This is a genomic window from Streptomyces sp. NPDC002845, assembly GCF_053591955.1.
In genome coordinates this window covers 1-111,922 of record NZ_JBSFUU010000031.1, presented here as the reverse complement: position 1 = coordinate 111,922, position 111,922 = coordinate 1, and the positions used below count along the sequence as shown (strand labels likewise).

Here is a 111,922-nt window from a genome sequence, read left to right as displayed (position 1 = left end):
GGGGGGGGGGGTTGTGGGGGGGGGTTTGGTTTGGTGCGGGCCGGTGGGTGGTGGGTCGGCCTGAACGGCCTCGTCCTCAAGCGCCGGACAGGCTGGAGGGGGCCTGGCCTGGGCTGAGAAGGCTGAGCGTGGAGCTGGAGGGGACTTGCCTGGGCTGAGAAGGCTGAGCGCGGAGCTGGAGGGGCTTGGCGCGGGCTCATCGGTGCTGCTCCGGGTTGGAGCCGCGCCCCTTCAGGGGTGCGGGGCTGTATCGATATGCGGCTCCGCCGCGTGGGCGCGACCAGCCACACGCAACCCGCAGCCCGCCGACAACCCACACCACCCACCACCCACTCCCCCACCGGCACCCACCGGCCCCCGGAGCGAGAGCGATCGCGTGATGCAGGACACGTACGAAACGGTTTCGTTTCGTTGACTCCTGGGGTATGTTCGTAGTCGTACGAAACCGTTTCGTTCGGGTTCCCGGCGTGGAGCAAACAGGCCAGTAGTCTGGACCCGAACGTGGAGCCGGAGAGGGTGACGTGTGGGATGGCTGAGACCGCGACGGTGCGCCGCAGTCGGATCACGCCCGAGCGTGAGGCCGAGTTGTACGGGGCCGTGCTCGACCTGCTCCGGGAGGTGGGGTACGACGCCCTGACGATGGACGCGGTAGCGTCCCGTACCCACTCCAGCAAGGCCACGCTCTACCGCCAGTGGGGCGGCAAGCCCGAGCTGGTGGCGAAGGCGATGCGGTTCAGCAAGCCGGGCGGCATCGCCGACGTCGACACGGGCTCCCTGCGGGGCGACATGCACGCCCTCGTGCTGCGCGAGGACGACTGCGCCATGGAACAGAACTCCGCGCTGATGCGGGGCCTGTCCATGGCGGTGCACGAGAACCCGGACCTCCTGCAGGCGTTCCGGGAACTCCTCATCGAACCGGAGATGGAGGAGTTCCGCCGCGTGATGGACCGCGCCATCGCCCGAGGGGAAGTCCGTGCGGACAACCCGGCGGTCGGTTACGTGCTGCACATGATGATCGGCGCCTTCGTCGCCCGGACGCTGCTCGACGAACTGCCGCCGACGCAGGCCTTCCTCACCTCGTACCTCGACGCCGTGGTCCTCCCCGCCCTCGGCGTGCCAACCACCCCGTAAATCCTCCGGAGAATCCGCAAGTTCTCCGGAGAGTCCTCCGGAAAATCCGCCGGTAATCCTCCGGCACATCCCCGCAGTCGGCAGTACCCAGCATCTGACGCGACCTCCCCCAGCGCTCGACTCCGCTCGCGCCGGGGGCGCCCCCATCGTCGTCGGGCCGGTCACCCCTGCGTCCCCTGTGCCCGCACGGGCTGATCCTTCCTGCCCGCATGTTCATCCACGACCTGAACGGGAGTACGCCCCCGTGGCCACATTCCTCTACAAACTCGGCCGACTCGCCTTCCGGCGACGGCACTTCGTCGCCCTGATCTGGGTGGCGCTGCTGACGCTCGCGGGCGTCGGCGCCGCCTCCGCGCCCCCCGCGGGCACCACCTCGTTCTCCATCCCCGGCACCGAGGCGCAGAAGGCCTTCGACCTGCTGGAGGAGCGCTTCCCCGGTTCGAGCGCCGACGGCGGCACCGCCCGGGTCGTCTTCAAGGCCCCCGACGGGCAGAAGATGACGGACGCGAGCAACAAGGCGGTCGTCGCGGACACCGTCGAAGAGCTCGGCAATGGCTCCGAAGTCACCTCCGTCACCGACCCGTACCAGACGAACGCCGTCTCCCAGGACGGGACGGTCGCCTACGCGCAGGTACGGTACGAGGTCGCCGGCCCGGAGCTGGAGGAGTCCTCGCGCGACGCCCTGGACGAGGCCGCGCAGGACGCGCGGGACGCCGGGCTGACGGTCGAGGTCGGCGGCGACGCGCTCCAGACGACCGCGGAGGCCGGCATCGGCGAGGTCATCGGCATCGCCATCGCCGCGATCGTCCTCGTCATCACCCTGGGCTCGCTGGTAGCGGCCGGGCTGCCGTTGCTGACGGCGATCATCGGCGTGGGCATCGGCGTCTCCGTCATCACCGCCCTCGCCAGCGCTCTGGAGCTGGGCTCGACCACGTCCACCCTGGCGGTGATGCTCGGCCTCGCGGTCGGCATCGACTACGCGCTGTTCATCGTCTCCCGGTACCGGTCCGAGCTGGCCGAGGGCCGTGAGCGCGAGGAGGCGGCCGGACGGGCCACCGGCACGGCGGGCTCCGCGGTGGTCTTCGCGGGCCTGACGGTCGTGATCGCCCTCGCAGGCCTCTCGGTCGTCGGCGTCCCGATGCTGACCAAGATGGGCGTCGCGGCGGCGGGCACGGTCGTCGTCGCCGTCCTGATCGCACTGACCATGATCCCGGCGCTGCTCGGCTACGCGGGCAGGAAGGTCCAGCCGGCGGGCGAGAAGAGTAAGCTGTTCGGCCGCCGCAAGGCACAGACACAGAAGGCACAGACACAGGAGCAGGGCGACGCCAAGCCCAACATGGGCACCCGCTGGGCGAGCTTCGTCGTCCGCCGTCCCGTCGCCGTCCTGCTCCTCGGCGTCCTCGGCCTGGGCGCCGTCGCGCTCCCGGCCACCTCGCTGGAACTGGGCCTGCCCGACGACGGCACGCAGCCCACGTCCACCACGCAGCGCCGCGCCTACGACATCCTGTCGGAAGGCTTCGGCCCCGGCTTCAACGGCCCGCTGATGCTCGCGGTCGACGCCGCGGCCAGCGACGACCCGCAGGCGGCCGCCACCGCGGTGGCCGACAAGATCAAGGGCCTGAAGGACGTCGCGACGATCACCCCGGCTGCACCCAACGAGGCCGGCGACACCTTCATCATCACCGTCATCCCGGACTCCAAGCCCTCCTCCACGCAGACCGAGGACCTGGTCCACGCCATCCGTGACACCGGAGCGGACATCAAGGCCGACACGGACGCGGAGGTGCTGGTCACCGGCACCACGGCCATGAACATCGACTTCTCCCAGAAGATGAACGACGCGCTGATCCCGTACCTGGGTCTCGTCGTCGGCCTGGCCTTCCTCCTCCTGATCCTGGTCTTCCGCTCGATCCTGGTCCCCCTGAAGGCGGCCCTCGGCTTCCTGCTGAGCGTCCTCGCCGCGCTGGGCACCGTCGTCGCGGTCTTCCAGTGGGGCTGGCTGTCCGGCCTGCTGGGTGTCGAGGAGACCGGCCCGATCATGTCGATGATGCCGATCTTCATGGTGGGTGTCGTCTTCGGCCTGGCGATGGACTACGAGGTCTTCCTCGTGACCCGCATGCGCGAGGCGTACGTCCACGGGGAGAGCCCGAGCCAGGCCGTCGTGACCGGCTTCAAGTACGGCGCCCGGGTGGTCACGGCCGCGGCGCTCATCATGATGGCGGTCTTCGCCGGCTTCATCACATCGAGCGAGTCGATGGTGAAGATGATCGGCTTCGGTCTCGCGATCGCCGTCTTCCTCGACGCCTTCGTCGTCCGCATGGCCATCGTCCCGGCGGTACTCGCCCTGCTGGGAAAGAAGGCCTGGTGGCTGCCGAAGTGGCTGGACCGCGCCCTGCCCAACGTGGACGTGGAGGGCGAGGGCCTGCGCACGGAGGAGGCTCCCGCGCCGAAGAACACGGCCGACGACTCCGACGAGGACAAGGAGCTGGTACGCACCTGACGCACCCGCTCTGACACAGGCCGGCCGGTGAGGGCTCCGCGGGGACGGGGCGCCCTCACCGGCCTTCTTCTTTGCGCTCCAGTGTCTCCCTCATGACGTCCTCGATCGGGACGCCCCCTGCCGGATTCGCCGTGCGCTCGTCGATGATCCGGTTGATCTCGCGCTCTTCCCAGCGCTCGGAGATGTCGGTACGACCCCTGTCGCCCGCGCCCGCGCCCGCGCCCGCGCCCGCGGACCGGAAGGCCCGGCGCACGGGCTCATCCGTCCACACCTTCAGCTCCGCCCAGGCCGTCTTGCGCGGATACGGCCCCTGCTCCACACCCCATCGGTCGGCCAGCGCCTCCACGAGGAGCAGGCCACGACCGGAGTCGGCGTCCGGGGCCGTAGGTGTGCGGTGGGGAAGGCGTTCGGCGCGGGTGTCCGTGACCTCGATGCGGAGGGTGTCGGCGACGACGTAGAAGGTCAGGCGGAAGCTCCGGCCCGGGACGCGGCCATGGGTCGCGGCGTTGGTGGCGAACTCGGCGACGATCAGCTGCGCCGGGTCCAACGGGAGCCCCCAGCTGCGGAGTTGTTCCGTGGCGAGGAGGCGGGCCAGACGTGCGCCGAGGGGAGTGGCGGACAGCAGCACGCTGAAGTTGCGGATGGGGGAGGTGTGTTCGTTTTCAGGGGCAGTCATCTCGCGGTTCATGTCACCCAGAGTGGCGGAGCGTGTTTGCCTTGAGCTGCGGTAATGCCGGGGCGTAGAGGAACTGTCTCGCCGTTGTCTCGTGCTGTCCCGGCTGTCTCGGGGGTTGTTACGGGTACGAGTGCGCGTTGGAGGTGGGTGACCGTGAACGACGGTGTGGACGAAGCGGGTTGGGACGTCGAGCCGGGGGACGAGATCGAGCCGCTGGTGCAGGCGGTGGGGCGGCTGCTGAAAGTGTGCCGGGAGGCGGCGGGGATGCGGGCGGCCGACTTCGGGGAGGTCATGGGCTACGGGGAGGACATGATCCGCAAGTTGGAGCGGGGGCAGCGGATTCCCCGACCGGAGTTCCTGGACAGGGCGGACGACGTCCTGAGGGCGCAGGGGCATCTCAAGGCGTTCAAGAAGGACATGGAGCAGGCTCGGTACCCCAAGAAGGTGCGGAAGCTGACGGACTTGGAGGGGCGGGCGGTGGAGCTGCTGTTCTACAGCAGTCACAACATCCATGGGTTGTTGCAGACGCCGGAGTACATGCACGCGCTGTTCGGGATGAGGCAGCCCCCGCACAGCCCGGAAACGGTGGAGCGGGGAGCAGCCGGGCGAATGGCCCGGAAGTCAATCTTCGAGCGGGAGCCCGCTCCAACCCTCAGTTTCGTCCAGGAACAGGTGACGCTCGAACGCCCCATCGGAGGCAAGATGGTGTTGCGCCGACAACTGGAAAACATGTTGGAGGTAGCGCAGTTGAGAAACGTCACACTCCAGGTCATGCCTACCGACCTGGAGGAGCACGCCGGATCGTCAGGCCGGATCCAGGTGCTGAAATTCGCTGACGGCACGGCGATCGGACGTTGTGCCGGTGAGTTCAACGGCCGCCCGGTCGAGAACCCCAAGGATCTCCAGATCCTTGAGCTGCGCTATGGCATGATCCGGGCTCAGGCTCTCCCGCCGAGGGAGTCGCTGGCCTTCATCGAGCAAGCGCTGGGGAAACTATGAGCACCGCACAACTCCACTGGTTCAAGAGCAGCTACAGCGACACCGACGACATCAACGACTGCGTCGAGGTCGCGCTGGACTGGTTCAAGAGCAGTTACAGCAGCAATCCGGAACCCGGCGACTGCGTCGAAGTCGCCCCCACCCCCACCACCATCCACATCCGCGACTCCAAGAACACCAAGGGCCCCTGCCTCACGCTCACCCCCACCGCGTGGAACGCCTTCGTGCCGTACGCCTCCGGAGCCTGACCGGTTCCTTACACGTCAGGTGAAGCCCTTCTCCGCCGTGTGGCGTCGCCGGAAGCCGTCCTCATCCCACTCCTGGGCCGCTTCCAGGTAGCGCAGCCGTGCCTCGGCGCCCTGCCTGCGCGCCTCGGCGGGAACTTCGTCGTCGTTGTCGATCTGGTTGTCGGACACGGACCGCTCCAGTTCCTCAAGAACCTCGAAGTCGAGGAACGTGTCGGCGTTTTCCTGGAGCCAGCGCAGTGCCCGAGCCCGGTCGTCCGCGCTGATCGCCGCAGCCATCGTCAGGGCGCGGTTGATGGTGTCCCGCTTCGTCGTGGTGCCGAGCTGCCGCTGGGCGAAGGCCAGCATGTCGTCGTCGATGTCGACCAGGGTCCTGGACATGCGGCCTCCCGAGCGGGGTTCGATATACGGATGCCTGCCAGTATTTCAAGCTGTACAGCGTGGCGTCCCGACCCGGCGACCTCCGCGCTGGGGAAGCTCATGACTTGCCCATGGGAATCGCACAGGTACCGCCCATAGCATCTCGCGCACTGACGGGAACCCACGGAAAGTACCCACACCATGAGCGAAAAACGCCACGACGAGGTCCACGAGCACGACAGAGGACTCTCGTACGACCTCCCCACCCTCGCCCGGCGCCGCATGATCCGGCTGATGGCCGGGGCGAGCCTCGTGCCGCTGGTGGGGTGCTCGGCGGACGACTCGGAGTCCGCCGGGGCGTCGGAGACCACGTCCGCGTCGTCCTCCTCCGCGGCCTCGGACTCCGCGGCCTCCGACGCGACGTGCGAGACCATACCCGGGGAGACGGCCGGGCCGTACCCCGGTGACGGGTCGAACGGGCCGAACGTGCTCACCGAGAGCGGGGTCGTCCGCAGCGACATCCGTTCCAGCTTCGGTTCGGCGAGCGGGACCGCCGAGGGGGTCGCGCTGACGGTGACCCTGACCGTCGTCGACACGGCCTCGGGGTGCGAGACGCCGAAGCAGGGTGCCGCGGTGTACCTGTGGCACTGCGACCGGGACGGCAACTACTCGATGTACTCCGAGGGCGTCACCGACGAGAACTTCCTGCGCGGAGTCCAGGAGACGGACGACAAGGGCCAGGTCACCTTCACGTCGATCTTCCCCGGCTGCTACGTGGGCCGCTGGCCGCACATCCACTTCGAGGTGTACGGCAGCCTGGACGACGCCACGTCCGGCCAGGCGATCGTGGCCACCTCGCAGCTCGCGTTCCCCAAGGACGCCTGCGACGCCGTGTACGCGACCGACGGCTACGACAGCAGTGTGCGGAACCTGAGCGAGCTGTCCCTGGAGACGGACAACATCTTCAGCGACGGCTACGACCAGCAGCTCGCCGCCATGGAGGGCGACGCCGACCAGGGCTACACGGCCACCCTCACCGTCCCGGTGTAGCCACCGGCGCTCCGCTCCGCTCCGTTCAGAGCGCTACTGCCCCCCGACTGCCGCGTCACCGCCCCCGGTGGCGCGGCAGTCGCCGTGCACCAGGCACCGGCCGCGCCCGCCCAACGGTCCTACGGTGAGTCGGGAAGAACCGTCAGCAGATCACGGCTTGCCCTCTCTTTTTTCTTTGTACTGCCGAACTCGCTGTGCAACGAGGATCAACACAAGTGTGAACGATATAGCGTTCACACTAGCGAAGACCACATCACCTTTCCGGAGGGCGCTTACCGCAAACCACGGAGTCACGACAAGTGCTCCCACGTACATGGCACCCCGGAGAACGTCAGAGGCCTTCTCAAAGAACCTCAGCATCGGCGTACCCGGCTGGGAACCCAGATGGCGGTCGTAGAGCCGGCCGAGAGAAGGAATCCAGCCGAATCTCGCGGGTCCGGGTTGGCGATCTCCATCACATGAAGAAACCACACAAATCCCATTATCCGGATCCCGCTGAACATGTTTGAGCGACTGTAGTAGGTTCGTGGTTCCTTCATGCGCTGCCTCCAGCCTCTCCTTCTCCGCCGCATACGACTTCCGACGCATGCGCCCGTCGCGCCCATGAACACCCACGAACAGGGCGAGAACGGCTTGGCTCGGCAACCCTCCGCCGAGCAACAGAGCGAGGCCACCGCCGACGGGCACCAGTATCAGGCCGATCAATACATCAGAGGTTTTCATACGCTGCCTCCGGACTTCTCGTGCGAGAGACGCGCTCTACTAGTGCCGAATCCGACACTGATCCGAAGGTCTCGTCGACTGTACCTTGCGCGATTCCCGAAACGTCGCTCGGCTCAGTAGCCACCGGCTCCCCAAGCTGCTGGATCATCGGATCACGGGTCCTGCGACCGCTGCTCAGCTGCTCGGCGCCTTCTCCGCCCGTCCCTGATCTCCTTAGCTGCGTATATCGAATTCCCGATGCCCAGAGTGATCTCGCACGCACCCCGGATGGCTGGCCAGCCTTCCTCCCGAAGTCCATCCACCCCGCTCGTGAACATAAACGGGACGAAGAAGAGAAGAGGCGTCACCTTGTAGTTGCGCATCGCAGTCCTGACTGTACTTGTTCACGAGGCCGCCGTGGACGTACTCATACGCGTTGGCGTTTGAACATCCCTACTGCGACTGGATGGCGGGCAGACCAGCGCTTTGCCGCTTCACGGCGGGTAGAAATACTCATGATCACCACCGAACGGCGACCGCACTGCCCGCATTACGGCCCGACAACCAGCAGTCCTGCGACAATCAAGACGGCGCAGAGCACGTACCCCGCCGCAAATCTGCGTGCGGTCCTCGGGTGACCGTATTCCTTCGATACTCTGGTGTCAAAGAAACCCAATGCTACCCCAAGGGTGATACCGAACGCGACGAGTGAGATTCCGAAAGATTTCATGCCGCCCCTGTTCTTGCGGTGGGCTCCGGGGGGCTCAATTTCGAGCCCCCCGGAGCCATTTGCGCTATCGACGCCAGCGCGAGATGCGACGGCTCACAGCAGCCCTGGTATCCCGCTTCTGTTCAGCGCAGGAGTGCGGCCCAGCCCACCCAGCTCACCAGTGTGAGAAGGGCGGCCATGGCATCCCCGTACCAGAACGCCAGGCATCGGAGGAGGCCCCCGCTCGCTGTTCCGTTACGTAGAGCGCGACGCACGATGGCGTGGCAGATCTGCCGGGAAACGAACAGCGCGCTGGGCACGGCTGGCAGCAGGGCTGCCGATACCCGGACCCATGGTGACGAGGTAACCGGTACGAGCAGCACGATCGAGACTCCGAGTGCGGCGGTCAGCAGGAACCAGCCGAACGAGAACATCCCAATCAGGTGCAGAGCGGGGGACCAGTTCTTGTTTTCCTGTTTCCTGCGGATGCCTCCAGGACGGTCGGTCAGTACGGCATCGATGGAACGAACACCCGCAGCCGTCTCGGTCTCGGCCTCACTCCGGTCGCCACGAGCCACGGCGAGAGACACGAGGAACAGCAGCCGCCGGTCCAGAGATCCTGCGAAACCTCGTCGCCCGCTCGTCACCACAGCTACCTCCCCCAGTCACCAGCACCGTGGAGGTGAGGAGCAGGCGTGGAGGACGCGACTTGAACCGGCTCGCAGCCGCATCTCCTCAAGCTGGGCTGCCACCTTGTCGACGATGCTCCTGCTTCCAGTGAATCGGGCAATGTTTGCTCTCTGCACTGCCCAGCAACGAATTTCTCTCCCGCCGGAGAGTACGAGGATCACTCGGTCTGCTGCGCGTATTTCCTGAACCTCTCTCCACGTTACTCTATGAGTGCGTACTGGATTGCGCACAATCAAGCCGTTCGAGTCGACGATGATCTGCGACCAAAAATATGCCCGAAATCCCGCAACGGTTCCCAAAGCGCACAGGCCCAAACCGAAGGCGTCATTTCCCTTGAATCCATACTCGGTTGCGCCGCCCAAGATAATAAAGGCGGAGAATGCACAGATAGCGATGGCGAGGATTCCGGCGATCGGATATGTCGGGTTTCGGAATTTCTGCTGACTTTTCATCTCGGTCTCCAGTCGAGGCGGGCTCATGATCACCACGGAACGGCGACCGCACTGCCCGCATTAAGGCCCGACAGCTCATGGCCCCAGGCGGTCAGGGTGATTGGTGACGACTGCTTCTTGTACGGGCTCATGAAGGTGTGCGGCGTCTTGGAGACTCGGTCGGCCAGGGCCTTGATGCCAGCCTGGCTGGCCGTGTCGTTGTAGGTGCCCCATACCGCGCCGTGCTCCAGCGAGTGGACCGCGTTCTCGTTCTGTATCTCCTCGCTGTATACCTCTCCGTTGCAGTCGGCCCAGGACGGAGCGTGGTCGCCCCCGGCGGGAGGGGCCATCGCATAGTCGACGGAAGTGGAGACAGGGTTCCGGCTCAGCGTCAGCTCGGCGATGAACAATTGCATGTCGCGGTGGCCTGCTGCTTCGTCGTAGTGCATGTGTGGTCCTCCTTCTCGGCTTCGATGAAGCGCCGGTCCCCTTCCCGAACTCCTCGGCCGGGAAGGGGTCGGGCGTCTACAGCCTGTCGATCACGCCTCGCAGCGCCGTGCGGGGTAGCAGGGATTGCGGTATCGGTAGACCTCGCTGGGAACCCAGATAGGCGGTCCCCTCCCTACCTGCCGATTTCGCGCAGGAATCGGCTGCCGGAGGACCTCAGCTCTGCTTGCCTCTCTCCTTCCTGATGTCTCTAATTCCTTTAGCCGTGTAGAACGTTACGGCAACGCCCAATGCGATCTCGCATGCGCCCCACAGCGTAGACCAGCCACCCTCTTGAACATTCCTGACTCCGCTCGCCAGCAAGAAAGGAAGAAAGAAGAGAAGAGGGGAAATCTTATACTTGCCCACATAAACTCCCGTATAGAGACATTCACCTAGAGCCGGTAGGGGATCGAGCTTGCTCCCCTACCGGCCGGAGGGCTATCGGCAACTATTTCTGCCCGTGTATCTCCTGCAGACAGAACGCCGACCTGAATTGGTCAGCGAGTCATTCCATGCGTTTCGGAATTTTCGATTGTTGTTCCAGTTCCTGCAGTCGTTGACTACGGTGCCTCGCCCCAACTCACCCCAGGAGTTCGAAGCGGATTGCAAATCATGAGTCCTGTTCAGTACTTGGCCCGGCCGCATCACATCCGTCAGTAGGGTGCGATGTGGCTGACTGGTGCCAGGTGGTGTTGATGTCAATCGCCCCTGGAGGAGCGTCTCCGTCGCTTGATTAGATCCCTGATCAGCAGTGCGGACCAGAAGACCCCGAACAGGATGGCTGGAACTCGAACGTACATCGGACTACCACTGCTTGCGGCAGCCCAGCCCCACACAGCAGCCGCCAGCAGTAGGTACGCTGACCGCTCGGTAACCTTCCGCTCTTTGCTCACCGCTCCACCTCACTTGCGTCTCGCTTGCATTCACTAGGTTTCATGCGGCCTGACCGCCTCAAGGTCGGCTACCGCTGTGCCGATGATGCCGGTGGGGCTCACCCGAAAGGTCGAGCCCCACCGCACCTCGCCCAGCTACCAGCAACTGCTGTAACCCGTGTATCTCCTACACGCGCTTCGCCTGCCGGAGTTCGTCAGCGAGTTTCGCCAGTCATTTCGGAAGGCAAGGTTGCTCCTCCAGTTGCGGTAGTCGCTCATCACCGTCTGCACGCCCCAAGGTGCACCCGCGCAATAGGCGGCACCGGCCCAGCCCGAGAAGCATTTTCGCCCAGTGGACCTTATTCCACGCCAGGCCATTCTTGGATTGAAGGCAGCCCGACCTGCATATCGGAGGTATTTTACCTTCGCGATGGGCACGACAACGCCGGCTGCACTGACAACCATCTTGGTCGACCAATAGACCGATCGCCAGTTCGGGTTTCTGCCGATTCGCGTTGCCTTGTTCTGGATTCGGTTCCACGTCCTGGAGACCCAGTGTCTGCCGTCGAGGTCGTACTTGTTGATGGGGTCGCCGTGCACGTACTCATAGGCGTTGGCGTTGCCGCCGTGGATGGGGTCCATCGACAGGAAGCGGCCGGTTCTGGGGTCGTAGAGCCGGACGCCCATGAGGACGAGTGACGTGGTGGGCGAGGTGGGGCGTTGTTTGCCGCCGAGCCAGCCGTAGCGGGCGGGGGTGGTGCCCTGGCGGGGGTTGCCGTACTCGTCGTAGTCGAGGACGGTCGTGGGCTTGGTGGTGTCCAGGGGGTGTTGGACGGCCACGTCGCCGTGGATGTTGGTCAGTTGCAGGACGGTGTCGCCGGTTTCGCTGGTGATGGCGGCGAGGTCGCCGGCGAGGGACTGGACGTTGCGGGTGATGGTGCGGGTGGTGCTGTTTTCCAGGGTCCAGTCGGGGCTGTCGCCGTCGGCGCCGTAGTGGCTGGTCCTGGCGGCGGTCAGGGTCCAGGTGCCGTCGGTCTGCTGGGTCTCGGTGGTCCAGGAGGCCAGGCGGCCCGCCGGGTCGAGGTCCCAGGTGGTGCGCTTGCCGTCGGCGGTCTGGCGCCGCACCAGGTCGTTGGCGTGGTAGCCGATGGCCGTTCCGTCGGCCTGTGCGGTGGTGCGGCCGAAGGCGTCGTAGACGGTGCCGGTGGCGATCAGCCGGTCGGCGCTGTCGTAGGCGTATGACGTGGTCGTGGCGCCGGTGGACGTGCAGGCCTGGCCGGGCGCTGCGGTGGAGGTGGCCAGGGCTGTGCGGTTGGTGTTCTTGTCGAAGGTGTAGGCGCGGCGGGTGCAGATGTCGTCGGCGGTTTCGTCGACGCGGGTGAGCCGGCCGGTGGTGTCGTAAATGTACTCCTGGGCGATGGTGGCGCCGGTGGTTCCGGCGTGGGTGACGACCTGGCCGTGCACGGATTCGGCGACGGTGTCGGCGAGCAGGACGGTGCCGTCGCTGTCGCGGGTGTAGGTCCGCTGGAGCGGGGCGCCGGTTTCGTCCTCGTCGACGGTGAGGGTGAGGTCGCCGGGCAGGGTCTCCTTGGTGACCGAGCCGTCGGCGTCGTAGGTGGCGGTGAAGGTTCCGGCGACCGAGTCCGTCATGGACGTGGCCAGGCCGCGGGGTTCGGTGGTGGTGTCGTAGGTGTAGGTGGTCGTGGATGGCGCCGAGTCGGTGACCTTGATCGGCCGGTTGAGGGCGTCGTACTCCGTGGTCGTGGTGTTGCCGGCGCCGTCGCTGTAGGAGATCTGGCGGCCGAGCTTGTCGTAGCCGTAGGCGATCGTGTTGGTGCCCGCGGTGACGGTGGCGACCTTGCCGGTGGTCTCGTCGTAGACGGTGGTGGTGTCCGCCACGGCGGTGCCCACGCCGCCGGTGATGGCCGTCGTGGTCGGACGTCCGGCCGCGTCGGTGGTGATGGTGGTGGTGCGGGTGACTCCGTTCGCGGTTTCGATGGTCTTGGCGGCGCCGCCGAAGCGGTCGTACTCGGTGACCGCGGTGGGCAGCTCGGTCGGGTTGGAGCCGCCGCCGGTGATGGCGCCGGCCGGTCCGACGGAGCAGACCAGGTCGGCCCACTCCGGGCGTCCCGCGCAGGTGCCGGTGCCGGTGGCCGACCAGTAGGTCGTCACGCGTGCTCCGGCGTCCGTGCCGGTGGACTTGGGCTGGGTGGTCTTGATCACCCGGCCCTGGGCGTCGTAGTCCGTGGTGGACGTGATGGCCAGTCCTGCCGGGTCCTGGATGGTCTTGGTCGGCAGGCCCTTGGTCCAGTCGTACTCGGTCTTCGTGGTACGCACGTCCGCGTCGGCCGGGTATCCCTCCAGGTAGGCGCTGGACTTGACCGTTGTGACCTTGTCGTGGACCGGGGCGTCGACCGGGCGGCCCTCGTCGTAGGAGTTGACCGTGTGCGAGCGCACCGGGACCTCACTGCCCGCGGGCAGTGCCTGGGCCTCTCCGGCAGCGGCCACGTCCTGGGTGAGGGTGGCCAGGTGCAGCGGCCCGAACTCCTCCAGCAGGCGGTGCCCGTCGGTGTTGTACACCGAGAGGGTGGACAGCTGCCGGGCTCGGTCGGCGGTGGACTGGGCGTCGAGGCCCAGCCGGGTCAGCCGCTCCAGGCCGGTGCCGGAGGTGGCCAGGGCCAGCTTCCGGTTGCCCGCGCTCAGCTCACGGACGGTGTTGCCGAACCGGTCGTACTCCGTCATGGAGATGTGCCCGCCCGGTGTGGCGGAGTTGACCTCGCGTCCGGAGGCGTTGGTGTAGGTGACCGAGGCCCGGGCGTAGTCTCCGGCAGCCAGGTCGGCCCCGTCGTGGGAGGCCGGAACGGCGTCCGAGGGGAACACCGCGGTGGCGTCCGTGGGGACGTCGGTCTGCGCCCACGTGGCCACGTCCGACTGCCCCATGGGGTAGGGGGCCTTGGTGCCGGTCAGCGGTACGTCGTAGACGACCGAGGTGGACGCGGTGCCGTTGGTCTGGGTGGCCGAGCCCGGAGTCAGCGTCGGGCGGGACGCCTTGAGCAGCATGCCCGCACCCGCGGTGGCCGCGTTTCCGGCCGTGCCGTAGGTGAAGGCCCACGCCAGCTCGCCCGGCGGGGTCAGTTCGGTGACGCGGCCTGCCGAGTCGTAGGTGTAGGTGGTCTTCAGCGCCGGGGAGATACGCGGGTCCCAGACCTCGCGCAGACGGCCGGAGTCGTCGTAGGCGTAGGCGGCGATGGGCACCGCGGTGGAACTGCTCGCCCCCGGAGCCGTGGACCACAGGCGGATCTCCTTGACCCGGCCGACGTGGTCACTGAACGACGTCGAGGTCGCCGTGGTGGAGGCCGCGTAGACGTACTCCAGCACCCGGCAGCCCTTGGTCGACGGAGTCGTCTCACAGGCCGAGGCGGACACCACCGAGGTCGGGGCGATGACCCACTTCGGACGCGCCACGGTTTTGCCGTCCACGGTGGTGGTCTGGGAGATCACCTTGGTGGTGGAGTTGCTGGTCAGCAGGTAGGTCGACGACACGCTCACGTGGTCACGGCCGGGTCGGCCTTGGCGAACGTGGTCTTGATGCCCTCGTGGACATCGGTGACCGTGAACGATCCAGTCAGCGACCCGGTCAGTTCGAAGTCGTCCGCGCCGGGCTCGGCCTTCCAGCCGCCGCCGCTGGTCGCGGTGAAGCCGATCTCCTCGCCGTCCACGTCGACCAGGACCACGGAGGTGTCCGAGGTCTTCTTGACGTACGACCAGGCGGACTCGGTGATCTCCGCGATCGTGCCGGCAGTCCACTGCGGGCCGAAGATCGGCGCCTGGCCCTCCTGCTTGGCTCCCGCGTCCGGGCGGCGGGACGAGGCCGTGCGCGTCACGCTCATGTCGAACGCGGAGGCGTCGCCGGCGGAGAGGGTGTAGTCACCGGTCAGGGTGTTCACGCTGCCCGGACCGACCCCCCTCGGACGGTGCGGTGCCCGCGTCACGGTCGACGGTGACGGTCACCGGCTGGGAGTAGCCGGTGGTCGTGCCGTCGGTGAACGCGGCCCGGATGTCGATGGGGCCGTCCTCGGCGAAGCTGTTGGTGATGTTCCACACCAGCGTCGGCGGAGCACCGTTGGGAGCGGCCAGCGGCCAGGAAGCCACAGCGGAACCGTCGGAGTTCTTGGTGACGTCGGCCAGGGGTACGTTCTGCCAGGTGTCGGTCTCGCCGCGCCGGTACTGGTAGGTCACGCCGGTGTAGCTGGTCTGGCCGGTGGCCGCCAGGGCCACCCTGCGTGCTGGGCGGTCGCCGTCCTGCGGGGTGAGGATCGCGGCTCCGTCGGCGCCGACACCGAACTTGTACTCGGTCGTGGTGGCGGACAGGTTGCCGCCGGAGTCGATGGTCTTGGCGTACAGGGTGTGCCAGCCGTCGGCGGGGTTGATGCTGATGGTCTGTGGGTCACCGCCGGAGCCGTTGGTGGTGTCCAGGGCGCGCTTGGGCACGCCCGGGTCGTCCAGCCCCCAGTGGTGGCCCGCACCGTCCAGGGAGTTGGTGTCCAGCGTGCAGGACACCGCGCTCGCCGCCTTGGCCGTCCAGCCGTTCTCGGCGTACGTGTCGCAGGAGACGGCCGGGGCGTTCGGCTTGCCGGTGTTCATCACGAACGTGGTGTAGCCGGTCCATGCCCCGTAGTCGGTGCCGTCGTGCGCCCGCGCCCGGTAGCGCAGGTGCTTGGTGCTGCCGCTCGGCAGCGCACTGGCCTCGCCGATGGTGAGCTTCGCCGTCGAGCCCGACGCCACCGCCGAGGTGGTACCGGTGTGCGTGTAGGTGGTGTCCGCGTACGCCGGGTCCGGGGTGATCTCGAACTGGGCCTTGGTGTTCGATCCGTCCGGGTCGGTCACCTTCGCCGACAGTACCGGCGTCGGCGAGGTCACGAACCGCCTGCCGTTGTACGCGTTCACCTGCGACGGCGAGATCGCCACCGAACCCGGCGTGCTCGGGTACGAGTTGTACGTGACGGTCAGCTTGGGCGCGTACCCGGCCGTGGCGTAGTTCGCCGACCGGAAGCGCCGCCAGGTGAGACTGTCGGTCTCGTCCAGCCCGCGGATCAGCAGCCCGTGGTTGGCGGTGCCGTCCGCCCAGGCCTGGACGATGGCGTCGATGTCGAAGTTCATCGTGCCCGCCGGGCAGGCGGAGGAGAATCCCTTGGCCGCGGTGCTGACCACCTGGCCCGTGTTGGTGGCCACCGGCTTGGTGCCCCACGTGATCGTCGACGACGACCAGTCCTCGGTCACCCGCCGCACCACCGTGCCCGATCCGGACGTCGAGCACGACGACGACCAGTACGAGTACAGCGCAAAGTTCGTGTCGGTGATGTGCTTGCCCTTGAGCGCCGAGATGTTGAACTTCAGATACGAACGCGCCTTCGTCGACCCCCCGTCGTACGTGCCCGACTTCAGCTCCGTCGAGGAGATCTGCGAGTCGAGGTAGTCCGGCGTCTGCACCCACGTGTCCGTGGTCACCGCCAGCGTGGTGGTCGGGTCCACCGTCACCGGATAGGTCAGGTCCTGCTCGAAGTACTCCGCGTCCGGGGCCAGGACGAGCGTCTGACTGCCGTCGGCAGCGGTCTCCACCACCGTGTCGACCCGCGCCTGATGCTCCGACTCACCCGACGCGTCGCCCTTGGAGGAGTCCCACATCATCGGCGCCGGAGCCTCCGCCACCAGCGTCCCACCGGAGTCCTTCAGCAGCAGACGCCCGGAGTCCGCCACCGACAGCGTCAGCCCGTCCAGCTTCACCGGGATCCGGTACTCCACCGGCCCGTCCGGAGCCTGATCCAGCACCACATTCTGGGAGAAGCCCTGCGCCAGGGCCGTCACTGTCAGGGTCTGGCCGTCGCCCAGGCTGTAGGACGCGGTGTTGTCCTTCACCTTCGGTGTCGGCAGCTTGTCCTGCCATCCCAAGGAGAAGGACTTGCCGCCCTTGGCCACCGACGCCAGCGCGGTACCGCCGCCGTCCGAGACCCGGACATCGGCGATCGCGGCACGCGGTTGCAGGGCAGGGCCCGTGTCGGACAACGACGTGTCGATGTCCTTCCACGCCCCGTTCTGGCGTACCCGGACCGGCCCGGCGAACGCCTCCGTGGTCACCGTCCCGTCCGGATTCGCCCAGCTGGTCGAATCCTCCGTGCGCGCGCTCAGGATCTCGATCCGCCGGTCCTGCAGCCGGGCCATCAACATCGCCGACGCCTCATCCTCAGCCTCAGCAGGACCGAGCGCAGGTGGCGACTCGGCAGTCGTCGTCCGCGACGGCAACGCCACCGCCTGCCCCGACGTCGCCACGGTTATCGCGGCCTCGCCGGCCAGCAGCAGGGCCACAGCACCGGCTGTCAACTTCAAGCGGCGTTTGAGGAAGAAGGCTGTGCGATCGCGACGTCTCGCACTCGGGACGTCCCCGATCCCGCCCCCTGAGGGGAGCAATGATCTGCTCATTCTGGACTCCATATCTCCCGATCGCCAAGATCAGGTGAGCCGGAAGATATCCAGAGAGAAAAGATCAAATAGAGGTAGAGAAGTGTGCATGATGGGCAATTCATCGACCTGTTTGCAATGTGATTTCAGTCACAAAAAATTGATTACCTGGGCGTCTTCTTTCGATGAGTGTTATTCAGTTCGGTTTGCAGTAAAGGGATTTACCCAAGCAATGTGCCATCCCAAGTGCTGAGCGCTGCGTACCACGGGAAAGACCCTCTGGGGGACTGGCCGCCCGGCTCCCCCCGCCCACGAGCCGCCTCACCCTGCTCACGGATCCGGGCCCGTGCAGGGGCGGCTCCTTCCCGCTGCGGGCGCAGTGGGAAGGAGCCGTCGGCCGGCCGCCGGGACCGCTCGCGTCAGCGGGTGCCGAGCAGGGTGCGCCAGGTCTGCGGGCCGATGACGCCGTCGACCTGCAAGTGGTGCTTCTTCTGGAAGGCGACTGCCGCCGACTTCGTCTTCGGGCCGAACTTGCCGTCGACCGCGAGGCCGTAGCCGTAGACGTTCAGCTGTGTCTGCGCTGCCTTCACCGCCTGGCCGGACGAGCCGTTCTGCACCGTCTTGATCAGCTTGGACCAAGTGTTCGGGCCGATGACGCCGTCAGCGGCCAGGGACCGGGACTTCTGGAACTGGATCACCGCGGAGCGGGTCTTCGGGCCGAAGATGCCGTCGGCCTCGGCCGTGTGACCTCGCGCGGTCAGCAGCCGCTGGGCGGACCGCACGTCCGCACCCTTGGAACCGCTCTGGAGGATCGGCCAGGAGACACTCGGGGACGGGAGCTGCCCGCCGCCACCGCCATCACCCAGCTTGACCGGGCGGAAGGGGTCGTAGTTGTCACTGCCGATCCCGTACTTGAGCTGCCGGTGGGTCGTGCCGTACGTACCGCGCTGTTCGTACGCCCAGTAGGCGCTGTGCGATGCGTTGGCCCACTTCTCGAAGATCACTACGTGACGGAAATCGCCGTCAGTGGTGCTGTAGTCGATCAGCAGGTCGCCCTTCTTGAGCTGACTCATGCTGCTGAGCCGTGTGGTGACGCCGTTTCGTGAGTCGGCCAGCCCGACGGTGTTCAGGCCGGGCTTTCCCAGCCCGAGCGCCATGGAGACATAGCCGGAGCAGTCCTGGCGGTAGCCGTCCTTCCAAGTGCGCTCCATGCTGTAGGGGACCGGGGCTCCGTTGTTGGCCGTGAGCCAGGTACGGGCCCGGTTGATCATCGTGTCGGGCGAGAGCGTGGCCGTGGTCGACAGCTCGCTGACCTGGGTGACGTTCTGGGCGGCGACCGTCGCCAGCTCCAAGGAGTCGCTGTTGGCTTGCGACGGTACGACGGCGATTGCGGCCGCGACACCTCCGGCGGCGACGCCTATGAGAGTGACCTGCGCGCGGCGCGTGAGTCGGCTGCGAAGAGACATGATTCCCCCTATTGCTTTTGTTGTGGCACGCCGAGCCGAGTGGGCCGACCAGGGCTTGGAGTGCTTGTCGTTCATCGAGTGCCGCCTGCGGCCCCTGACGGGTCATCGCGATGGCAAGGATCGCTGCCAGGGCCCAGCTTTGTGGCGAAGGACGGGACTGGGGCGTGTTCGAAAGTAACGTCGTCCGCCCGGAGGGCGGGGCTCGCGGCGTCTGGTGCGGTGTGTCGCAAGGCGGAGGGTCGCCCGCGTACTGGGCGTACGCGGGCGATCCCGACAACGCGGCGACGTGCCGTGCCAGACGCCGCGAGCCAGACGGGACTTTCGAAACACGCCCTAGTAGCCAGGTGGTTCCGTCCGGATCACCGGGCTGCCGTCGTCGGGGTCGCCCCAGATCTCGATGGCTTCGGCGTCGTTCGCCCAGTTGCCGGCCGACGGCCCCCGGGAGGACGTGTGGTCAGTTGCAGGTGCGGTAGTTGTAGCCCGCGATACGCGTGCCACCGTCCTGGATGAACCCGTACCGGTTGTTGTCGAAGCGCTTCACGGTGAAGTCGTAGCGCGCGCCGTCATACCGGAGGGTGAGCGTCCCGGAGGATGCGCTGCCCGAGCTGTACCGCAGCTTGTTGTCCGCCCTGCCGAGCGTCAGGGGGCCGACCAGTCCGTCGTCGTCCAGGCCCCAGCGACTCTGCAGCTTCTTGGTGGCGTACTTGGTGTTGGGGCCGAAGACGCCGTCGATGTCCGCGTAGTCGTAGTCGGTGCCGTTGGACTCCGTCGCGCCCTCGGCCCAGAGAATCTTCTGCCACAGGCAGGTGGCGTTGGAGTACTTGTAGCTGCCGGTCGACAGGGTTCCCTCGTTGCTCCAGTCGTCCGTCCACGTGGTGCCGTAACCGGTGAAGTACCCCTGGGAGGAGGTGGCCGCGGCGGGCGAGGCGCTCACGGCCAGCGCGCCCGTCGCGACGGCGGCGGTGACGGCGGCTGCGAGGCGGGTCCGGGTCGTACCGAAGTTCATTGTGTTCCTTTCCCCATTGGCGTGCGTTTGCCGGAGCCGACCGCACCGGCCGGCTCCGCAACGAGACTGCGGGTTCGGCGCGATCTTCGGCCACAACTGCCGCGGAAGTGACCTCGTCCCGAGACGTCCCGCGCGCTGACCTGCGCAGATGTCGCCCGTCGAGTCCCTGCGGCGGGACTGCGACGAGAGGGGATGGCTGGTTCCGCGCCAGGGCGGGGCTGCGCCGAGCGGGGTGCCCGTTCTGTGATCCCCGTGACGGCTGATGCAGAATGAGACCGGGACACGGGGGCCGGGCCTGCGGTCCCGAACGCGAGTGGGGGAAGCATGTCGCGCTGGAAGGCACTGCCCGCAGAACTACATCCACACGTCCACCAGCTGATCGTGCGGCTGCGCAGGCTGAAGGACCGCAGCGAACTGAGCACGCGTCGACTGGCCGCGAGGACCGGGTACAGCACGAAGTCGTGGCAGCGCTATCTGAACGGCAGGTCTCTGCCGCCGCGGGAGGCGGTCGAGGCGATGGCCCGCGTCGGCGGTGACGATCCGGCCCGGCTGCTGGTGATGCACGAGATCGCCGCCCAACGCTGGGCGGAGGGACGGGAGGTCACCACCGACGCCCCCGACGCTCCCGAGGACCTCTCCGCGGCGCTGGTACACACCCCCGCGGAGCAGCAGCCGTACGGGCGTCACCTGCGTATCGCGGTCATGGCGGGAGCCGTGGTCACGGTGCTGTCCGTCTCCGCGGCGCTCGTGCTGGCCGTGCGGCTCACCGAGGCCCGTGCCCAGCTCGCGCGCGACCGCAGCGATGCTGTCGCGACGGCCCTGGCCACCGTGTCGGCGTCCACGGTGCCGGTCATCTACACCTGCCGGCTGGAGCGGCGTGACGGCCGCTGGTACGCGGGCCTGAGCCGGACCACCAACATCCTCCTGTCCAACACCCACGTGGGGCTCGAAGTGGCCGAGGTGCAGTGCCTGCTGCGCCGGGCGGGCACTGCGCCAGGAGAGATCGACGGCGTCTTCGGCCCGAAGACGCGGCGAGCGGTCGTGCGCATGCAGAAGCGCAGCGGGCTGATTGTGAACGGAGTCGTCGACCCGCCCACCTGGCAGGCCCTGCGGGAGGCGGATCCGAAGTGACCGCGGAACACACCCGGCTGGTCGCGGCGCTGCGGGAGCTGCGGGCCGGTGCGGGGCTGAGCCTGGCGGCGCTGGCGGAGCAGACGGCGTACAGCAAGTCGTCGTGGGAGCGTTACCTCAACGGCAAGAGCCTGCCTCCCCGCCAGGCCGTGCGGGAACTGTGCCGGCTCGCGAACGAACCGGACGGGCGGCTGCTGGCCCTGTGGGAGATCGCCGAGTCGCAGTGGAGCGGACGCGCGGCGGCCCCCGCGCCCGCCCCTGCACCCGCGCCCGCCCCTGCACCCGCACCCGCCCCTCCTGCGGACGAGTCGCCGCGGCCACATCCCCAGGAGCCGCCACCCGCCGGGAGCGGGCGGCGGCGACTTGGCAGGGGCAGGCTCCTGGTGGTGCTGGCGTCGGCGTACACCGTGATCGTCGGTGGTGCTGCGGCCCTGCTGTTCTTCCTGCTGCCGGACTCGGAGGCTCAGGAGGGCGAACCGCTGCCGGCCTCCGTGCCGTTCTCCCTCGCTCCCCAATGCCACGGAGCCGCCTGCGAGGGCCGGGACCCGATGCGGCTGATCTGCGGCCTCGGCCCCGAGACCCTCGCCTCGTACCGTACGGCCACCGGCGCCCACGTCGAGCTGCGCTACAGCAAGAAGTGCGGTGCGAGCTGGGCCCGGACCTGGTGGACCGAGATCGGTGACCGGTTGGACGTCACGGCAGGCGGCCCGACCCACGGCGTGCGCATCAGGAACAAGGACGATGCGGCGACCTTCATCTATACCGAGATGACCGAAGTCCGTCCCGGCAGCACCGTCCGGGCCTGCTTCCGGCCCGCGTCGGCCGACGGCGAACGGGAGTGCTTCGAGGCCCGCGTGGGCGGGGCCGCCACCACGGCCCGGCCGCCCTCACCTCCAGTGGCGTCAGGCCCTCGCGAGTAGCGTCCGGCCCTCGGGCGGGTCGATGCCGAAGTCGGGAATTCTCAGTGGGAGGCAGGCGGATGGGGGGCGTCGGTGGTGGTCGGAAGAGCTCGGCGATTGCCTGGGCACCTGATTCCGATGAGTGCCAGTCAGTTTGGCTTGCGGTGAAGGGATTTACCCAAGCGATGCGTCATCCCAAGTGCTGAGCGCTGCATACCCCGGGAAAGAGCCTCTGGGGGAATGGCCCCGCCCGGCTGCCCCGCCCACGAGCCGCCGCCCCCTGCTCACAGATCCGGGGCGGTGCAGGGGCGGGGCGTCGCTGGCCGGAAGACTGCGCTGGCCGGTGCCGGCGCCTCGGGCACACCGGGCAGCCCGTGACCCGGCGCGGCAACCTGCGATCCCGGCGGTTCATCTCGTGTCGGTCATCTCGCGACGGGGTCGCGCCGCGTCCCCTCGTACCGGCTCAGTCGCAGGTCAGCGTGGGTCTCTCTTCCCACACCGTCTCATGTTCATCCCATCGGCTGGTGGGACGCGGACCCACTCCGGCAACCTGATCACCGGCCAGCCGAGCAAGGGGGAACCCCATGAACATCCGCAAGTCACTCGCGTCCGGCGCCGCACTGCTCACTCTGGTGGGCGGCGCCGTCACGTTCCAGACGGTCACCGCCCCGCCTGCTGCCGCCGCCAGTTGCGGCTACTACAGCGGTAGTGCGACGGCCCAGTCGGGCAGCACCGGCAACCACGTCCGGGAAATCCAGTGCATCCTCAGGAAGATCGGCAGGGGAGGCACGCCGGGCCTGGCTGTCGACGGGATCTTCGGTTCCGAGACCAGGAGCGCCGTGGTGTACTTCCAGTGGATCTTCGCACTGGAGCCGGACGGCATCGTCGGCCCCAAGACCTGGGCCGAGCTCCGCAAGCGGCCCAACTGACTACTGTCTCCACGGACTTCAGTGACCTCAGAGGCCTCAGTGATCTCAGTGACTTCAATGACTCGCCAGGGGGAGAGTTGATCGACCACACCACGCGCCGGGGGTTCCTGGGGCTGTCCGGCAGAGCGGCGTTCGCCGTCGCCGGTGCGGCGGCCCTGCCCGTCATCTGCTCGGGACCCGCCCACGCCACCGGCTCCACCACCGGCCCCGCCGAACTGCCGGTGGTGACCAGCCCGGACCACCCCGACGCCCGAATACCACGCGTGTCGGCCGCCGACCACGCCGACGGGGTGTCCCGGGAACCCCTCAACGCCAGCGCCGAATGCGGCCTGCCCGCCGGAGTCGCCCGAGCCGCCCGAGCCGCCGGAGGGAGGGGCTGATGGCGACCTTCGTCACCCGCGCCCAGTGGGGTGCCCGTGCCCCCAAGCAGCGCTCCACGGACATCGACCCGGCACGAGGCGGAGTCGCCGTCCACCACACCGGGGACGTCCGCTTCGCGGCTGGCAGCCACTCCGGCTGTGCCGCACAGGTACGCGGCATCCAGAACCACCACATGGACACCAACCGCTGGGACGACATCGCCTACACCTACCTGGTGTGCGTCCACGGCTCCGTCTACGAGGGACGCGGCGTGGGCATCAGGACCGCCGCGAACGGCACGAACGACTCCAACGACCGTTACTACGCGGTGTGCGGCCTCGTCGGCGGAACATCGGCGTCGTACGACACCGTCACGGACGACCTTATCGACGGCTTCCGTACCTCGATCGCCCGCCTGCGCAGCGTGGGCGGCGCGGCGGCCGACATCAAGGGGCACAAGGCGTTCCTCGCCACGGAGTGCCCCGGCAGGCTGGGCAACCACATGTCCGCCATGGAGCCGGGCTCGTCCGGCGGCGGTCCCACGAATCCGCCGCAGCCGGGCGTCCCGCCGTTCCCCGGCGTACTCCTCCACTACCCGCCGGTGACGGTGCACTCCAGCGCCCGCACCTGGCAGCAGCGGATGGCGGACCGGGGCTGGAACATCACCGTGGACGGCGCCTACGGCGAGCAGTCCCGGCGCGTCTGCCTCGCCTTCCAGCAGGAGAAGGGTCTGAGCGTCGACGGTGTCGTGGGCGAGGAGACCTGGAACGCGGCCTGGACCGCACCGCTGGCCACGGCCGCCGCCCGCAGCGCCCCGCTGGCCACGGCCGCCGCCCTCAGCGCCCCGGACCCGGCCGCCGCCCCGGACTGGCCCGGAGTGCTGTTCACCTGGCCGCCGAGGACAGAGCACCCCGGCGTACGCGTCTGGCAGCGGCGGATGCGGGAGCGCGGCTTCGACGTCCCGGTCAACGGCGCCTACGACAGGCGATCCCGGGAAGCCTGCCTGGCCTTTCAGGAAGAGCGGGGCCTGACCGTTGACGGTGTCGTAGGCCCGGCCACCTGGCACGCCGCCTGGGCGTCACCGACCGCCTGACCTACCCGCGATTCACCCAGGTCAGCGCGGTACCGGCGTCCCCGCCAGATACGTCCGCCGCAGAAACCGGATCAGCGTCTTCGAGTCGAACTGGATGACCTCCACGCCCTGCGGCGAGTGCAGCTCGACCACGGCCTGTACTCGCCCGCAGGGCCATATCCGGACCTCTCCCGTGCCGGTCGGCTGGCGCAACCCCCGTTCGAGGAGTTCGCGGGAGAACGCCCAGTCGTGGTGGTCGGGCAGGTCGACGTGGACGGAGCGGGGGTCGGTCTCGGGGTAGTAGCGCAGGATGACCGGGACGGTGTCGGGGGCCTCCGGGGAGTCCGTCACGACGTGGGCGCGTGCGTACTGTTCGACGACGACAGACATCGGACGGGCTCCTCACGCTGCGTAACCTAACCTAACCTGAGCAGAAGCTGAATCCACGAATCCGCTATCTGTCCAATGTCGCATATTTTCGGCTACGCGCTCCTCGCGTGCCCCTGGCCCCGCCCTGTGCGGCCTGCGGCGCGCGCCCTGTGACCGCCTCCGGTTATTAGGCACACCGTTATTAGATAGCGGATGCTCTTGCGAGAGTATTGCAATAAGCCCGTATCATCGAACGGTGCATGTTCCTGACGGATTCATCAACGCCCCTGTCTCGGTGGTCGCCGGAGTCGTCGCGGCCGGTGCCGTGGCCGTGAGCCTGCGCGGCGCCCGGCGGGAACTGGACGAGCGGGCGGCGCCGCTCGCCGGTCTGGTCGCCGCGTTCATCTTCGCCGTGCAGATGCTGAACTTCCCGGTGGCGGCGGGGACCAGCGGGCATCTGCTGGGGGGTGCGCTGGCCGCGATACTCGTGGGGCCGTACACAGGGGTCCTGTGCGTCTCCGTCGTACTGCTGATGCAGGGCATCCTCTTCGCCGACGGTGGCCTCACCGCCCTCGGCGTGAACATCACCTGCATGGCGATCGTGACGACGGTCGTGGCGTACGCCGTCTTCCGGGGGCTGGTGAAGCTGCTGCCGCGCACGCGCCGCTCCGTCACCGTCGCCTCGTTCGCCGCCGCCCTCCTCTCCGTCCCGGCCGCCGCCCTCGCGTTCACGCTCATCTACGCGATCGGCGGCACCACCGACGTCTCCATCGGCAAGGTCGCGACCGCGATGGTCGGCGTCCACGTCCTCATCGGCATCGGCGAGGCCACGATCACCGCGCTCACGGTCGGCGCCGTCATCGCCGTACGGCCGGACCTCGTGTACGGGGCCAGGGGGCTTCGGCAGCGGCTCAAGCTGCGCGTCAACGGCGAACTAGTCGACACTCCGACCCCCGAGCCCGAGGCCGTTCCCGTAGCCGCCCGTTCCCGCCGCAAGGTGTGGATCGCCGGGCTGGCCGCCTCGCTCGTCCTCGCCGGGTTCGTCAGCTTCTACGCCTCCGCCGACCCGGACGGACTGGAGAAGGTCGCCGCCGACCAGGGCATCGACGAGAAGGCCGAGGAGCACGCGATCGCCGACTCCCCGCTCGCCGACTACGGCATCGAGGGCATCACCGACGGCCGTCTCTCCGGCGGCCTCGCGGGCGTGATCGGCGTCGGGGTCACGGTCGTCGCGGGCACGGGGGTCTTCTGGGCCGTACGCAGGCGCCGTACGAACGAGACGCCGTCCCCCGCCTCCCTGCCCGAGAACGCCTGACATGAGCGCCGGGCACGCGCACAAGCTCTACCGCCACGGGCACTCGCCCGTGCACGCGCTGCCCCCGCACACCAAGCTCGCCGCCGTCTTCGCCTTCGTGGTCGTGGTCGTGTCGACGCCGAGGGAGGCGATGTGGGCGTTCGGGCTGTACGCCGTGCTGCTGGGCACGGTGGCGTACGCGGCGCGCGTACCGGCCGGCTTCCTGCTCAAGCGGCTGCTCATCGAGGTGCCGTTCGTCGCCTTCGCCGTGCTCATGCCGTTCGTGGCGGAGGGCGAGCGGGTGGAGGCGCTGGGGATGTCGCTGAGCGTGAGCGGGCTGTGGGGCGCCTGGAACGTCCTCGCCAAGGGAACGCTCGGCGTCGCCGCCTCCGTACTGCTGGCCGCGACTACGGAACTGCGTGAACTGCTGCTCGGCCTCCAGCGGTTGAGGCTCCCGCCCCTCCTCGTCCAGATCGCCTCCTTCATGATCCGCTACGGCGACGTCATCACCGACGAGATGCGGCGCATGCGGATCGCACGCGAGTCCCGCGGCTTCGAGGCGCGGGGCGTACGGCACTGGGGCGTGCTCGCGAAGTCGGCGGGCGCCCTCTTCATCCGCTCCTACGAGCGGGGCGAGCGCGTACATCTGGCCATGATCAGCCGGGGGTACGCCGGTGCCATGCCGGTCATCGACGAGGTGACCGCGTCGCGGGCGCAGTGGTCGTACGCGCTGGCGCTCCCGGGCGCGGCCCTCGTCGTGTGTCTGCTGGGATGGACCCTTTGAACCCTCCCCCTCGCGAACGAGGGGAATTCCTGGCTCACGTCGCTCGGCCGCTCAGCGAGCCGGCAAGTCTTACACGATCAACACCAGCCGGGTGGGAACCAGCCCGGTTGCTCAAAGATTGGAGCTGCAGTGCCAGCTTGGCTCTCGCTCAGCACGCGCCGACCATACCCGGTGGGTAGGCGGCGATGACTTCTGTGTCCCCTTCGCTGGAAGTGGCCGGTCTGGCCTTCGCCTACCCCGACGGCCACCAGGCCCTGTTCGGCGTCGACTTCGGCATCGCGCGTGGTGAGCGGGTGGCGCTGCTCGGGCCGAACGGTGCCGGGAAGACGACCCTCGTGCTGCATCTCAACGGCATCCTCACCGGGGGCGCCGGGACGGTTCGCGTGGCCGGGCTGCCGGTGGGCAAGCGGCACATGGCGGAGATCCGGAGGCGGGTCGGGATCGTCTTCCAGGACCCCGACGACCAGCTCTTCATGCCGACGGTGCGGGAGGACGTGGCCTTCGGGCCCGCGGCGGCCGGGCTGCGGGGGGCGGAGCTGGAGGCGCGGGTCGACCGGGCGCTGGAGCGGGTCGGGATGGCGGAGTTCAAGGACCGGCCTCCGCATCACCTGTCCTTCGGGCAGCGGAGGCGGGTGGCCGTGGCGACCGTGCTCGCGATGGAGCCGGAGATCCTGGTCCTCGACGAGCCCTCCTCCAACCTGGACCCGGCCTCCCGCCGCGAACTGGCCGACATCCTGCGGTCGTTGGACGTGACCGTGCTGATGGTCACGCACGACCTGCCGTACGCGCTGGAGCTGTGCCCCCGTTCGCTGATCCTCAGCGAGGGCGTCATCGCGGCGGACGGCAGGACGGGGGAGTTGCTGGCGAACGACGACCTCATGCGCGCCCACCGCCTGGAGCTGCCCTTCGGCTTCGACCCGCGCTCCGCGACAATGGGCGCGTGACGAACGAGGACGACCACGTGAGCGACGGCTCGCTGCTGCTGGACGAGCAGCTGTGCTTCGCGCTGTACGCCGCCCAGCGCGCGGTGACGGCCGCGTACCGCCCCCTCCTCGACGAACTCGGGCTCACCTACCCGCAGTACCTCGTCCTGCTGGTGCTGTGGGAGCGGGGCGAGACCACGGTCAAGGACCTGGCGGGCGCCCTGCGGCTGGACTACGGCACCGTGTCCCCCTTGCTGAAGCGGCTGGAGTCGGCGGGGCTCGTCCGGCGTGAGCGGTCGGCGAGCGACGAGCGGTCGGTCCTCGTCGCCGTCACCGGACACGGGGAGACCCTGCGGGAGCGGGCGACGGCCGTACCGGCGGAGCTGCTGGCCGCGACCGGGTTGCACGGGGGCGATGTGGCCCGGCTGCGAGCGGAACTGTGGGAGCTGGCGGAGCGGGCGGAGGAGGCGGCGGGGCGGGGGCGGTGACCTTCGGTCGGGGGTCGGGGGTCGGGGGTCGGGGGGACCGGGGGATCGGTGACCTCCGGTTACCGGCGGTTGCTACCCCCTGGTAATCAGGGGTCCTCCTACCGGCGAGTACCTTGTGCACGATGTACTTGTGCACTCTTGTGTTGCCCGCCCTGGGGGAGGTCTCGCGATGACTGACGGCACCGCTGTCGAAACCCGTGCCGGTATGCGCCCCGACGCGCATCCCGACGCGCGTGCTGATACGCGCCCTGATGCGCGTTCCGACACGCATCCCGACATGCATCCCGACGCGCGTCCTGATACTCGTCCGACGAAGATCATGTACGTGGCGGAGGCCACCGCGCACGGCGGCCGGGACGGCTACGTCACCAGTCAGGACGGCCAGATCGAGGTGAAGGTCGCGATGCCGCCCGAGCTGGGCGGCGACGGGAACGGCACCAACCCCGAGCAGCTCTTCGCCGCCGGTTACAGCTCGTGCTTCCACAACGCCCTCGTCCTCGTCGGCCGCCGTGAGGGCTACGACCTCACCGGGTCGACGGTCGCCGCGAAGGTGGGCATCGGCCCGAACAAGCAGCGGGGGTACGGGCTGGCGGTCGCGTTGAGCGTCTCCCTCCCCGTCCTCGACCCGGACATCGCGTCCCGGCTGGTCGACGCGGCCCACGATGTCTGCCCGTACTCGAACGCGACCCGGGGCAATATCGACGTCACGATCCTGCTGGGCTAGGGGGTGTTTCGAAAGTCCTGTGCGGTGCCCGCGGTGTCCGGTGCGTGCTCTCGGCGCGCCGGACGAAAGCCCTCGTACTGGACGTACTTGGGCTTTCGGCTGGTGCGGCGAGAGTGCGTGCCGGGCGCCGTGGGTGCTGTGCGGGGCTTTCGAAACACCCCCTAGCGCCAGTCGGTCCCTGGGAATCGCAGGCGGTTGGTGCGTGTTGCAGCCACTGTCGTAGGCGAGTGGGAGGGCGTAGGGACGTGGACGTGCAGGGGTCGGTGGCCGAGGGCTTTCAGCCGGTCAAGGACGCGTTCGTACGGAACTTCGAGACCGGGGGCGAGCGGGGCGCGGCGGTCGTCGTGTACCGGGACGGCCGCAAGGTGGTCGACCTGTGGGCGGGGACGCGGGACGTGGACGGCGGGCCTGCCTGGGAGCGGAACACGGCGCAGATCGTGCGCTCGGCGACGAAGGGGGTCGCGGCGGCCGTACTGCTGCTCCTGAACCAGCGCGGGGAACTGGACCTGGACGCGCCGGTGGGGGAGTACTGGCCCGAGTACAAGGCGGCGGGCAAGGAACGGACGCTGGTGTGGCACCTGCTCGCCCATCGCGCGGGCGTCCCGGTGCTGGACCGTCCGCTGACTCCGGCGGAGGCGGCGGACCCGGTGGTGGGCGCCGAGGCGGTCGCCGCCCAGGCTCCCGCCTGGGAGCCGGGCACGGACCACGGCTACCACGCGCAGACGTACAGCTGGCTGACCGGCGAGCTGGTGCGCCGGGTGACCGGTGGCCGGGGGATCGGCGAGTGGATCGCGGAGGAGATCGCCGGGCCGCTGGGGCTCGACCTGTGGGTCGGCCTGCCGCCCGCCGAGGTGTCGCGGGTCGGCCGGGTGGGCGCCACGGAGGCGCCTGCGGCGCAGGGGGCGCTGAGGGTACGCCCGAAGCGGGTGGTGTCGGAGGCGTACGCGGACCCCTCCTCCCTGACCCGCCGGGCCTTCGCCGCGATTACGCCGCCGCCGGACGAGAACGACCCCGCGTACCGCGCCGCCGTCCTCCCCGCCTCCAACGGCGTCGCGACGGCGGAGGGACTGGCCCGCTTCTACGCGTCGCTGGTGGGTGAGGTGGAGCGTGGTGTACGCCTCTTCACTCCAGAGACGGTCGAACTCGCCCGGTCTGAGGCTTCCGCCGGCCCCGACCGCGTGCTGGTCGTCAACACCCGCTTCGGCCTCGGCCACATGCTCCACGGCCCCGCCTCGCCCCTGCTGGGCCCGGGTTCCTTCGGCCACCCCGGCCGAGGCGGCTCCCTCGGCTTCGCCGACCCCGAGTCGGGCATCGCCTTCGGGTACGTGACGAACGGCTTCCGCAAGAGTGTTACGGCGGATCCGAGGGTGCAGGCGTTGGTACGGGGGGTACGCGCGGCAATCGCCCGGCTTCCCGACTGAGCCCCACCGGGTAGGGGCGGCGGGGGCGAGAAAACCCAACCCACACCGCCCCCGGCCCCCCGGCCCCCAACCCCGGTCAGGTCACAGCGCGATCGGATGCGATGTCCTCCCGGACGCCTCGTCGATCTCGTCGTGCGCCTTGGTGAGGAGCTTCATCGCCAGCTCATCGAGGGCGCGGGCCCCAGCGATCTCCTCACCGACCCTCGGCTGATTCGCATCCGTGTGATGCCGGCTCGCGTACCCGTGCGCCCGCACCTCACTCCCGTCACGCAGCCGCACAAGCGCAGCCGCCCGCGTACGGTGCTCGTCCTCCTCGAACTCCAGCTCGATGTGCCATCCCACTGTGGTGTACGTCATAACGATCACCTCCGGTACCTCTCCTTCCAGGGTGCTCCTCCCCACAGCCCCCCGCACCCACGAACGCACCAGGACTGGACGGAAATGTCGCGATGCATACTGGTTAGGCCGCCGCACACCGCCGCCGTCCACTCCCCAGGGGCACACACCCACATGCGCTGCTGCTTCTCACCTCCCCTCTCCGCCCTCCCCTCCCCGTACGAGATCCTCCGCTCCGGCGCCCGCCTGGCCTCCGCCCTCCTCCACCCGCACACCCCCCACCGCCACGACCACCCCGACGCCATGGCGGCCGTCAACCTGGAACTGGTCACCCTCACCGAAGACCGGGCCGTCATCACCTGGCACACCGGGATACCCGGCACCAACGACGGCTTCGGCCACATGTTCCCCGCCCCCACGGAGGGCGAGGTCGTCTACGGCACCCACCCGTCCCGCCTCACCCGCAGGGCCACCTCCGAGGACGGCCCCACCGCGCACCACCACATAGAGCTCACGGACCTGGAGCCGGGCCAGACGTACTACTACCAGGCCCGTTCCCGAGGCGCCCTCGCCATGCCCACCGCCCTCCACCTGGTACGCGGCAACGCGGTGGGCACCAACCGCTTCGGCCTCGCCTCACCCGGCGGCCCGTACTCCTTCACCACCCCCCAGCCCCCACCGGGCCGCCACCTCCTCTCCATCGCCCTCTGCAACGACCTGCACCTCGGCGAGACCACCGCCGGCCGGGTGGCCGGGATTCCGCTGCTGCGCGGAGTGTCGCAGGAGCCGGGCCTCGCCTCGTACCCGGAGATCATGAGCCGCGCCCTCGTCGAGGAGGCCCACCGGCGCGGCGCGGACGTGCTGCTCGCGGCGGGCGACATCTCGGCGGGCGGCGCCGCGCACGACCTCGCCGAGGCCAGACGCATCCTGGACGGCTTCGGCACCCACGGACGGGACTACTTCGTCGTACGCGGAAACCACGACCGCCCCCACGGCCCCGAGGACGACGCCTTCCGCGACAGCTTCCTCGGCGGCGACGGCCCCGGCTTCTTCGCCCACGACCTCGGCGGCCTGCGGATCATCGGCCTCGACACCTATGAGAAGAACGGCAACGGCGGGGACACGGGCGGCATGGGCGTCGAGCAACTGTCGTGGTTCCAGGACCAGTTGAGGGGGCAGGACGGCGAGCAGCCCACCCTCGTCTTCGGCCACCACCCGCTGACCGTACGGGACTCCCTCTTCCCCGTCGCCGGCGGCCAGCGCCTGAGCCGCCGCCAGGCCCGCGCCATCCTCGACGCCTACGCCGCCGCCCCGGGCGTCTTCCTCCACCACGCGGGCCACACCCACCGCAACAAGCGGACCGTCCTGCCCCAGGCCCCGCACGTCACCCTGCAGGAAGTCACCGCCGCCAAGGACTACCCCGGCGGCTTCTGCCTGCTGCGCATCCACACCGGCGGCTACGCCCTCAACCACTACAAGGTCGGCGCCCCCGAGGCCCGCCAGTGGGCCGAGCGCAGCCGCCGCGTCGCCGGCGGCCTCTGGCCCCACCACGCCCTCGGCCGCTCGGTCACCGACCGCAACAGCGTGACGGCCCACGACCTGTCCGGCATCGCAGGCATCACGGGCGTCGCAAGCACCACGGGCGTCGCAGGCACCACAGGCATCAACGGCCCGGCCCGAGCGAAAACACCACCGTCTACCCCGCCCGCAACATCAGCCCGATCCCCACGACCAGCAATCCCGCAGCCGCGATCCGCGGAGCGCCGAACCGCTCCTTGAAGAACACCGCGCCGATCGCCGCACTCACGATGATCGACGTGATGTTGCTGGACAGCTTTCTCTACCCGCCTGCGATGAGCAGGCGGTATCCGTAGTCCATGCTCTGCTCACCCAGCAGGTCTGCGTGGCGGCGGTGCCAGTCGCCGGAGTCGAGGTCGGCGCGGAGGCGGGCGATCGCCGGCTCTACGACGGAGGGCGGTAGCTGGGCGAAGGTGGAGCTGGCGTGCCGGATGACCGGGTCGAGGTAGCACTCCGGTCGGCGCCAGTGGGCGCATTGGAAGCCGTCGGTGAAGTCGTGCGGGATGGGAAAGGGCGTCATAGTGTGCGCGTCGAGCGCGTCGGCGACCTCGGTCACGGGGGTGAAACGGGCATGGTCCATCTCACGGATCTCCGGTAAGTACTCCTCAAGCAGCCACAACTCCGGCCGGTGCGTCGGGTCCCAGGTGAAGACGACCTGCCTGCGGGCGACGCGGCGCAGTTCGCCAAGTCCCCGGTGCAGGTCAGGCCAGTGGTGGACGGTCATGATAGCCATGGCCGCGTCGAAGGAGCCGTCCGCGAACGGTAGGGCTTCGGCTCCGGCCTTCACCTTCCTAGTCCCAGGGTGTTGGTCGAGCATGACCTGAGAGGGATCGACCGCTGTCACGTGGGCGTCCTCCGGCTCATAGGAACCGGTGCCGGCGCCGACATTGACGACGGTATGGACATTTCCCAGCGCTTGGCCGATCAAGGCATGCAGTCGGGGGTCAGGACGTCGGATGTCGCTGTATCCGAGACCGATGCGGTCATAGGTGGCCGACGGACGGTCGGCAGCGGTGGTATCCATGGGGCCAAGTCCAGCAGGTCGCCCCCCTTGCCACCACCCCAGCGCACGCACTGGCGGACACCTCCTGGTCCGTACACGCGCCCGCCTCCTCCTGGCTGTCCTGCATCGGACTGGGCGGATCACCCGTGGCTCGTCACTGACACAGAGTTCTCCACCTACGCAGTGAACTCGGCAACCGACTGGTTACCTGACGGGCGGAGGAACGCGCGCTCAAAGGGTCAGCACCCCTGAACAGCGAAGTTATTACCGCATCAGCAAGGCTTGACTGACATGCCCCTCAGCGCGTTTGAGATCTGCTGCTGCACTAGTTCTGGTCGGATAGCTTGATCGGCATGGACCAGGGGCGGGTGGTTGAAGCGTTTCGTCTTGAGGCTGGGCAGCTCGCGCGGGCGATGACTGGGGTCTCGGCGGCCGAGTGGCGTCTGCCGACGCGGTGTGCACCGTGGAAAGTGAGCGACTTGCTGGCCCATGTCAGGGTGGTGATTGCCTGGCTGCCGGGCATGCTGGCCGCACCGGCGCCGACCCGTGCCGAGGTCTCGGCAGTGGAGTACTACCGGCCCGACGACCGTTTCGCTCCGCGGACCAACGCGGCTCGGATCGCTCTGGCCCAGGATCATGCGGCCGAGCAGCTCAGCGGTGCTGCGCTTGCCGAGGACTTCAATGCCACCTGGCAGCGGGGGGACCGACTGTGCCGGGCCGAGCCGGAAGGGCGTGTAGTTCGCACCCGGCACGGCGATCCGATGCTCTTGTCGGAGTTCCTGCTGACGCGGGTGGTTGAGGTCGCCGTGCACGGCCTGGACCTGGCCGACGCTCTGGGGCGCGAGCCGTGGCTGACTTCCCAGGCCGCGGATTTGGTGCAGGATCTTCTGCTCGGCGGCCCGGATGGGGCGGCGGCGTTGGAGAAGCTGGGCTGGGGTCAGCTTCGCTTCCTGCGTAAGGCGACGGGGCGTGAGCCGATCACCAGGGAGGAAGCGTTGGGCGTCAGCCGCCTGGGCATCCGATGGCTCACACTGGGTTAAGAACCTTTTTTGAGTCGATCTACGAGATGGTTCGGCTCAGGGGTGCAAACCGCAGCACACAGCGCCGCTCGTCTGCCGAACCCCTCGGGGCATGACAGCCGGATAGACACCTGAGTCCCGCGCCCATCGTCGGTTCCCGGATGCGTCGCCAGGAGCCCGGACGCCGAATGAAGCGGGTGGAACCTGCGCCCCGGCAAGACGCACGCAGTCCGCGCACCCGACGCGCCTGATCAGGCAACCGGCGCACGCCAACGGGTGACCAACCCAACGCGCGCCGGACACGACCACGACCGTGCCTAGGGCGGTGACACGAGGCATCCCTGATTGACTACGTATCGTTAAGTTTCAGTTACTGAATGTATAAAAGTGGAGGTGTCGCCCCAACTCAGAAGGGCGGCCTCGACAAGGGAGATCACCGTGAAGGCACCCAGACGAGTGCTCACCGCCGGCCTGTGCACCCTGGCGGTCAGCGGGACGATGCTGGCCGCCAGCTCCGCCGCGCCGGCGGCGACCGCCAACAGCGCCAAGGCGGCGGCCCCCGCCCCGTTGTTCAGGGCGAAGCTGATGGCCAATCACAGCGGCAAGTGCCTGGACGTCGCGAACGCGAATCAGCTTGACGGGGCGTTCGTCCAGCAGTGGGAGTGCTACGACGCGCCCGACAACCAGACCTGGAACTTCGTCGCAGTTGGCGACTCCGACCTCGGCGACGGCTTCCTCGCCGACGGCTACTACGCCATCCGGGCCGACCACAGCGGCAAGTGCCTGGACGTCGCGGGCGCGAGCATCGCGGACGGTGGGACGGTCCACCAGTGGACGTGCGACAGCAAGAAGACCAACCAGCAATGGCGGCTCGTCCAGCGGCCCAACGGCTACTTCAGTCTGATCGCCCGCCACAGCGGCAAGTGCCTGGAGGTCGCGGCAGGCAGCCAAGCCAACGGGGCCGCCATGGTCCAGCAGACGTGCGCCGACGACCGGCCCTACCAGGAATGGAAGCTCCTCTGAGCCGCCGGTCATGACCGGACGCCGCGCGTGGGCTCAGCCACCCCAGACGCGGGAGCGGCGAGAGGCCTCGCGCGGCGACCGATCCAGATCTGCCCCCGCGAGGGACGACGCCGGGATGTGCGTGATGACCTCATCCGGTGCTCTGACCAGCCAAGTTATTACTGCATGAGCAAGGCTTGACTGACGACTCCCGCAACGCGGCCACAGGCGCCAGCTCGGCCCGTGTCTGCGCCCACAGGATCAGCCCGTACGCCGCCACGGACATCCCGGCGCCCAGCAGCCCGAGCGCCGCGAAGGGCCGCAGGGTCTCCACCGTCAGCCCGCGCCAGCGGTACACGGCGTACGCCGGCAGCGCCAGCCCCTCCAGCGCCATCAGCCAGGCGATGTAACCGAGGGCCGACCCCGAGGCCCGTACGCCCAGACCGTCCACCACGGTGTACGCGGCGATCGACACCCCCGTACCCAACGCCGCCCCGATCGCCGCCCAGTCGGGCCGGTGCCCGCGCAGCCCCCACAGCGCCACCCCTGTCAGCCCGGCACAGCTCACCCCGATGCCCGCCGCCGCCCAGCCGTCCGGCACCTCGTGCGCGAAGACCGCCGCCAGCACCGTCACCACCAGCGGCGCGGTGCCACGGGCGATCGGGTACGCCTGCCCGAAGTCGCCCAGGCGGAAGGAGTGCATGAGCAGGACGAAGTACGCGAGGTGGATCACCGTCGACGCGACCAGATACGGCCACGCCCCGCCCGCCGGAACCGGCACAAAGGGGACGGCGGCCAGTCCGATGAGCATCCCCCCGCCCGCGATCAGCGTGAAGCCGACCAGCTTGTCAGTGATCCGGTGCGCGATCGCGTTCCACCCGGCATGCGTGACCGCGGCCAGCAGCACCGCCGCGGCGACGAGCGGGCTCACGCGGTCTGCTCACGTACGTCCACGAGGGCGGCGCGTGCGTGGGCGACCAGGCTCTTCGGGGCCATGGGGAAGACGGTGTACGGGGTGCCCGCGGCCGCCCACACGGTGTCGTGGCCGAGCAGCGACCGGTCGGCGGCCGCGGTACGCGTCGCCTCCGGGAACCGGCGGATCCGCCCGTGCAGCTCATTCAGCCCCAACTCCCGCAGGGCTTCGGCGAACCGGGGGTGGGCTCCGGAGTCTTCGGCGGGGATCGTCGTCATGCGGGGCACGGTATCGGTGCGTGTACGACCCATGCGACTGGGTTCCCGTCGAGTTCCCGTCGGCGCCGGGGCGCTTGTGTTCCTCGCTCGGCAGGAGGCTTCGGCAGGAGGCTTCGGCAGGGGTGCTCGGGCGTGCGAGCCGTTGCCCGGTCTAACAATCGGGGAACTCCGGTCACATGCGTCACCTCCCCTCGCATAGTGTGGACACGGCCACGTTTCTTTCTGAACACGTTCAGGAACCGCCCGCGAGGGCACCAGCGGGGAGAGCAGGGGAGGGAGTTACTGCATGCGTAAGGGGGCAAAGGCCGCCGTCGTGGGTTCGGTGTTCGCCGTGATGGTGGGGGGCGCCGGGTACGGCGCGTACAACATCGTGACGGCGGTCGCCGGGGACGAGAGTACGGGTGCGGGGGTGCCGGCCGAGAAGAGGACCGGGCCGCCGAGCGCGGAGGAGGTCGAGGAGACCACCAAGGCGTTCTTCGCGGCCTGGGAGGAGGGCGACGCGCCCACCGCGGCCTCGTACACGGACAACGAGGGCGTGGCCGGAGCCCTGCTGGCAGGTTACCGCGAGACCGCGTACATCACGGACGTGAAGATCACGCCGGGCAAGCCCACGGGCCGCACTGTTCCGTTCTCCGTCAAGGCCACGGTGTCGTACGAGGGCAAGAGCAAGCCCCTCTCGTACGACAGTGAACTGACCGTCGTCCGGGGGAAGACCACCGGGCGGGCGCTGGTCGACTGGCAGGCGTCGGTCGTCCACCCCGAGCTGGGGCGGGACGACGTGCTGGTCACCGGTGAGGCGGCGGAGCCGCCGATCGAGGCGCTGGACCGCGACGACCGCGTCCTGACGAAGGAGAAGTACCCCTCGCTCGGGCCGATCCTGGACGCGTTGCGTCAGAAGTACGGCGAGAGCGCGGGCGGTTCGCCGGGCATCGAGCTGGCGGTCCGGCGGGCCGACGAGACCCGGGCCGACACGACGCTCGTGACCCTCGACAAGGGCGAGGCGGGCAAGCTGCGGACCACACTGAGCGCGACCGCGCAGGCGGCGGCGGAGAAGGCGGTGAAGCAGTTCGACGAGTCGTCGGTCGTGGCGGTGCAGCCGAGCACGGGTGACGTGCTGGCGGTGGCGAACAACCGTAAGGACGGGTTCAACGCGGCCTTCCTCGGCACGGTCGCCCCCGGCTCCACCATGAAGATCATCAGCGCGGCCATGCTCATCGACAAGGGCCTCACCTCGTCGGCCGGAGCCGCGCCCTGCCCGCCCGACGCGATGTGGGACGGCCAGACCTTCCACAACATCGAGGGCATGACCCCGAACCCGAACGCGACCCTCTCGGAGAGCTTCGCCCGCTCCTGCAACACGGCGTTCATCAAGTTCGCGGACGAGATCCGGCCCGACGCGCTGACGAAGGAGGCCGAGGAGAACTTCGGCCTCGGCCGGAACGACTGGAAGTCCGGTATCCCGTCCTTCGACGGCCGGGTTCCGGCCTCCGGCGGCCCGGACACCGCGGCCAACCTGATCGGCCAGGGCCAGGTCCAGATGAGCCCGCTGAACATGGCCTCGGTGACGGCGACCGTCGTGACGGGCAGTTTCCGGCAGCCGGTCATCGTCCCGCAGGAGCTCGACGGCCGCGAACTGGCCACCGCCAAGGGCCTGTCCAAGAGTACGGCCGCCCAGCTGCGCGAGATGATGAACCGCACCGCCACCAGCGGCACCGGCGCCGAAGCGATGTCCGGGCTCGGCGGCAGCATCGGCGCCAAGACCGGCTCCGCCGAGGTCGACGGGCAGGCCACGTCCAACAGCTGGTTCACCGCCTACCGCGACGACATGGCGGCCGCCGCCATGACCGAGGAGGGCGGCCACGGCGGCGACGCGGCCGGCCCGATCGTCGCGACGGTGCTGGGCGCGGGCGGCTGAGCGGAGTGTGAAGACGGGGGTGTGAAGACAGGGGTGGGCGACGTCACCCCTGTCGGTGCGGGACTCTACTGTGGTGGTCCTCGTTGAATGTCGAGACGAGTGGGGCAGACGAGGCGGGCGGGGCGTCGGGGACCAGCGGAGGGCCGGGAGCGTGGGCAAGAGAAGGCGTGTGAAAGAGCGGCGTGCGCGGAAGCGGCGCCCGGTCGTACTGGGCGGGCTGGCCGCCGTGGTCGTGGGCGGCGGGGCGTTCGCCGCGTACAGCCTGTTCGGCGGCGGTGGCGCGGCCGCCGGGGACCGGTCGGCGACGGCCGCCGACGCCGAGGCCGTGAAGACCGGCCCGCTCTCGGCCACCGAGGTCCGCACGGCCGCCACCGCCTTCCTCACCGCCTGGCAGAACGGCTCCGTCCCGAAGGCCGCCGCCGCCACGGACGACGCGACGGCTGCGAAGACCGCGCTGACCGGTTTCACCAAGGACGCCCGCATCACCGACGTGACACTCGCACCGGGCAAGCGGGCGGGCGACAGGTTCACCTTCTCCGTGAAGGGCACGGTCACGTTCGAGAAGACGAGCAAGCCGATCTCGTACGACAGTGAACTGACCGTCGTACGGCGGAAGTCGGACGGCGAACCGCTGGTCGGCTGGCAGCCCTCCGTCGTCCACCCCGACCTCGGCGAGGGCGACCGCCTGGTGACCGGCGAGGCGGGCACGCCCCCGATCAAGGCCCTCGACCGCGACGGCGGCGAGCTGACGACCGCCGAGTACCCGTCCATCGGACTCGTGCTGGACGGCCTGCGGGACAAGTACGGCGAGAAGGCGGGCGGCAAGGCGGGGATCGAACTGAGGATCGTACGGAAGGAGACCTCGGAGACCTCGGAGGAATCGGGGAAATCGGAGGAGGCCGAGGAGGCTGTGGACAAGACGCTCCTGGAGCTGCGCGAGGGCACCCCGGGGACCCTGGAGACCACGCTCAGCCCGACCCTCCAGGCCGCCGCCGAGCAGCAGGTGGCCGCGAAGGAGCGGTCGTCGGTGGTCGTGATGCGTCCCTCGACCGGCGAGATCCTGGCCGTCGCGAACTCCAGCCACGGTTTCAACGCCGCCTTCCAGGGCTCCCTGGCCCCCGGTTCCACCATGAAGATCGTGTCCTCGGCGATGCTCATCGAGAAGGGCCTCGCTTCGGCGAACGAGGTCCACCCGTGCCCCAAGTTCTCGTCGTACGGCGGCTGGAAGTTCCAGAACGACGACAAGTTCGAGATCAAGGGCGGCACCTTCAAGGCGAGCTTCGCCCGCTCCTGCAACACGGCGTTCATCTCGCAGGCGGAGAAGCTCGACGACAACTCCCTCACCCTTCAGGCCCAGCAGGTCTTCGGCCTCGGCCTCGACAACTGGGCCATCGGCGTCTCGTCCTTCGACGGCTCGGTCCCGGTGCAGAGCGACGCCCCCATGGCGGCCTCCCTCATCGGCCAGGGCGGTGTGCGCATGAACCCCCTGAACATGGCCTCGGTCGTCTCCACGGCCAAGACGGGTGTCTTCAAGCAGCCCTATCTCGTGTCTCCGACGGTCGACAACCGCACCCTCGCGACCGCCTCCCGCACCATGTCCACCACCGTCCGCGACCAGCTCCGCGAACTCCTCCAGTACACCGCCGCGGCCGGTACGGCGGCGGAGGCGATGGCCGGCCTCGGCCCCGACTACGGCGCCAAGACCGGCTCCGCCGAGGTCGACAACCAGAAGGAGCCCAACGGCTGGTTCACCGCCTGGAAGGGCGACCTGGCCGCCGCCGGTGTGGTGCTGCGGGGCGGGCACGGGAGCGAGTCGGCGGGGCCGATTGTGGCTGAGTTGCTGGCGGTCGGGGGCTGAGGCCCTGGGTGGCTGAGGCTCCGGGCGGTCGGGGGCTGAGGCTCCGGGCGCTCGGCTGGGCCCCTGGGCCTGGGGCCGGTGCTGGGGTTATCGCGGGGCGGTGAAGCACTGAGGGTCGGCCCCCGCTGCGACTGACGGTCCGGAACTGGACGTCTGGCTGGGAGTGGGGCTCCCGTCCCGGTTCTCTTCTCCCGGGGAGTCGCCGTCCGAGGGAGCGAAGAAGCAGGCCTCGACCTCCCCTTCGGACACTCCGCCGATCATGGGGGTGTAGACGTATCCCTGGGCGTCGTAGCTGTCCCGTATGGACGCCTCCTGGACATCGCCCTCCGGTGATCGGATCACTATCCGGGTGCCGACATCGGCGAGCCAGATCCGGGCCCAGGAAGCGGCGCAGCCCTTGCTGTGCCGTATGTCCATCCGCACCCCGCCCGAGAAACCGCGCTCGACGACGCTGACCGGCTCGTACTCCGCATGGGTGCAGCCCTGGGACTCGGGGTCCTTCCCCGTGCAGCCTGCGCCTCGGCAACCGGGCGGGGACACCGTCCTGCGGGCCTTGTCGATGGCCTGCTCGACGGCGTTCACGCCGACCGCGACGGCCGAGCCCAGCAGCACCCCGGCGGCGATGGGCCGCCACCAGCGGCGCAGCGTCGGGTGCTCCCAAGAGGAGCCGGAGCCGCGGGTTCGGCCCGCGTCGGCAGCGGCTTCGTCGGCCGTGGCGGTGGATGTGGGCACGGGGCTGTGTGCGGTTTCCTTCCCGGGCTTCGCGGCCTGTTCCGTCCGTTCCGCCTGTCCCGTCCGTTCCGCCTCTGCCTCCCGAGCCGTGTCCGGCTCCCCGGCCGTTGCCGCGGAGGCGGGGGCCGGTCGTCTCGCCCCGTCCCGGGGCTCGGGGCCGCTGCGGGCCGCCTCCGCCCGTTCGTGCAGGGCGAGAACCCGCCCGGGCTGTTCCCGCGCGAGTTCGCACAGCTCGCGCACCAGCTCCCGCGTTGGGAGTTTGGTGCCCCTGAGGTAGCGGTGCCAGGACGACTTGCTGGCGCTCGTCCGGTGCGCGAGGGCGGTCAGGCTGAGCCCCGCACGATCGCGCAGCGCCTGCAACTCGCGGGCCAACTCAAGGCATTCCGGCGGTGGTTGGCGGGTCATCGGCGCAGCACCTTCCATGTGTGCGGCCCGACGAGTCCGTCCACGGCCAGTTCGGGCGAATCCTCCTGGAAGCGCTTGACGGCACGGGCCGTCCGGGCGTCGTACGCGCCGTCGATGTCGCCCACCGGGTAGCCGTGCTGTTCCAGCAGGCACTGGGCCTCCACCACGTCCCAGCTCGCCTTGATCTGGAACAGGACGGCGTCCTGGGTCTGGCTGTGGCCGGCGTAGAGCGTGCCGTTCCGGCGGTGGATCGTGCACCCGTACGTGCGGCCCGGCTCAAGGACGAAGCCGTCACCGGTCTCGTCGTCCCCGCCCCAGGCGTGCAGGGCCGGGATGAGCCCGGCGGCGGTCAGCGCCGCCGTCAGCAGGGTGATCGTGAGGCTCTGCCGAAACGGAAGGGCACGGTCTCGCGAGGAGCGACGCTCTGCTGCCACTCCGCCCTCCTCACCGGCCCCCTCCGCACGATCCCCTTCCCCTTCCCCTTCCCTATCCCCTTCCCCGTCCCTCGCTTCGTCCTCCCCGTGGTCAGCCGGCTCCGTGGGGGACGGGGCGCCCCGGGACCAGGTCTCCTCGGCGAGCGAGTGCATGGCCAGCAGTCGATGGACATCACCGCCCGCGAGGAGTGCCAACTCCTTCACGGCCTCTCGCGGCGGGAGCTTCTTGCCGTTCAGATAGCGCTCCCACGAAGACCTGCTGTACGTCGTACGCCGTTCCAGGGCGGCGAGGCTGAGCCCGCATCGGTCCTTGAGTGAACGGAGCTGCGCGACGAGTTGCCGTCCTTGGGGATCGAGTGTGCCGGGCAATGCTTTCCAAGCCGCCATGACTGAGTCGAGGTTCCCTTCTTCCGGTCTCTCCGATTCTGCCGCGCCACACAGGGCATTCCACGCTCCACAATGCGCGAAATGCCCCACAGCTCCCTTCGCCGAACCGGCGCCCGCGCGTAGGACACGCAGCTGTCGAACGGCGGTTCCGGTGGGCCGATGTTCCGTCCCAGGATCTCCCGGCAACTCCGGGCGCCACCCCCGTATGTGACATCCCAGCAGGTCAGAGCTTGGGACATCTCAGGAGTACCCGTCTCCACCGCAGGGTGTGGCGACACGACGGATCACCCCGCAATGGTTGTCACACCGCGGCGCCTTCCTCCTTGGCGGCGCCGCGCCGGACCACATCATCTTCACCTCATGAACACACCTGAACGGGGCCCCACATGTCCGTACGCACCTCCGCGACCCTGCTCGCGGCCACCGCCGCCCTCGTCGGCGGCGCCCTGACCGTCGCCCCGGGCGCGCTCGCGGCCCCGGCCGCCGACACCTGCCGGGGCGTCAGCACGGTCGGCCTGTACTGCGGTTACCACACCGGGACCAAGTGGGCCGAGCGGGGCAGCACCGGCGCCCACGTCAAGGAGATCCAGGCGCTCATCAACGAGACCACCGTCCACCCGAAGACGAGCGGCAAGCGCCTGGCCGTGGACGGCGTCTTCGGACCGGCCACGGAGTCCGCCGTGAAGTGGTTCCAGTGGTACTACATCGGCGAATCGGCCTCCGACGGGATCGTCGGCCCGCAGACCTGGCAGGAACTGCGCTACGGCAAGCGCTGATCCGCCCAGTTCCGCCGTTTCCCGCGCGCTCTCCGCGCTCTGCGTGCTTTCCGCACTCTCCGCATCTCCCGAGGAGCACCTCTCATCGTGATCACCCGTACCCACCTGGCCGCCGTCGCCGCCGCCACCGCCGGACTGACCCTCGCTCTCGTGCAGCCGGCCGCTGCCGCGCAGGCCGCAACCGCCGACAAGTCCCGTACCGGCACCGTCACCTCCACCCTCACCGCCGCCGCGGCGGAGTACCGGTGCGCCATCACCAAGAGCGGCGGCTACTGGTACGCCGGCTGGTACAGCGGAATGACCGCCGTACCCTCCGCCAACACCGTGACCTCCGCGGGCATCGAGGCGCAGTGCCTGCTCAAGGACGCCGGTTTCTACACGGGCTCCATCGACGGCTACTTCGGTCCGCTCTCCCAGGACGCCATGAAGCGCTACCAGCGCCTGATCAACCAGCAGCACGGCGCCGGGCTCGTCGTGGACGGCTGGCCGGGACCGAAGTCCTGGCCCTGGCTGCGCCGCTGAAACCTGAACCTGCGAGAAGAGCACGGAATCTGCGACAAAAAAGAGAAACACGGAAGGAAAACAACGTGAAGTTCCGCAAAGCCCTCGCGGGCGCCTCGGCCGTACTGGCCCTGACCGGAGGCATGGTCACCCTCCAGTCGACCGTCGGCGCCCAGAACGCCCACGCCGACAGCACCTGCTGGTACTACACGGGGAACACGGCCGTGATCAGCAAGGGCAGCACGGGCAACACCGTCAAGGAGGCCCAGTGCCTCCTCAACAGCTACAACACCTGGCACGGCCGTCCGGCCATCGCGGTCGACGGCATCTTCGGAAACGAAACCCACAACGCGGTGGTCGCCTTCCAGAAGCGCATGCGCATCGCGATCGACGGCATCGTGGGCCCCCAGACCTGGCGCAAACTCCGCACCCCGGGCTCCTGACCCGAAGTGCTGCTCACGAGGGGAGGGGGCGTCTGCCCTGCCCCTCCCCTCGCTGGTGCTCATGCGGACCGGGCGGCCGGTTGAACCCGTCAGGTCGGCAGCCGCCAACTCGGTCCGTCCGGATGCCTCAGCCAGACGGTCTGGTCCAGGTCCGTGACGGTCATCCCGAACGTTGTCTGGTCGGGTGCGCCCGCCTGCTGCCATGTCAGCAGTGCGTCTTCGACTTGATCCCACAGGTTCAGTGGTCCGTTCTGGTGGACTGTCCAGCCGCTTCCGCCGGATTCGGTCCAGGCCTGCGAGCCGGTGGCTGTGTCGAGGAGGATCACGTCATCGCCCGTGCGCATCAACTCGGCTGAGGGTGCGGCGAGTTGTGCCACGAAGTGCCCGGTCCACTGGTCGAGCAGGGCGGGACTCACCCGGGTGGGGCGGGTCTTGCCCGGGTGCGGGAAGAAGCTGGGGTGGGGAGGTCGCTCGTGGGGACGGGCGAGCATGTACGAGACGGGGTCCCCGGTGAAGCGTCCGTGTGCGATTCCCTCGTCGTCGAGGGTGAGGCGGATCATGCCGGAGGCGAGCATCCAGCCGCTGACGGTGGTGGTGATGCTGCCGCCGTCGCGGAGCTGGAACAGCCATGAGGGCGGGATGCTGCGTACGGAGCAGGTGGCGATGACCGCGTCGTACTCGGCGCCTTCCCGGTGGCCTTGGAGGCCGTCGCCTGTGACGAGGTTCGGGCAGTACCCCGCGGTGCGGAGGCGGTCGGCGGCGAGGGCTGCGAGGCGCTCGTCGTACTCGATGGAGTAGACGTTCTTGTCGCCCAGGCGGTGGGACAGGAGCGCGGTGGAGTAGCCGGTTCCGGTACCGATCTCCAGCACCTTGTCGCCGTCCTGGAGTCCGGCGATCTCGATCGTCCTCATGACGAGGGAGGGCAAGGTGCTTGAGGAGGTCGGGCGGCCTGCGCGCGGGCCTTGGGAATCGGTGGCGTCGATGCCGTCGACCTGCGTGACCCAGGTGGTGTCGGCGTAGACCAGGCGCAGCCACTCGTCCTCGCCGAGATCTGCGCGGTGTACGGGTTCCCACTGCGTCCCCTGCGGCCGGTAGAACGTCGTGCCGAGGAAGAATTCACGGGGAACCTGCTCGACAGCGGCTCGCCATGCGGGGTCTGTCAGCCGGCCTCGGGCGGCGAGCGTGTCGGCGAGGTTTCGGCGGAGGGCGGCGGTGTTGGTCATGGGGCGTCCCGGCGGGGGTGCTGGAGCTGGTCGGCGATGGCTGCTGTGATCCGGCTCGTGATGGGGTCGGGGAACCAGGCGTACTGCCCGTTCGGATTGCACTCGTACCACCACCAGCGGCCGTCCGGACCGAGTCCGAAGTCGAACGCGCCGTAGGCGAGGCCGAAGGCGTCCAGGTAGGTCCGTACGCCCTTGGCGACGTCGGGCGGGGTGTCGATCAGGGTGTAGGTGAGGTCGTCGTAGTGGCGGCGCCAGTCCAGGCCCGGCGAGCCGTCGATGCGTACGGGCAACAGACGGTCGCCGACGGCGGTGAGACGGATGTCGGCCGTCTTGTTCACGCGCTGCTGGAACAGGTGCATGGTCTGCGCGACGCCGGCCCCGGCTCCGGTCCTGGTTCCGAGGACATGGGGCTCTACTTCCTCTACCCACACCGTTAGCCCGCGCCCGTCGTGGTCGGCGTAGTCGGTGTTGCGCAGTGGCTTGTAGACCACCGGCCCGTACTCGCGCGCGAACCGGCGGGCCCGTTCCGGATCGTTGGTGACGAGTGTCGGAGGTACGTGCAGACCGCTCCGGGCAGCAGCGGCGAGCTGCGCGGGCTTGTACTCCGCATCCCGGTTGCGCCAGGGGTGGTTGACGTAGTGCGCGCCCGGCAGAGCGGCGAGAAGGCCGCCCAGCCCATACCGGGCTTGGTCCACACACCAGCGGGCGTCCTGGCCCTCCACCCCCTCGGGAGCGCCGTACGGGCTGGGGCGGCGCCAGTACACCGAGCGCACTTGGTCGAGACCCACCACCCGGGTTGTGGTCCGCACATCACCGACGAGGCCGACATTGCTTTCCACGAGCCCGGCAACGGTTACGGCAGCCGGGAAGTCGCCCGGGTCGAGTCGCACGACCGGGACCGACCGGCGGTTCAGCTCCTCGATGACTCCGTCGGCGGTCGCATCGTCGAGCCGGGTGACGACAAGGACGGGTGACGAGATCAATCGCTGTCCCCTTGCTGGTCCTCGCCCTCGTCAGGGTTCCCGTCCAGGCTGGTCCTGGCCTTCGTCTCCTTCGACGTCTCGGACCTCTTGTGGCGGTCCAACTCGGGGATGCCCACCCCGTCCGGCCCCACCCATCGCCCGGTCTGCGTCTCCGGGTCCAGCTCCACCGTGGCCGGCCCCAGAACCACGGCGTCCGGGAACGGCCGCATCCGGGTCAGGCCGAACGGTACGGCGGTGGGTTCGCTCACCAGGTCCTCCTCGTTGCCGTCGGTCTTGCTCGGCATAACTCCTCCTTTTCGGATGGGCGGTTGAGCCTGCGGGGGCTTTCCCGGGCGGAGCGGAAGCTCAGAGGCGTTCCCCGCCAAGGTTCTCCAGATGCCCGAGGAGGCAGGCGACCGAGCGTGCCAGGCGCTGGGCGTGGGCCACCTGGGCGGGCAACGTCGGGCCCGCTTCGAGGCTCAGGCGGGTGCGGGCCTCGGTGAGCCCGGCGTGGGCACCGAGCCTGGCCGTGTCGTCCTCGGCCAGCCCGAGACCGGCCTTCTCCACCTCGGGGATCAGCAGCATCAGATGGCCCCAGTACAGCAGGACCAGGTCGTTCAGCTCCTCGGCGATGGGCAGTTCGGAGTTCTCGTCGAGGAGACGGGCCGTGGTGGCGAGCATCGTCTCGGTGTCGACTGGGAGGGAGGCGTTCACCGTCACGGGCGCTCACCCCGGGAGCGGGCGTTGGCCGCAGCCACGCCCACGCTGAGCGCCTCGGTGAGGGGCACGGGCCGGAGCCTGTCCTGGTGGGCGTCCCATTCGCGTCCACCGTCGACCGGTCGCAACTGCACGTTAGGGCCGACGAAGCCCATGACCCTGCCGATCGTCTGCCGTTGGGTGTCCTCGACGGTGTCGCCGAGACAGGGCGTGTACTGCGTTGTCACCGGCCCTCCTCCACACACGCGCACAGCTGCCGGCTGCACTCCTCTGGCGGTGGCACGTACGCACGCACAAGAGAATTGATGCTGGCGTCGTCCGCGTTGGTGGGCGGTTCAGCGGGCGGCCACAGGTGAAGCGCTTCGTGTCGCCGCGACTGTTGGAGGGCCACGGACCAGCGCTCCGGTGCAGGGCGAAGCGCTTGCCGGGATGACTCCGGTACGGCTGTCGGAGCCTCATCGCCCTGGCCACCCATGGCGGACCTTCGCCCGAGCAGTAGCGCTCTCACCCAATTGAGTAGCTGTGATACAAGGTGCACTGTCGATCTCCTTGTCAGATCGGCCGCGCCCCGGGGCCGTGCCGGCGGTCGCCGGGGTCTGCCGGTAGGTGGATGTGTTCGTCTCGGACGTACTTCGGCCGTGGCCGGTGGTGCCTCAGGCTGTGCGGAGGCTCAGGTGATGCTTACCGGGGCGCCCGCTGCTGCGATGTCGCGTCGGCAGCCACACGTGACGATCTGCAACACGCGGTTGCTGTCGTCGGCCATCAGGTGTCCGGCCTCAGGCATCCCCGATCCCATCTGCTGGTCCTTGCTCGTGGAACAGATGGTGGGGGTAGGCAAGGCCCACAAGTACCCCAGTAAGGGGTAGTCGGCGCTTCGTTCAGGTGGCCGCGCACCACTCCGCAAAGGTCGTGAGGCTCTCCGATTCGGCGCGCTTCAACCGGCGTAGCGTGGCGGCGTCCTCACGGACCCATGGGTGCTCGCGGGTGTGCTGTGGGGCAATCCGGCGCGCGATCCTCAGAGAGTCGAAGGCGTGGTCTGCGAGCCCCGACCACAACTGGGCGCGGGCCAGCTCGATGTAGAAGCCTGAGCGCCGCTCGGCCGGCAGATCGGCAGGCGGCTTCCACTCGTGGGCGAGTGTGAGGGCACGTCCGACGTGATTGTCTCCGAGGCTGACCGCGACGGACACCTCGTGGATGCGGACGGAGTCGGGCCCGAACGCGGTACCGCAGTAGACGTCCTCGGGTACCTGGTCCGCGAGGGCGCGAGCCTCGTCGAGGTGGGTTTCGGCGGCAGTGGCGTCACGTGCCCGGCCGGCGATGACCGCGGCCCGCATGTGCAGAGCACCCCTGGCCGCTGTCTCAGGTGCCGCATTGGGAGCAGGTGCGGCGTCGAGGGCCTGTTCCAGGGCACGAAGACCGGCGGCATGGGCGCGAGCCGCGAAGAACGTCTCCGTCCGTACGTAGGCAACGGCGGCGGTGAGCAGTGGGTCTCCGGTCTCGGGGACGGCCCACCGCATGAGCTCGACCAGGCGTGCGGACAGGTCGCGGGCACCGAACTTGTAGGCGACAGCGTCCGCCGAGCGATAGGCCCTGACCAGGAGTTCAGCCAGTACGGGCTGCTCGTGGGCAGGGGCTGTGTGGTAGGCGCGTGCCAGTTCGGTGAGCAGATCGGGAAGCTCACGGGCTATGCGTGTGTACTGAGCGGCGAGGCGCCAGCGGACAGCGTCGGCCACCGCTGCGCGAAGTTCGTGGAGGGAGCGGACCGGGCCGTCTTCCGGGATGTCGTAGGCGGCAAGTGCGGCGGACAGCGCGGGTAGCGCCTCATGGACGGCGGTATGCGCGGGGTTACGGTCGGTGCGGAGCATGGTCGGGTCGACGCCGAGGGCGGCCGCGATGGCTTCGAGGGTGGCATCGGTGACGCCGCGCTCACCGCGCTCGATCTTGCGGACGGTGCCGAGAGCGACGCGGGCCGCGTCGGCGAGTTGCTGCTGCGTCATCTTCGGGCGGCCGACGCTGCGGTAGTAGGCGATACGCCTGCCTACCCCGCCGTGAGCGGGCAGTGCGGACATACGGGCTCCAGTTCGGTGCGTCTGCTCCGGACGGTACCCGTACCGAGGCACAGCGTGTATGCGAACGGCCCAGCCGGTCCTCGGCGACTTCGAAGGGCCGCCGCGTTGGCGTCAGCCCGCGATGATCGACGTGAGCTGGGTGAGGCTGTCGACCCGCCAGTCCGCTGCCGCCGCTACCTCCGGGGCGTCCGCCCACAGGTGTCCCCATGGGCCACGCCGGATATGCGCCGCCCGCAGCCCGGCCGCCTTCGCGGGGAAGACGTCGTTGGCCGGATGGTCGCCGACGTACACCGTCTCGCTGGGCGCGGCCTGCGCCACCTCCAGTACCCGCTCAAAGAACTCCGGCTGCGGCTTGGCCACACCCCATTCGCCCGACGTCACGATCAGGTCCGCGGGCAGGTCCAGGTCGCGGAGCAGTTCGCCCGCGCGTGAGGTCTGGTTCCCGGCGACGACGACGCGGATACCGAGCTTGCGCAGCGCGGCCAGGGTTGGGCGGACGTCGTCGTAGAGATCTGTCTCGTCGAGCATCTCGCCACGGCCTGCGGCCTCTCGTGCCCGGTACTCGGCGGCGAGGTCGACGCCAGGTCTGGCGAGGCGCACGGCATCGGCGTTGTCCCGGCCCTGAGCGACGACGGCGCCGACGAGGGCAGAGAGGGTGTGACGGGGGATGCCGAGCCAGTCGGCCCAGGAAGTCCAGTAGCGGTCGTCGTGGGTGATGGTCTCGCCGATGTCGAGGACGATGGTCGCAATCATCCCGGGAAGCCTACGGCTTCATGGCAAGCAGTCCGCTGACGGTTCTTCCCGCAGAGCCAGACTCAGAGTCCGTGGCAGACATCCTCCGGCGAACCGACGAACGCCCTCAACCGAACCGGACCGACCGCTTCGCCATCCCATCCGAACCCGTCGGTCACCGTCCAGCAGAGCGTCCACGTCGCCCGCGTCCGGGGCCGACGGCACGGTCTGCAGCCCGCTTGACTTCATCTTCCCGGCTACACCCACGTATCCAGACACATCCGCGCCCGCCAACCGTCGGGATGGCCGTGCCCGTGTGCAGCGGCCAGAAGTAGATGAACTGAACAACTTCTGTTGAAGGCTACGGGGGAGGGGCCTGGGCTGCCTGCGATGTGGCAGCCTGGGCCCGGGCTACCGCCCGCGTCTGGGTTACATCAGAGCGGCGGAGTACGAACAAAGAAGCCAAAGCCAGAACGCTTGGCCCCGAGAGCACAGAAGCGAGGCCCACGTGCCCTTCCATGCCGACGATGACAGCCCCCACGAGCATGCCGGCGCTTAGTAGGAAACCGGCGATCAGGCCCGTGATCAATAGCGCGTGGGACCTGCTGGCGGACTTCTCCCGGTCTGAAGGCGGAGGCTCTCGAGCTCCAGTTGTTGGAGGGCCGCCTGCTGGGCCATGCGTAGCTCGTGTTCGCGCCGCAGTTGAGGTTCGAGCGCTTTGAGAGCCACCTGCAAGTGTTCGGCGGGCAGCTCTGCCCATTGCATGGCGATTTCTAGGCCGGTGTGTTCATGCTGCGGGGTGTCTGATGCTTCTCGCGTCATCGCGCTGTTCCCCCGCCGCCGCCTGCTACCGATTGCCGTTGGTTGAGTCCTGGGGGTGGAGGCCCGAGAGCTTTGAACAATTCATCGAACCCGTGAGAGAGGTGCCGTACTGCGGCGCCAGTGTCCTGATTTTCGCTGAGTTCCAGCAGGTCAGCGGCCGGAAGCTGTGGAAGGATCCGCTCTACAAGTCGGAGGAACATCCCGGTATCGCGAAGAAGATCGTCAGCATCGCGCTGGCTCGCGGCCCCTGCGATCCCGGCCTCCGCGCGCGCTCTGCGACGGGCGCCAGCCGCAAACAGGGCGCTCCACTCAGCCAGTTCTGGGGCGATTTCAGGGAGTACCTCCCATGCGGACCGGATTCGCGGTCGCCCTTGGCCCGGGGAGGGCTCGGGGCGTCCGCGTGCGGCGAGCACAGCCGCTGCAGCCCGCAAGGCTGCCAGATGGGCTGTGGCATAGCGCTCATTGGGGTCCGCACGGGTGGCGGCCTCATCGAGGCCAGCGCGGGCTTGAGCCAGCAGATCAAGTGCCGCAGGCGGAGTAGTGGCTCGACCGATGAACCGAGGCTTCTCGACTGCTTGGCGATTCTGCCTGTCGTGCCGATGCGCAGGCGGAGTTCGACGGCTGACTAGCTCCCAACGTGACTGCAGCGCTGAGAGGGTGCCGGTCACGACATCTTCGGCGGCCAACCATGCGGTGTCATCGACCGAGCGGAGGGCCTGTCGATAGGCATCCTTGAGGAGTTCTTCGGGAGGTTGCTCCCAGGGGGTCCACTGGCGCATCGCGCGCCACATGCGTACGTCGTGGACGAGCCGCACCCCTCCGTATACGGACAGTGCCGCGAGTACCGCGACGAAGGGTCCTACTGCCCACCCCATCCCCTCACCCCCCAGAGAGTTGGTAGACACGGTATCAACGTGATCGACACACGACAGCAGCATCATGCGGTTTTGGGTCCTCTGTGGGCCGTTTCTTTGCAGGTCAGGCGCTACCGCGCTGTGGATTCAACGGGGGAGTGTAAAGGTGCCGTCGCCGTGAGCCGGGGCCGTCTCCGGGCCGTCCGAGGGCGACCCGCGACGACCATCAACGACCAACGATGACCACGACGACTGAGCGTTCGTCGTGGTCATCGCGATGATTCTGCTCAGCTAGACCCACGTATCCAGCCACATCCGCGCCCGCCAGTCGTCGATCGGGATCGCTGTGCCCGTGTGCAGGGGCCAGAAGTAGATGAAGTTCCAGGCGATGAGGAGTACGAGGACGCCCGCGCCCGCCGCGCCGACCACTCGGCGGCGTTCCGTTGAGCCGGGTGGGCCCAGGATCGCGCCGATCATCATCGCCACGGCCAGGCACAGGAACGGGAGGAAGACGATGGCGTAGAAGAAGAAGATCGTGCGCTCCTGGTACATGAACCAGGGGAGGTACCCGGCGGCGATGCCGCAGGCGATGGCGCCGGCGCGCCAGTCGCGGCGGAAGAGCCAGCGCCAGAGGACGTAGAGGAGGGCGAAGGCGGCGGCCCACCAGAGGAGGGGGGTGCCGATGGCGAGGACTTCGCGGGCGCATTTTTCGGCGGTGTCGGGGGGGCAGCCGTCCTTGCCGGGGGAGGGGGACTCGTAGAAGTACGAGACCGGGCGGCCCACGACGATCCAGCTCCAGGGGTTGGACTCGTAGTTGTGGGGGGACGACAGGCCGACGTGGAACTTGTAGACCTCGTGCTCGTAGTGCCACAGACTGCGCAGCCAGTCGGGCAGGAAGGTCCAGCTGCCGCCCCGGCCGGCGGTGGCGGCCCAGTTGCGGAAGTAGCCGCCGGTGCCGTCGTCGGGGGAGAGGATCCAGCCGGTCCAGGAGGCGAGGTAGGTGACGAGGGCGACCGGGACGGTGGCGATGAAGGCGAGGCCCGTGTCGCGCTTGAGGACCGTGGCGTACGGGCGCCGGGCGCCGGCCATCTTGCGGGAACCGGCGTCCCAGAGGACCGCCATCAGGCAGAACGCGGCCAGGACGTAGAGGCCGTTCCACTTGGTTCCGATGGCCAGGCCGAGGCAGAGACCGGCGAGCCAGCGCCACGGGCGCCGGCCCAGGCCGGTCGTCTCGGCGATCTTCGCGTTCGGGCGTACGACGCCGTCCGCGTCCGGCGGGAGGGCCGCGGCCAGGCGTTCGCGGGCCTTGTCGCGGTCGATGACGAGACAGCAGAAGGCGGCCAGGATGAAGAACATCAGCACCTGGTCGAGCAGGGCCGTGCGGCTCATCACGAAGTGGAGCCCGTCGACCGCCATCAGCGCGCCCGCGAGGCAGCCGAGGAACGTCGAGCGGAACAGGCGGCGGCCGATGCGGCAGAGCATGAGGACGGAGAGCGTGCCGAGGAGCGCCGTCATGAAGCGCCAGCCGAACGGGGTGAAACCGAACAGCCACTCGCCCAGACCGATCACGTACTTGCCGACCGGCGGGTGGACGACGTACGAGGCGTCCGTCGGGATCGGCACGTCGCCGTTGTTCTTGAGGATCAGGTCGTTGGCGTCCTTGGCCCAGTTGACCTCGTACCCGCGGTGGATGAGGGCCCAGGCGTCCTTGGCGTAATACGTCTCGTCGAATATCACCCGCTTCGGGCTGCCCAGGTTCCAGAACCGCATCAGCCCGGCGACCAGCGTCACGAGCAGCGGCCCGCCCCACGCCGACCAGCGCGTCAGTCGTACGGCAAGCTCTTCGCGCAGCCCGAGCGCAGCCCAGATGCGCGGGCTGGGTCGGGTGTACGGGGGCACCAGCCGGTCGCGGACATCGCTTCTCGGCCGTGCCGTGTATCCGAACCGGCGCAGCCGCTGCTGCCACGACGGCCGCTGTTCTTCGGTGGCCTGGCTCTGCCGGGTGTCCGTCTCGGACGCGGTACTCGTCACCGCGCCATCGTAGGGAACTGCTCTGTGGGAGTCCCGTGGATGGGTACTGCGAGGATGGAAACGTGACAGGAATCCTTGTTTTGGCAGGCACACCCATCGGTGACATCGCGGACGCGCCGCCCCGGCTCGCCGACGAGCTGACCGGCGCCGATGTCATCGCCGCCGAGGACACGCGGCGGCTCCGCCGGCTCACCCAGGCGCTCGGCGTCCAGCCCGGGGGGCGGGTCGTGTCGTACTTCGAGGGGAACGAGGCCGCGCGTACGCCTGAGCTGGTGGAGGCGTTGGTGGGGGGTGCGCGTGTGGTGTTGGTTACGGATGCGGGGATGCCGTCGGTTTCCGATCCGGGGTATCGGCTGGTCGCGGCGGCGGTGGAGCAGGGGGTTCGGGTGACGGCCGTTCCGGGGCCGTCAGCTGTCCTTACGGCTTTGGCGTTGTCCGGGTTGCCTGTCGACCGGTTCTGTTTTGAGGGGTTTCTGCCCCGTAAGGCGGGGGAGCGGTTGTCGCGGCTGCGGGAGGTGGCCGAGGAGCGGCGGACGCTTGTGTACTTCGAGGCCCCGCATCGGGTCGATGACACGTTGGCTGCGATGGCCGAGGTGTTCGGGGCGGAGCGGCGGGCCGCCGTGTGCCGTGAGTTGACCAAGACGTACGAGGAGGTCAAGCGGGGGGCTCTGGGGGAGCTTGCCGAGTGGGCCGGGGAGGGCGTGCGGGGGGAGATCACGGTGGTGGTCGAGGGGGCTCCGGAGAAGGCGGTCGGGGAGTTGGACGCGGGGGAGTTGGTGCGGAGGGTTCGGGTGCGGGAGGAGGCGGGGGAGCGGAGGAAGGAGGCGATCGCGGGGGTGGCTGCCGAGGTGGGGGTGGCCAAGCGGGTGGTGTTTGATGCGGTGGTTGCGGCCAAGAATGCGGAGCGCTCCGCGTAGGGGCGGGATTGGGTTCGCCCCCGCCGCCCCTACCCGTCCCATCCCCAGGGGCTGCCGCCCCTTCGACCCCGCCGGGCAGGGGGTGGGTGGTGTGTGTTGTTGGTGGGTGCGGGTTGTGTGTGGCTGGTCGCGCCCACGCGGCGGAGCCGCACATCGATACAGCCCCGCGCCCCTCTAGGGGTGCGGCTCTCCCCCATGCGTCGGTAAAGGCGTGGCGCCACATGGCAAAGGCCAGGCCTTGAGGCAGGCGAGTTGCCACAAGCGGAAGCCAAATCGGGTTCAACAGTCGGCAGGTCTCGTGCTTTCGCGTGGGGGGAGGCGTCCACTGGTCGGAGGGGGCGTACCCGTCCCCGTGATCAGCGGACAAGAGGAGCCGGCATGAGTGAGCCTGCCGAGCAGACCGGCCACCGGGCCACCGCCACGGCCGTCGTTCACGAGTCGTATTCGTTCGCCTGTATGCGCTGTGGACACGGCTGGGAGCAGTCGTACGAGATCGAGCACCACACCGACGCCGAGGGGCGCGAGTTCGTGATGTACGTGGCCGACGGCCAGGTCGTGCCGTCGCCGCTGAGCCGGCCGACCTGCCAGAACTGCGACGGCCATGTCGTACGGATCATGCGGCCGGGCCGGGTGTCGGCGGCGCGCGACTCGATGCCGCGGCAGCGGTCCCGTCCGGCCTCCGGGCACGGTGAGGAGACGGCGACCGAGGAACACCAGGAACAACACCAGGAACGCCAGGGACACCGGGGACACCACCACTGGCACCTCTCCGATCTGCTGCACCCGTTCCACCGCAAGGCGAGCTGACGGCCTACCGCCCGGCCGGGGGCATGCCGCCGCTCCGTAGGATCAGGGCATGCCCTCGAACGCCGACAAGAGCGCCGCGCCCCCGCTCCCCGAACCCCTCCGCATCCCCGTCGCCGACTCGCACACCCACCTCGACATGCAGTCCGGCACGGTGGAGGAGGGCCTCGCCAAGGCCGCGTCGGTCGGGGTGACGACGGTCGTGCAGGTCGGGTGTGACGTCAACGGCTCCCGTTGGGCCGCCGACACCGCGGCGGCGTACGAGAACATCCACGCGGCCGTCGCGCTCCACCCCAACGAGGCGCCGCGGATCGTGCACGGGGACCCGGACGGCTGGTCGCGGCAGGGGGTGCGGGAGCCGGGCGGGGACGCGGGCCTCGACTCCGCCCTCGCCGAGATCGACCGGCTCGCCGCCCTCGCGCACGTGAAGGCGGTCGGCGAGACCGGGCTCGACTACTTCCGCACCGGGCCGGAGGGCAAGGAGGCACAGGAGCGGTCCTTCCGGGCGCACATCGAGATCGCCAAGCGGCACGGCAAGGCCCTGGTCATCCACGACCGCGACGCCCACGCCGACGTGCTGCGGGTGTTGAAGGAGGAGGGCGCGCCCGAGCGGACCGTCTTCCACTGCTACTCCGGCGACGCGGAGATGGCCGAAGTGTGCGCCGCGCACGGCTACTTCATGTCCTTCGCCGGGAACGTCACCTTCAAGAACGCCCAGCCGCTCCGCGACGCCCTCGCCGTGGCCCCGCTGGACCTCGTCCTCGTGGAGACCGACGCGCCCTTCCTCACCCCGGCGCCGTACCGCGGACGGCCCAACGCCCCGTATCTCATTCCGGTCACGGTCCGCGCGATGGCCGCCGTGCGGGGCATCGACGAGGACGCGCTGGCGACGGCCATCGCGACGAACACCGCCCGCGCGTTCGATTACTGAGGGATCACGGCTTCGGAACACTCTCAGAGCCGTCCGAGGGATTGACACGACCGAGTACTGGCCCGTGTCGCGACACTGCGTAATCGCGTTGCTTTGGAGGGTGACGGTCGTTCCATTAAGTTCTCGTCGCCCGATCCGGACCCTTTGGAGCGCTGGAGCGCTGGAGCGTGTCGTCGTGAGCACATCGCAGTACGGGACGTATGGACCTGCCTCTCCACAGTCGTACGACGACGGCCCTGACCGTCACCAACCCCACAGCAGCGCCGAGACCCTCCCCTATGGTGTCCCCGAGGACACCTACCGGCCCGCCTACGAGACCCGCCCACTGGAGCCCCGTACCCCCGGCCGCGCCGGTCGCCGTCGCCGTACCCCCGACCGCCCCAACCCCTTCCACACCCCCTTCCGCCGCCTCGTGCCGCAGGCCCTGGTCGTGGCGTTCCTCGCGGGCGGGACCTCCGCCTTCGTGGCCAAGGACAAGGCGATCCAGCTGACCGTCGAGGGCAAGGCGCGCACGCTGCACACCTTCGCGGACGACGTGACCGAGCTGCTCGCCGACGAGGGCGTCGACGTGGGCGCGCACGACGTCGTGGCGCCCGCGCCCGGCACCGAGCTGGCCAGCGGCGACGAGGTCGCCGTCCGGTACGGGCGCCCCGTGCGGCTCACCCTCGACGGGCAGCGGCGCCAGGTGTGGACGACCGCACGCACGGTGGAGGGGGCGCTCAAGCAGCTCGGGGTGCGCGCGGAGGGGGCGTACGTGTCGGCCTCGCGCTCCCGGCGGATCGGGCGGGAGGGGCTCGCGCTGGACGTCCGCACCGAACGCACCGTCACGATCATGGCGGACGGGCGGACGCGGACGATCCGTACGAACGCGGCGACGGTCGGGGAAGCCGTCAAGGAGGCCGGGATCACCCTGCACGGGCAGGACAGGACGTCCGTCCCGCAGGACAGCTTCCCGCGCGACAGCCAGACGGTCACCGTCCTGCGGATCACCGACACCAAGGAGATCCGCGAGGAGTCGATCCCCTTCGACGTCCAGCGGACCGACGACCCCTCCCTCTTCCGGGGCACCGAGGTCGTCGAGCGCGCCGGACGCCCGGGTGTCCGCCGGACCACGTACTCCGTCCGTACGGTCAACGGCGTCAAGCGGAAGCCCCGGAAGACCAAGTCGGAGGTCGTCCGCGAGCCCCGGACCCAGGTGGTGAAGGTCGGCACCAAGCCCCGGCCGCCCTCCGTCCAGGGCGCCGACCACCTCAACTGGTCCGGACTCGCCGCCTGCGAATCCGGCGGCCGCCCCAACGCCGTGGACCCCTCGGGCACCTACGGCGGCCTCTACCAGTTCGACCCCCAGACCTGGCAACGCCTCGGCGGCCGAGGCCGCCCCCAGGACGCCCCGGCCTCCGAACAGACCTTCCGCGCGAAGAAGCTGTACGTGCAGCGGGGCGCGAGTCCGTGGCCGCACTGCGGGGCGAGGCTGCACGGATAAGCGGGGGCGCGCCCCGAAAGGGGCGCGGGGCCGTGGCAATGTGCGGCTCCGCCGCGTGGGCGCGACCAGCCACATCGAACCCGCAGCCGTCACACACCCCACCACCCCATGGCGCTTAGGCTTACTCCGTGAACAGCCCCAACCCCGACGCCCTACTGAGCCCCGCCGACATCCGCAAGCTGGCGGCAGCCTTGGGCGTACGGCCCACCAAACAACGCGGCCAGAACTTCGTGATCGACGCCAACACCGTACGGCGAATCGTGCGCACCGCGGAGGTCCGGCCCGACGACGTGGTCGTGGAGGTGGGACCGGGCCTCGGATCGCTCACGCTGGGCCTGCTGGAGGTCGCGGACCGGGTCACCGCCGTCGAGATCGACGACGTCCTCGCGGCGGCCCTCCCGGCGACCGTCGCCGCCCGCATGCCCGAGCGCGCGGAGCGCTTCGCGCTCGTCCACGCCGACGCCATGCACGTACGGGAACTGCCGGGGCCGGCACCCACCGCGCTGGTCGCCAACCTCCCCTACAACGTGGCCGTCCCGGTGCTCCTGCACATGCTTGACACGTTCCCCGGCATCGAGCGGACCCTCGTCATGGTGCAGGCCGAGGTCGCCGACCGGCTGGCTGCCGCGCCCGGGTCGAAGGTGTACGGGGTGCCGTCCGTGAAGGCCAACTGGTACGCCGAGGTCAAGCGGGCGGGATCGATCGGGCGCAACGTCTTCTGGCCCGCGCCGAACGTCGACAGCGGGCTGGTCGCGCTGGTGCGGCGGGCCGAGCCCCTGAAGACCAGCGCTTCCAAGGCCGAGGTCTTCGCCGTCGTCGACGCCGCCTTCGCCCAGCGGCGTAAGACCCTGCGGGCCGCCCTCGCCGGGTGGGCGGGTTCGGCGGCCGCGGCGGAGGCGGCGCTGGTGGCGGCCGGGGTCTCACCGCAGGCGCGCGGGGAGTCCCTGACCGTCGAGGAGTTCGCCCGGATCGCCGAGAACCGGATCGCTGAAAACCGGGTCGTCGAGAACCGGATCGCCGAGAACCAGGTCGACGGAGCCCGGACCGCGGAGAACGAGGAGCCGTCGTGAGTGTGACCGTACGCGTCCCCGCCAAGGTCAACGTGCAGCTCGCGGTGGGCGCCGCCCGCCCCGACGGCTTCCACGACCTGGCGAACGTGTTTCTGGCCGTCGGCCTGTACGACGAGGTCACGGCGGCCCCGGCCGACGAGCTGCGGGTCACCTGTGAGGGGCCGGAGGCCGGCCAAGTCCCCCTGGACCGTACGAACCTGGCCGCCCGCGCCGCCCTCGCGCTCGCCGAGCGGTACGGCATCGGCGACCCCGCCGTCCACCTCCACATCGCCAAGGACATCCCTGTCGCGGGCGGTATGGCGGGCGGCAGCGCGGACGGCGCGGGCGCCCTCCTCGCCTGCGACGCGCTGTGGGGTACGGGCGCCTCCCGTGAGGAACTGCTGGACATCTGCGCCGAGTTGGGCAGCGACGTGCCGTTCAGCCTGGTGGGCGGGGCCGCTCTGGGCACCGGGCGCGGTGAGAAGCTGGAGGCCCTGGAGGTCGGCGGGACCTTCCACTGGGTCTTCGCGATGGCCGGCCGTGGGCTGTCGACCCCGGCCGTCTTCCGGGAGTTCGACCGGCTCGGCGAGGGTACGGACATCCCCGATCCCGTCGCGTCCGAGGAACTCCTCGACGCCCTGGCCGAGGGAGACCCCGACGCGCTCGCCGCCGCGGTCTCCAACGACCTCCAGCCCGCCGCGCTCTCCCTCTTCCCCGAACTCGCCGACACCTTGGCCACGGGCCGCGCCGCGGGTGCCCTCGCCGCGCTCGTCTCCGGCTCGGGCCCGACCACGGCGTTCCTCGCACGGGACGCGGAGTCCGCGGGGAAGGTGGCGGAGGTGCTGCGGGCCTCCGGGACCTGCCGGACGGTGCGTACGGCGTCGGGCCCGGCGGCGGGCGCCGTGATCCTCGGCGACCGCAACTAAACATTCTTCGCCCGATCTTCACACAAATTACTGCGAAGGTAGTACGGAAGTGGCGCGTGTGACGACTAGCCTCCCTTGACGATTCAAGCAATCGCTGGAAGGCAAAGGTCAACTCCCGTGTCCGAACCCCCCGCCACCCCCACCCCCACCTCCTCCCACCGCAGGAAGTCGCGCTTCTCCCGCCGCGGCGTGCTCGGCGGCGCAGCGGCCGTGGCCGCCGGTGCCGCTCTCACCCCGACCGTCTTCGCCGCCGGCGACGACTCCGACAACGCCCCGGCCGACAACACCCCGGCCGCCGATGCCGACAAGGGCACGAAGCCCGAGAAGTTCCCCGCCACCCGCGCCGAGACGGTCAAGGGCACCGGCGAGGCCACCACCGCCTTCGCCGCCTCCTATGTCGGCGTCCGCTGGAAGGGCGCGCAGGACGGCGTCGACGTCCTCTTCGCGAACGGCGAGGCGTCCCCCGGTACCTGGCAGCCGCTGACTGTCGGCTGCGCCACCGTCGAGGACGGCGGTACGGCGCTGGTCGCGGCCGGTGACGCGACGGCGTTCGAGGTGAAGGCCTCGGCCGGCGCGACGGGCGTGCGCTGCCGGGCGGTCGACACCACCGACGGGCCGAAGCGCACCTTCAGGGTGCCGACGGAGCCCACGCGCGTGCGTGGCGTGCGGTATTTCTCCCGTCCCGCCTGGGGCGCCGACGAGTCGAAGCGGTTCCTGGAGAACGGGGACGTCAACTCGCCCGAGCAGTACTTCCCGCTGCAGTGCATCACCGTGCACCACACGGCCACGCCGAACGACGACCCCGACCCCGCCGCGACGGTCCGGGCGATCTACGACTTCCACGCGATCACCAACGACTGGGGCGACATCGGCTACCACTTCCTCATCGACGAGTCCGGCAACGTCTACGAGGGCCGCTACTCCGATGACGACGGCATGCCCGCCTTCGACAAGGACGGCAATGTCGTCACCGGCTTCCACACCGGCGGCTTCAACTCCGGCAACCTCGGCATCGCCCTCCTCGGTACCCTGACCGAGCAGGGCCCCACGGACGCCGCCAAGGCCTCCCTGACTCGCCTGATCAGGGTGATCACGCGCGTCAAGGGCCTGGACCCGCAGGCGAAGACGACCTTCGTGAACCCGGTCAACGGCGTCGAGAGGGACGTGGAGACGATCAGCGGCCACCGTGACTGGATGGCCACCGAGTGCCCCGGCCAGACGATGTACGACCTGCTCGCCGAGGTCCGCGTGGCGGCGGCGAGGTGACGTGCACCCGGTGATCCGTCTCCGGTGACCCACCTCTGGTGACCTGCGGGGATCGGTCGCGACCGGCGCAGACTACGCTGGGAGGCTGACCGATCCCCGTGTGCAGGAGAAAAATGGCCGTCAACCTGGTCAATGTCGAGAACGTCAGCAAGGTGTACGGCACTCGTGCCCTCCTCGACGGCGTCTCGCTCGGCGTCTCCGAAGGGGACCGCATCGGAGTCGTCGGCCGCAACGGGGACGGCAAGACGACGCTGATCCGGATGCTGGCCAGGCTGGAGGAGGCCGACACCGGCCGTGTCACCCACTCCGGAGGCCTCCGCCTCGGCGTCCTCACCCAGCACGACTCCCTCGACCCCGAGGCCACCGTCCGCCACGAGGTCATCCGGGACATGGCGGACCACGAGTGGGCGGGCAACGCCAAGATCAGGGACGTACTCACCGGGCTGTTCGGCGGCCTCGACCTCCCCGGGTTCCCGCAGGGGCTCGACACGGTCATCGGCCCCCTCTCCGGCGGTGAGCGCCGCCGTATCGCCCTCGCCAAGCTGCTCATCGACGAACAGGACCTCATCGTCCTCGACGAGCCCACCAACCACCTCGACGTCGAAGGCATCGCCTGGCTGGCGAACCACCTCCGCGAGCGCCGCTCGGCCCTCGTCTGCGTCACCCACGACCGCTGGTTCCTCGACCAGGTCTGCACCCGCATGTGGGACGTACAGCGGGGCACGGTGCACGAGTACGAGGGCGGCTACTCCGACTACGTCTTCGCCCGCGCCGAACGCGAGCGCATCGCCGCCACCGAGGAGACCAAGCGGCAGAACCTCGTCCGCAAGGAGCTGGCGTGGCTGCGGCGCGGCGCCCCCGCCCGTACATCCAAGCCGCGCTTCCGCGTCGAGGCCGCCAACGAGCTGATCCAGGACGTACCGCCGCCGCGCGACAGCAGTGAACTGATGAAGTTCGCGAGCTCCCGGCTCGGCAAGACGGTCTTCGACCTGGAGGACGTGACTGTGCAGGCCGGGCCCAAGATGCTGCTCAAGCATCTGACCTGGCACCTCGGCCCCGGCGACCGCTTCGGCCTGGTGGGGGTGAACGGCGCCGGCAAGACCTCACTGCTGCGGGCCCTGGCGGACGCGGCGCGCAGCGAGGGTGAGCAGCAGCCCGCCGCCGGGCGGATCGTCGTCGGCAAGACGGTCAAGCTCGCCTACCTCTCGCAGGAGGTCGCCGAACTCGACCCCACCTGGCGGGTGCTGGAGGCCGTGCAGGCGGTCCGGGAGCGCGTCGACCTCGGCAAGGGGCGCGAGATGACCGCCGGACAGCTCTGCGAGACCTTCGGGTTCACGAAGGAGAAGCAGTGGACGCCGGTGGGGGACCTGTCCGGTGGTGAGCGGCGGCGGTTGCAGCTGCTGCGGCTGCTCATGGACGAACCCAACGTCCTCTTCCTCGACGAGCCCACCAACGACCTCGACATCGAGACCCTCACCCAGCTGGAGGACGTCCTCGACGGCTGGCCCGGCTCGATGGTGGTGATCTCCCACGACCGGTTCTTCGTCGAGCGGACGACGGACCGGGTGTACGCGCTCCTCGGCGACGCCACGCTGCGGATGCTGCCGCGCGGGATCGACGAGTACCTGGAGCGGCGCCACCGGATGGAGGAGGCCGCGGCCGCCTCCGTGCCGGTCGCCGAGAAGTCCGCCACGGCGAAGCCCTCCGCCGACCTCCGCGCCGCCAAGAAGGAACTCCAGCGGATCGAGCGGCAGTTGGACAAGGTCTCCGAGAAGGAGAGCAGGCTCCACGCGCTCATCGCCGAACACGCCACGGATTTCGCCAAGGTCGCCGAGCTCGACGCGGAGCTTCGCGAACTGGTCGGCGAGCGTGAGGAGTTGGAGATGCGGTGGCTTGAACTTGCGGAAGACGTATAACGCGTACGAGGGATGTGTGGGGGCACATCGGGCGTACGGCGGACTGCGCGCACGTCCGGTGAAGGGGGCGTGAAGGAGCGTAACGGGCGCATTACGGGCCGGTCCTCCCTTGGGAACAGGGGAGCGACCGGCCCCGGTCGTGAGAGCGTCGCAGTGATAGAAAGAGCCGTCTGACAACACCAAGAGCCATCTGGGAACCACTCTGGGCACTGAGAGCCTGTGTCATATCCCCGGCCGGGCGCACGCCGCCTGGCACGCACGCTCGCCGCGTTGCCGAAAGGCCCTAGTAGCTCCGCTACGAGGACCTTCCGGCGCCTTGCGATCGCACGCACCAGACGACGTGCGCTGATCCGGCCGGGGATATGACACAGGCTCTGACCGCGGGTGGCGAAAAATCAGTGAAGTGACTACGGGGGGAACGAGCTGTGACCCAGCCGCCCAATCATCAGCCGCCGCAGGGCGGCTTCGGAGCTCCGCAGGACCCGCCACCGCCGCAGCAGCCTCCACAGCAACAGCCTCCACAGCAACAGCCCTCGCCCCAGCAGCCCCCGCAGGGCGGCTTCGGCGACGCACCTCAAGCACCGCAGACCCCGCCGCCCCCAGCCCAGTCCCCGCAGGCGCCGCCCCCCACCCCGCCGCAGCCCCAGCCCGGCTACGGCTACCCCCAGCAACCCGGCAGCGGCCCCTACGCCCAGCCCCCCGGCCCGTACAACCAGCCTGGCCCCTACGGCTACCCCCAGCAGCCGGGCCCGTACGCCCAGCCCCAGCCGCCCGGTTACGGCTACCCGCAGCCGCAGTACCCGGGCGCGCCCGGCACCCCGCCCGGCGGCGGCAGCGGCGGCGGCAAGAGCCCCTTCAAGGGCAAGCCCGCGATGATCATCGGTGCCGCGGTGGCCGTGCTGCTGGTGATCGGCGGGACCGTGTTCGCGGTGACCCGCGGTGGTGACGACGGCGACCAGAAGAAGCCCGTCGCCAAGGAAAGCAAGGGAAGCCAGGAAAGCCAGGACAGCAAGCCGTCGGGGGACGCCTCCGCGCCCATCGACCAGGGCGACGGCAGCGGCGACGGCGACTCGGCCCCCGAGGACCTCAACGAGGGCCGCCGGCCCGGCGAGGCGAAGGTGCTCTGGTACAAGGAGGGTCCCGACGCGCCCGGTTCCGGTGCCGAGGCCCTCGGGCTGTGGATCACCGACAAGGCGGCGGTGAAGGCCGCGTACAAGCAGCTCTTCGCGTACAACGTCGACGACGGCAAGCCGACGTGGGACGCGATCACGTTCCCGGAGGAGATCTGCGCGGTCACCGAGCAGCCGACGGCCGCCGAGAAGATCATCGTGGCGTACAAGAGCGGCTCCAGCGACCGGGCCAAGTGCAACCAGCTGCAGGAGGTCGACCTCAACACCGGCGAGAAGGGCTGGACCGCCGAGGTCGAGGAGGGCGGGCTGTTCGACAGCGCGCTCCAGATCGAACTGAACGTCATGGGCAACACGTTGATGGTCGGCCGCGACCTGTCCGGTACGGCGTACGACGTGACCACCGGCAAGAAGAAGTGGGACAAGGAGAAGTACGGCGCGTCCTGCTTCCCCAGCGCGTTCACGGGCGGCGCCAAGCTGATCTCCGTGTCGTCCTGCGGTGCCGGTACGGACACCGCGCACGACGAGGTGCAGGAGCTCAACCCGGCGAACGGCAAGGCCAAGTGGACCCAGAAGATCCCCAAGGGCTGGGAGGTCCAGCGCGCCTACTCCGTCGACCCTGTCGTCCTCTACCTCACCAATGAGGAGAAGGACCAGTGGAACGTGTCCGTCCTGAAGGACGCCGACGGGACGTTCCGCTCCGAGCTCCAGGTCGACGAGTCCTTCGCGCCGGACTGCGGCTTCACGGCCCTCTCGCGTGACCTCCAGGGCTGCACGGGAGTGGCGGTCGGCGCGGACACCCTCTACCTGCCGACCGAGGCGACCGGCGGCGCGAACGAGATCGTCGCCATCAGCCTGGCCGACGGCAAGGAGAAGTGGCGCGTCAAGTCCCCGGCGGGCGAGTCGATGAAGCCGATGAAGCTGGACGGCGCGAACCTGCTGGCGTACGTCGAGCCGTCGTACGACGCGGGCGGCCAGGTCGTCTCCATCCCGACCGGCGGCAAGAGCCACAAGCCGGTGAAGCTGCTGCAGAACCCGCAGGGCACCGCGGACATCGAGAACAGCTTCTACTCGAAGGCGATCGACTACGTCGACGGGCGCTTCTACATCTCCACCACCCGGCTGACGGGCAATGACGAGGCGCAGGAGAAGCTGATGCTGGCCTACGGCGAGTAGCCGGTTCCGCCACGGCAAGGGGGCGCCGCCGCCCGTCCGGCAGCCGCCCCTCCCCACGACCACCACCCCATCCGCTCCGAAGCCTCGACCGAGGCACACGAGGTACACACGTCATGACCCAGCCGCCGCCCCCGCCGCCCAACCAGCCGCCGGGCCAGCAGCCCCCGGACCAGCCCCAGCCCCCGCAGGACCCCCCGCCGCAGGGCGGCTTCGGCGCGCCCACACCCCCGCCGCCCGCGCAGGGCCCCGGCTACGGCTACCCGCAGACGCCCCAGACCCCACCGACGCCGCCTCCGGCCCAGCAGCCCCAGTACGGCTACCCCCAGGCGGCCCAAGCGCCCCAGACACCCCCGCCCGCCCAGCCCGGCTACGGCTACCCGGGCCAGCCCCAGGGCCAGCCGCCCTCCCCGTACGCCCAGCAACCCCCGTACGGGCAGCCGCAGTACGGCTACACGCCGCCGACCACCCCGATGCATCTGCAGGCGCCCCAGAGCGGCGGCGGGCGGAAGCTCAACGCCCAGATGATGATCATCGTCGCGGCCGTCGCCGCCATCGCGCTGATCGTCGGCGGCGGGGTCTGGTACTCGTCCTCGAAGGGCAAGGACGACGACAAGAACAACTCGGCGAGCACCGACGGCGGCACCACCGGCGGCACGGACGACGAGAAGGGCACCGACGGCGGCACCGACGGGGGCGGCACCGACGGCGGTACCTCCGGCGGCGACACCAAGGCACAGGAGGAGGTCCCGGCCGACACCAGCGGCAAGGTGCTCTTCCAGGTCCCGGCGCCGGAGGTCAAGGACGACTCCACGATCGTCGTCGCGGGCTCCTGGCTGACGGACAAGGTGTACGCGAAGAGCGGCATCGCCGAGATCACCGGCTACGACCTCGCCAAGGGCTCGAAGCAGTGGACGATTCCCCTGCCCGGCCCGGTGTGCTCGGCCAGCCGCCACATCAGCGAGGACAACCGGACGGCGATCGTCCACCAGCCGGCCATGCCGACCAAGCAGACGTCCCACCACGGGTGCAGCGAGGTCACGGGCATCGACCTCGACACGGGCAAGAAGCTGTGGACGGAGACGGTCGGCGACCGGAAGCTCAACTTCGACAACGTCACCGTGAGCGGCAACACGGTCGCCGTGGGCGGCACCAACGGCGGCGCCGCCTTCGAGATCGACTCCGGCAAGCAGCTGTGGGCGCCCAAGGCCGGCGACTCCTGCTACGACAGCGGGTACGGCGGTGGCCCGGCCCTGGTGGCCATCCGCAAGTGCGGGTCCTACGACAACCGGACGCTGCACATCCAGAACGTCAACCCGGAGAACGGGACGGTGATCTCGGAGTACAAGATGGCCACCGGTATCGGGTACGCGAGCATCGTGTCGACCCAGCCGATCGTGGTGGCCGCCGACGTCGGTGACTCCGCCAAGGACGGCAGCGGTATCTCCGACTTCTTCTCCATCGACGGGAAGACCGGCGAGCTGCGCACCAAGATCACCGCGGAGAGCGAGAAGTATGCCGCCAAGTGCGACGGCATCCGGGCGGTCGAGAACTGCGTGATGCTGGCGGTCGGCAACGACAAGATCTATGTGCCGACCGAGGAGCACGACGGCTCCGGGGACTACAGCCAGACCAACGAGATCATCGCCTTCGACCTGGCCACCGGCAAGCAGACCGGCGAGCGCGCCGACGCCGGGGACGGCTACACGATCTCCCCGCTGCGCATGGACGGCCCCAACCTCCTCGCGTACAAGCGCCCGCCGTACGACAAGGGCGGCCAGATCGTGAGCATCGACGGCTCCACGTTCAAGGAGACCAAGCTCCTGGAGAACCCCGCCAGCGACTCGGTCCGCAGCGCGGAGACCAGCATGAGCCCGGAGTACGCGGAGCTTGTGTACGGCGGCGGGCGTCTGTTCATGTCCGAGATCTACGTCTCCAAGCCGTACAGCGCCGACGACAAGGAGTACCTGGTCGTCGCCTTCGGCGCCCAGTAAGCCGATCGGGCCTGGCAGCGGATCGCCCTCGCCGACGATCACTCCGGTGATGTCGGCGGGGGCATTTCCGGTTCGTAACGGACAGAGAGTGATCCGAAGAGGGCGTGAGCCGGTCGGACATGAGCCTGTGACAGGCGAGTTCATGGTGTCGTACGACAGGTCCCCTATCTTTGCCCAGTCAGGCCTGGGAGAGTCCCGAGGCATGACGGCCCGAAAGGGCTGATTCCGGTAATCCGGGGCACTTCTCTCGCGTAGGGGAAGCGCAACGTCGAACAAGCGTGTAGCTTCCGGGGGCATGAAGAGCGGGGGAGCCGGAAGCGGGGGAGCCGGAGGGGGCTTCTGTCCGTGGGGTCCAGGGGGCCGGTGGGCATACGTAGCGGGTCCGTAGTGGGGGCACTCATTGGGGGGACTGGGGGGTGGCTCGATGGGAGTGCGGCTCATGGTGGTCGACGACCACCGACTGCTCGCCGAGGCGTTGGCCTCGGCGTTGAAGCTGCGCGGGCACCGGGTGCTCGCGGCGGCGGCGCCTGCCGCGGGAGCGGCGGAGCTGGTGATCACGAGGGCACCGGAGGTGTGCCTGCTCGGTACGGCGGCACCCGCCGAGCCGGGGATCTTCGACCCGGTGGTGAGGATCAAGCGGGAGCGCCCGCAGGTGGCGGTGCTGGTGCTCGGCCCGGTGCCGAACCCGCGCGGCATCGCGGCCGCGTTCGCCGCGGGCGCCTCGGGTTACGTACGGCACGACGAGCGGATAGAGGGGGTCGAGCGCGCGATCATGAAGGCGCGCGCCGGGGAGGCCGCCGTGGCACCGCAGTTGCTCCAGAGCGCCTTCAGCGAGCTGCTCAACCCCGCGGCCCAGCCCGACGACGAGGGCCAGCGCCTGCTCCAGATGCTGACGCCGAGGGAGGTCGAGGTCCTGGTCCGGGTCGCCGACGGCGAGGACACCCGTCTGATCGCGGCCGGCATGGGCATCGCCCCCTCCACGGCCCGTACCCACGTCCAGCGCGTCCTGATGAAGCTGGGCGTCGGCTCCCGCCTGGAGGCAGCGGCCCTGGCGGCCCGCACGGGCCTGCTGGACCGGGCGGGTCCCGCCCCCGGTCCGTCGCAGCCGCCTTCGCCGTCGGAGGGGGCGGAGAAGGCGTAGGCGAGGACCGCGGGAGGCGTGAGTGCGGGGCTGTGGTTCACACTGGTGAACCACAGCCCCGCACACGTACACGGCCGTCACTCCACCCTCATCGGTCCTGTCGATGCCGCGGCCGGGCGCGGTGACGCAAGCGAGGGGTGACAGGAGCTCGCTTCTGCTGGTGTTCTTTGTTTGGTTGTGACGGTGACGCGTCTGGGGGATTGTGGTTTGATGTGTTTGGTTCTGTTTGAAGGTTTGATGGGGTACGGATGGGGAGTCCGGCGTGCTGCATCTCCCGGGGGACAACCCCCGGACCCCCGGCCGGTTCCCAGTGGCCCTCGACGGAGGGGAAAGGCGCGTTGCTGTGAAGAAGACCTCGACCCGGCTGGCCGACGGTCGTGAGCTCATCTACTACGACCTGAGTGACGACACGGTCCGCGACGCGGTCGACAAGCGACCCCTGGAGCGCACCGTCACCACGTCCGAGGTGCGGCGCGACGTGCTGCTCGGCGACTCGGTCGCGATCGCCTCGCACCGCCAGGGCCGCACGTACCACCCGCCGGCCGACGAATGCCCGCTGTGCCCCTCCGAGGGCGACCGCCTGAGCGAGATCCCGGATTCGTCGTACGACGTGGTCGTGTTCGAGAATCGTTTCCCCTCGCTCACCGGAGACTCCGGCCGCTGCGAGGTCGTCTGCTTCACCTCGGACCACAACGCGTCCTTCGCGAACCTCACCGAGGAACAGGCGGGCCTCGTCCTGGACGCGTGGACCGACCGCACGGCCGAGCTGTCGCATCTCCCCTCCGTGGAGCAGGTGTTCTGCTTCGAGAACCGGGGAGCCGAGATCGGCGTGACCCTCGGACATCCGCACGGCCAGATCTACGCCTACCCCTTCACCACCCCGCGTACTGCGCTGATGCTCAGGTCACTCGCGGCACACAAGGAGGCGACGGGCGGGGAGAACCTGTTCGACGCGGTGGTCGAGCGGGAGCGGACCGGCGAGCGGATGGTCCTGGAGACCGACCACTGGGCCGCCTTCGTCCCGTACGCCGCCCACTGGCCGTACGAGGTGCACCTCTACCCCAAGCGGCGCGTGCCCGACCTGCTCGCGCTCGACGAGGGGGCCCGCGCAGAGTTCCCCCAGGTGTATCTGGAACTCTTGAGGCGCTTCGACCGGATTTTCGGCGAGGGTGAACCGCCGACGCCGTACATCGCGGCCTGGCACCAGGCGCCGTTCGGTGTGCTGGAGGAGTTCGAAGGTGTGGTCAGGGACGACTTCGCACTCCACCTGGAGCTTTTCACCATTCGCCGCACTTCCGGCAAGCTGAAGTTCCTCGCGGGCTCCGAGTCCGGGATGAGCGTGTTCATCAACGACATCCGGCCGGAGACCGCAGCCGAGCGACTGCGAGAGGTAGCGGGTTCATGAGTGGGAAGTACCTGGTCACCGGTGGTGCGGGTTACGTGGGCAGCGTCGTCGCCCAGCATCTGCTGGAGGCGGGCCACGAGGTGGTCGTCCTCGACAACCTCTCCACGGGCTTCCGCGAGGGCGTGCCGGCGGGCGCCTCCTTCGTGGAGGGCGACATCCGCGACGCCGCCAAGTGGCTGGACTCCTCCTTCGACGCCGTCCTCCACTTCGCCGCCTGCTCCCAGGTCGGCGAGTCGGTCGTGAAGCCCGAGAAGTACTGGGACAACAACGTCGGCGGCACGATGGCGCTGCTCGCGGCGATGCGCGCGGCGGACGTACGCAAGCTGGTCTTCTCCTCCACGGCGGCCACCTACGGCGAGCCGGAGACGACGCCCATCGTCGAGACGGCCCCGACCGCCCCCACGAACCCCTACGGCGCCTCGAAGCTGGCCGTCGACCACATGATCACGGGCGAGGCCGCGGCCCACGGCCTCGGGGCGGTGTCCCTGCGCTACTTCAACGTGGCGGGCGCGTACGGCGCGTATGGCGAACGCCATGACCCCGAGTCGCACCTCATCCCGCTGGTCCTGCAGGTGGCGCAGGGCAAGCGCGACGCGATCTCCGTCTACGGCGACGACTACCCGACGCCGGACGGCACCTGCATCCGTGACTACATCCACGTCGCCGACCTGGCGGAGGCCCACCTGCTCGCGCTGACGGCGGCCGCCCCGGGCGAACACCTGATCTGCAACCTCGGCAACGGCAACGGCTTCTCCGTCCGCGAGGTCATCGAGACCGTCCGCCAGGTCACCGGGCACCCGATCCCCGAGGTCGCGGCCCCGCGACGGGGCGGCGACCCGGCGGTCCTGGTGGCCTCCGCGCGGGCGGCGCGGGAGCGGCTGGGCTGGAACCCTTCGCGGGCGGACCTCGCGGGGATCGTGGCGGACGCGTGGGAGTTCGCGCAGGGCCGAGACAAGTAAGAACGTACGTACGTGAGTGCGGAAGGGTCAGGGGTAAGGGCATGAGCGAGGCTGTCGCAGGGGCTGACGCAGTGGCTGGGACTGTCGCCGAGCGGTTCAAGGAGCTGTACGGAGCCGGGCCGGAAGGGGTGTGGGCGGCGCCGGGCCGGGTCAACCTCATCGGCGAGCACACCGACTACAACGACGGCTTCGTGATGCCGTTCGCGCTCCCGCACACCACGGTCGCGGCGGTCTCACGCCGAGCGGACGGCGTCCTGCGCCTGCACTCGTCGGACGTGGCGGGCGGGGTGGTGGAGTTCCGCCTGGACGACCTGGCACCGGAGTCGGACAGAAACTGGACGGCGTACCCGGCGGGCGTGATCTGGACCCTGCGCGACGCGGGCCACTCCGCGGTCACGGGCGCCGACATCCACCTGACCTCGACGGTGCCGACGGGCGCGGGCCTGTCGTCGTCGGCGGCGCTGGAGGTGGTCGTCGCCCTGGCCCTGAACGACCTGTACGAACTCGGCCTGGCCGGCTGGCAGTTGGCCCGCCTGTGCCAGCGCGCCGAGAACGTCTACGTGGGCGCCCCCACCGGGATCATGGACCAGACGGCGTCCGCCTGCTGCGAGGCCGGCCACGCGCTGTTCCTGGACACCCGGGACCTCTCCCAGCGCCAGATCCCCTTCGACCTGGCGGCCGAGGGCATGCGCCTCCTGGTCGTCGACACCCAGGTCAAGCACTCCCACAGCGAGGGCGAGTACGGCAAGCGCCGCGCCGGCTGCGAGAAGGGCGCGGCACTGCTGGGCGTCGACGCGCTGCGGGACGTGCCGTACGACGACCTCGACGCGGCCCTGGCCCGCCTGGGCGACGAGGAGGAGGTCCGCCGCCTGGTCCGCCACATCGTCACCGAGAACCACCGCGTGGAACAGGTGGTGTCGCTCCTGGAGTCGGGCGAGCAGAGAGCGATCGGCCCGGTCCTCGTGGACGGCCACACCTCCCTCCGCGACGACTTCCGCATCTCCTGCCCGGAACTCGACCTGGTCGTCGACACGGCCCTGGCCGCGGGCGCTGTGGGCGCCCGCATGACCGGCGGCGGCTTCGGCGGCTCCGCCATCGTCCTGGTCGAGTCGACAGACGCGGACACGGTCACCAAGGCAGTGGAGGAGGCCTTCGCCGCCGCGGGCTTCACCGCACCTCGGGTCTTCACGGCGGTGCCTTCGGAGGGGGCGCGGCGGGTGGGGTGAGGCAGCACGGTGGCTCGGTCTCAGGACTCGGCGCCGCCGTCGCCCGCGAAGCGCACCGGCGACACGAGAGCGATGCGGATCAGGCCGGGTTCGGGCGGCGGCTCATCGTAGACATAGGTGACGGTGAGTGCTGGTCGTGCGTCGGTACCTTCGAGACGCGTCGTGTAGATCTTCATGCCCCCGACGGCGCTTCGGGCTCGTCGGCCGAGCGCCGGGGTCTTCTCCAGTTCGGCGCGGAGCGCCTCGACGGCTTCGAGGGCACCTCCGCCGATGCTCTGACAACGAGCACGGGCCTCTTGCGTGATCTCGGCGACGACCTGCGGCTGCCCGTCGGTCACCGGGCAGTCCCTCGGGCCGCCCGAATCTCGGCGACGGCCGCGGCGACGGCAGTGTCGAAGTCGGGATCCTGACGGGCTGCGATCCGGCCCCTGAACTCCTCGACCAGGCGGACGATTCCGGTGAGGTCGGCTGGGTCGGCATGGTTGATCTCGCGAGCCAGCTCGGCCTCGAAGTCGTCGGCGTCGCCGGGGAAGCCGTAGCCCATGGTGAGGGCGGCACGGAGTTCGCCGATGGTACGCATGGGGGGGAGGGGGGACGGTCCGGAGTCTGCCGGGTTCGTGGTCATGGCGGTAACGGCTCCCTTTCGCGGCGTCGGTTTCACCGTACCCCGGCCCATGCGATCAGGACCTGCGGTTCTGCGGCGCTGTGTCCGGTTCGGGGACCAACCCACCATGATCCGCATCAAGGCTGTGATGAGGTCTCCTCGTTATGGGGCTTGGCGGGTGACAGCACGGCGGTCTGCGAGCCGTGTCATGGTCAGGCAGTACAGCGGTGCGAATGCGAGTTCGAGGGCGAGGGCCTGCCAGGGGGCGTCGGCCGCGGTGCTGTCGTCGGCGAGTTCACCGAAGGCGGCTGCCAGGCTGAGGGCCCAGGCGTTGTTGGCGATGTGCAGCGCGATCACCGCCTCCAGCCCGCCGGTGCGGATCACCAGTCAGCCCCACCACATCGCGGAGTACAACAGCAGGGCGAACCCGGAGAGTTCACCCAGCCCGTGCGCGAGGGCGAACAGCAGCGACGCGACCACGATTCCGGGCCACGGGGAGCGCACGGCCCGGCCGATCACCTGGACCAGCCAGCCCCGGAAGACGTACTCCTCGGCGGCCGCCTGGAACGGGACCACCGCCCACAGCACGGCCAGGCTCAACAGGAACGCGGGCCAGCCGGGAAAGCCCTGTCCCGCTTCCCCGGGCGGTTCGCTGCCCCAGGTCCACGCGATCAGCAGCCCGAACTGCAGCGCGATCAACGGGAAGGCCACGGCTGCGCACCGCCCCAGCCAGCCCCAGCGCACCCGGCCGGCGACCGATGAGACCGTGCCCGACGGGCGCTTGCCCAGGTAGCGCACCCCCCACAGGACCACGGGTATGCCGACCGAGAGCGCGGCCAGGTTCACGACCATGTCCGCGAGGGGGTCCGCGAAGACCTGCTCACTGTCCGCTGAAGTGGGTCCCGCGTCCAGCACGGCCGCCACGGTCGCACCGGCCAGGTAGACGCACAGCATTCCCACCACGACCAGCACCATGACCAGGAGCAGTTCACCCAGCCAACCGAACCTGCCTCCCTGCCCGTTCCTCCCCTGCTCGTGATATCGGGAGCCAGCCGGAGCCCGGACCGGGCCAGGCTTGGGAACGGGCCCTGCCGGGGGCAACGCCCAGCCCTGCCAGGCTGGTTCGGGAGGGAGAGGCGGCTGGCCATCGGGCAGCGGCACATCGGATCTCAAAGTAGTCGCCTTCTGTCGTCAACAGGTCCGGTTTGGTCGGTCACGGCAGGCATCAGCGCCAACAGCGCCTGGGCATCGCATGTAATGGTGTTACGAGGCCCGACTCAAGCGGCTGACAACGCCGGCGCTGAGGTGGGGAGCCCCGGTCCAGCGGAGGAGCTACAGATACCCGTTGACCCACAGGATCGTGAGGGTGATCCACATCGCGGTGAGGCTCCAGTCGAATCCGGACGTCCAGCGGCGGGCCGAGGGCCGACCCGCCTATGAGAACCGGCTGCATCTCCCCTACGGCAAACCGGTCACCGTCACCACGGACCTCGGAACCTGGACGACACCACCGGCCTGCCCCGCTACAGCGCGAAGGACCGCGAAGGACATGGGCCTCGCGCCCGGGCAATAGCGGCCACGGAGCCGCGACGTCACCCTTTGTGATGACGATCAGCGAATCCGGCGGCTACCGTGGACAGGCAGGCCGAGAATCCCGTCCATGGGAGGAATCACCATGACCGCCGAGCCGATCGCCGAGCCGACCCCTGAGCCCGCCGACGCGCCCGGCACCCGTTGGCCCGTACCACCGCGCGACGGCTACACCGTGGACGACCTGTTCACACTGCCCGACCTCCCGCCGCACACCGAGCTGATCGACGGGAGCCTGGTCTTCGTGAGTCCGCAGCGGCGTTTCCACGCCAAGATGATCGAGTTGCTGATGAACGGCCTGCGCCGCACAGTTCCGGACGAACTGAAGGTCGAGCGTCAAATGACCGTGGTACTGGATCGCCGCAACGGGCCCGAACCGGACTTGTCAGTAGTGCGCGCCGAGGCGGTCACCGGCCTGGAGCAGACCCGCTTCCGGGCAGAGGACGTCGTGCTCGCCGTCGAGGTCGTCTCCCCCGATTCCGAGGCCCGTGACCGGGACACCAAGCCCCGCAAGTACGCGGCCGCGGGCATCTCGTACTTCTGGCTGGTCGAGATGGCAGAGGGGAACCAGCACCCCGTGGTGCGGGTCTACGAGATCGACCCGGTGAACAAGACGTACGCCCTGACCGGGATCCACCACGACAAGCTCGACCTCGGTGTGCCGTATGACATCGACGTCGACATCACGCTGGACGCCCTCAAGGCCCTGTAAAAGGCCCTGTAAAAGGCCCGGTAAAAAGGGCCCAGTCAAAGGCCCTGCGCCCCCAACCGCTTCGTCAGCGTGTACTCCGTGATCCCCGGCGGATAGTCCGGGATCACGCACACCACCTCGTAGCCCCGCTTCCGGTAGAACTCCGGCGCCTGGAAGTCCCACGTCTCCAGGCGGGCGCCCCGGCAGCCCCGCTCGGTGGTGGCGATGTGTTCCGCTTCGGAGAGGAGCCGGGAGCCGAGGCCTGCGCCGCGGTGGGGTTCGGTGACCCAGAGGTAGGTCACGTGGAGCCAGGTGGCCCAGGTGTGGCCGACGAGGCCGCCGGCGAGGGTGTCCGACTCGTCCAGTAGCCACACGTGGAGCGGAACCCCGCGTTCACCTGGGGTTCCGCGGAGGGCGCGGAGGACGGGGGACGCGGCCGTGTTCGTGTCGCGGAGCCGGGAACGAAGCAAATGGCTGCGCTCTTTGTCGACTTCTGTCTCCATACGAAACATACGGCTCACCATAAACGCGCTGGCCAACCAGTTCTGCAAATTGCCTTCCGCTCCCGGCCCCCGGCCGTACCCTGATGAACAGCACCGGTGGGGGCCGGTGTTGATCAGGGGGCGAGACAGTCGGGTACGACGCCCGGAGTGGGGGTAGCAGTTCCAGCACGGCGGCGGCCGTGCGGCTGCGGCAGCCCCGACCCAGGCCAAATCCGGGGAGCACTCCGGGCGTCGTACCCGCGCCGGTCGTCCCCCGACCAGTGGGGGTTTCAGTGGTTCGCATCCGAGTCCTGGTCGTCGACGACCACCGTATCTTCGCCGAGTCGCTCGCCGCGGCCCTTGCCGCCGAGCCCGACGTCGACGTGTCCGCCGCCGGCAGCGGCCCCGCCGCGCTGCGCTGTCTGGAACGCGCGGCGGCGGAAGGCCGCAAGTTCGATGTGCTGCTGGTCGATGCCGACCTGGGAGGCAATGTCCCGGGGGCGCGGCCGGCCGTACCCGTACAAGAAGGCAACGAGGACGGGCTCGTCGACGGCATCTCGCTCGTCGTCGGCGTGCGGTCCGGGCAGCCGAGCGTACGGACCGTCGTCCTCGCCGAGAAGGACGACCCGCGGCGGGCGGCGCTCGCCCTGCAGGCCGGTGCCTCGGGGTGGGTGGCCAAGGACTGCTCGCTGTCCCGGCTGCTCACCGTCATCCGGGGTGTGCTGCGGGACGAGACGCATCTGCCGCCCGCCCTGCTGACCGGTGTGCTGCGGGAGTTGACCGCCGCGCGCAAGCACCGCACCGAGAGTGAGCGGCTCGTCGAGTCCCTCACGCCGCGTGAGCGGGAAGTGCTGCGGTGCATGGTGGCGGGGCTGGGGCGCAAGGCCGTCGCCGAGCGCCTGTTCCTGTCCCCGCACACCGTCCGTACGCATATGCAGAACGTGCTGGGCAAGCTCGGCGTCCACTCCACCCTCGCCGCCGTCGCACTCGCCCGCCGCGCCGGCGTCGGGCCTGTCGACCTAGGGCCTGCCGGGCGGATCAGGTCGGAGGAAACCAACACTGCCTGATCAACATGGGGGAGCGGGGTCATGGGGGTGCCCCCGCGCGAGCCGAGCGAAGCCGGTTCGAGCGTGGGGGAGCGTGCAGCTGCAAGGCGGAGGAGGGAGTCGACGCGGAGCGTCGGCGAGTGACGACAACGCGGCTGGGGGTCCCCCACGCACTTAAGGCAGTGGGGGAGTGCGTGCCAGACCCCGCGTCTCCGGCATGATCCGCCCGGCAGGCCCTCAGCCAGGGATGTTGTCGAACGGGGCGGTCAACTGGCGTAGCAGGCCTGCCAGTTCGCCGCGCTGGGCGGTCGACAGCTCGGCCAGGATCGCCCGTTCCTGGTCCAGGAGCCCGGACAGTGCCTGGTCCGCGCGGTCGCGGCCCTCGTCCGTCAGGCGGACCAGCACGCCCCGGCGGTCGTTCGGGTCGGGCAGGCGCTCGACCAGGCCCTTCTTGGCCAGGCGGTCGATACGGTTCGTCATCGTGCCCGAGGTGACGAGCGTCTGCGTGAGCAGCTGACCGGGGGAGAGCTGGTACGGGGTGCCCGCGCGCCGCAGCGCCGTCAGCACGTCGAACTCCCACGGCTCCAGGCTGTGCTCGGAGAACGCCAGACGGCGTGCGCGGTCCAGATGCCGGGCCAGTCTGCTCACCCGGCTCAGCACTTCCAGCGGCTCCACGTCGAGGTCAGGGCGCTCCCGGCGCCACGCTGCGACCAGTCGATCGACCTCGTCCTCCATGGCGATCAGTGTAGTGGTTGTGTCGATGTGAAGTCTCTTGATGTCGAGTTTCTTGACATCAAGAGATGGCGCGTACGGGAGTGGTGGCGCGTTCGGTGACTCCGACGGCTCCGACGGCTCTGACGGTTTCGATTACTTCGATGAGGTGCATACGTATGTCCGCCCCTACCTGGGACCCCCGCCAGTACCTGCGCCACTCCGGCCCCCGCGCCCGCGCCTTCCTCGACCTGCTGGCCCAAGTCCCCGAACTCCCCGCGAACCCTGCCGTCGGCCCTCCCCGCATCGCCGACCTCGGCTGCGGCCCCGGCAACGTCACCCGCCTCCTCGCCGACCGCTGGCCCACAGCCCGCATCACCGGGTACGACAACTCGCTTGAGATGCTCGACAGGGCCCGCGTCGACCACGAGGGCCCGACCCCGGGCGGCGGACGGCTCGACTTCGCCGAGGTGGACGTGCGTACGTGGGTGCCCCCGGAGCCGTACGACCTGATCGTCAGCAACGCGACCCTCCAGTGGGTGCCCGGCCACCTCACGCGCTTCCCCGCCTGGGTGGACGGCCTCGCCCCCGGCGGAACCTTCGCCTTCCAGGTGCCCGGCAACTTCGACTCGCCCAGCCACCGCCTGATGCGCGAACTCGCCCACTCCGCCCGCTGGAGGACCCGCCTCGGCGACACCCTCCGCCACGACGACGCCGTCCACGCCCCCGCCGCCTACCTGCGGTCACTCGCCGGTCTCGGCTGCGAGGCCGACGCCTGGGAGACGACGTATCTGCACCTCCTGCAGGGCGAGGACCCGGTGCTCGACTGGGTGAAGGGGACAGGCCTGCGCCCCGTCCTCACCGCCCTCGCCGACGACCCGCGGGCCACGGAGGAGTTCATCGGCGAGTACCGCGAGGCGCTCCGCGGGGCCTATCCCGCCACCGCCCACGGCACCGTCTTCCCGTTCCGCCGCATCTTCGTCGTCGCGCGGAAGCGGAAGGGGGCGTGACGCCCAGATGCTGGTCGCCTTCGATCACGTTCTGCTCGCCGCCCCGCCGGGGTCCGAGAGCGCCCTGCGCGCGTTCTACGTCGATGTCCTCGGGATGACCGAGATCCCCAAGCCGGCGGTGCTCGCCGCGCGCGGTGGCTGCTGGTTCCGGGCGGGGGACGTCGTACTGCACCTCGGGATCGAGGAGGGCTGTCGGCCGCCGGGGAAGGCCCATCCGGGGCTGCGGGTGCGGGACATCGAGGCGTACGCGGACCGGATCGCCGGGTGCGGGGTGCCGGTCACCTGGGACGACGACCTTCCTGGTCACCGCCGCTTCTATGCGGAGGATCCGGTCGGCAACCGGCTGGAGTTCCTGGAGCCGACGGGCTGACGGGCGCGAGGTGCGCGACGTGCGCGGGCCAATGTTGTGCAGGATGTTGACGGCCGATATGAGTACGCCTACTTTCACGGTGTCCTCCTCCCTCGCGTGCAGGTGAGGGAGGAGATCGTCTCGTGAACCGTCGTACCACCGGTACGGGACGGAGGGATCGCGTACGGCCGCCCGTACTCCCCTATCGGACGGCCGTACGCTTACCGCTGTGGAGGACGACACGGACGACACGGACGGCATGGACGGCATGCTGGATGGACCCGAGGCCCGTAACGGCGGCGGCATCGACGAGGCTCCGCAACTGCGCCCCCAGTCCCTCGTGCTGACCTTCTTCGGCAACCATCTGCTGGAGAAGGGGGAGGGCGAGAGCGACCTCGGCGTGTACTCGGGCAGCATCATCGACGTACTCGGGCGGGTCGGTACGGGCGAGCAGGCGGTGCGGTCCACGCTGACGCGGATGGTGGGCCGGGGGCTGCTGCGGCGGCAGCGCGAGGGGCGGAAGATGTTCTTCGGGCTCACCCCGCACGCCCAGGGCATCCTGCGCGACGGCGGACAGCGGATCTGGCGCGACGGCGCGGTCAACGAGGACTGGGACGGCACCTGGACCCTCCTCGGCTTCTCCCTCCCCGAGTCCTGGCAGCGCCAGCGTCACGACCTGCGCTCCCGGCTCACCTGGTCCGGCTTCGGCGCCCTCTACAGCGGGCTGTGGATCGCGCCCGGCCACGCCGACGTCCGGGGCGTCGTCTCCGAACTCGGCCTCGACGCTCACGTCAAGGTCTTCCACGCCCGCGCCGACGAGTTCACCGACGTCGGCCTGATGATCCGCGAGAGCTGGGACCTGGAGACCCTCGCGGCGCGGTACGTCGCCTTCGACAAGAGGTGGACGGCCGCCGCCGGTGCCTCGGCCGAACCCATCGCGACCCGGCTGCGCCTCGTCGCCGAGTGGCTCCGCGTCATCCGCACCGACCCCCGCCTCCCGGTCCAGCACCTGCCCCCGCAGTGGCCCGCCCGGCAGGCCCAGGAGACGTTCCGCAGGATCGCCCGGCAGACGGAGGGGGCGGCGCGGAGGGCGGCCGGGGAGGTGCTCGAAACGACGCCGCTGCGGGCGGCGACGGGAGACCGGGGGCTGTCCTAGGGCGTACGGCCCAGGTGGGTGACGAGGATGCGGATGATTTCGTCGTCGATCCTGTACAGGACCCGGTAGCCGCCGACGTGCAGGCGGCGTACATCCTGTGATCCGTACGGAACGGAATTGTCTGGACGAGGTTGGGCGGCCAGGGTGTCCACGGTTTCATAGACGGCGGCCGGCCCGGCGGGGTCGTCCTTGAGGAACCGCGCGGCCGCGTTGGTGGCGCGCGGTTCCCAGATGATCTCGTAGGTCACTTACCGCAGCCCCAGCATCCGGCCGACCTCTTCATGCGGGATGCCCGGCCCCAGAGTCCCGCGCTCCTTCTTGAGCTCGTACTCGGCCAACGCCAGCGCGTCCTCGAAATCCTCTATCACCTGGGGGGAGATGAGGAGCGCGGCCACGTGCCCGTGGTCGGTGAGGGCGATGGTCTCGCGGCCGTGGGCGGCGCGGCGGACCAGGTCGCCGAGCTGGGAGCGGGCTGCGCTGATGGCAATCTCAGTCATACGCGCATGGTTCCACAAGGTTTATCTGTGGTCCACTAGGTTCATCACTTCGAGTGGCTGTCAGCTCTTCCGATGCCCGATCAACCGCGGCCTCTGCTCCAGCCCGTCCAGCCCGTGCCACGCCAGGTTCACCAGATGCGCCGCCACCTCCGCCTTCTTCGGGCGGCGTACGTCCAGCCACCACTGGCCGGTCAGCGCGACCATGCCGACCAGGGCCTGGGCGTAGAGGGGGGCGAGCTTGGGGTCGAAGCCGCGGCTCTTGAACTCGCGGCCGAGGATGTCCTCCACCTGGGTGGCGATGTCCGAGATGAGGGACGCGAACGAACCCGTGGACTGGGGAATCGGGGAGTCGCGGACGAGGATGCGGAAGCCGTCCGTGTACTCCTCGATGTAGTCCAGCAAGGCGAAGGCCGCCTGCTCGCACAGTTCACGGGGATGGCCCGCCGTCAGCGAGCTCGTCACCATGTCCAGCAGGCGGCGCATCTCGCGGTCCACCACGACCGCGTACAGCCCTTCCTTGCCGCCGAAGTGCTCGTAGACCACCGGCTTGGAGACGCCGGCCTTGGCCGCGATCTCCTCCACCGACGTGCCCTCGAAGCCCTTGGCGGCGAAGAGGGTTCGACCGACCTCAAGAAGCTGCTGGCGTCTTTCGGCGCCTGTCATCCGGGTGCGGCGGGCCCGCCGCGGCTTCTCGTTGCCAGGGGTGTTGCTGGAGTCGGTCGCCACCCGTCAATCATGCCGCGTCGGCGGTCTCCTTCTTGCGCCGGGAGGGCGCCTTGCCCGTGATACGGCGCGAATCGATACGCGAGCGTGACGGCCAGCGCACGTCGTACGCCCAGCCGAACGCCTCGAACCAGCGGATGATCCGCGCGGAGGAGTCCAGCTGGCCGCGCTCCACACCGTGCCGCGCCGAGGTCGGGTCGGCGTGGTGCAGGTTGTGCCACGACTCGCCGCAGGACAGGACCGCCAGCCACCACACGTTGCCCGAACGGTCACGCGACTTGAACGGGCGCTTGCCGACGGCGTGGCAGATCGAGTTGATCGACCACGTCACGTGGTGCAGCAGCGCGACCCGGACCAGCGAACCCCAGAAGAACGCCGTGAACGCCCCCCACCAGGACATCGTCACCAGACCGCCGATCAGGGGCGGAAGCGCCAGCGACACGGCCGTCCACAGGATGAACTGGCGGGAGATCGCGCGGATCGCCCCGTCCTTGATCAGGTCCGGCGCGTACTTGTCCTGCGGCGTCTGCTCCTCGTCGAACATCCAGCCGACGTGCGCCCACCACAGGCCCTTCATCAGCGCCGGGATCGTCTCGCCGAACCGCCACGGCGAGTGCGGGTCGCCCTCCGCGTCGGAGAACTTGTGGTGCTTGCGGTGGTCGGCCACCCAGCGGACGAGAGGCCCCTCGACCGCCAGCGAGCCCATGAGGGCGAGCGCGATCCGCAGCGGCCGCCTGGCCTTGAAGGAACCGTGCGTGAAGTAACGGTGGAAGCCGATCGTGATGCCGTGGCAGCCCAGGAAGTAGAAGAAGACCAGCAGACCGAGGTCCAGCCAGCTCACTCCCCAGCCCCAGGCCAGCGGCACCGCCGCGACCAGCGCCAGAAACGGAACGGTGATGAAGAGCAGCAGGGTGATCTGCTCGATCGAACGCTTCTGCTCGCCGCCCAGCGTCGCCGAGGGCGTGGGTGCACCGGAGGCGGCCCGGGACGTCTGGGATGTCTTGGATGTCTGGGAATCGTTCGACTTCGGGGCGTCGTCGATCACATCGGAACTTGTGGTCATGGGGGCGTCCCCTGTGGGGTCGAGGGTGGAGGCAGATGCCTGGGGCAACGGCCGGTCGGAACCTCCGGGTTCCCTACGGTTCCGTAACCTACGGCATCGTAAGTATGGCAGTGCGTTGCTCTGCGGCAAGAGCCCGAGAGCCTGCGCGTCCGCATGGACACCTATCCTTGGAATCGGTCGGACAGCGCGGTCCGCTCTGATTTCTGCCCGGATGCCCGGTCCCTAAGCGGATTCCCGTAGGGCCCGCCGCCCGACCGGAACCCGGGTTCCCTCCCAGACGAGCTTCAACACTGCAAGGAGCCGCACCTGTGAGCAGTGCCGACGACCAGACCACCACGGTCAGCAGCGAGCTGCGCGCCGACATCCGGCGCCTGGGCGATCTGCTGGGCGAGACCCTCGTCCGGCAGGAGGGCCCCGAGCTCCTGGACCTGGTCGAACGGGTCCGCCGCCTGACCCGCGAGGACGGCGAGGCCGCCGCCGAGCTGCTGCGCGGCACCGAACTCCAGACAGCGGGCAAGCTGGTCCGCGCCTTCTCCACCTACTTCCACCTCGCCAACGTCACCGAACAGGTCCACCGAGGCCGCGAACTGCGCGCCAAGCGCGCCGCCGAGGGCGGACTCCTCTCCCGTACGGCCGACCGGCTCAAGGACGCCGACCCCGAGCACCTGCGGGAAACCGTCAAGCACCTCAACGTCCGCCCGGTCTTCACCGCCCACCCCACCGAGGCCGCCCGCCGCTCGGTGCTGAACAAGCTGCGCCGCATCGCCGCCCTGCTGGAGACCCCCGTCATCGAAGCGGACCGCCGCCGCTACGACACCCGCCTGGCCGAGAACATCGACCTCGTCTGGCAGACCGACGAGCTGCGCGTCGTACGCCCCGAACCCGCCGACGAGGCCCGCAACGCCATCTACTACCTCGACGAACTCCACGCCGGCGCCGTCGGCGACGTACTGGAGGACCTCACCGCCGAGCTGGAGCGCGTCGGCGTCACCCTCCCGGACGACACCCGCCCCCTCACCTTCGGCACCTGGATCGGCGGCGACCGCGACGGCAACCCGAACGTCACCCCCGAGGTCACCTGGGAAGTCCTGATCCTCCAGCACGAGCACGGCATCAACGACGCCCTCGAACTGATCGACGAACTCCGCGGCTTCCTCTCCAACTCCATCCGCTACACGGGCGCGACGGAGGAACTCCTGACCTCCCTCCAGGCCGACCTGGAAGCCCTCCCCGAGATCAGCCCCCGCTACAAGCGCCTCAACGCCGAGGAGCCCTACCGGCTCAAGGCCACCTGCATCCGGCAGAAGCTCGCCAACACCAAGCAGCGCCTGGCCAAGGGCACCGCACACGAGCCCGGCCGCGACTACCTCGGCACCGGCGAACTGCTCCGCGACCTCACGCTCATCCAGACCTCCCTGCGCGAACACCGCGGCGGCCTGTTCGCCGACGGCCGCATGGACCGCACCATCCGTACCCTCGCCGCCTTCGGCCTCCAGCTCGCCACCATGGACGTCCGCGAACACGCCGACGCCCACCACCACGCCCTCGGCCAGCTCTTCGACCGCCTCGGCGAGGAGTCCTGGCGGTACGAGGACATGCCCCGCGACTACCGGCACAAGCTCCTCGCCAAGGAACTCCGCTCCCGCCGCCCCCTCGCCCCGACCCCCGCCCCCCTCGACGCCGCCGGACAGAAGACCCTCGGCGTGTTCGAGACGGTCAAGAAGGCCCTGGCGGTCTTCGGCCCCGAGGTCATCGAGTCCTACATCATCTCCATGTGCCAGGGCGCCGACGACGTCTTCGCCGCCACCGTCCTCGCCCGCGAGGCCGGCCTGATCGACCTCCACGCCGGCTGGGCCAAGATCGGCATCGTGCCGCTGCTGGAGACGACGGACGAGCTGAAGGCCGCGGACACGATCCTGGAGGACATGCTCGCGGACCCGTCGTACCGGCGGCTGGTCGCGCTGCGCGGCGACGTGCAGGAGGTCATGCTCGGCTACTCGGACTCCTCCAAGTTCGGCGGCATCACGACATCCCAGTGGGAGATCCACCGCGCCCAGCGCCGCCTGCGCGACGTCGCCCACCGCTACGGCGTACGCCTGCGCCTCTTCCACGGCCGCGGCGGCACCGTCGGCCGTGGCGGCGGGCCCTCGCACGACGCGATCCTCGCCCAGCCCTGGGGCACCCTGGAGGGCGAGGTCAAGGTCACCGAGCAGGGCGAGGTCATCTCCGACAAGTACCTGATCCCCTCCCTGGCCCGGGAGAACCTGGAGCTGACGGTCGCGGCCACCCTCCAGGCCTCCGCCCTGCACACCGCGCCGCGTCAGCCGGAGGAGGCGCTGGCCCGCTGGGACGCGGCCATGGACGTCGTCTCCGACGCCGCCCACGCCGCCTACCGCCGCCTGGTCGAGGACCCCGACCTGCCCGCCTACTTCTTCGCCGCCACCCCCGTCGACCAGCTCGCCGACCTGCACCTCGGCTCACGCCCGTCACGCAGGCCCGACTCCGGAGCCGGACTGGACGGACTGCGCGCCATCCCCTGGGTGTTCGGCTGGACCCAGTCACGCCAGATCGTGCCCGGCTGGTTCGGCGTCGGCTCCGGCCTCAAGGCCCTGCGCGAGGCCGGCCTCGGCACTGTCCTGGAAGAGATGCACGAACAGTGGCACTTCTTCCGCAACTTCATCTCCAACGTCGAGATGACCCTCTCCAAGACCGACCTGCGCATCGCCCGCCACTACGTCGACACCCTGGTGCCGGATGAGCTGAAGCACGTGTTCGCCACCATCGAGGCCGAGCACGAACTCACCGTCCGCGAGGTCCTCAGCATCACCGGCGAGACCCAGCTCCTGGACGCCAACCCCGTCCTCCAGCAGACCTTCGCCATCCGCGACGCCTACCTCGACCCGATCTCCTACCTCCAGGTCACCCTCCTCAAGCGCCAGCGCGACGCCGCCACCGCCGGCGAAACCCCCGACCCGCTGCTCTCCCGCGCCCTGCTCCTCACCGTCAACGGCGTGGCAGCGGGCCTGCGCAACACCGGCTGACGGTTCCTGAACACGACGGTGCCCCCATGGCCGTACGACCATGGGGGCACCGTTCGTTCGTCCAGGCCTCAGGCGCTCAGCCCTGGGCGCCCGCCTTGCGGCGGCGGAAGACCAGATAGCCACCGGCGCCGAGGAGCGCGGCCGCGGCGGCGGACAGGATGCCGACCGGGGCGCTGCTGCCGGTCTCGGCCAGGTCACCGCCGGTGTCACCCTGGGGGGACGCGGCCGGAGATGCGCCCTCGTCGGCCGACTCGCCGGCCGTCGGCTCGGAGTCCGGCTCCGTGGTCGGCTCGGTGCTCGTGCCGGGAGTCGGCGAGGCGGAGGTGTCGGTCTCGGTCTCGTCCGTCTCGTCGGTGTCGTCCGAGTCGTCGGTGTCATCGGCGTCAGTGTCGGTGTCGGTGTCGTCGGAGCCGCCCGTCTCCGTGTCGTCCGTCACCGTCACCGGGCAGGTGTGCGACAGGTTGAACTTCTCCAGGTCGCCACCGCGCACCTCGGCGACCGCGGAGGTCAGCTCGGCGCCGGGCTCCGACCACACATAGGCGTGCTTGTCGTTGGGCGGACCGAAGACGGTCAGCTCCTGCTCGCCGCCCGGCTCGAACGTCACCGTCAGCTTCACGAAGTCCGACTTTTTCGTCGGCAGTACGAAGTGCCAGCCGTCCTGCCCGTCGGGAACGCCCGGGCACTCGTCCCTGCTCTTCTGGTCGGCGCCGTCGTCGTCGGTGGTCGCGGTACGCGGGAGCTGCTGCCGCAGCTGCACGGTGTACGTGTCGTCACCGGTGGCGAACGCCGGAGCGGCGGCGCCCGCGACAAGGAGCACCGAAGCGAGGGAGCAAGCGGCGGGCAGTACGGCACCGCCGGCCCGACGGGCACGGGGATTGCGCATGAAGAGACACCTCTGGCACAGGAAACGGGCTGGCCGTGGGGGGCGGCGGCTCAGCATCCTGAGAACGACCAGATCAGGTCAAGTGGCTGAACAGCACTTCTGCCCCATGTGTCACACAACGTCGCAATGATCCCGGATAACGATCGGAGAACGTACGCGCTTTCTACCTACATAAGGCCGAATGAGGCCGAATAAAACCGAACGGGGAGGTCACAACGCCACCCAGGCCGCCGTCATCAACGCCAGCCCCGACCCGCCCATCACCCACGCCAGCCGGTTCAACCGCAGCCCGCCCGCCACAACCACCGAGGCCAGCAACAGGGCACCGCCCAGAGGCACCCACGCATACAGAAGCCCCGCAGGCCCCGTCCGCACCACCTCACCACTGCCCGGCTTCACAGCCACGGCGTACGTCCGCCCCGGCTCCCCCGCCACCAACCGCCCGATCTCTACCCGCTCACGCGCCTGGGAACCCACCGACGTCGGCACGTAAGGACCCGTGCACACGTCGTCCCCGCACCGCGCCACCGTCATCGTGCCCCGCTCGCGCCCCTTGCCCAGCATCACGTGCTGCGCCGTCCCCCACGAGGCCCACACCCCCGCGATCAGGATCAACACCGCGACCGTACCCATCACCGCGAGCCGCCCGAACCGCAGCGCGGCGTGCGCGCCCCGAGAGGAGGTGACCGCAGAAGACATGGCGGCGATCCTTGGCCATGGTCCTGCGGCCGGTCAACTCACGCGGGGGACAAGTCACCAGTTGTGCGCGTACATCGGCCGGCATCCGAAGAGCTGAACTCGGCAGTTGTACGGGACTCAGGAGTTGTACGCGCTCTGCGCCCGCTCCAGCCCCTCCGTCACCAGACACTCCACCGAGTCGGCCGCCCGGTCCACGAAGTAGTCCAGCTCCTTGCGCTCCGCCGACGAGAAATCCTTCAGCACGAAGTCCGCGACCTGCATACGCCCCGGAGGCCGCCCGATCCCGAACCGGACCCGGTGATAGTCCGAACCCATCGCCTTCGTCATCGACTTCAGCCCGTTGTGACCATTGTCGCCACCGCCCAGCTTCAGCCGAAGCATCCCGTAATCGATGTCCAACTCGTCATGGATCGCGACGATATTGGCGACCGGCACCTTGTAGAAGTCCCGCAACGCGTTCACCGGACCGCCGGACAGATTCATGTACGACATCGGCTTGGCCAGAATCACCCGACGGCTCGCCGGACCCGGCGCACCGATCCGCCCCTCGACCACCTGCGCCTGCGCCTTCCCGGACCGCTTGAACCTCCCCCCGATCCGCTCCGCCAGCAGATCGGCCACCATGAAGCCCACGTTGTGCCGGTTCGCCGCGTACTCGGGCCCGGGGTTGCCCAGCCCCACGATCAGCCAGGGGGCGCCCGCCTCGGTCGTCACGTGCATGTCTCCTTCATACGCGTCGGCCGCCGCTCCCGTCAGGAACGGCGGCCGACGAAACGTTGACGGTGAGGGATCAGGCCTCGGCGGCCTCTTCGCCCTCACCCTCGCCCGCGGACTCCTCCGCCTGCGAGGCGAGGACCTGCAGGACGACCGTGTCCTCCTCGACATCGAGCGTGACACCCGACGGAAGCGGGATGTCCTTGGCGAGGATGGAGGCACCGGCCGCCAGACCCTCGACGGACACCGTGACGGACTCGGGGATGTGCGTCGCCTCGGCCACGACCGGCAGCGCGTTCAGCACGTGCTCCAGCAGGTTGCCGCCCGGGGCCAGCTCACCCTCGGTGTGGACGTAGATGTCGACGTTGACCTGCTCGCCGCGCTTCACCAGCAGCAGGTCGACGTGCTCCAGGAAACCCTTGATCGGGTCACGCTGCACAGCCTTCGGGATCGCCAGCTCATTGGTCTTGCCGTCGATGTCCAGCGCGATCAGGACGTTCGGCGTACGCAGCGCCAGCAGCAGCTCGTGACCCGGAAGCGTCAGGTGCAGCGGGGCCTCACCATGACCGTACAGAACACCGGGAACCTTGCTGTCACGGCGGATACGACGGGCGGCACCCTTGCCGAACTCGGTACGCGTCTCGGCGGCGAGCTTCACCTCGGACATGCTCTTCACTCCTCGTAGAAAGAAAAAGGGGGACTGTGGTCACCCGGCCAAACGAACGGCCTGCTACGAAGAGCGCGTCGATTACGGACCGCCGTACCCCATATGAAGCCACATGGGAACGGCCTCCCTCGCCGAGCAACTTCAGCAGTCTACTCGGAGGGGGAGGCCGCACCCAAAACGATCTCTACCGCGCTCTCTACTGCTCGTCGAACAGGCTCGTCACCGAACCGTCCTCGAACACCTCACGCACCGCGCGCGCGATCGTCGGCGCGATCGACAGCACCTTGATCTTGTCGAGGTCCAGCTCACCCGCAGTGGGAAGCGTGTTCGTGAAGACGAACTCGCTCACCTTCGAGTTCTTCAGCCGGTCCGCCGCCGGACCGGACAGCACACCGTGCGTCGCCGTCACGATGACATCCTCCGCACCATGCGCGAACAACGCGTCCGCGGCCGCACAGATCGTGCCACCCGTGTCGATCATGTCATCCACGAGGACACAGATACGGCCCTCCACATCACCCACGACCTCATGCACCGTCACCTGGTTCGCGACATCCTTGTCACGCCGCTTGTGCACAATCGCGAGAGGAGCACCCAGCCGGTCGCACCAGCGGTCCGCCACCCGCACCCGGCCCGCGTCCGGGGACACGACCGTCAGCTTGCCGCGGTCCACCTTGTCGCCCACGTAGTCCGCGAGAAGGGGGAGGGCGAAGAGGTGGTCGACAGGGCCGTCGAAGAAGCCCTGGATCTGGTCCGTGTGCAGATCGACGGCGAGAATACGGTCCGCGCCCGCCGTCTTCATCAGATCAGCCACCAGACGCGCCGAAATCGGTTCACGCCCACGGTGCTTCTTGTCCTGCCGCGCGTAACCGTAGAACGGCACGATGACAGTGATGGAACGAGCCGACGCACGCTTCAACGCGTCGATCATGATCAACTGCTCCATCACCCACTTGTTGATCGGAGCCGTGTGGCTCTGGATCAGGAAGCAGTCCGCACCACGCGCCGACTCCTCGTAGCGGACGTAGATCTCACCGTTGGCGAAGTCGAAAGCCTTCGTCGGGACGACCCCGACACCCAACTGGTGGGCGATCTCCTCGGCAAGCTCGGGGTGGGCGCGGCCGGAGAAGAACATCATCTTCTTCTCGCCGGTCGTCTTGATCCCGGTCACAGCACTGTCTCCTCAGAGGTGTCTCAGCTGGGCATGAGAGGTCGTCTCAGCCGGGGGTGCGGATGTGCACCTATCACGGTACGCCGAGTCCGACGCACCTGTTTCCGGTCAGCTTTCGCCTTCCGCCTCCCGAGAAGCCGCCTCGGCCGCCTTCGCCGCCGCACTCCCCGGACGCTTACGAGCCACCCAACCCTCGATATTCCGCTGCTGGCCACGGGCCACAGCCAGCGAACCGGGCGGCACATCCTTCGTGATCACCGAACCCGCCGCGGTGTACGCGCCGTCCCCGACCGTGACAGGCGCCACAAACATGTTGTCCGAACCCGTCTTGCAGTGCGACCCCACCGTCGTGTGGTGCTTCGACTCACCGTCATAGTTCACGAACACACTCGCGGCACCGATGTTCGTGTACTCACCGATCGTCGCGTCACCGACGTAGGAGAGGTGCGGCACCTTCGTGCCCTCGCCGATCGAGGCGTTCTTCGTCTCGACGTACGTACCCACCTTCGACTTCAGCCCGAGGCGGGTACCAGGACGGAGATACGCGTACGGCCCCACACTCGCCTGCGGCCCGACATGCGCACCGTCGGCCACCGTGCTGTCGACCCGGGCCCCCGCCTCCACCGTCGTGTCCTTCAGCCGCGAGTTGGGCCCGACCTCCGCGCCCTCGCCCAGGTGCGTGGCGCCCTGGAGCTGCGTACCCGGATACACAACCGCGTCCTGCTCGAACGTCACCGCCACATCGACCCAGGTCGTCGCCGGATCGACGACAGTGACCCCCGCGAGCATGGCACGGTCCAGCAGCCGGTCATTGAGAATACGGCGGGCCTCGGCCAGCTGGACACGGTTGTTGATCCCAGCGATCTCACGATGATCACCCGCGACAGAAGCCCCGACCCGATGCCCCGCCGCACGCAGAATCCCGAGCACGTCCGTCAGGTACTCCTCCCCCTGGCTGTTGTCGGTCCGCACCTTGCCGAGCGCATCGGCAAGCAACCGACCGTCGAACGCGAACACCCCCGAGTTGATCTCACGAATCGCCCGCTGCGCCTCGGTCGCGTCCTTGTGCTCCACGATCGCCGTCACGGCACCGCTCGCCCCGTCCCGCACGATCCGGCCGTAACCGGTCGCATCCGGAACCTCCGCCGTCAGCACGGTCACGGCATTGCCGTCGGCGGTGTGCGTGGCGCTCAGGCGCTGGAGCGTCTCGCCGGTGAGCAGCGGAGTGTCACCGCAGACGACCACCACGGTCCCCTCGACCGCGCCGCCCAGCTCCTCCAAGCCCATCCGCACGGCATGCCCCGTGCCGTTCTGCTCCGCCTGCACCGCCGTCCGAACCCCCGGGTCGATCCCGGTCAGGTGCGCGGCGACCGTCTCCCGGGCGTGGCCCACGACCACGACCAGTTCCTCCGGCTCCAACTCGCGCGCGGCGGCGAGTACATGACCGACGAGGGAACGGCCACAGATGCTGTGCAGGACCTTCGGTGTGGCCGACTTCATACGGGTGCCCTCACCCGCTGCGAGTACGACGACGGCTGCCGGGCGGTTGGCGCTCACGGGGGTGCCCTTCGGCTTCGGATGGGTGGGGGTCGACATCCGCAGGATACCGGGGTGTTGTGGGCGGGAAATGTGAGCGGGTCCTGACCGAGAGGTCAGGACCCGAACCGAGCACAGCTCCCCCGCCAGGACTCGAACCCGGACAGATGGCACCAAAAGCCACAGTGCTGCCAATTACACCACGGGGGATGAAACTCGACCAAACCGGACATTCGGTCAGGCCGTCGAGCGGACACCCAATACTATGCCGCACCACCAGCCCTCGATGCGACGGTGTAGGTCGGCGCTCTTGAGTACGGCGACTCGCAGGCAGCCGTAGTACCCCTTGCCGGTGTTGGTGCGATTGGTCTTGGGGTTGTGCTTCTTGAGGCTGGTCTTCAGGAGGTTGTCGACCTTGATGCCGACCCGGTCGGCCCAATAAGCCTCGGCTGTTGGGATGTCGGCCGACTCGTGGATGTTGACTGAGAATCGTCGACGCTCTGGCTCGACGCCGAGCAGGTCGAGCCAGGCGAGGAATACCTTGATCATGTTCGGGTCGCTATTCACGAAGATGACGCGGTGCTGGGAACCAGGTTTGGCTTTCGAGCCCTCGGACCAGTAGAGCCCCACACCGACGAGGAACAACTCGCGAGGTGTGAGGGTCCCGATCTCGACCAGTGCGTTGTTCCGCAGTTCCTCTCGCGCGACGGTGCGGGTCTCGACCGCACGCTGCACTCCGCGGCGGGCCGCCGTCATGTCGGGTTGGTGCCTGCGCTCCGGCGCTGGCAGATCCCGCACCCACAGTGAGATCGAACTCTTCGAGCACCCCAGCTCCACCTGGATCTGGTCGTACGTCCAGCCCTGGAGCCGGAGCTCTCGTGCCCTTGCCCTCAGGTCGTCCTTGGCGTTCGGGCGCTTGGTCCACTCGGGCGGCGGTTCGCCCTCCAGGAGCCGGTTGAGGATGTCGTTGTTGTCGACGTGGAGCCGGTCGCGGATCTGGCGGCGGCTGAGGCCTGCGCGGCGCAAAGCGGCCGCCTGTTCCCGCAGCCCCTCGAAGTCGGCGTACTTGCCGTGTGCGTGTGCCATGGGCATACCGTCTGGCCGGAATGGTCCCTTCCGGGGTCGAACGGTGTGCGGTTCAGCAGTTCGAGGGATACCGGCCGGTTTCGCTTCTGTTCGATTGCGGAGCGTGGTGTAGGCAAGTACGGGAAACTCGCCGGAAAAGCCAGGGGTGGCAAACGTAGGCTGGAGGCATGACCACGACGGGGGAAGACCGCACAGGGGCCGGGACCAGGGCCGGGCCGTGGTGGTGGGGGCGTTGGCGGGGCGCGGTGCTCGACGGTGGGCTCGCGCTGGTGTCGATGGTCGAGTGTGCGTGGGAGGGTGTCCGGTTCGCGAGGGCCGCGGGGCTGCCCGAGGCCGTGGGGGCGGTCTTCGGAGTGGCGGCCGGTTCGGTGGTGCTGGTGCGCCGGATGTGGCCCGTGGCGGTCGTGCTGGTGACCATCGCGATCATGCCTGCGCAGATGGGGTACCTGATGGGGATCGTCGGCCTGTACACGCTGGCCGCGTCCGAGGTGCCCCGGCGGATCATCGGGGCGTTGTCGGGGATGGCGTTCGTCGGTGTGCTGATCGTGGCGTTCGTGGAGGCGCATCAGGGTGTGCTGCGGGGGGACACCGCGGCGATGCGGCCGGCGTGGTTCGCGCCGTTTCTCGCGTTGGTGACCGCGATCGGGCTGGTCGCTCCGCCGGTGCTGCTCGGGCTGTATGTGGGCGCGCGGCGGCGGTTGATGGAGAGTCTGCGGGAGCGGGCGGACTCGTTGGAGCGGGAGCTTCAGTTGCTGGCGGAGCGGGCGGAGGAGCGGGCGGAGTGGGCCCGGGGCGAGGAGCGGACGCGGATCGCCCGCGAGATGCACGATGTCGTCGCGCACCGGGTGTCCTTGATGGTCGTGCACGCGGCCGCGCTGCAGGCCGTGGCCCGGAAGGATCCCGAGAAGGCCGTGAAGAACGCGGCCATGGTCGGGGACATGGGGCGGCAGGCGCTGACCGAGTTGCGGGAGATGCTGGGCGTGTTGCGGTCGGGGGAGGCGGTGGATGGCGTGAATGGCAGGGGCGGGGCTGGTGCGGTTCGAAAGGAGTCCGTGCCGCTCGCTGCCGTGGGGGTCGCCGCCGCTGTCGCGGCTTCGCGGGTGGAGGACGAGGCGGCCGACGGGCCGTCGCTCGCGGAGCTGGACGAGTTGGTCGGGCAGTCGGCTGCCGCCGGGATGGTGGTGGACCTGTCCGTGATGGGGGACGCGCGGTCGTATGCGCCGGAGGTGGAGCAGACCGCGTACCGGGTGGTGCAGGAGGCGTTGACGAACGTCCACAAGCACGCGGCCGGGGCGAAGACGTACGTACGGCTGGCGCATCGGGTGTCGGAGATCGCGATGCAGGTGGAGAACGAGTGCCCGCCGGAGTCCGGGGCGGCGGGCGCGGTGCGGTTGCCCAGTGGGGGCAATGGGCTGGTGGGGATGAAGGAGCGGGTCAGCGCGCTCGGGGGTGTGTTCGTGTCCGGGCCGACGGATGCGGGGGGTTTCCGGGTGTCGGCGGTGATACCGGCGGAGTGAGCAGCTTCGGTTGGTCGTGCGGGGGTGCGGCGGAGGGGTTGGCTTTGGCTGCTTGTGCGGGGGTTGCGGCGGACGGGTCGGTCTCGGCTGTTCGTGCGGGGGTTTCGGTCCGGTGGGTGGCCTTGGCTGCTTGTCCGGGTTTCCGGGCGGGTGAACGGCCTTGCTGCTCGGGTGGCTTCCAGCCGAGTGGGCGGCTTCGCCGCTGGTGCAGGGAGAGGGCCGGTCGGTCGAGGGGGGCGGCTTCGGTTGTTCGTGCGGGGGTTTCGGTCGGTGGGGGGCCTTGGCTGCTCGGGCCGGGCGAGGGCCGGTCGAGGGGGCGGTCCGGCCGCTCATGCGGGAGCCGGTGGTGAGTGGCAGCCTCGGCCGCTCGTGCGGGAGTCCGGGTGAGTGACGCCTTAGCCGCTCGTACGGTTTCCGGCGGTCGGCGGTCGGCGGTCGGCGGTCGGCGGTCGGCGGTCGGCGGTCGGCGGTCGGCGGCCAGCGGGCGGCAGACGTGGGGCCCGCGCTTCCCGTGCCCTTGCCCCAGCGCGCGCCTGCCTCAGCCCGCCGTGAGTCGTACCGGTTCGATGCCCGTGAGCAGGGTGGTGAGGGCCTGGTCGATGGTGGGGCCGAGGTACCAGTCGCCGGTGTGGTCGAGGGCGTAGGCGCGGCCCTCGGTGTCGATGGCGAGGACGGCGTGGGTGTCGGGTTCGAGGCCGAGGGGGCAGACCTCGGTGTCGAGGGCGCGGCCGAGGTCGCCGAGGGTGCGGGCCATGTGGAGGCCGTGGAGGGGGTCGAGGTGGAGGGTGGCGGGGGCGAGTTGGCGGCCCGGGCCCTGAGCGGTGATGTGGAGGCCGCCGAACTCCGCCCATGCTTCGACCGCCGCCGGGAAGACGGCGTGGCGGTGGCCGGCAGGGGAGGTGTGCTCGCGCAGGGCGTCGGCCCAGACCTCGGCCTGCTTTATGTCCCAGCGGCCCGGTCGCCAGCCCGCGGCGCGCAGGGCGGCGTCCACGGGCACGGAGAAGCGGGTGGTGGAGGAGCGGTCGGCTTGCATCTGCCCTTCGTTCGTTGATCCGTCGAGGATGAGCCGGGGGCGACTCGTCGAGGTTGGTACCTCGGCGTCCGTCTGGTCGTTCGTCCGATCGTTCCGATCGTTCCGATCGTTCCGATCGTTCCGATCGTTCCGATCGTTCCGATCGTTCGTCTGGTCGTTCGTTTGGTGAGGACGCCGTGGTGTGCGGTTCAGGTTTCCTGTGACGGGTCGACGATGCGGACACCGAAGTGGGCGCTGAGGGCCTGGCAGGAGCGGCAGGGGGCGGCGAAGCTGCCGTGGAGGGGGTCGCCGTCCTCGCGGATGAGGCGGGCGGTGAGTTTGGCCTGCTTGAGGGCTTTGCGGGCTTCGCCGTTGGTCATGGGTTTGCGGGAGGCGCGTTTGCTGCGGGCGGCGTCGGCGGTGGTGATGTGGCGGGAGATGAGGATCGCTTCGGCGCAGCGGCCGGTGAAGCGGTCGCGTCTGTCGGAGGTGAGGGTGTCGAGGAAGTCCTGTACGAGGGGGTGCAGGGGCGGGGGCTGGTCGCCGCGGGCGGCGGTGCCGGTGAGGGTTTCGCCGCGTACGGAGAGGGCGGCGGCGATGGTGGGGAGGATGCCGTCGCGGCGGTGGAGGAGGGCGGGCGCGTGCGGCTGTTCGGTGTTGCTCCAGCCGACCCTTGGATCGCCGGAGGTGCCGGTCTGCGTCGCGTTCATGATCGTCATCCCCTCTTATTACATCCCCCGTAGCGGACACAGAGTGCCAAACGGCGTGGCTGGTGCGGAAGCTGGGGCGGTGCGACACGCCAGGGCTTCGGCTCACCGTCACGGCGGGGTGACGGCAGGTCACGGAACCGGGGGCCCCATGACGGGTGTCGGTGACCGGTGTCGCCGTACCGCATAGGCTGTCGGCATCCGCGATCCGTACGGTCGTGTGATCGACATGCCAGACAGGCCGCGCGGGCGGCCGGAAGACAGGCCACTCAGAACGCCGCAGGGGGCAACCGCCATGACGACAGGTCGGCTCGGGCTGGGGGTACCTCCCGGCCGCCAGGCTGGGGGACAAGCCGCGCCGCCGAACGCGGCCTACGCCGGGCAGGTCGTGCAGTTCCCGGATCCGGTCCGGGCCGCGCGTCATCCGAGAGGTGTGCGGGTGGACGCGCACGGTTATCCGGACTTCTCGCCCTACGCGCGTGCGGCCGCGGAGATCGCGGAGCCTCCGGTGGGGTTCGGCGTGGACGAGTTGAGGCTGACGGACTATGTGTCCGCGAACGCCGCGCTCGCCGCCTCCGGGCACGAGCTGTGGGACACCATCCCCGCGGTGGCGACCCCGCACGGCTGGACCTGGCATCACGTGGTGGGCAGCCGGCGGCTGGAGTTGGTGCCGGTCGAGGTGAAGGCGTTGCTGCGCCACCACGGTGGGGTGGCCACGTCGGCCGTGGACCACAACAAGCGGGGTACGCGGCCGTTGCAGGAGACGCGGCCCGCGCACTTCGGGCTGCCGAAGTCGTCGTCCGTTTCGGTGACCGAGCAGCAGGTGCTGGGCGTCGAGGAGGACCTCGGGTACCGCCTTCCGGGGCCGTACCGTTCCTTCTTGAAGGCGGCCGGCGGCTGCGCTCCCGTGGGGGCCGCGCTGGACGCGGAGTTGGGGCTCCTGGTCGACCAGCCGTTCTTCACGGTGCGCGACGAGGCCGCGGTCAATGACCTCGTCTACGTCAACAAGTGTCTGCGCGACCATCTCACCAAGGATTACCTGGGAGTCGGCTTTGTGCAGGGCGGGCTCATCGCCGTGAAGGTGAAGGGGGACCGTATCGGTTCGGTGTGGTTCTGCGCGTACGACGATGCCCGGGACGTCGATCCGTCGTGGCCGCCGGCCGAGCGTGTGGAGCGGCTGCTGCTGCCGTGCGGTGAGGACTTCGACGCGTTCCTGGCGCGGCTGGCCGGCAATCCGCCGGAGCTGGAGACGGTGGCGAACCTGATGGTGGACGGCGGTTTCGCGCATGCCGTGCCGGTGTCTTCGACCTCTTCAGCCTCTTCGGTGTCTTCGGTGGGGGAGTGACGTTGCGATGGTGACCTTCGCACAGGCGCAGGAGCGCGCCGAGGAGTGGATCAACGGGGATGTGCCCGGTTACCAGCATCGTGAGGTGCGGGTACGGGAGTTCGAGCTCGGGTTCGTGGTGTGGGCCGAGGACCGGCCCGACGGCCCGCGTTCGGACGGTGGCACGCACCGGCTCGTCATCGCCCGTGACAGCGGCGAGGCGACGTTGTGGCCCGGGCTGCCGGTCGGTGAGGTGATTCGGCGGTACGAGGAGGAGTACGGCCGTGACGAGGCCCCGGCGGAGCCGGTGCCGGCGCCTTCCGCGCGGGTGGATCTGAATCAGACGTCCTTCTTGCTGACTCCGCCGGAGTGGTTGCAGGAGGCCGCCGACAAGTTGGGGATCCCGGACCGGCGTTCGGGGTCGGACACCAACGGGGCCGGGACGGGGTCCGGGGCCGGGACGGGGTCCGGGTCCGGGGCCGGTGTTCGTCCGGCCGCCGCTGCGGACGTGGCCGCGCCCGGGGCCTTCAACGGGGCGTCCGGGGGCGGTGGTTCGCTGCCCGAGACCATGCCCGGGGCCCCCGCGACCCCGGCCGACGCCACGCCGTGGCCCGCCGCGGCGCCCGCCGACGACATCCAGGACGCGCCGCCGCACGACCGCGTTCCGCCGGCCCCCGCCGGGGCGACCCCGTGGGCCGGGACCGACACCAACGCCGAGGCCGAGGAGGACCGTTCGGTACCACTGCCCCAGACGGTGTTCTCGGCGGCGCTCAGCGAAAGCGACGAGGGCGACACCCCGCCCCCGCCGCCCGGTGCGGCGCCGGACGCCAAGACCGCCCTGATGTCCGGCGGCAGCCAGCTTCCACGCACGACGGTGGCTCCGGCGGTGGACGACCCGGGGGCGGGTTCGCAGGGGGCCGGTTCTCAGGGGGCGGGTGTTGGGCCGGGTGCACCGGGTGCACCGGGTTCGCTGGGGAGCCATGGCACTCCGCCGCCGGGTTCGTCGTCGTACGGCTATCCGCAGGGCCCCGGTACTCCCGGTACTCCCGGCACACCGCCGCCCGGCGCATCCTTGTACGGCTATCCGCAGGGTCCTGGTGCGACTCCGCCGGGCGCGGGCGCGCCCAACGTGCCTGGTGGGCCCGGGGGTTCGGGTGCCGCGGCTCCGGGGTCGTCTTCGTACGGCTACCCGCAGGGCCCGGGCAAGCCGCCGCCTCCGCCGGGTAGGCTGCCGCCGGGTGGCCCCAACCCGCCTGGTGGGCCTGCCGGTTCGGGTTCCGGGGTTCCGGGAGCGCCGCCCGGACCACCTCCGGGGTCGCCTTCGTACGGGTACCCGCAAGGCCCCGGTGCTCCGGGTACGCCGCCGCCCGGCGTCCCCAACCCGCCGCAGCCGCCCGGCGGTTCGGGTACCCCGGCTCCGCCGCAGCGGCCGCTCGCGGCGAACGCGGGGGACATCGCGGACGCCGCGACCAGCAAGGCGCAGCCGCCACGGGGTGCGCGGGGCAGTGGGCCGGGCGCACCTCCGCCGCCCGCGCCTCCGGGTGCCCCCGGTACGCCGGGCGCGCGGCCGGGCAGTACGCCTCCGCCGTCGGGGCCCGGTGCTCCGGGGACCCCGGCGGGTGGGTATGTGCCGACGCAGCTCGTCTCGCAGCTCGGACCGGATGGGCTTGAGGGCGGGCCCAGGCCTCCGGGTGCTCCGGGTCAGCCTCCGGCGCCGGGTGCCCCTGGTGCGCCTGGGGCTCCGCAGCCTCCTGGTGCGCCGGGTGCGCCGGGTGGGCCGAATTCGCCTGGGGGTACGCCTGCCGGTGGTGTGCATCATGCGGCGACGATGCTGTCCGGGCCTGCCGTCGGTGGCCCGGGTGCGCCGCAGCCTCCGGGTCCGCCTGGGCCTCCCGGTGCGCCGGGGCGTCCGGGTGCTCCGGGTCAGCCTCCGGCGCCGGGTGCCCCTGGTGCGCCTGGGGCTCCGCAGCCTCCTGGTGCGCCGGGTGGGCCGAATTCGCCTGGGGGTACGCCCGCTGGTGGTGTGCACCATGCGGCGACCATGCTGTCTGGCCCTGCTGTCGGTGGCCCGGGTGCGCCTCAGCCCCCGGGTGCCCCTGGAGCTCCGGGCGCCCCTGGCACGCCCCGGCCGGGTGCCCCCGGTACGCCCCCGCCCGGCACCCCCGGCTCCGTGCACCACGCCGAAACCAAGCTGTCGTCCCCGCAGGTCGGCGCACCGCAGCCCCCGGGCCCGCCCGGAATGCCGTCGGGCGCGCCCGAGCCGATCCCCGGCCAGCCGCAGCCGATGCCGGGGCAGCCGATGCCCGGCCCCGGCCAGCAGCCCCCGGCGTACGGCTACCCGCAGCAGCCCGCCGGTCAGCCGACCGTGGGCCCCGGCTACCAGGCCGTGCTGCGCTACCGCGCGCCGGACGGCTCTGAGCAGCAGGTCATCCGGCGTTCGGCGCCCGGCACTCCGCACCCGGAGTGGCAGATCTTCCACGAGCTGCGGGGGATGAACATCCCGCCGGACCAGGTCCTCGAACTCCACACGGAGCTGGAGTCGTGCGAGCTGCCGGGGGCGTACTGCGCACGGATGATCCGGGAGCAGTGGCCGAACGCGCGGATCACGTCGATCGCCCCGTACGGCACCGACCACGCCAGCCGTCAGCAGGGTATGGCCCAACTCCTCGCGCACCAGGGGGAGTTGCACCAGGTGGCCGACGGTCCGGCACGGCCCGCGCCGGTGCGGGCGCCGTTGCCGCCGGTGCAGTCGGCGCCGCCGCTTCCGCCGGAGGCGGTCGCGCAGGAGCTGGCGGCGGCGTTCGGGCCCGGGGTGTTCCGGTTCGACCAGCAGGCGGTGTCCCGGCAGGGTGTGCCGCCGGTCGTGGCGCACGCGCTGGTGGTGGCCGGGCTGCCCGTCGACATGGGCCCGTTCTTCTGGGCGCAGGCCCAGCCGGGCCGTCCCGTGCCGACGCTGGCCGAGCTGGCGGCCGAGCGCGGGGTGCAGCCGGCGTCCGACGCGGGCTCGTACCTCGTCATGGGCAGCGACTTCGGCAAGGCGCTCTGCGTCCAGTACGGCACCGCGAACATCGTGGCCGTGCCCGTGGAGGCGGGGCCGGGCGGCGCTCCCGTGCCGCCGCAGTTCGTCAACACGGGCCTGCTGGAGTTCCAGCGCTGCCTCGCCCTGCTGGGCCGGATGTGGCGGCTGCGCTTCGGCCTCAACCAGGAGCAGGCGGGCCGCTGGACCGTCGACTTCCAGGCCCAGCTGGCCTCTCTCGACCCGGCGGCGCTCGGTTCGCCGGAGAGCTGGTGGTCGGTGCTGCTGGAGCAGATGTGGGACGGGTTGCTGTGACGCGCCGCTGATCCCCTCGTCCCCTCGTCCCCTCATGCAAAGGGCCCGGCATGGTCGTACAACGGCCGAGCCGGGCCCTTCTGCCTGTTCTGGCTGTTCCGTCTGTGCGCACACCGACCTCTGTCTGTGCGCACACCCGCCCCACCCCGTGACCGCCCCTCGGAGTGTCGCGTTATGAACACTTCCGTCCGATACATCAAGATGTGCGCGAAATCATCATTTCGTGTGTGTCCGGCGGAGAGGGGATCAAGGATGAGCAGCGCACCGGTGTCGCCGCACGGCTTCGACGTCGTACGGCGCGGCTACCGTCCCGGCCAGGTCGACGCGTACGCGGAGGCCCTCTCGCAGGATCGTGACGCCGCGTGGGAACGGGCCGCGCGGCTGACCGTGCTGGCCAGAGAGATGGAGGAGGACGCGGAGCGGCTGCGGGAGACCGTGGACCGGCTTGCCCCGCAGACGTACGAAGCGCTCGGCGAACGGGCCCGCAGTCTCTATGAGTTGGGCGTGGAGGAGGCCTCGGCGGTACGGGAGGACGCCCGCCGGGACGCCCAGCGGATCGTCGACGAGGCCGAGGCGGCCGGGCTGCGGGCACGCGAGGCCGCGCAGGCGTACGCCGACGAGGTACGCGGCGAGGCCGAGGAACGGGCCCGGCAGCGGCTGCTCGCGGCCCGGGCCGAGGCGGACGACATGCGCGTCGCGGCCCGGCGCGAGGTGAAGGAGGGCCGGGGCGAGGCCCTGGCCGCACTGCGCGAGATGCGGCAGCGCAGTGAGGCCCTGCTCGCCGAGCAGGAGAAGGAGCACGCCGAGCGCTGGGCCGACGTGGAGCGCGAGGCCGCCGAACGCGAGGTCGCCCTCGACGCCCACCACGCCGGCCTCGTCTCCCGCGCCGAGGCCGCCCTCTCCGACGCCCAGCGCGACTTCGCCGACGCCGAGGAGTCGGCCGCCCTCCGCCAGGCGGAGGCGGAGGCGCGGGCCGCCGAGGTCGTCGCCGAGGCACGGGTACGGGAGGACCGCATCGCCCGCGAGACGGAACGGGTGCTGCGCGAGCACGGCGAGCAGTGGGACGACGTACGTGCCCACATGGACCACGTACGCAGCAGCCTCACGGCCCTGACGGGCCGGGCCCCGGCGGAGTGAGGGGGTCGGGCGCGGCGTAATTGGCCAATTGGCAGATTTGGCTCACGAAAAGAGCCCCGAAAGGGGGCATTACGGGCTCTCGCCTGAGCCAAATCTGCCAATCACCGCCTCTCCGCCTGGCCGCCTGCCCGCTTCCCCGCCTGCCGGACTCCGGGCCGGGGTCAGGCGTCCCTCCGTACCGCGCCCGCCAGGAGCCAGCCCTCGACCGCCTCGTACTGCTTGCGCTGCTGTTCTGCCTCGGCCCGGCCCGAGGCCAGTGTCCCCAGCCAGCCGTAGGCGAAGCCGAGGGGGATGGAGACCAGGCACGTCGTCGTGAACGGGAACCAGTTGAAGTCGGCCTCGGGGAAGGCGGACACGGGGGAGCCGGAGACCAGGTTGGTGCCGGTCATCAGGGCGATCACCGTCAGGGAGCCGCCGATCAGGGTGCAGAGCAGGCCCGTTCGGGTGTAGCGGCGCCAGAAGAGGCTGTAGACGAGGGCGGGGGCTATGGCGGAGGCGCCGATGCAGAAGGAGAGGGTGACCAGGGGCTGGAGGCTGCGGTGGTGGACGGCCGTGGCCAGCAGGATCGTGGGGATGCCGACCGCGGCCGCCGAGAGGCGGGCCAGGGTCATCTCCTTGCGCGGGGTCAGCTGGCGTTTTCCGGCGGCGAACACGTCGTGGGCGAGGGAGTTGGCGCAGGCGAGGATCATGCCGGCCACCGACGCCAGCAGGGTCAGGAAGATCGCCGTGGTGACCGTCGTGAAGAGCAGGGTCTCCGCCGTCGACACCTCCGCGCCGAAGGCCGCCTGAGAGCCCAGCAGATACGCCGTGTTGCCCTGCGGGTCCGCCGCCGCGATCACCTCGCGCCCGATCAGGGCCGTCGCGCCGAAGCCGACGACCGTGATGATCAGCACGAAGAGGGCGACCGACGGCACCGCCCAGGACATGGACCGGCGTATCTGGCGGGCGCTGCCCGCGGTGTACATGCGCATGGTGACGTGGGGCAGTATGGCGCCGCCGAGGACGACGGTGAGCTGGGCGCTGATCATGTCGACGCGGGGGAACGGGCCGCCCGCGAACTCCAGCCCCGAGTGCAGGAACGCCGACCCGACCCCGCTGTTCTCGGCCGCCGAGGCGAACAGGGCGCCGGGGTCCCAGTCGAAGCGGTTCAGGAGCAGGGCGGCGACGATGCCGCCCGAGCCGAGCAGCATCACCATCTTCAGGATCTGGATGAGGGCGGTGCCCTTCATGCCGCCGATCGCCGCGTAGCTGATCATCAGGATGCCGAGGCCGATGACGCAGCCGGTCTTCAGGCCCTCGCCGGAGAAGCCGAGGATGAACGCCAACAGGTCGCCGGTGCCCGCGAGTTGGACCAGCATCAGCGGCAGCAGCGCGACGATCGTGACGGCGCACGCGGTGATGCGTACGGCCCGGCCCGGCATCCGGCGGCCCAGCGCGTCGCCCATGGTGAACCGGCCCGCGTTGCGCAGAGGTTCGGCCAGCAGGAACATCAGCAGCATGAGGGAGAGCGCGGTGCTGAGGGCGAGGACGACACCGTCGTAGCCGAAGAGCGCGATGACCCCGCTCGTGCCGAGGACCGTGGCCGCCGAGATGTAGTCGCCCGCGATGGCGAGGCCGTTGCGCATGGGGGAGAGGGAGCCGTAGCCCGTGTAGAACTCGTCGAGGTCGTCCTGGTCCGGCCCGGTCATCACGCACAGCAGCAGCGTGATCGTGGCCACCGCCGTGAACGCCACCAGGGACATCGTCTGCGCCGAGTCACTGAACCCGGCCATGGCCGCCCCGGTCACCGGGCGGCCTCCCTTCTGGCGTCCAGCTCCGCCAGCTTGCGGATGCGGTCGGCGAGCGGGTCGACCCGGCGGCGCGCGGTGTGCTCGTACAGCCAGATCGCGAGGCAGGTCACGGGCACCTGAATCAGGCCCAGCAGCAGGCCCGTCGAGAGGCCGCCGGTGACGCGGCCCGTCATGAGGGACGGTGCGAACGCGGAGAGGAGGAGGAAGAGGGTGAAGTAGCCGAGCGCGGTGAGCGTCGCCACGCGTCGCTGCCAGCGGTAGGCGCCGCGCAGGACGCGCAGGTCGCTGTGGTGGCCGAGGGGAGGGTGGCGGGGGGTGAGTGGGCGGGCGGGGGCGGGTTCCTGCGGGGGTGGGGCCCAGGGGTAGGTGTAGTACGGAGGGTGGTGTGCGGGCTTGCGTGATGTGCGGGGTCTGGGAACGGGTCTGACATCCCGGGTCTCCTTGCGGGGCTCAGGTCCGGTGCGGACCGCATGGAGCGGGGGGTGGGGCAGGCACGCTACTCGGGCGTTGGGGGATGCGCGGGGTTTTCGCCAAACTGAGTGGTCGGTATGCGCTTGCTGTTCAACTTCCGCGCTGACCTCGGGCGTTACTCCCGTTGACTCTGATTTTTGAAGCGCCTCGCCGGGTCATTTCAGGTGGACCATCGCCACGGAGACGGGCACCTCGCATTCCTCGGAGCCGTCGGACCCGTCGTCGAGCACTGCGGTGAAGGCCAGCCGGTGGTCGGTCCGGCGCGGGACCGAACCGTCGGCCGTGACCGTGAAGCCGACGCTCGTACGGCCCTGGGCGGGGACGCGGACCCGGACCGGCCCGCGCGACCGTACCGACCAGCCGGGCGCGGGGCAGGGCGTGAGGGTCACGTGCTGTGCCGAGCCGTTGAAGTTGTAGACGTCGACCGTCATATGGGTACGGCGGTCGAGGCGGTAGCCCAGCGGGGGAGGGGCGTCGCCGTTGTCCTTGCCGGGGGCGGCGTTGCGGGCCGGGTAGCGCTGGCTGAGGACGATGTGTTCGGCGGGGGAGAGGCGGCGGTGGTGCGAGAGGCGGCGGCCGTGCGAGGGGCGGCGGGTCGGCGTTCGTGGACGTGCCGAGGGGGAGACGACGTACATCGGCTCCTTGGAGACGGTCACGGTCGTGGCCCCGCCGGGTGTCGGGATACGGCGGCCCATGAGGTCGTACGCGGTCCCGGGCAGGCCGAGCCGCACCGGCCGTCCCGTCGCCCAGAGCACCGTGACCCGCTCGCCGCGCCCGCTGTCGAAGGCGAACCCGGCGACACCGGGCGGCAGTTCCGGCGCGGTCCCGACGAAGTGGGCCTCGCCGAGCAGGGACGTCAGCGTCGCGTAGGCGGCGTAGGCGGGCAGGGGCCGGAACTCCCGGTCGAAGAGCCCGAAGTACACGCCGTCGGCGTGGAGCGGCGGCCCGGCGAACCAGAACTGCCGCGCGTTTCCGGCGGCCAGCCCCTCCACCATGGAACGGACCAAGTAGCGGGCCTGTATCCCTTCCTGAGCGTACGTCAGGTCATGGCGAGGGCGGGCGGTGAGGAACGCGCCGCACTCCGTCATCCACAGTGGCGTGGCGTCCGCCCCGTGCCGGCGGGCCAGTGCGTGCTGTTCGTCCGCCGCGCCCGGGAACCGGGGGTTGTCCTGTTCGGCGGGGTCCGGGTAGCCGTGGAAGGCCCATGCGTCGGCGTACCGTACGACGTCGTTCTCCAGCATCAGGTCCTGGAAGTGGCCCGTCTGCGCGATGCCGGGAAGGACGACGAGGGGCGGTTCCGCGCCGGAGTCGCTGACGCCGAGTGCGGCCGCCTTGACGAAGGCCGCGTGGGCGTCGCCGGTGCTGCGGGTGGTGTCGACGTCGGGTTCGTTGGAGAGCTGGAGTGCCTCGGGGGAGGAGGCCAGGGCGAGATGGCGGGCGTAGCGGTAGGCGTGACGCAGGTCCGCCGGGAGGGGCAGCGACGCCTCGGTCATCGCCCACTCCGGGGCGGGCGAGAGCACGTCGAGGACCGCCAGGCCGTGCGCGCGAAGGGTACGGGTGACGCGGTCGTGGTGCGCGGTGTCGTACGCGCCGGGCACGGGCTCGGCGGCGGGCCACGACCGGCCGTCACGTACCCAGCCCGCGCCCATCTCCCGCAGGGCGGCGGCGAATTCGTCCAGTCGGGAGGGCGGCACGAGGGAGGAGACCCAGATGTTGACCCCGAAGCGGTTGGCGGCCCCGGTGACGGCCCGGCGCTCGGGGAGGCGGGCGAAGCGGCCGGTCACGCCGTCGGCCTCGACGCGGTAGTGGCCGGGCGGGAGTTGGGGGAGCGGCGCGGTGGCGGTCGTCCGGCCGGCGGGGACGGTCGCGTGCCCGGCGGCGGCCCGCTTCCCGTGGTGGTCGGTGACGGTGTAGCGCACGCGGTACGGGCGGGGCGCGGGGCCGTCGAGGGTCAGGCGCAGGTGGGGCGGGGCGGGGTCGCCGTGGCGGTGCGTGGGGGCCGACACCTCGCGGAGGGTGGGGGGTCCGGGCCGGTGGCGCAGGGTGAAATGGTCCAGGGAGAGGGCGTACGCCGTGGTGTCGTCGAGGACGGCCGGCTCGGTCACGCGGAACGTGAGGGTGTTGCCGCCGGCCCGGAGCACCACCTCGCCCAGCTCCAGGACGGACAGGCCGCCCCAGGCCGGCTTCGACTCGTACCAGTGGGGCTGCGAGCGGGAGATCTCGGTGAATGGTCCGTCGTTGGTGGAGAGTCGGAGGTACGAGGCGACCGTCTCGGTGTGCGGTGTCTCGACCGGGGCGGTGGCGACGGCGGTCAGCGCGTAGGTGCCCGCTTCGGGGGCGTGGACGCGGTAGGTGGCGTACCAGCCGGTCTTCGGGGGTGGCTGCTCGCTCGTGAGCAGGGCCAGGTAGCGGCCACGGGAGGCGCGGGGGTGGCGGGCGACGGGGATGTTCGTGCGGATGGGGCGCTCGCCCCGCACGGTGATCACGGCAGGCTTCCGGGAGGCCTGTGGGTTTCCTGTCCCGGTTGTTCCTGTCGTCCCGGCTGCTTCCGTCACCCTGGCTGTTCCCGTCCTGGCAAGTGCCGCCACCGTGGCCCCGAGTCCCGCCGCCATCGCCGTACGCCTGTTGAAGTTCATGGGTCCAGCAGAAGCGAGCGGCGGGTGGTCGGGCGTCGTGCGTGAGGACGGCCCGTACCCGGAGGTGAGCCGAGGAGGTCTCAGGGATGAAGACCTAGGAGGCGTAGGAGCGCAGGGGCGTACGGCAGTTGGGGCTCCGTTCACCGTCATCGGCGGGTCGGTCAGAGCCAGGTGGTCCCCAGCCAAGCGGCCGCGGCGGCGGTCACCAGCAGGGTGATGTTGAGTGCCCGCAGTGGCCGATGACCGAGCCGGATGATCCTGTCGGCCCGGGGTGTCGGGGTGTCGGGATGCCAAGTACGGCACGTGACCGTGCGTGGTCAGCAGTTCTGCTCGGCCTTGAGTTTGAGGTGGACGGCCAGGACGCGGGCGGTGTCGAGCGTCGCGGCGTCGCGGGTCACCGTGCTGCGGTCGAACGCGATGGCGTACATGGCCTTGGGGCGGTCCGGTACGGACGTCCAGACCGTGCCCATGAACGAGAGCTGGTCGTCGTACGACATGTCGTCGGCCTCGGCGGGCGTCGGATAGGCCTGTTTGACGTCGGCGAAGGTCGAGCCGGGGCCGATGTCCTCGGGGGTGCGTGCGTTCTCGGCGGTGAGGGAATAGATGCCGCGTTTGCTCGACCAGAGCATGACGATGCCGTTGTCGCTGGTGTGCGACATGCAGGCCTCGGGGTCCTCCTCGCCGTGCTCGAACTCGCCCGTCGCCTCGGCCTCGTCGAGGGGCATGCCGATCTTCAGCGGGCCGATCCCGTCGGGGCCGAGGACCCGCGAGGACGCGTCGGAGGCGCCCGGCGCGGGGGCGCTCGGGCTGGAACTGGAGTTCCCCACGCTGACGGTGACCTCGCAGCCGGTGAGTGCGGTCATGCCGATGGCGGCAGTGGTGGCGGCGGTGACGGCGAGCGTGCGCTTCGTACGGATGTGTCTGTGCATGAATGTGCCCCCCGGTGGTCGGCGTGAGTCTAGAGCGCCCGACCGGCCTCAGTCCCCGGAATTGCCGAGCACCGGAAACCGCCTCGGCGCCACCAGCAGGAGCACCACAAAGGCCAGCGCCGCCGCGCAGGACGCCCCCAGGTACACGGAGTGCACCGCGTCGGCGACCGCTCGGCGGAGTGGTTCGGAGGAGGTGCCCGTGTCCAGGGCGCGGGTCACCGTGTCCAGGTCGCCCACGCCGCCGAGCCGTGCGGCGAGCACCCCGTTGGCCACCGCGCCGAAGACCGCCGCGCCCGCCGTCTGGCCGGTCTGGCGGCAGAAGAGGACGGAGCCGGTCGCCGTGCCGCGTTCCGACCAGCCGACCGTGGACTGGACGCCGACGATCAGGGGGAGTTGGAAGAGGCCCAGCGCGCCGCCGAGCAGGAGCATCAGCAGGGCCGGCTGCCAGGCCTGGCCGGGGTAGGGGAGGAAGGGGAAGGCCAGCAGGATCAGGGCGGCCGCGCCGATGCCGAGCAGGGCCGTGTCGCGGAAGCCGATCCTGCGGTACACGTGCTGGCTGAGCGCTGCCGACACCGGCCAGCTCAACGTCCATACGGAGAGCACGAATCCGGCCGAGATGGGGTCCAGGTCGAGGACGGATTGGGCGTAGGTGGGGAGGAAGACCGTCGGGGCGATCATCACCAACCCCAGTGCGCCCAGGGCGAGATTGACGACCGCGATCGTACGGCGGCGCCACACCCACCCCGGGATGATCGGCTCGGCGGCCCGGCGCTCGATCACGACCAGGGCGGCGACCATCGCAAGTCCCGCACCGAACAAGGCGATTGAGGGCCAGGAGAGCCAGTTCCAGGCCACTCCGCCCTGCACCAGCGCCGTCAGCAGCGCGCCTCCGCAGGCGAAGACGGTCAGCGCGCCCGCCCAGTCGACGCGGGGTTTCGCGGTTCTGGAGTGCTGCGGCTCGTGGAGGTGGCGGGCCAGCAGCCAGACGGCGACCGTGCCGACGGGGAGGTTGATGAGGAAGATCCAGCGCCAGTCGGCGTACGCCGCCAGCACCCCGCCCAGCGCCGGGCCCGCGACCGCCGACGTCGCCCAGACCGTGGACAGCCTGGCCTGGATCTTGGGGCGCTCCTTGAGGGGGTAGAGGTCTGCGGCGAGGGTCTGGACCGTGCTCTGGAGGGCTCCGCCGCCGAGGCCCTGGACGATGCGGAAGGCGATGAGGGCACCCATGTTCCAGGCGAGGGCGCACAGCAGGGAGCCGAGGAGGAAGAGGACGGCGCCCGCGATCAGCACCGGCTTGCGGCCGAAGGTGTCGGAGAGCTTGCCGTAGACGGGGATGGTGACCGTCACGGCGAGCAGGTAGCCCGAGAACAGCCAAGAGAAGACCGAGAAGCCGCCGAGGTCGCCGACGATCTGCGGTACGGCGGTCGACACGATCGTGGAGTCGAGGGCAGCCAGGGCCATGGCGAGCATGAGCGCCGCGACGACCGCGCCTCGCTTGTCGATTCCGGTGGGCTGCTGTTCCTCGTCGCGTATCGCGGGTCGCGTACTGCCCACCGGATGGCTTCTCCTTTGCTTTCCCCTTGCACCTATCCGCCGGGGAACACCATGCCACTTGAGCTTCACCCAACGGGAGGGTGCACGCTGTTGGGGCCGGGCCAGGGGGCGGAACCCTGAGACCGTCTCCACCCTCCGGGGGAGATCCCTTAGGGGTATCTCCGTACTACGGCCCGGGGCGGACTCGTACCGCCGGAGGACGAGACGGGGCGGGGTGCGTCCTTAACCTGGCTTTACGCCGTTGGGGAGCGGCAAGGGGGGAGGGACCTCGGCGGCGGTCGGGACGTACGGGGGTCGTACGGACCGCAGCTCGGGGGGTGGGGTTTTCCCCAGCACAAGACGCCGATGAGCACCAGCGCGCCGGGCAGTCCCTCAGCGCCAGACTCAACGACGTAGGACGACGCAGGACGACGTACCAAGCAATCCACTCAGCGACGCGGCGCAAGCTTCGTGAAGCCTCGCGCCGCGTCGCTGACCGACATAGGAGATTTACCGTGACATCGGCTGTAACCGTAACCAGGCACGGGGGTACTGGAGGGCGTACGGCCGTTGCCGCGCGGGCGCGGCAGGTCGTGAAGGCGTACGGGTCCGGTGAGACCCGGGTCGTCGCCCTCGATCATGTGGATGTGGACATCGCGCGGGGGCAGTTCACCGCCATCATGGGACCTTCCGGGTCCGGCAAGTCCACCCTCATGCACTGCCTCGCCGGGCTCGACACCGTCACGTCCGGGCAGATCCACCTGGACGAGACCGAGATCACCGGGCTGAAGGACAAGAAGCTCACGCAGCTGCGCCGGGACCGGATCGGGTTCATCTTCCAGGCGTTCAACCTGCTGCCGACGCTGAACGCGATCGAGAACATCACGCTGCCCATGGACATCGCGGGGCGGAAGCCGGACAAGGAGTGGCTGGGGCGGGTCGTCGACACCGTCGGGCTCTCCGACCGGCTGGGGCACCGGCCCACCCAGCTCTCCGGCGGCCAGCAGCAGCGCGTCGCCGTGGCCCGTGCCCTCGCCGCCCGGCCGGAGATCATCTTCGGTGACGAGCCGACCGGCAACCTCGACTCGCGGGCCGGGTCGGAGGTCCTCGGCTTCCTGCGGCGGTCCGTGGACGAGCTGGGCCAGACCATCGTGATGGTCACCCACGACCCGGTGGCCGCCTCGTACGCGGACCGTGTGCTGTACCTCGCCGACGGCCGGATCGTCGACGAGATGTACAAGCCGACCGCCGAGGCCGTTCTCGACCGTATGAAGGACTTCGACGCCCGGGGGCGCACGTCATGACCGTCATGAAGACCTCGATGCGCAACTTCTTCGCGCACAAGGGACGCATGGCCCTGTCGGCGGTGGCGGTCCTGCTGTCGGTGGCGTTCGTGTGCGGCACGCTCGTCTTCACCGACACGATGAACACGACGTTCGACAAGCTCTTCGCGGCCACCGCCTCCGACGTCACCGTCAGCGCCCAGAATGCCTCCGAGACCGGTGAGACGACCTCCGTCACCGGCAAGCCGCCGGTCATGCCGGCCTCCGCCCTCGACGAGGTGCGCGGCGCGGACGGGGTGAAGTCGGCAGAGGGGACCGTCTTCTCGACCTCGGTGACCGTCATCGACGCCGACAAGGACAACCTCTCGCCCACGAGCGGCGCCCCGACCATCGTCGGCAACTGGAACGCCAACGACGCCCGGACGATGAAGATCTCGTCCGGCGACGCGCCGCGCGGGCCCGGCCAGATCATGGTCGACGCCGACACCGCCGATAAGCACGACCTGAAGCTCGGCGACGAGATCCGGGTCATCACGGCGGTCGGCACGCACCGGGCCGAGGTCTCGGGCATCGCCGACTTCACCGTCACCAACCCCGGTGCCGCGATCTTCTACTTCGACACGAAGACGGCGCAGGAGGTGCTCGTCGGTGAGACGGGTGTCTTCACCAACATCAACGTCACGGCGGCGGCCGGGGTCAGCGACGCCGAGCTGAAGAAGAACGTCGCCGCGTCGATCGGCGGCACGTACAAGGTGCAGACGGCCCAGGAGGTCGCGGACGCCAACGCCGAGGACGTCCAGGGATTCCTGGGCGTGATGAAGTACGCGATGCTCGGCTTCGCCGGGATCGCCTTCCTCGTCGGCATCTTCCTGATCATCAACACCTTCTCGATGCTCGTCGCCCAGCGGACCCGCGAGATCGGCCTGATGCGGGCCATCGGGTCCAGCCGCAAGCAGGTCAACCGGTCCGTGCTGGCCGAGGCGCTGCTGCTGGGGCTGTTCGGGTCCGTGCTGGGGGTCGGCGCGGGCATCGGGCTCGCGATCGGCCTGATGAAGCTCATGGGCATGGCGGGCATGAACCTGTCGACGGACGACCTGACGGTGGCGTGGACGACGCCGGTGGTCGGCCTGGCACTGGGTGTGATCGTGACCGTCCTGGCCGCGTACCTGCCGGCCCGGCGGGCGGGCAAGGTCTCCCCGATGGCCGCGCTGCGCGACGCGGGCGCCCCGGCCGACGCGAAGGCCGGTGTCGTACGGGCCGTGCTGGGGCTGTCGCTCACGGGTGCGGGCGGGTACGGGCTGTACCTGGCGGCCTCCGCCGACAAGGCGAGCGAGGGTTCGCTGTGGCTGGGCGCGGGTGTGGTCCTGTCGCTGATCGGCTTCGTCGTCATCGGCCCGCTGCTCGCCGGTGGTGTGGTGCGGGTGCTGAGCGCCGTGCTGCTGCGGGTCTTCGGTCCGGTCGGGCGGCTGGCGGAGCGGAACGCGCTGCGCAACCCGCGCCGTACGGGTGCCACGGGGGCCGCGCTGATGATCGGGCTGGCGCTGGTCGCGTGCCTGTCGGTGGTCGGGTCGTCGATGGTCGCCTCGGCCACGGAGGAGCTCGACAAGTCCGTGGGCACCGACTTCATCGTGCAGTCCGACACCGGTGCGCTGATCACCCCGCAGGCCGTGCAGGCGGCCAAGTCCGCGGACGGGGTGGAGCGGGTCACCGAGTACAAGTGGATGGAGGCCGACTTCGGGACTCCCGACGGCAAGACGCTGAAGAACACGGCGATCACGGCCGCCGACTCCACGTACGCCGAGGACCTGCGCGTCGAGACCGTCGAGGGCAACCTCGCCGACGCCTACCGGCCCGACTCCATGTCCGTCCACGAGGAGTTCGCCGCGGACCACGGCATCCGGCTCGGCTCCAAGATCGCTGTGGACTTCCCGGACGGCACCTCCACCGCCGAACTGACGGTCCGCGCCATCACCAGCAGTGACGCCGTGATCGACTCCGGTGCGATGTACACGTCGATCGACACGCTCGCGGAGTACGTCCCGGCCGACAAGATGCCCCTCGACGTCCTCCTCTTCGTCTCGGCGAAGGACGGCCAGGAGGAGGCGGCGTACGCCTCCCTGAAGACCGCGCTGGACGACTACCCCCAGTACAAGGTCCGCGACCAGACCGACTACAAGGAGGCCCTGAAGGACCAGATCGGCCAGCTCCTCTACATGATCTACGGCCTGCTGGCGCTGGCGATCATCGTGGCGATCCTGGGTGTCGTCAACACTCTGGCCCTGTCGGTCGTCGAGCGGACGCGGGAGATCGGCCTCATGCGCGCGATCGGTCTCTCCCGGCGGCAACTCCGCCGGATGATCCGCCTGGAGTCCGTCGTCATCGCCCTCTTCGGCGCCCTCCTAGGCCTCGGCCTCGGCATGACCTGGGGCGCCACCGCCCAGCAACTCCTCGCCCTGGAGGGCCTCAAGGTCCTCGAAATCCCGTGGCCGACCATCACCTGGGTCTTCATCGGCTCGGCCTTCGTGGGGCTCTTCGCGGCGCTGATCCCGGCGTTCCGGGCGGGGCGGATGAATGTGCTGAACGCGATCGCTACGGAGTAGCCGACGGGGCGTTTGACCAACGGGGGATCACGGGGGATCACGGGGGATCACGGGGGATCACGGGGGATCACGGGGGATCACGGGGGATCACGGGGGATCTGGGGGAGGGCCCGGCGTCGGGGAGTCTCGGACTCAGCGACGCCGGGCTCCGGTGTGCCTGGGCGGGTGCTTGGGGAGGAGGGTTTTCGCCCCCGCCGCCCCTACCCGTCCCGTACCTCAGGGGCTCCGCCCCTTCGACCCCGCCAGGGGGCTCTGCCCCCTGGACCTCCGGGACCTATGCCCACCCACCACCCGACTCGGTAGGTCAGGAAGTGGGCCTCGCACCCCTCAGCCCGTCCGGCGTTCGAGGACGAGGTCCCAGGGCCGGCCCACCACCCCCCAGCAGCACTTACCAGCCCACCCCAGCCCCCTCCAGCCCGTCCGGCGCTTGAGGACGAGGCCGCAAGGCCG

At 69.8% G+C, this 111,922-nt stretch carries 95 protein-coding genes, 1 tRNA gene and 4 pseudogenes; 51 read left to right on the top strand and 49 right to left on the bottom strand.

The features are described 5' to 3' along the window. The first annotated feature begins 528 nt into the window (after positions 1–528). Together ACWD3C_RS23475 and ACWD3C_RS23470 are read left to right on the top strand one after the other, a co-directional pair. Positions 529–1,131: a TetR/AcrR family transcriptional regulator gene (locus tag ACWD3C_RS23475; RefSeq protein ID WP_451146898.1), complete on the top strand. Its 603-nt coding sequence runs from the start codon at positions 529–531 to the stop codon at positions 1,129–1,131. Between the two features lie 244 nt (positions 1,132–1,375). Beyond that, positions 1,376–3,631, top strand: a complete 2,256-nt coding sequence (locus ACWD3C_RS23470) for an MMPL family transporter (protein WP_451146896.1) — start codon at positions 1,376–1,378, stop codon at positions 3,629–3,631. Between the two features lie 253 nt (positions 3,632–3,884). On the opposite strand, the pseudogene ACWD3C_RS23465 reads toward ACWD3C_RS23470, so the two are convergent. Next, positions 3,885–4,319 (bottom strand): annotated as a pseudogene (locus ACWD3C_RS23465) (ATP-binding protein); the annotation flags it as partial. Positions 4,320–4,460: 141 nt separating this feature from the next. Between ACWD3C_RS23465 and ACWD3C_RS23460 the strand changes: the two are divergent. Beyond that, complete coding sequence (locus tag ACWD3C_RS23460) at positions 4,461–5,306, top strand: helix-turn-helix domain-containing protein (protein ID WP_451146894.1); 846 nt, start codon at positions 4,461–4,463, stop codon at positions 5,304–5,306. Next, positions 5,303–5,554 (top strand): DUF397 domain-containing protein, encoded by a 252-nt coding sequence (locus tag ACWD3C_RS23455; RefSeq protein WP_451146892.1) that lies wholly within the window; start codon positions 5,303–5,305, stop codon positions 5,552–5,554. The genes ACWD3C_RS23460 and ACWD3C_RS23455 overlap by 4 nt, the downstream gene beginning before the upstream one ends. A 15-nt stretch (positions 5,555–5,569) precedes the next feature. Here ACWD3C_RS23455 and ACWD3C_RS23450 read toward each other — a convergent pair whose 3' ends face one another. Then, on the bottom strand, positions 5,570–5,932 hold the full coding sequence (locus ACWD3C_RS23450; RefSeq protein ID WP_451146890.1) for a type II toxin-antitoxin system VapB family antitoxin: 363 nt from the start codon (positions 5,930–5,932) through the stop codon (positions 5,570–5,572). A 180-nt stretch (positions 5,933–6,112) separates the two neighbouring features. Between ACWD3C_RS23450 and ACWD3C_RS23445 the strand changes: the two genes are divergently transcribed. After that, a complete protein-coding gene (locus ACWD3C_RS23445) occupies positions 6,113–6,961 on the top strand; it encodes an intradiol ring-cleavage dioxygenase (protein ID WP_451146888.1) in 849 nt (282 codons plus the stop codon). Between the two features lie 150 nt (positions 6,962–7,111). Here ACWD3C_RS23445 and ACWD3C_RS23440 read toward each other — a convergent pair whose 3' ends face one another. The 7 genes and pseudogenes from ACWD3C_RS23440 to ACWD3C_RS23410 form a co-directional block, all read right to left on the bottom strand. Next, entirely contained in the window at positions 7,112–7,684 is a 573-nt protein-coding gene (locus ACWD3C_RS23440; protein WP_451146886.1) for a hypothetical protein, read from the bottom strand. A gap of 831 nt (positions 7,685–8,515) precedes the next feature. Further along, positions 8,516–9,019, bottom strand: a complete 504-nt coding sequence (locus ACWD3C_RS23435; protein WP_451146884.1) for a hypothetical protein — start codon at positions 9,017–9,019, stop codon at positions 8,516–8,518. Between the two features lie 18 nt (positions 9,020–9,037). Continuing rightward, a complete protein-coding gene (locus ACWD3C_RS23430) occupies positions 9,038–9,514 on the bottom strand; it encodes a PH domain-containing protein (RefSeq protein ID WP_451146882.1) in 477 nt (158 codons plus the stop codon). 29 nt (positions 9,515–9,543) lie between these two features. Beyond that, a complete protein-coding gene (locus tag ACWD3C_RS23425; RefSeq protein ID WP_451146880.1) occupies positions 9,544–9,942 on the bottom strand; it encodes a DUF3105 domain-containing protein in 399 nt (132 codons plus the stop codon). A gap of 1,068 nt (positions 9,943–11,010) precedes the next feature. Beyond that, positions 11,011–17,331: pseudogene (locus tag ACWD3C_RS23420) on the bottom strand (DNRLRE domain-containing protein). A gap of 398 nt (positions 17,332–17,729) precedes the next feature. Then, on the bottom strand, positions 17,730–18,776 hold the full coding sequence (locus ACWD3C_RS23415; protein ID WP_451146878.1) for a peptidoglycan-binding domain-containing protein: 1,047 nt from the start codon (positions 18,774–18,776) through the stop codon (positions 17,730–17,732). 454 nt (positions 18,777–19,230) lie between these two features. Beyond that, a complete protein-coding gene (locus tag ACWD3C_RS23410; RefSeq protein ID WP_451146876.1) occupies positions 19,231–19,782 on the bottom strand; it encodes a peptidoglycan-binding domain-containing protein in 552 nt (183 codons plus the stop codon). A 324-nt stretch (positions 19,783–20,106) separates the two neighbouring features. On the opposite strand from ACWD3C_RS23410, the gene ACWD3C_RS23405 reads away from it, so the two are divergent. From ACWD3C_RS23405 to ACWD3C_RS23385, 5 genes are all read left to right on the top strand, one after another. Next, the gene (locus ACWD3C_RS23405) at positions 20,107–20,913 is read left to right on the top strand and encodes a peptidoglycan-binding protein (protein WP_451146874.1); all 807 of its coding nucleotides are present in this window, start codon (positions 20,107–20,109) and stop codon (positions 20,911–20,913) included. Then, on the top strand, positions 20,910–21,833 hold the full coding sequence (locus tag ACWD3C_RS23400) for a DUF2690 domain-containing protein (protein WP_451146872.1): 924 nt from the start codon (positions 20,910–20,912) through the stop codon (positions 21,831–21,833). Before ACWD3C_RS23405 ends, ACWD3C_RS23400 begins: the two co-directional genes overlap by 4 nt. Before the next feature lie 563 nt (positions 21,834–22,396). After that, positions 22,397–22,741 carry a peptidoglycan-binding domain-containing protein gene (locus ACWD3C_RS23395; protein ID WP_451146870.1) on the top strand — a complete coding sequence of 115 codons (345 nt, stop codon included), beginning with the start codon at positions 22,397–22,399 and terminating at the stop codon, positions 22,739–22,741. A gap of 77 nt (positions 22,742–22,818) precedes the next feature. Then, entirely contained in the window at positions 22,819–23,121 is a 303-nt protein-coding gene (locus tag ACWD3C_RS23390; RefSeq protein ID WP_451146868.1) for a hypothetical protein, read from the top strand. After that, entirely contained in the window at positions 23,121–24,194 is a 1,074-nt protein-coding gene (locus ACWD3C_RS23385) for a peptidoglycan recognition protein family protein (RefSeq protein WP_451146866.1), read from the top strand. Before ACWD3C_RS23390 ends, ACWD3C_RS23385 begins: the two co-directional genes overlap by 1 nt. Before the next feature lie 21 nt (positions 24,195–24,215). On the opposite strand, the gene ACWD3C_RS23380 is transcribed toward ACWD3C_RS23385, so the two are convergent. Beyond that, entirely contained in the window at positions 24,216–24,563 is a 348-nt protein-coding gene (locus tag ACWD3C_RS23380; protein ID WP_451146864.1) for an SsgA family sporulation/cell division regulator, read from the bottom strand. Between the two features lie 235 nt (positions 24,564–24,798). Here ACWD3C_RS23380 and ACWD3C_RS23375 point away from each other — a divergent pair, with 235 nt between their 5' ends. The 6 genes from ACWD3C_RS23375 to ACWD3C_RS23350 all read left to right on the top strand — a co-directional run bounded on the left by ACWD3C_RS23375 (position 24,799) and on the right by ACWD3C_RS23350 (position 30,176). Beyond that, positions 24,799–25,857: an energy-coupling factor ABC transporter permease gene (locus tag ACWD3C_RS23375; RefSeq protein WP_451146862.1), complete on the top strand. Its 1,059-nt coding sequence runs from the start codon at positions 24,799–24,801 to the stop codon at positions 25,855–25,857. Position 25,858: 1 nt separating this feature from the next. After that, positions 25,859–26,620 (top strand): cobalt ECF transporter T component CbiQ, encoded by a 762-nt coding sequence (gene cbiQ / locus ACWD3C_RS23370; RefSeq protein ID WP_451146860.1) that lies wholly within the window; start codon positions 25,859–25,861, stop codon positions 26,618–26,620. A 185-nt stretch (positions 26,621–26,805) separates the two neighbouring features. After that, a complete protein-coding gene (locus ACWD3C_RS23365; protein ID WP_451146858.1) occupies positions 26,806–27,564 on the top strand; it encodes an energy-coupling factor ABC transporter ATP-binding protein in 759 nt (252 codons plus the stop codon). After that, entirely contained in the window at positions 27,561–28,031 is a 471-nt protein-coding gene (locus ACWD3C_RS23360; protein ID WP_451146856.1) for a MarR family winged helix-turn-helix transcriptional regulator, read from the top strand. Before ACWD3C_RS23365 ends, ACWD3C_RS23360 begins: the two co-directional genes overlap by 4 nt. Before the next feature lie 277 nt (positions 28,032–28,308). After that, positions 28,309–28,755: an organic hydroperoxide resistance protein gene (locus ACWD3C_RS23355; RefSeq protein ID WP_451146908.1), complete on the top strand. Its 447-nt coding sequence runs from the start codon at positions 28,309–28,311 to the stop codon at positions 28,753–28,755. 245 nt (positions 28,756–29,000) lie between these two features. Next, positions 29,001–30,176 (top strand): serine hydrolase domain-containing protein, encoded by a 1,176-nt coding sequence (locus ACWD3C_RS23350; protein WP_451146854.1) that lies wholly within the window; start codon positions 29,001–29,003, stop codon positions 30,174–30,176. Between the two features lie 81 nt (positions 30,177–30,257). Here ACWD3C_RS23350 and ACWD3C_RS23345 read toward each other — a convergent pair whose 3' ends face one another. Continuing rightward, positions 30,258–30,533 carry a DUF1876 domain-containing protein gene (locus tag ACWD3C_RS23345; protein ID WP_451146852.1) on the bottom strand — a complete coding sequence of 92 codons (276 nt, stop codon included), beginning with the start codon at positions 30,531–30,533 and terminating at the stop codon, positions 30,258–30,260. 153 nt (positions 30,534–30,686) lie between these two features. Between ACWD3C_RS23345 and ACWD3C_RS23340 the strand changes: the two genes are divergently transcribed. After that, a complete protein-coding gene (locus ACWD3C_RS23340) occupies positions 30,687–32,291 on the top strand; it encodes a metallophosphoesterase (protein WP_451146850.1) in 1,605 nt (534 codons plus the stop codon). Positions 32,292–32,352: 61 nt separating this feature from the next. Here ACWD3C_RS23340 and ACWD3C_RS23335 read toward each other — a convergent pair whose 3' ends face one another. Beyond that, on the bottom strand, positions 32,353–33,114 hold the full coding sequence (locus ACWD3C_RS23335) for a class I SAM-dependent methyltransferase (RefSeq protein WP_451146848.1): 762 nt from the start codon (positions 33,112–33,114) through the stop codon (positions 32,353–32,355). Positions 33,115–33,446: 332 nt separating this feature from the next. Between ACWD3C_RS23335 and ACWD3C_RS23330 the strand changes: the two genes are divergently transcribed. Together ACWD3C_RS23330 and ACWD3C_RS23325 are read left to right on the top strand one after the other, a co-directional pair. Next, the gene (locus ACWD3C_RS23330) at positions 33,447–34,133 is read left to right on the top strand and encodes a maleylpyruvate isomerase family mycothiol-dependent enzyme (RefSeq protein ID WP_451146906.1); all 687 of its coding nucleotides are present in this window, start codon (positions 33,447–33,449) and stop codon (positions 34,131–34,133) included. A gap of 417 nt (positions 34,134–34,550) precedes the next feature. Then, a complete protein-coding gene (locus ACWD3C_RS23325) occupies positions 34,551–35,135 on the top strand; it encodes an RICIN domain-containing protein (protein WP_451146846.1) in 585 nt (194 codons plus the stop codon). A 130-nt stretch (positions 35,136–35,265) separates the two neighbouring features. Here ACWD3C_RS23325 and ACWD3C_RS23320 read toward each other — a convergent pair whose 3' ends face one another. Beyond that, positions 35,266–36,045: an EamA family transporter gene (locus ACWD3C_RS23320; protein WP_451146844.1), complete on the bottom strand. Its 780-nt coding sequence runs from the start codon at positions 36,043–36,045 to the stop codon at positions 35,266–35,268. Next, positions 36,042–36,305, bottom strand: a complete 264-nt coding sequence (locus ACWD3C_RS23315) for a hypothetical protein (protein WP_451146842.1) — start codon at positions 36,303–36,305, stop codon at positions 36,042–36,044. Before ACWD3C_RS23315 ends, ACWD3C_RS23320 begins: the two co-directional genes overlap by 4 nt. Before the next feature lie 286 nt (positions 36,306–36,591). On the opposite strand from ACWD3C_RS23315, the gene ACWD3C_RS23310 reads away from it, so the two are divergent. Both ACWD3C_RS23310 and ACWD3C_RS23305 read left to right on the top strand, forming a co-directional pair. Further along, positions 36,592–38,220, top strand: a complete 1,629-nt coding sequence (locus ACWD3C_RS23310) for a penicillin-binding transpeptidase domain-containing protein (protein WP_451146840.1) — start codon at positions 36,592–36,594, stop codon at positions 38,218–38,220. Positions 38,221–38,371: 151 nt separating this feature from the next. Beyond that, on the top strand, positions 38,372–40,078 hold the full coding sequence (locus ACWD3C_RS23305) for a penicillin-binding transpeptidase domain-containing protein (protein ID WP_451146838.1): 1,707 nt from the start codon (positions 38,372–38,374) through the stop codon (positions 40,076–40,078). 87 nt (positions 40,079–40,165) lie between these two features. Here the strand turns inward: ACWD3C_RS23305 and ACWD3C_RS23300 are convergent, their stop codons facing one another. Next, complete coding sequence (locus ACWD3C_RS23300; RefSeq protein WP_451146836.1) at positions 40,166–41,215, bottom strand: helix-turn-helix domain-containing protein; 1,050 nt, start codon at positions 41,213–41,215, stop codon at positions 40,166–40,168. After that, positions 41,212–42,036 (bottom strand): peptidoglycan-binding protein, encoded by an 825-nt coding sequence (locus ACWD3C_RS23295; protein ID WP_451146834.1) that lies wholly within the window; start codon positions 42,034–42,036, stop codon positions 41,212–41,214. The genes ACWD3C_RS23300 and ACWD3C_RS23295 overlap by 4 nt, the downstream gene beginning before the upstream one ends. Before the next feature lie 386 nt (positions 42,037–42,422). On the opposite strand from ACWD3C_RS23295, the gene ACWD3C_RS23290 reads away from it, so the two are divergent. From ACWD3C_RS23290 to ACWD3C_RS23280, 3 genes are all read left to right on the top strand, one after another. Further along, a complete protein-coding gene (locus ACWD3C_RS23290) occupies positions 42,423–42,812 on the top strand; it encodes a peptidoglycan-binding domain-containing protein (RefSeq protein WP_451146832.1) in 390 nt (129 codons plus the stop codon). Positions 42,813–42,899: 87 nt separating this feature from the next. Beyond that, a complete protein-coding gene (locus ACWD3C_RS23285; RefSeq protein ID WP_451146830.1) occupies positions 42,900–43,334 on the top strand; it encodes a peptidoglycan-binding domain-containing protein in 435 nt (144 codons plus the stop codon). Positions 43,335–43,399: 65 nt separating this feature from the next. Further along, complete coding sequence (locus ACWD3C_RS23280) at positions 43,400–43,756, top strand: peptidoglycan-binding domain-containing protein (RefSeq protein WP_451146828.1); 357 nt, start codon at positions 43,400–43,402, stop codon at positions 43,754–43,756. 89 nt (positions 43,757–43,845) lie between these two features. Here the strand turns inward: ACWD3C_RS23280 and tgmC are convergent, their stop codons facing one another. From tgmC to ACWD3C_RS23235, 9 genes and pseudogenes are all read right to left on the bottom strand, one after another. After that, positions 43,846–44,979, bottom strand: a complete 1,134-nt coding sequence (gene tgmC, locus ACWD3C_RS23275; protein WP_451146826.1) for an ATP-grasp peptide maturase system methyltransferase — start codon at positions 44,977–44,979, stop codon at positions 43,846–43,848. Continuing rightward, the gene (gene tgmB / locus ACWD3C_RS23270; protein WP_451146824.1) at positions 44,976–45,962 is read right to left on the bottom strand and encodes an ATP-grasp ribosomal peptide maturase; all 987 of its coding nucleotides are present in this window, start codon (positions 45,960–45,962) and stop codon (positions 44,976–44,978) included. The genes tgmC and tgmB overlap by 4 nt, the downstream gene beginning before the upstream one ends. Then, positions 45,959–46,246, bottom strand: a complete 288-nt coding sequence (tgmA, locus tag ACWD3C_RS23265; protein WP_451146822.1) for a putative ATP-grasp-modified RiPP — start codon at positions 46,244–46,246, stop codon at positions 45,959–45,961. Before tgmA ends, tgmB begins: the two co-directional genes overlap by 4 nt. Before the next feature lie 61 nt (positions 46,247–46,307). Next, on the bottom strand, positions 46,308–46,661 hold the full coding sequence (locus tag ACWD3C_RS23260; RefSeq protein WP_451146820.1) for a DUF6415 family natural product biosynthesis protein: 354 nt from the start codon (positions 46,659–46,661) through the stop codon (positions 46,308–46,310). Then, positions 46,658–46,885: a hypothetical protein gene (locus tag ACWD3C_RS23255; protein ID WP_451146818.1), complete on the bottom strand. Its 228-nt coding sequence runs from the start codon at positions 46,883–46,885 to the stop codon at positions 46,658–46,660. The genes ACWD3C_RS23260 and ACWD3C_RS23255 overlap by 4 nt, the downstream gene beginning before the upstream one ends. 651 nt (positions 46,886–47,536) lie before the next feature. Beyond that, entirely contained in the window at positions 47,537–48,727 is a 1,191-nt protein-coding gene (locus tag ACWD3C_RS23250) for a helix-turn-helix domain-containing protein (RefSeq protein WP_451146816.1), read from the bottom strand. A gap of 111 nt (positions 48,728–48,838) precedes the next feature. Beyond that, positions 48,839–49,480: an HAD family hydrolase gene (locus tag ACWD3C_RS23245; RefSeq protein ID WP_451146814.1), complete on the bottom strand. Its 642-nt coding sequence runs from the start codon at positions 49,478–49,480 to the stop codon at positions 48,839–48,841. Positions 49,481–50,439: 959 nt separating this feature from the next. Continuing rightward, a pseudogene (locus tag ACWD3C_RS23240) lies at positions 50,440–50,949 on the bottom strand (SAV_6107 family HEPN domain-containing protein); the annotation flags it as partial. A 477-nt stretch (positions 50,950–51,426) separates the two neighbouring features. After that, positions 51,427–53,166, bottom strand: coding sequence for a dolichyl-phosphate-mannose--protein mannosyltransferase (locus ACWD3C_RS23235; RefSeq protein ID WP_451146813.1), 1,740 nt, complete (start codon positions 53,164–53,166; stop codon positions 51,427–51,429). A gap of 62 nt (positions 53,167–53,228) precedes the next feature. Here ACWD3C_RS23235 and rsmI point away from each other — a divergent pair, with 62 nt between their 5' ends. From rsmI to galK, 14 genes are all read left to right on the top strand, one after another. Further along, complete coding sequence (rsmI, locus tag ACWD3C_RS23230) at positions 53,229–54,083, top strand: 16S rRNA (cytidine(1402)-2'-O)-methyltransferase (protein ID WP_451146811.1); 855 nt, start codon at positions 53,229–53,231, stop codon at positions 54,081–54,083. A 378-nt stretch (positions 54,084–54,461) separates the two neighbouring features. Next, the gene (locus ACWD3C_RS23225) at positions 54,462–54,890 is read left to right on the top strand and encodes a hypothetical protein (RefSeq protein WP_451146809.1); all 429 of its coding nucleotides are present in this window, start codon (positions 54,462–54,464) and stop codon (positions 54,888–54,890) included. A gap of 49 nt (positions 54,891–54,939) precedes the next feature. Then, entirely contained in the window at positions 54,940–55,818 is an 879-nt protein-coding gene (locus ACWD3C_RS23220) for a TatD family hydrolase (protein ID WP_451146807.1), read from the top strand. A 175-nt stretch (positions 55,819–55,993) separates the two neighbouring features. Then, entirely contained in the window at positions 55,994–57,301 is a 1,308-nt protein-coding gene (locus ACWD3C_RS23215; protein WP_451146805.1) for a ubiquitin-like domain-containing protein, read from the top strand. Positions 57,302–57,429: 128 nt separating this feature from the next. Further along, positions 57,430–58,371: a 16S rRNA (adenine(1518)-N(6)/adenine(1519)-N(6))-dimethyltransferase RsmA gene (gene rsmA, locus ACWD3C_RS23210; protein WP_451146803.1), complete on the top strand. Its 942-nt coding sequence runs from the start codon at positions 57,430–57,432 to the stop codon at positions 58,369–58,371. Further along, positions 58,368–59,276 carry a 4-(cytidine 5'-diphospho)-2-C-methyl-D-erythritol kinase gene (locus ACWD3C_RS23205; protein WP_451146801.1) on the top strand — a complete coding sequence of 303 codons (909 nt, stop codon included), beginning with the start codon at positions 58,368–58,370 and terminating at the stop codon, positions 59,274–59,276. The genes rsmA and ACWD3C_RS23205 overlap by 4 nt, the downstream gene beginning before the upstream one ends. Before the next feature lie 117 nt (positions 59,277–59,393). Continuing rightward, positions 59,394–60,542, top strand: a complete 1,149-nt coding sequence (locus ACWD3C_RS23200; protein WP_451146799.1) for a peptidoglycan recognition protein family protein — start codon at positions 59,394–59,396, stop codon at positions 60,540–60,542. A gap of 113 nt (positions 60,543–60,655) precedes the next feature. After that, entirely contained in the window at positions 60,656–62,458 is a 1,803-nt protein-coding gene (locus ACWD3C_RS23195; RefSeq protein ID WP_451146797.1) for an ABC-F family ATP-binding cassette domain-containing protein, read from the top strand. A 425-nt stretch (positions 62,459–62,883) separates the two neighbouring features. Next, positions 62,884–64,761, top strand: a complete 1,878-nt coding sequence (locus tag ACWD3C_RS23190; RefSeq protein ID WP_451146795.1) for an outer membrane protein assembly factor BamB family protein — start codon at positions 62,884–62,886, stop codon at positions 64,759–64,761. A gap of 113 nt (positions 64,762–64,874) precedes the next feature. Further along, on the top strand, positions 64,875–66,752 hold the full coding sequence (locus ACWD3C_RS23185) for an outer membrane protein assembly factor BamB family protein (RefSeq protein ID WP_451146793.1): 1,878 nt from the start codon (positions 64,875–64,877) through the stop codon (positions 66,750–66,752). Between the two features lie 424 nt (positions 66,753–67,176). Further along, entirely contained in the window at positions 67,177–67,893 is a 717-nt protein-coding gene (locus tag ACWD3C_RS23180; RefSeq protein ID WP_451146791.1) for a helix-turn-helix transcriptional regulator, read from the top strand. A gap of 343 nt (positions 67,894–68,236) precedes the next feature. Then, a complete protein-coding gene (gene galT / locus ACWD3C_RS23175; protein ID WP_451146789.1) occupies positions 68,237–69,298 on the top strand; it encodes a galactose-1-phosphate uridylyltransferase in 1,062 nt (353 codons plus the stop codon). Next, on the top strand, positions 69,295–70,257 hold the full coding sequence (galE, locus tag ACWD3C_RS23170; protein WP_451146787.1) for a UDP-glucose 4-epimerase GalE: 963 nt from the start codon (positions 69,295–69,297) through the stop codon (positions 70,255–70,257). The genes galT and galE overlap by 4 nt, the downstream gene beginning before the upstream one ends. A gap of 41 nt (positions 70,258–70,298) precedes the next feature. Then, positions 70,299–71,483 (top strand): galactokinase, encoded by a 1,185-nt coding sequence (gene galK, locus ACWD3C_RS23165; protein ID WP_451146785.1) that lies wholly within the window; start codon positions 70,299–70,301, stop codon positions 71,481–71,483. A 20-nt stretch (positions 71,484–71,503) separates the two neighbouring features. Here galK and ACWD3C_RS23160 read toward each other — a convergent pair whose 3' ends face one another. From ACWD3C_RS23160 to ACWD3C_RS23150, 3 genes and pseudogenes are all read right to left on the bottom strand, one after another. Further along, positions 71,504–71,821, bottom strand: coding sequence for a hypothetical protein (locus ACWD3C_RS23160; protein WP_451146783.1), 318 nt, complete (start codon positions 71,819–71,821; stop codon positions 71,504–71,506). Continuing rightward, a complete protein-coding gene (locus tag ACWD3C_RS23155) occupies positions 71,818–72,063 on the bottom strand; it encodes a hypothetical protein (protein ID WP_451146781.1) in 246 nt (81 codons plus the stop codon). Before ACWD3C_RS23155 ends, ACWD3C_RS23160 begins: the two co-directional genes overlap by 4 nt. 186 nt (positions 72,064–72,249) lie before the next feature. Further along, positions 72,250–73,188, bottom strand: a pseudogene (locus ACWD3C_RS23150) (CPBP family intramembrane glutamic endopeptidase). A gap of 244 nt (positions 73,189–73,432) precedes the next feature. Between ACWD3C_RS23150 and ACWD3C_RS23145 the strand changes: the two are divergent. Both ACWD3C_RS23145 and ACWD3C_RS23140 read left to right on the top strand, forming a co-directional pair. Further along, entirely contained in the window at positions 73,433–73,660 is a 228-nt protein-coding gene (locus tag ACWD3C_RS23145; RefSeq protein ID WP_451146779.1) for a hypothetical protein, read from the top strand. 102 nt (positions 73,661–73,762) lie between these two features. After that, positions 73,763–74,389 (top strand): Uma2 family endonuclease, encoded by a 627-nt coding sequence (locus ACWD3C_RS23140; RefSeq protein ID WP_451146904.1) that lies wholly within the window; start codon positions 73,763–73,765, stop codon positions 74,387–74,389. 35 nt (positions 74,390–74,424) lie between these two features. Here the strand turns inward: ACWD3C_RS23140 and ACWD3C_RS23135 are convergent, their stop codons facing one another. Continuing rightward, positions 74,425–74,892 carry a GNAT family N-acetyltransferase gene (locus tag ACWD3C_RS23135; protein ID WP_451146777.1) on the bottom strand — a complete coding sequence of 156 codons (468 nt, stop codon included), beginning with the start codon at positions 74,890–74,892 and terminating at the stop codon, positions 74,425–74,427. 251 nt (positions 74,893–75,143) lie between these two features. Between ACWD3C_RS23135 and ACWD3C_RS23130 the strand changes: the two genes are divergently transcribed. Next, a complete protein-coding gene (locus ACWD3C_RS23130) occupies positions 75,144–75,917 on the top strand; it encodes a LuxR C-terminal-related transcriptional regulator (protein WP_451146775.1) in 774 nt (257 codons plus the stop codon). Between the two features lie 216 nt (positions 75,918–76,133). Here ACWD3C_RS23130 and tamR read toward each other — a convergent pair whose 3' ends face one another. Continuing rightward, positions 76,134–76,631 (bottom strand): MarR family transcriptional regulator TamR, encoded by a 498-nt coding sequence (tamR, locus tag ACWD3C_RS23125; RefSeq protein WP_451146773.1) that lies wholly within the window; start codon positions 76,629–76,631, stop codon positions 76,134–76,136. A 155-nt stretch (positions 76,632–76,786) separates the two neighbouring features. Between tamR and ACWD3C_RS23120 the strand changes: the two genes are divergently transcribed. From ACWD3C_RS23120 to ACWD3C_RS23110, 3 genes are all read left to right on the top strand, one after another. Beyond that, positions 76,787–77,617, top strand: a complete 831-nt coding sequence (locus tag ACWD3C_RS23120) for a trans-aconitate 2-methyltransferase (RefSeq protein WP_451146771.1) — start codon at positions 76,787–76,789, stop codon at positions 77,615–77,617. Positions 77,618–77,624: 7 nt separating this feature from the next. Beyond that, the gene (locus tag ACWD3C_RS23115; RefSeq protein WP_451146769.1) at positions 77,625–77,987 is read left to right on the top strand and encodes a VOC family protein; all 363 of its coding nucleotides are present in this window, start codon (positions 77,625–77,627) and stop codon (positions 77,985–77,987) included. Between the two features lie 247 nt (positions 77,988–78,234). Then, positions 78,235–79,122: a PaaX family transcriptional regulator gene (locus ACWD3C_RS23110; protein WP_451146902.1), complete on the top strand. Its 888-nt coding sequence runs from the start codon at positions 78,235–78,237 to the stop codon at positions 79,120–79,122. Here the strand turns inward: ACWD3C_RS23110 and ACWD3C_RS23105 are convergent. The 4 genes from ACWD3C_RS23105 to ACWD3C_RS23090 are packed head-to-tail and all read right to left on the bottom strand — an operon-like array spanning position 79,119 to position 81,405. Next, positions 79,119–79,370: a type II toxin-antitoxin system RelE family toxin gene (locus ACWD3C_RS23105; RefSeq protein WP_451146767.1), complete on the bottom strand. Its 252-nt coding sequence runs from the start codon at positions 79,368–79,370 to the stop codon at positions 79,119–79,121. The two genes, ACWD3C_RS23110 and ACWD3C_RS23105, sit on opposite strands and share 4 nt — an antisense overlap. After that, positions 79,371–79,619, bottom strand: a complete 249-nt coding sequence (locus ACWD3C_RS23100; protein ID WP_451146765.1) for a type II toxin-antitoxin system Phd/YefM family antitoxin — start codon at positions 79,617–79,619, stop codon at positions 79,371–79,373. Positions 79,620–79,679: 60 nt separating this feature from the next. Continuing rightward, positions 79,680–80,345, bottom strand: coding sequence for a TetR family transcriptional regulator (locus ACWD3C_RS23095; RefSeq protein ID WP_451146763.1), 666 nt, complete (start codon positions 80,343–80,345; stop codon positions 79,680–79,682). Between the two features lie 7 nt (positions 80,346–80,352). Further along, positions 80,353–81,405: an acyl-CoA desaturase gene (locus ACWD3C_RS23090; RefSeq protein WP_451146761.1), complete on the bottom strand. Its 1,053-nt coding sequence runs from the start codon at positions 81,403–81,405 to the stop codon at positions 80,353–80,355. Positions 81,406–81,713: 308 nt separating this feature from the next. Between ACWD3C_RS23090 and ppc the strand changes: the two genes are divergently transcribed. Next, positions 81,714–84,446, top strand: a complete 2,733-nt coding sequence (ppc, locus tag ACWD3C_RS23085) for a phosphoenolpyruvate carboxylase (protein WP_451146759.1) — start codon at positions 81,714–81,716, stop codon at positions 84,444–84,446. 76 nt (positions 84,447–84,522) lie between these two features. Here the strand turns inward: ppc and ACWD3C_RS23080 are convergent, their stop codons facing one another. The 8 genes from ACWD3C_RS23080 to ACWD3C_RS23045 all read right to left on the bottom strand — a co-directional run bounded on the left by ACWD3C_RS23080 (position 84,523) and on the right by ACWD3C_RS23045 (position 91,202). Continuing rightward, positions 84,523–85,329 carry an LPXTG cell wall anchor domain-containing protein gene (locus ACWD3C_RS23080; RefSeq protein WP_451146758.1) on the bottom strand — a complete coding sequence of 269 codons (807 nt, stop codon included), beginning with the start codon at positions 85,327–85,329 and terminating at the stop codon, positions 84,523–84,525. A 210-nt stretch (positions 85,330–85,539) separates the two neighbouring features. Continuing rightward, complete coding sequence (locus tag ACWD3C_RS23075; protein ID WP_451146756.1) at positions 85,540–86,028, bottom strand: hypothetical protein; 489 nt, start codon at positions 86,026–86,028, stop codon at positions 85,540–85,542. Between the two features lie 117 nt (positions 86,029–86,145). Beyond that, on the bottom strand, positions 86,146–86,748 hold the full coding sequence (pth, locus tag ACWD3C_RS23070) for an aminoacyl-tRNA hydrolase (protein ID WP_451146754.1): 603 nt from the start codon (positions 86,746–86,748) through the stop codon (positions 86,146–86,148). A 70-nt stretch (positions 86,749–86,818) separates the two neighbouring features. Next, entirely contained in the window at positions 86,819–87,409 is a 591-nt protein-coding gene (locus tag ACWD3C_RS23065) for a 50S ribosomal protein L25/general stress protein Ctc (protein ID WP_451146752.1), read from the bottom strand. 196 nt (positions 87,410–87,605) lie between these two features. Further along, positions 87,606–88,580: a ribose-phosphate diphosphokinase gene (locus tag ACWD3C_RS23060; RefSeq protein WP_451146750.1), complete on the bottom strand. Its 975-nt coding sequence runs from the start codon at positions 88,578–88,580 to the stop codon at positions 87,606–87,608. A gap of 108 nt (positions 88,581–88,688) precedes the next feature. Beyond that, a complete protein-coding gene (gene glmU, locus ACWD3C_RS23055; protein ID WP_451146748.1) occupies positions 88,689–90,137 on the bottom strand; it encodes a bifunctional UDP-N-acetylglucosamine diphosphorylase/glucosamine-1-phosphate N-acetyltransferase GlmU in 1,449 nt (482 codons plus the stop codon). 117 nt (positions 90,138–90,254) lie between these two features. Further along, positions 90,255–90,326: transfer RNA gene (locus ACWD3C_RS23050), tRNA-Gln, on the bottom strand. 27 nt (positions 90,327–90,353) lie between these two features. After that, positions 90,354–91,202, bottom strand: a complete 849-nt coding sequence (locus ACWD3C_RS23045) for a helix-turn-helix domain-containing protein (RefSeq protein WP_451146746.1) — start codon at positions 91,200–91,202, stop codon at positions 90,354–90,356. 167 nt (positions 91,203–91,369) lie between these two features. On the opposite strand from ACWD3C_RS23045, the gene ACWD3C_RS23040 reads away from it, so the two are divergent. After that, positions 91,370–92,719: a sensor histidine kinase gene (locus ACWD3C_RS23040; RefSeq protein WP_451146744.1), complete on the top strand. Its 1,350-nt coding sequence runs from the start codon at positions 91,370–91,372 to the stop codon at positions 92,717–92,719. A 538-nt stretch (positions 92,720–93,257) separates the two neighbouring features. Here ACWD3C_RS23040 and ACWD3C_RS23035 read toward each other — a convergent pair. Together ACWD3C_RS23035 and ACWD3C_RS23030 are read right to left on the bottom strand one after the other, a co-directional pair. After that, positions 93,258–93,752 carry an SUKH-3 domain-containing protein gene (locus ACWD3C_RS23035; protein WP_451146742.1) on the bottom strand — a complete coding sequence of 165 codons (495 nt, stop codon included), beginning with the start codon at positions 93,750–93,752 and terminating at the stop codon, positions 93,258–93,260. Positions 93,753–93,940: 188 nt separating this feature from the next. Then, positions 93,941–94,450, bottom strand: coding sequence for a YwqJ-related putative deaminase (locus ACWD3C_RS23030; RefSeq protein WP_451146740.1), 510 nt, complete (start codon positions 94,448–94,450; stop codon positions 93,941–93,943). Positions 94,451–94,733: 283 nt separating this feature from the next. Here ACWD3C_RS23030 and ACWD3C_RS23025 point away from each other — a divergent pair, with 283 nt between their 5' ends. The 3 genes from ACWD3C_RS23025 to ACWD3C_RS23015 all read left to right on the top strand — a co-directional run bounded on the left by ACWD3C_RS23025 (position 94,734) and on the right by ACWD3C_RS23015 (position 100,230). Continuing rightward, positions 94,734–95,783 carry an SMI1/KNR4 family protein gene (locus ACWD3C_RS23025; protein WP_451146738.1) on the top strand — a complete coding sequence of 350 codons (1,050 nt, stop codon included), beginning with the start codon at positions 94,734–94,736 and terminating at the stop codon, positions 95,781–95,783. Positions 95,784–95,790: 7 nt separating this feature from the next. Continuing rightward, entirely contained in the window at positions 95,791–99,093 is a 3,303-nt protein-coding gene (locus ACWD3C_RS23020; RefSeq protein WP_451146736.1) for an SUKH-4 family immunity protein, read from the top strand. 252 nt (positions 99,094–99,345) lie between these two features. Next, the gene (locus ACWD3C_RS23015; protein ID WP_451146734.1) at positions 99,346–100,230 is read left to right on the top strand and encodes a cellulose-binding protein; all 885 of its coding nucleotides are present in this window, start codon (positions 99,346–99,348) and stop codon (positions 100,228–100,230) included. A 161-nt stretch (positions 100,231–100,391) separates the two neighbouring features. Here the strand turns inward: ACWD3C_RS23015 and ACWD3C_RS23010 are convergent, their stop codons facing one another. The 5 genes from ACWD3C_RS23010 to ACWD3C_RS22990 form a co-directional block, all read right to left on the bottom strand. Then, on the bottom strand, positions 100,392–102,002 hold the full coding sequence (locus ACWD3C_RS23010; protein ID WP_451146900.1) for a sodium/solute symporter: 1,611 nt from the start codon (positions 102,000–102,002) through the stop codon (positions 100,392–100,394). Positions 102,003–102,013: 11 nt separating this feature from the next. Next, positions 102,014–102,511: a DUF485 domain-containing protein gene (locus ACWD3C_RS23005; protein ID WP_451146899.1), complete on the bottom strand. Its 498-nt coding sequence runs from the start codon at positions 102,509–102,511 to the stop codon at positions 102,014–102,016. A 135-nt stretch (positions 102,512–102,646) separates the two neighbouring features. Further along, on the bottom strand, positions 102,647–105,127 hold the full coding sequence (locus ACWD3C_RS23000; RefSeq protein WP_451146732.1) for a hypothetical protein: 2,481 nt from the start codon (positions 105,125–105,127) through the stop codon (positions 102,647–102,649). A 317-nt stretch (positions 105,128–105,444) separates the two neighbouring features. Continuing rightward, positions 105,445–106,056 carry a hypothetical protein gene (locus ACWD3C_RS22995; protein WP_451146730.1) on the bottom strand — a complete coding sequence of 204 codons (612 nt, stop codon included), beginning with the start codon at positions 106,054–106,056 and terminating at the stop codon, positions 105,445–105,447. A gap of 48 nt (positions 106,057–106,104) precedes the next feature. Beyond that, entirely contained in the window at positions 106,105–107,610 is a 1,506-nt protein-coding gene (locus ACWD3C_RS22990; RefSeq protein ID WP_451146728.1) for an MFS transporter, read from the bottom strand. A gap of 494 nt (positions 107,611–108,104) precedes the next feature. Here ACWD3C_RS22990 and ACWD3C_RS22985 point away from each other — a divergent pair, with 494 nt between their 5' ends. Both ACWD3C_RS22985 and ACWD3C_RS22980 read left to right on the top strand, forming a co-directional pair. Continuing rightward, on the top strand, positions 108,105–108,893 hold the full coding sequence (locus ACWD3C_RS22985; protein ID WP_451146726.1) for an ABC transporter ATP-binding protein: 789 nt from the start codon (positions 108,105–108,107) through the stop codon (positions 108,891–108,893). After that, positions 108,890–111,472, top strand: a complete 2,583-nt coding sequence (locus tag ACWD3C_RS22980) for an ABC transporter permease (protein ID WP_451146724.1) — start codon at positions 108,890–108,892, stop codon at positions 111,470–111,472. Before ACWD3C_RS22985 ends, ACWD3C_RS22980 begins: the two co-directional genes overlap by 4 nt. The last annotated feature ends 450 nt before the right edge of the window (positions 111,473–111,922 follow it).

Excerpts from the sequence above, each read along its gene's own strand:
- ACWD3C_RS23475 (WP_451146898.1), top strand. The coding sequence starts at position 529 with ATGGCTGAGACCGCGACGGTGCGCCGCAGTCGGATCACGCCCGAGCGT.
- ACWD3C_RS23455 (WP_451146892.1), top strand. The coding sequence starts at position 5,303 with ATGAGCACCGCACAACTCCACTGGTTCAAGAGCAGCTACAGCGACACC.
- ACWD3C_RS23450 (WP_451146890.1), bottom strand. The coding sequence starts at position 5,932 with ATGTCCAGGACCCTGGTCGACATCGACGACGACATGCTGGCCTTCGCC.
- ACWD3C_RS23445 (WP_451146888.1), top strand. The coding sequence starts at position 6,113 with ATGAGCGAAAAACGCCACGACGAGGTCCACGAGCACGACAGAGGACTC.
- ACWD3C_RS23440 (WP_451146886.1), bottom strand. The coding sequence starts at position 7,684 with ATGAAAACCTCTGATGTATTGATCGGCCTGATACTGGTGCCCGTCGGC.
- ACWD3C_RS23430 (WP_451146882.1), bottom strand. The coding sequence starts at position 9,514 with ATGAAAAGTCAGCAGAAATTCCGAAACCCGACATATCCGATCGCCGGA.
- ACWD3C_RS23425 (WP_451146880.1), bottom strand. The coding sequence starts at position 9,942 with ATGCACTACGACGAAGCAGCAGGCCACCGCGACATGCAATTGTTCATC.
- ACWD3C_RS23415 (WP_451146878.1), bottom strand. The coding sequence starts at position 18,776 with ATGTCTCTTCGCAGCCGACTCACGCGCCGCGCGCAGGTCACTCTCATA.
- ACWD3C_RS23410 (WP_451146876.1), bottom strand. The coding sequence starts at position 19,782 with ATGAACTTCGGTACGACCCGGACCCGCCTCGCAGCCGCCGTCACCGCC.
- ACWD3C_RS23405 (WP_451146874.1), top strand. The coding sequence starts at position 20,107 with ATGTCGCGCTGGAAGGCACTGCCCGCAGAACTACATCCACACGTCCAC.
- ACWD3C_RS23395 (WP_451146870.1), top strand. The coding sequence starts at position 22,397 with ATGAACATCCGCAAGTCACTCGCGTCCGGCGCCGCACTGCTCACTCTG.
- ACWD3C_RS23385 (WP_451146866.1), top strand. The coding sequence starts at position 23,121 with ATGGCGACCTTCGTCACCCGCGCCCAGTGGGGTGCCCGTGCCCCCAAG.
- ACWD3C_RS23380 (WP_451146864.1), bottom strand. The coding sequence starts at position 24,563 with ATGTCTGTCGTCGTCGAACAGTACGCACGCGCCCACGTCGTGACGGAC.
- cbiQ (WP_451146860.1), top strand. The coding sequence starts at position 25,859 with ATGAGCGCCGGGCACGCGCACAAGCTCTACCGCCACGGGCACTCGCCC.
- ACWD3C_RS23365 (WP_451146858.1), top strand. The coding sequence starts at position 26,806 with ATGACTTCTGTGTCCCCTTCGCTGGAAGTGGCCGGTCTGGCCTTCGCC.
- ACWD3C_RS23355 (WP_451146908.1), top strand. The coding sequence starts at position 28,309 with ATGCATCCCGACGCGCGTCCTGATACTCGTCCGACGAAGATCATGTAC.
- ACWD3C_RS23345 (WP_451146852.1), bottom strand. The coding sequence starts at position 30,533 with ATGACGTACACCACAGTGGGATGGCACATCGAGCTGGAGTTCGAGGAG.
- ACWD3C_RS23340 (WP_451146850.1), top strand. The coding sequence starts at position 30,687 with ATGCGCTGCTGCTTCTCACCTCCCCTCTCCGCCCTCCCCTCCCCGTAC.
- ACWD3C_RS23335 (WP_451146848.1), bottom strand. The coding sequence starts at position 33,114 with ATGGATACCACCGCTGCCGACCGTCCGTCGGCCACCTATGACCGCATC.
- ACWD3C_RS23330 (WP_451146906.1), top strand. The coding sequence starts at position 33,447 with ATGGACCAGGGGCGGGTGGTTGAAGCGTTTCGTCTTGAGGCTGGGCAG.
- ACWD3C_RS23315 (WP_451146842.1), bottom strand. The coding sequence starts at position 36,305 with ATGACGACGATCCCCGCCGAAGACTCCGGAGCCCACCCCCGGTTCGCC.
- ACWD3C_RS23310 (WP_451146840.1), top strand. The coding sequence starts at position 36,592 with ATGCGTAAGGGGGCAAAGGCCGCCGTCGTGGGTTCGGTGTTCGCCGTG.
- ACWD3C_RS23300 (WP_451146836.1), bottom strand. The coding sequence starts at position 41,215 with ATGACCCGCCAACCACCGCCGGAATGCCTTGAGTTGGCCCGCGAGTTG.
- ACWD3C_RS23295 (WP_451146834.1), bottom strand. The coding sequence starts at position 42,036 with ATGGCGGCTTGGAAAGCATTGCCCGGCACACTCGATCCCCAAGGACGG.
- ACWD3C_RS23290 (WP_451146832.1), top strand. The coding sequence starts at position 42,423 with ATGTCCGTACGCACCTCCGCGACCCTGCTCGCGGCCACCGCCGCCCTC.
- tgmC (WP_451146826.1), bottom strand. The coding sequence starts at position 44,979 with ATGACCAACACCGCCGCCCTCCGCCGAAACCTCGCCGACACGCTCGCC.
- tgmA (WP_451146822.1), bottom strand. The coding sequence starts at position 46,246 with ATGCCGAGCAAGACCGACGGCAACGAGGAGGACCTGGTGAGCGAACCC.
- ACWD3C_RS23250 (WP_451146816.1), bottom strand. The coding sequence starts at position 48,727 with ATGTCCGCACTGCCCGCTCACGGCGGGGTAGGCAGGCGTATCGCCTAC.
- ACWD3C_RS23245 (WP_451146814.1), bottom strand. The coding sequence starts at position 49,480 with ATGATTGCGACCATCGTCCTCGACATCGGCGAGACCATCACCCACGAC.
- ACWD3C_RS23225 (WP_451146809.1), top strand. The coding sequence starts at position 54,462 with ATGAGTGAGCCTGCCGAGCAGACCGGCCACCGGGCCACCGCCACGGCC.
- ACWD3C_RS23220 (WP_451146807.1), top strand. The coding sequence starts at position 54,940 with ATGCCCTCGAACGCCGACAAGAGCGCCGCGCCCCCGCTCCCCGAACCC.
- ACWD3C_RS23195 (WP_451146797.1), top strand. The coding sequence starts at position 60,656 with ATGGCCGTCAACCTGGTCAATGTCGAGAACGTCAGCAAGGTGTACGGC.
- ACWD3C_RS23185 (WP_451146793.1), top strand. The coding sequence starts at position 64,875 with ATGACCCAGCCGCCGCCCCCGCCGCCCAACCAGCCGCCGGGCCAGCAG.
- ACWD3C_RS23180 (WP_451146791.1), top strand. The coding sequence starts at position 67,177 with ATGGGAGTGCGGCTCATGGTGGTCGACGACCACCGACTGCTCGCCGAG.
- galE (WP_451146787.1), top strand. The coding sequence starts at position 69,295 with ATGAGTGGGAAGTACCTGGTCACCGGTGGTGCGGGTTACGTGGGCAGC.
- galK (WP_451146785.1), top strand. The coding sequence starts at position 70,299 with ATGAGCGAGGCTGTCGCAGGGGCTGACGCAGTGGCTGGGACTGTCGCC.
- ACWD3C_RS23155 (WP_451146781.1), bottom strand. The coding sequence starts at position 72,063 with ATGCGTACCATCGGCGAACTCCGTGCCGCCCTCACCATGGGCTACGGC.
- ACWD3C_RS23140 (WP_451146904.1), top strand. The coding sequence starts at position 73,763 with ATGACCGCCGAGCCGATCGCCGAGCCGACCCCTGAGCCCGCCGACGCG.
- ACWD3C_RS23135 (WP_451146777.1), bottom strand. The coding sequence starts at position 74,892 with ATGGTGAGCCGTATGTTTCGTATGGAGACAGAAGTCGACAAAGAGCGC.
- tamR (WP_451146773.1), bottom strand. The coding sequence starts at position 76,631 with ATGGAGGACGAGGTCGATCGACTGGTCGCAGCGTGGCGCCGGGAGCGC.
- ACWD3C_RS23120 (WP_451146771.1), top strand. The coding sequence starts at position 76,787 with ATGTCCGCCCCTACCTGGGACCCCCGCCAGTACCTGCGCCACTCCGGC.
- ACWD3C_RS23115 (WP_451146769.1), top strand. The coding sequence starts at position 77,625 with ATGCTGGTCGCCTTCGATCACGTTCTGCTCGCCGCCCCGCCGGGGTCC.
- ACWD3C_RS23110 (WP_451146902.1), top strand. The coding sequence starts at position 78,235 with ATGCTGGATGGACCCGAGGCCCGTAACGGCGGCGGCATCGACGAGGCT.
- ACWD3C_RS23100 (WP_451146765.1), bottom strand. The coding sequence starts at position 79,619 with ATGACTGAGATTGCCATCAGCGCAGCCCGCTCCCAGCTCGGCGACCTG.
- ACWD3C_RS23090 (WP_451146761.1), bottom strand. The coding sequence starts at position 81,405 with ATGACCACAAGTTCCGATGTGATCGACGACGCCCCGAAGTCGAACGAT.
- ACWD3C_RS23080 (WP_451146758.1), bottom strand. The coding sequence starts at position 85,329 with ATGCGCAATCCCCGTGCCCGTCGGGCCGGCGGTGCCGTACTGCCCGCC.
- ACWD3C_RS23075 (WP_451146756.1), bottom strand. The coding sequence starts at position 86,028 with ATGTCTTCTGCGGTCACCTCCTCTCGGGGCGCGCACGCCGCGCTGCGG.
- pth (WP_451146754.1), bottom strand. The coding sequence starts at position 86,748 with ATGCACGTGACGACCGAGGCGGGCGCCCCCTGGCTGATCGTGGGGCTG.
- ACWD3C_RS23065 (WP_451146752.1), bottom strand. The coding sequence starts at position 87,409 with ATGTCCGAGGTGAAGCTCGCCGCCGAGACGCGTACCGAGTTCGGCAAG.
- ACWD3C_RS23045 (WP_451146746.1), bottom strand. The coding sequence starts at position 91,202 with ATGGCACACGCACACGGCAAGTACGCCGACTTCGAGGGGCTGCGGGAA.
- ACWD3C_RS23040 (WP_451146744.1), top strand. The coding sequence starts at position 91,370 with ATGACCACGACGGGGGAAGACCGCACAGGGGCCGGGACCAGGGCCGGG.
- ACWD3C_RS23035 (WP_451146742.1), bottom strand. The coding sequence starts at position 93,752 with ATGCAAGCCGACCGCTCCTCCACCACCCGCTTCTCCGTGCCCGTGGAC.
- ACWD3C_RS23030 (WP_451146740.1), bottom strand. The coding sequence starts at position 94,450 with ATGACGATCATGAACGCGACGCAGACCGGCACCTCCGGCGATCCAAGG.
- ACWD3C_RS23025 (WP_451146738.1), top strand. The coding sequence starts at position 94,734 with ATGACGACAGGTCGGCTCGGGCTGGGGGTACCTCCCGGCCGCCAGGCT.
- ACWD3C_RS23020 (WP_451146736.1), top strand. The coding sequence starts at position 95,791 with ATGGTGACCTTCGCACAGGCGCAGGAGCGCGCCGAGGAGTGGATCAAC.
- ACWD3C_RS23015 (WP_451146734.1), top strand. The coding sequence starts at position 99,346 with ATGAGCAGCGCACCGGTGTCGCCGCACGGCTTCGACGTCGTACGGCGC.
- ACWD3C_RS23010 (WP_451146900.1), bottom strand. The coding sequence starts at position 102,002 with ATGGCCGGGTTCAGTGACTCGGCGCAGACGATGTCCCTGGTGGCGTTC.
- ACWD3C_RS23000 (WP_451146732.1), bottom strand. The coding sequence starts at position 105,127 with ATGAACTTCAACAGGCGTACGGCGATGGCGGCGGGACTCGGGGCCACG.
- ACWD3C_RS22995 (WP_451146730.1), bottom strand. The coding sequence starts at position 106,056 with ATGCACAGACACATCCGTACGAAGCGCACGCTCGCCGTCACCGCCGCC.
- ACWD3C_RS22980 (WP_451146724.1), top strand. The coding sequence starts at position 108,890 with ATGACCGTCATGAAGACCTCGATGCGCAACTTCTTCGCGCACAAGGGA.